At 60.5% G+C, this 114,512-nt stretch carries 107 protein-coding genes and 1 pseudogene; 63 read left to right on the top strand and 45 right to left on the bottom strand.

Features of this window, described 5'->3' with window-relative positions; translation table 11 throughout:
* Positions 1–110: 110 nt before the first annotated feature.
* Positions 111–1,457: a sigma-54-dependent response regulator transcription factor AlgB gene (algB, locus tag NJC38_RS09750; RefSeq protein WP_045485131.1), complete on the top strand. Its 1,347-nt coding sequence runs from the start codon at positions 111–113 to the stop codon at positions 1,455–1,457.
* Positions 1,458–1,475: 18 nt separating this feature from the next.
* The gene (locus NJC38_RS09745; protein WP_253113881.1) at positions 1,476–3,263 is read left to right on the top strand and encodes a KinB sensor domain-containing domain; all 1,788 of its coding nucleotides are present in this window, start codon (positions 1,476–1,478) and stop codon (positions 3,261–3,263) included.
* A gap of 43 nt (positions 3,264–3,306) precedes the next feature.
* On the opposite strand, the gene NJC38_RS09740 is transcribed toward NJC38_RS09745, so the two are convergent.
* From NJC38_RS09740 to NJC38_RS09720, 5 genes are all read right to left on the bottom strand, one after another.
* On the bottom strand, positions 3,307–4,086 hold the full coding sequence (locus NJC38_RS09740) for an N-acetylmuramoyl-L-alanine amidase (protein ID WP_253113878.1): 780 nt from the start codon (positions 4,084–4,086) through the stop codon (positions 3,307–3,309).
* 79 nt (positions 4,087–4,165) lie between these two features.
* Positions 4,166–6,322 carry a GGDEF domain-containing protein gene (locus NJC38_RS09735; RefSeq protein ID WP_253113874.1) on the bottom strand — a complete coding sequence of 719 codons (2,157 nt, stop codon included), beginning with the start codon at positions 6,320–6,322 and terminating at the stop codon, positions 4,166–4,168.
* 15 nt (positions 6,323–6,337) lie between these two features.
* Positions 6,338–7,204: an endonuclease/exonuclease/phosphatase family protein gene (locus tag NJC38_RS09730; protein ID WP_045494036.1), complete on the bottom strand. Its 867-nt coding sequence runs from the start codon at positions 7,202–7,204 to the stop codon at positions 6,338–6,340.
* 10 nt (positions 7,205–7,214) lie between these two features.
* Entirely contained in the window at positions 7,215–7,859 is a 645-nt protein-coding gene (locus NJC38_RS09725) for a thiol:disulfide interchange protein DsbA/DsbL (RefSeq protein WP_045485139.1), read from the bottom strand.
* 354 nt (positions 7,860–8,213) lie between these two features.
* Complete coding sequence (locus NJC38_RS09720; RefSeq protein ID WP_045485141.1) at positions 8,214–8,828, bottom strand: c-type cytochrome; 615 nt, start codon at positions 8,826–8,828, stop codon at positions 8,214–8,216.
* 536 nt (positions 8,829–9,364) lie between these two features.
* Between NJC38_RS09720 and yihA the strand changes: the two genes are divergently transcribed.
* Complete coding sequence (gene yihA / locus NJC38_RS09715) at positions 9,365–10,006, top strand: ribosome biogenesis GTP-binding protein YihA/YsxC (RefSeq protein WP_045485143.1); 642 nt, start codon at positions 9,365–9,367, stop codon at positions 10,004–10,006.
* 313 nt (positions 10,007–10,319) lie between these two features.
* On the opposite strand, the gene polA is transcribed toward yihA, so the two are convergent.
* Positions 10,320–13,094 carry a DNA polymerase I gene (gene polA, locus NJC38_RS09710; RefSeq protein WP_253113872.1) on the bottom strand — a complete coding sequence of 925 codons (2,775 nt, stop codon included), beginning with the start codon at positions 13,092–13,094 and terminating at the stop codon, positions 10,320–10,322.
* 74 nt (positions 13,095–13,168) lie between these two features.
* On the opposite strand from polA, the gene NJC38_RS09705 reads away from it, so the two are divergent.
* Together NJC38_RS09705 and NJC38_RS09700 are read left to right on the top strand one after the other, a co-directional pair.
* Positions 13,169–13,456 (top strand): DUF2782 domain-containing protein, encoded by a 288-nt coding sequence (locus tag NJC38_RS09705; protein ID WP_045485148.1) that lies wholly within the window; start codon positions 13,169–13,171, stop codon positions 13,454–13,456.
* A 42-nt stretch (positions 13,457–13,498) separates the two neighbouring features.
* Positions 13,499–14,449, top strand: coding sequence for a homoserine kinase (locus tag NJC38_RS09700; RefSeq protein WP_253113870.1), 951 nt, complete (start codon positions 13,499–13,501; stop codon positions 14,447–14,449).
* A gap of 124 nt (positions 14,450–14,573) precedes the next feature.
* Here the strand turns inward: NJC38_RS09700 and znuA are convergent, their stop codons facing one another.
* Positions 14,574–15,518, bottom strand: a complete 945-nt coding sequence (znuA, locus tag NJC38_RS09695) for a zinc ABC transporter substrate-binding protein ZnuA (RefSeq protein WP_253114223.1) — start codon at positions 15,516–15,518, stop codon at positions 14,574–14,576.
* 97 nt (positions 15,519–15,615) lie between these two features.
* Here znuA and NJC38_RS09690 point away from each other — a divergent pair, with 97 nt between their 5' ends.
* The 4 genes from NJC38_RS09690 to NJC38_RS09675 are packed head-to-tail and all read left to right on the top strand — an operon-like array spanning position 15,616 to position 18,430.
* Entirely contained in the window at positions 15,616–16,098 is a 483-nt protein-coding gene (locus tag NJC38_RS09690) for a Fur family transcriptional regulator (RefSeq protein WP_045485153.1), read from the top strand.
* Positions 16,098–16,895 (top strand): zinc ABC transporter ATP-binding protein ZnuC, encoded by a 798-nt coding sequence (gene znuC, locus NJC38_RS09685; RefSeq protein ID WP_045485155.1) that lies wholly within the window; start codon positions 16,098–16,100, stop codon positions 16,893–16,895. Before NJC38_RS09690 ends, znuC begins: the two co-directional genes overlap by 1 nt.
* The gene (znuB, locus tag NJC38_RS09680) at positions 16,888–17,676 is read left to right on the top strand and encodes a zinc ABC transporter permease subunit ZnuB (protein WP_045485158.1); all 789 of its coding nucleotides are present in this window, start codon (positions 16,888–16,890) and stop codon (positions 17,674–17,676) included. Before znuC ends, znuB begins: the two co-directional genes overlap by 8 nt.
* Before the next feature lie 37 nt (positions 17,677–17,713).
* Entirely contained in the window at positions 17,714–18,430 is a 717-nt protein-coding gene (locus NJC38_RS09675) for a PA5502 family lipoprotein (RefSeq protein ID WP_253113868.1), read from the top strand.
* A gap of 163 nt (positions 18,431–18,593) precedes the next feature.
* Here the strand turns inward: NJC38_RS09675 and katE are convergent, their stop codons facing one another.
* The gene (gene katE, locus NJC38_RS09670) at positions 18,594–20,744 is read right to left on the bottom strand and encodes a catalase HPII (protein WP_045485164.1); all 2,151 of its coding nucleotides are present in this window, start codon (positions 20,742–20,744) and stop codon (positions 18,594–18,596) included.
* Positions 20,745–21,055: 311 nt separating this feature from the next.
* Here katE and NJC38_RS09665 point away from each other — a divergent pair, with 311 nt between their 5' ends.
* The 3 genes from NJC38_RS09665 to NJC38_RS09655 are packed head-to-tail and all read left to right on the top strand — an operon-like array spanning position 21,056 to position 23,565.
* The gene (locus NJC38_RS09665) at positions 21,056–22,063 is read left to right on the top strand and encodes a methionine ABC transporter ATP-binding protein (protein WP_045485167.1); all 1,008 of its coding nucleotides are present in this window, start codon (positions 21,056–21,058) and stop codon (positions 22,061–22,063) included.
* Positions 22,063–22,737, top strand: coding sequence for a methionine ABC transporter permease (locus tag NJC38_RS09660; protein ID WP_253113866.1), 675 nt, complete (start codon positions 22,063–22,065; stop codon positions 22,735–22,737). Before NJC38_RS09665 ends, NJC38_RS09660 begins: the two co-directional genes overlap by 1 nt.
* 54 nt (positions 22,738–22,791) lie before the next feature.
* On the top strand, positions 22,792–23,565 hold the full coding sequence (locus NJC38_RS09655; RefSeq protein ID WP_253113864.1) for a MetQ/NlpA family ABC transporter substrate-binding protein: 774 nt from the start codon (positions 22,792–22,794) through the stop codon (positions 23,563–23,565).
* A 105-nt stretch (positions 23,566–23,670) separates the two neighbouring features.
* On the opposite strand, the gene NJC38_RS09650 is transcribed toward NJC38_RS09655, so the two are convergent.
* The 4 genes from NJC38_RS09650 to NJC38_RS09635 all read right to left on the bottom strand — a co-directional run bounded on the left by NJC38_RS09650 (position 23,671) and on the right by NJC38_RS09635 (position 26,633).
* Positions 23,671–24,300, bottom strand: a complete 630-nt coding sequence (locus NJC38_RS09650; protein WP_045485176.1) for an SCO family protein — start codon at positions 24,298–24,300, stop codon at positions 23,671–23,673.
* Between the two features lie 102 nt (positions 24,301–24,402).
* Entirely contained in the window at positions 24,403–25,380 is a 978-nt protein-coding gene (locus tag NJC38_RS09645) for a COX15/CtaA family protein (protein ID WP_253113861.1), read from the bottom strand.
* A gap of 12 nt (positions 25,381–25,392) precedes the next feature.
* Positions 25,393–25,926 carry a hypothetical protein gene (locus NJC38_RS09640; RefSeq protein WP_045485178.1) on the bottom strand — a complete coding sequence of 178 codons (534 nt, stop codon included), beginning with the start codon at positions 25,924–25,926 and terminating at the stop codon, positions 25,393–25,395.
* Positions 25,923–26,633 carry an SURF1 family protein gene (locus NJC38_RS09635; protein ID WP_045485181.1) on the bottom strand — a complete coding sequence of 237 codons (711 nt, stop codon included), beginning with the start codon at positions 26,631–26,633 and terminating at the stop codon, positions 25,923–25,925. Before NJC38_RS09635 ends, NJC38_RS09640 begins: the two co-directional genes overlap by 4 nt.
* A gap of 68 nt (positions 26,634–26,701) precedes the next feature.
* Here NJC38_RS09635 and NJC38_RS09630 point away from each other — a divergent pair, with 68 nt between their 5' ends.
* The gene (locus tag NJC38_RS09630) at positions 26,702–26,896 is read left to right on the top strand and encodes a twin transmembrane helix small protein (RefSeq protein WP_045485184.1); all 195 of its coding nucleotides are present in this window, start codon (positions 26,702–26,704) and stop codon (positions 26,894–26,896) included.
* Positions 26,897–26,966: 70 nt separating this feature from the next.
* Here the strand turns inward: NJC38_RS09630 and NJC38_RS09625 are convergent, their stop codons facing one another.
* From NJC38_RS09625 to coxB, 4 genes are all read right to left on the bottom strand, one after another.
* Positions 26,967–27,854 carry a cytochrome c oxidase subunit 3 gene (locus NJC38_RS09625; protein ID WP_253113858.1) on the bottom strand — a complete coding sequence of 296 codons (888 nt, stop codon included), beginning with the start codon at positions 27,852–27,854 and terminating at the stop codon, positions 26,967–26,969.
* A 13-nt stretch (positions 27,855–27,867) separates the two neighbouring features.
* Complete coding sequence (locus NJC38_RS09620; RefSeq protein ID WP_253113856.1) at positions 27,868–28,425, bottom strand: cytochrome c oxidase assembly protein; 558 nt, start codon at positions 28,423–28,425, stop codon at positions 27,868–27,870.
* Positions 28,422–29,945, bottom strand: a complete 1,524-nt coding sequence (ctaD, locus tag NJC38_RS09615; protein ID WP_253114206.1) for a cytochrome c oxidase subunit I — start codon at positions 29,943–29,945, stop codon at positions 28,422–28,424. The genes NJC38_RS09620 and ctaD overlap by 4 nt, the downstream gene beginning before the upstream one ends.
* 135 nt (positions 29,946–30,080) lie before the next feature.
* Positions 30,081–31,205: a cytochrome c oxidase subunit II gene (gene coxB, locus NJC38_RS09610; protein WP_253113853.1), complete on the bottom strand. Its 1,125-nt coding sequence runs from the start codon at positions 31,203–31,205 to the stop codon at positions 30,081–30,083.
* Positions 31,206–31,660: 455 nt separating this feature from the next.
* Between coxB and NJC38_RS09605 the strand changes: the two genes are divergently transcribed.
* Positions 31,661–32,323 carry a hypothetical protein gene (locus tag NJC38_RS09605; RefSeq protein ID WP_045485196.1) on the top strand — a complete coding sequence of 221 codons (663 nt, stop codon included), beginning with the start codon at positions 31,661–31,663 and terminating at the stop codon, positions 32,321–32,323.
* Positions 32,324–32,327: 4 nt separating this feature from the next.
* Here NJC38_RS09605 and NJC38_RS09600 read toward each other — a convergent pair whose 3' ends face one another.
* The 3 genes from NJC38_RS09600 to NJC38_RS09590 all read right to left on the bottom strand — a co-directional run bounded on the left by NJC38_RS09600 (position 32,328) and on the right by NJC38_RS09590 (position 36,162).
* Complete coding sequence (locus NJC38_RS09600) at positions 32,328–33,878, bottom strand: SulP family inorganic anion transporter (protein WP_253113850.1); 1,551 nt, start codon at positions 33,876–33,878, stop codon at positions 32,328–32,330.
* A gap of 194 nt (positions 33,879–34,072) precedes the next feature.
* A complete protein-coding gene (locus NJC38_RS09595) occupies positions 34,073–34,795 on the bottom strand; it encodes a carbonic anhydrase (RefSeq protein ID WP_045485199.1) in 723 nt (240 codons plus the stop codon).
* A 308-nt stretch (positions 34,796–35,103) separates the two neighbouring features.
* Entirely contained in the window at positions 35,104–36,162 is a 1,059-nt protein-coding gene (locus NJC38_RS09590; RefSeq protein WP_253113847.1) for a PA0069 family radical SAM protein, read from the bottom strand.
* Between the two features lie 197 nt (positions 36,163–36,359).
* Here NJC38_RS09590 and NJC38_RS09585 point away from each other — a divergent pair, with 197 nt between their 5' ends.
* Entirely contained in the window at positions 36,360–36,620 is a 261-nt protein-coding gene (locus NJC38_RS09585; protein WP_253113844.1) for a hypothetical protein, read from the top strand.
* 75 nt (positions 36,621–36,695) lie between these two features.
* Here NJC38_RS09585 and NJC38_RS09580 read toward each other — a convergent pair whose 3' ends face one another.
* Positions 36,696–36,980 carry a YheV family putative zinc ribbon protein gene (locus tag NJC38_RS09580; RefSeq protein ID WP_045485205.1) on the bottom strand — a complete coding sequence of 95 codons (285 nt, stop codon included), beginning with the start codon at positions 36,978–36,980 and terminating at the stop codon, positions 36,696–36,698.
* A complete protein-coding gene (gene prlC / locus NJC38_RS09575) occupies positions 36,977–39,025 on the bottom strand; it encodes an oligopeptidase A (protein ID WP_253113840.1) in 2,049 nt (682 codons plus the stop codon). The genes NJC38_RS09580 and prlC overlap by 4 nt, the downstream gene beginning before the upstream one ends.
* Before the next feature lie 112 nt (positions 39,026–39,137).
* Here prlC and NJC38_RS09570 point away from each other — a divergent pair, with 112 nt between their 5' ends.
* Positions 39,138–39,683 carry a gamma carbonic anhydrase family protein gene (locus tag NJC38_RS09570; RefSeq protein ID WP_045485209.1) on the top strand — a complete coding sequence of 182 codons (546 nt, stop codon included), beginning with the start codon at positions 39,138–39,140 and terminating at the stop codon, positions 39,681–39,683.
* A gap of 30 nt (positions 39,684–39,713) precedes the next feature.
* Positions 39,714–40,370, top strand: coding sequence for an HAD family hydrolase (locus NJC38_RS09565; RefSeq protein WP_253113837.1), 657 nt, complete (start codon positions 39,714–39,716; stop codon positions 40,368–40,370).
* 56 nt (positions 40,371–40,426) lie between these two features.
* Here NJC38_RS09565 and NJC38_RS09560 read toward each other — a convergent pair whose 3' ends face one another.
* Positions 40,427–41,509, bottom strand: a complete 1,083-nt coding sequence (locus NJC38_RS09560) for an aminopeptidase (RefSeq protein ID WP_253113835.1) — start codon at positions 41,507–41,509, stop codon at positions 40,427–40,429.
* Between the two features lie 89 nt (positions 41,510–41,598).
* Here NJC38_RS09560 and NJC38_RS09555 point away from each other — a divergent pair, with 89 nt between their 5' ends.
* Entirely contained in the window at positions 41,599–42,015 is a 417-nt protein-coding gene (locus NJC38_RS09555; protein WP_253113824.1) for a DUF2057 domain-containing protein, read from the top strand.
* On the opposite strand, the gene NJC38_RS09550 is transcribed toward NJC38_RS09555, so the two are convergent.
* Positions 42,016–42,249 (bottom strand): DUF1161 domain-containing protein, encoded by a 234-nt coding sequence (locus NJC38_RS09550; RefSeq protein ID WP_253113821.1) that lies wholly within the window; start codon positions 42,247–42,249, stop codon positions 42,016–42,018.
* Positions 42,250–42,362: 113 nt separating this feature from the next.
* A complete protein-coding gene (locus NJC38_RS09545; RefSeq protein ID WP_253113817.1) occupies positions 42,363–42,794 on the bottom strand; it encodes an OsmC family protein in 432 nt (143 codons plus the stop codon).
* A gap of 205 nt (positions 42,795–42,999) precedes the next feature.
* Here NJC38_RS09545 and NJC38_RS09540 point away from each other — a divergent pair, with 205 nt between their 5' ends.
* Positions 43,000–44,001 carry an LLM class flavin-dependent oxidoreductase gene (locus tag NJC38_RS09540; protein ID WP_045485221.1) on the top strand — a complete coding sequence of 334 codons (1,002 nt, stop codon included), beginning with the start codon at positions 43,000–43,002 and terminating at the stop codon, positions 43,999–44,001.
* Between the two features lie 66 nt (positions 44,002–44,067).
* Here NJC38_RS09540 and NJC38_RS09535 read toward each other — a convergent pair whose 3' ends face one another.
* On the bottom strand, positions 44,068–44,292 hold the full coding sequence (locus NJC38_RS09535; protein WP_045485223.1) for a DUF1161 domain-containing protein: 225 nt from the start codon (positions 44,290–44,292) through the stop codon (positions 44,068–44,070).
* Positions 44,293–44,415: 123 nt separating this feature from the next.
* On the bottom strand, positions 44,416–44,631 hold the full coding sequence (locus tag NJC38_RS09530; protein ID WP_045485225.1) for a dodecin: 216 nt from the start codon (positions 44,629–44,631) through the stop codon (positions 44,416–44,418).
* A 175-nt stretch (positions 44,632–44,806) separates the two neighbouring features.
* Here NJC38_RS09530 and NJC38_RS09525 point away from each other — a divergent pair, with 175 nt between their 5' ends.
* Positions 44,807–45,133, top strand: coding sequence for a DUF883 family protein (locus tag NJC38_RS09525; RefSeq protein ID WP_045485227.1), 327 nt, complete (start codon positions 44,807–44,809; stop codon positions 45,131–45,133).
* On the opposite strand, the gene NJC38_RS09520 is transcribed toward NJC38_RS09525, so the two are convergent.
* Positions 45,134–46,075 carry a LysR family transcriptional regulator gene (locus NJC38_RS09520; protein WP_290447203.1) on the bottom strand — a complete coding sequence of 314 codons (942 nt, stop codon included), beginning with the start codon at positions 46,073–46,075 and terminating at the stop codon, positions 45,134–45,136.
* Positions 46,076–46,140: 65 nt separating this feature from the next.
* On the opposite strand from NJC38_RS09520, the gene trpB reads away from it, so the two are divergent.
* The 3 genes from trpB (at position 46,141) to NJC38_RS09505 (ending at position 48,831) form a co-directional block, all read left to right on the top strand.
* Complete coding sequence (gene trpB / locus NJC38_RS09515) at positions 46,141–47,370, top strand: tryptophan synthase subunit beta (protein WP_253113810.1); 1,230 nt, start codon at positions 46,141–46,143, stop codon at positions 47,368–47,370.
* Positions 47,367–48,176, top strand: coding sequence for a tryptophan synthase subunit alpha (gene trpA, locus NJC38_RS09510; RefSeq protein ID WP_253113808.1), 810 nt, complete (start codon positions 47,367–47,369; stop codon positions 48,174–48,176). Before trpB ends, trpA begins: the two co-directional genes overlap by 4 nt.
* 214 nt (positions 48,177–48,390) lie before the next feature.
* Positions 48,391–48,831, top strand: a complete 441-nt coding sequence (locus tag NJC38_RS09505) for an anti-virulence regulator CigR family protein (RefSeq protein ID WP_045485239.1) — start codon at positions 48,391–48,393, stop codon at positions 48,829–48,831.
* Positions 48,832–49,016: 185 nt separating this feature from the next.
* Here the strand turns inward: NJC38_RS09505 and NJC38_RS09500 are convergent, their stop codons facing one another.
* Both NJC38_RS09500 and NJC38_RS09495 read right to left on the bottom strand, forming a co-directional pair.
* A complete protein-coding gene (locus tag NJC38_RS09500; protein ID WP_253113805.1) occupies positions 49,017–49,349 on the bottom strand; it encodes a DOPA 4,5-dioxygenase family protein in 333 nt (110 codons plus the stop codon).
* A 54-nt stretch (positions 49,350–49,403) separates the two neighbouring features.
* Complete coding sequence (locus NJC38_RS09495; protein WP_253113802.1) at positions 49,404–50,351, bottom strand: LysR family transcriptional regulator; 948 nt, start codon at positions 50,349–50,351, stop codon at positions 49,404–49,406.
* 111 nt (positions 50,352–50,462) lie between these two features.
* Between NJC38_RS09495 and betC the strand changes: the two genes are divergently transcribed.
* From betC to NJC38_RS09480, 3 genes are all read left to right on the top strand, one after another.
* Complete coding sequence (betC, locus tag NJC38_RS09490; protein ID WP_253113800.1) at positions 50,463–51,968, top strand: choline-sulfatase; 1,506 nt, start codon at positions 50,463–50,465, stop codon at positions 51,966–51,968.
* A gap of 50 nt (positions 51,969–52,018) precedes the next feature.
* A complete protein-coding gene (choX, locus tag NJC38_RS09485; RefSeq protein WP_253113797.1) occupies positions 52,019–52,945 on the top strand; it encodes a choline ABC transporter substrate-binding protein in 927 nt (308 codons plus the stop codon).
* Positions 52,946–53,159: 214 nt separating this feature from the next.
* On the top strand, positions 53,160–54,734 hold the full coding sequence (locus NJC38_RS09480; protein ID WP_253113794.1) for a SulP family inorganic anion transporter: 1,575 nt from the start codon (positions 53,160–53,162) through the stop codon (positions 54,732–54,734).
* An 8-nt stretch (positions 54,735–54,742) separates the two neighbouring features.
* Here NJC38_RS09480 and aroE read toward each other — a convergent pair whose 3' ends face one another.
* Together aroE and hemF are read right to left on the bottom strand one after the other, a co-directional pair.
* A complete protein-coding gene (gene aroE / locus NJC38_RS09475) occupies positions 54,743–55,567 on the bottom strand; it encodes a shikimate dehydrogenase (protein WP_253113791.1) in 825 nt (274 codons plus the stop codon).
* A 15-nt stretch (positions 55,568–55,582) separates the two neighbouring features.
* Complete coding sequence (gene hemF / locus NJC38_RS09470; protein ID WP_253113787.1) at positions 55,583–56,515, bottom strand: oxygen-dependent coproporphyrinogen oxidase; 933 nt, start codon at positions 56,513–56,515, stop codon at positions 55,583–55,585.
* A gap of 313 nt (positions 56,516–56,828) precedes the next feature.
* On the opposite strand from hemF, the gene NJC38_RS09465 reads away from it, so the two are divergent.
* Positions 56,829–57,803, top strand: coding sequence for an NADPH:quinone reductase (locus NJC38_RS09465; protein WP_253113785.1), 975 nt, complete (start codon positions 56,829–56,831; stop codon positions 57,801–57,803).
* A 260-nt stretch (positions 57,804–58,063) separates the two neighbouring features.
* Here NJC38_RS09465 and NJC38_RS09460 read toward each other — a convergent pair whose 3' ends face one another.
* The 3 genes from NJC38_RS09460 to NJC38_RS09450 all read right to left on the bottom strand — a co-directional run bounded on the left by NJC38_RS09460 (position 58,064) and on the right by NJC38_RS09450 (position 60,906).
* Entirely contained in the window at positions 58,064–58,621 is a 558-nt protein-coding gene (locus NJC38_RS09460; protein ID WP_045485265.1) for an L-threonylcarbamoyladenylate synthase, read from the bottom strand.
* 36 nt (positions 58,622–58,657) lie between these two features.
* On the bottom strand, positions 58,658–59,767 hold the full coding sequence (gene dprA, locus NJC38_RS09455; RefSeq protein ID WP_253113783.1) for a DNA-processing protein DprA: 1,110 nt from the start codon (positions 59,765–59,767) through the stop codon (positions 58,658–58,660).
* Between the two features lie 113 nt (positions 59,768–59,880).
* Positions 59,881–60,906 (bottom strand): LysM domain-containing protein, encoded by a 1,026-nt coding sequence (locus tag NJC38_RS09450; RefSeq protein WP_045494048.1) that lies wholly within the window; start codon positions 60,904–60,906, stop codon positions 59,881–59,883.
* Positions 60,907–61,077: 171 nt separating this feature from the next.
* Here NJC38_RS09450 and def point away from each other — a divergent pair, with 171 nt between their 5' ends.
* From def to trkA, 4 genes are all read left to right on the top strand, one after another.
* Positions 61,078–61,584, top strand: coding sequence for a peptide deformylase (gene def, locus NJC38_RS09445; RefSeq protein WP_045485271.1), 507 nt, complete (start codon positions 61,078–61,080; stop codon positions 61,582–61,584).
* Between the two features lie 64 nt (positions 61,585–61,648).
* Positions 61,649–62,593: a methionyl-tRNA formyltransferase gene (gene fmt, locus NJC38_RS09440; RefSeq protein WP_253113780.1), complete on the top strand. Its 945-nt coding sequence runs from the start codon at positions 61,649–61,651 to the stop codon at positions 62,591–62,593.
* The gene (rsmB, locus tag NJC38_RS09435; protein WP_253113777.1) at positions 62,590–63,927 is read left to right on the top strand and encodes a 16S rRNA (cytosine(967)-C(5))-methyltransferase RsmB; all 1,338 of its coding nucleotides are present in this window, start codon (positions 62,590–62,592) and stop codon (positions 63,925–63,927) included. The genes fmt and rsmB overlap by 4 nt, the downstream gene beginning before the upstream one ends.
* A gap of 61 nt (positions 63,928–63,988) precedes the next feature.
* Positions 63,989–65,362, top strand: a complete 1,374-nt coding sequence (gene trkA, locus NJC38_RS09430; RefSeq protein WP_045485280.1) for a Trk system potassium transporter TrkA — start codon at positions 63,989–63,991, stop codon at positions 65,360–65,362.
* 325 nt (positions 65,363–65,687) lie between these two features.
* Here trkA and NJC38_RS09425 read toward each other — a convergent pair whose 3' ends face one another.
* Together NJC38_RS09425 and NJC38_RS09420 are read right to left on the bottom strand one after the other, a co-directional pair.
* Positions 65,688–66,575 carry a lysophospholipid acyltransferase gene (locus tag NJC38_RS09425; protein ID WP_045485282.1) on the bottom strand — a complete coding sequence of 296 codons (888 nt, stop codon included), beginning with the start codon at positions 66,573–66,575 and terminating at the stop codon, positions 65,688–65,690.
* Between the two features lie 17 nt (positions 66,576–66,592).
* Positions 66,593–67,156, bottom strand: a complete 564-nt coding sequence (locus NJC38_RS09420; protein ID WP_253113774.1) for a DNA-3-methyladenine glycosylase I — start codon at positions 67,154–67,156, stop codon at positions 66,593–66,595.
* 80 nt (positions 67,157–67,236) lie between these two features.
* Between NJC38_RS09420 and glyQ the strand changes: the two genes are divergently transcribed.
* From glyQ to NJC38_RS09380, 8 genes are all read left to right on the top strand, one after another.
* Positions 67,237–68,184, top strand: coding sequence for a glycine--tRNA ligase subunit alpha (glyQ, locus tag NJC38_RS09415; protein WP_045485286.1), 948 nt, complete (start codon positions 67,237–67,239; stop codon positions 68,182–68,184).
* On the top strand, positions 68,181–70,235 hold the full coding sequence (gene glyS, locus NJC38_RS09410; protein ID WP_045485288.1) for a glycine--tRNA ligase subunit beta: 2,055 nt from the start codon (positions 68,181–68,183) through the stop codon (positions 70,233–70,235). The genes glyQ and glyS overlap by 4 nt, the downstream gene beginning before the upstream one ends.
* A gap of 10 nt (positions 70,236–70,245) precedes the next feature.
* A complete protein-coding gene (gene gmhB / locus NJC38_RS09405) occupies positions 70,246–70,788 on the top strand; it encodes a D-glycero-beta-D-manno-heptose 1,7-bisphosphate 7-phosphatase (RefSeq protein WP_045485290.1) in 543 nt (180 codons plus the stop codon).
* A gap of 68 nt (positions 70,789–70,856) precedes the next feature.
* Positions 70,857–71,627 (top strand): lysophospholipid acyltransferase family protein, encoded by a 771-nt coding sequence (locus NJC38_RS09400; protein WP_253113771.1) that lies wholly within the window; start codon positions 70,857–70,859, stop codon positions 71,625–71,627.
* A 263-nt stretch (positions 71,628–71,890) separates the two neighbouring features.
* Positions 71,891–72,385 (top strand): sigma-70 family RNA polymerase sigma factor, encoded by a 495-nt coding sequence (locus tag NJC38_RS09395; protein WP_253113768.1) that lies wholly within the window; start codon positions 71,891–71,893, stop codon positions 72,383–72,385.
* Positions 72,382–73,341 carry a FecR domain-containing protein gene (locus tag NJC38_RS09390; protein WP_253113766.1) on the top strand — a complete coding sequence of 320 codons (960 nt, stop codon included), beginning with the start codon at positions 72,382–72,384 and terminating at the stop codon, positions 73,339–73,341. Before NJC38_RS09395 ends, NJC38_RS09390 begins: the two co-directional genes overlap by 4 nt.
* A gap of 123 nt (positions 73,342–73,464) precedes the next feature.
* The gene (locus NJC38_RS09385) at positions 73,465–75,939 is read left to right on the top strand and encodes a TonB-dependent receptor (protein ID WP_253113763.1); all 2,475 of its coding nucleotides are present in this window, start codon (positions 73,465–73,467) and stop codon (positions 75,937–75,939) included.
* A gap of 214 nt (positions 75,940–76,153) precedes the next feature.
* Positions 76,154–77,398 carry a HAMP domain-containing sensor histidine kinase gene (locus tag NJC38_RS09380; RefSeq protein WP_253113761.1) on the top strand — a complete coding sequence of 415 codons (1,245 nt, stop codon included), beginning with the start codon at positions 76,154–76,156 and terminating at the stop codon, positions 77,396–77,398.
* On the opposite strand, the gene NJC38_RS09375 is transcribed toward NJC38_RS09380, so the two are convergent.
* From NJC38_RS09375 to dnaA, 5 genes are all read right to left on the bottom strand, one after another.
* Entirely contained in the window at positions 77,385–79,628 is a 2,244-nt protein-coding gene (locus NJC38_RS09375) for an EAL domain-containing protein (RefSeq protein ID WP_253113757.1), read from the bottom strand. The genes NJC38_RS09380 and NJC38_RS09375 overlap by 14 nt on opposite strands.
* Before the next feature lie 269 nt (positions 79,629–79,897).
* Positions 79,898–82,315: a DNA topoisomerase (ATP-hydrolyzing) subunit B gene (gene gyrB / locus NJC38_RS09370; protein ID WP_045485306.1), complete on the bottom strand. Its 2,418-nt coding sequence runs from the start codon at positions 82,313–82,315 to the stop codon at positions 79,898–79,900.
* 4 nt (positions 82,316–82,319) lie between these two features.
* On the bottom strand, positions 82,320–83,423 hold the full coding sequence (gene recF, locus NJC38_RS09365) for a DNA replication/repair protein RecF (RefSeq protein WP_045485309.1): 1,104 nt from the start codon (positions 83,421–83,423) through the stop codon (positions 82,320–82,322).
* Between the two features lie 19 nt (positions 83,424–83,442).
* Positions 83,443–84,546 (bottom strand): DNA polymerase III subunit beta, encoded by a 1,104-nt coding sequence (gene dnaN, locus NJC38_RS09360; protein WP_045485312.1) that lies wholly within the window; start codon positions 84,544–84,546, stop codon positions 83,443–83,445.
* Positions 84,547–84,584: 38 nt separating this feature from the next.
* Positions 84,585–86,135, bottom strand: coding sequence for a chromosomal replication initiator protein DnaA (dnaA, locus tag NJC38_RS09355; RefSeq protein ID WP_253113753.1), 1,551 nt, complete (start codon positions 86,133–86,135; stop codon positions 84,585–84,587).
* A 583-nt stretch (positions 86,136–86,718) separates the two neighbouring features.
* Between dnaA and rpmH the strand changes: the two genes are divergently transcribed.
* The 6 genes from rpmH to NJC38_RS09325 all read left to right on the top strand — a co-directional run bounded on the left by rpmH (position 86,719) and on the right by NJC38_RS09325 (position 91,675).
* On the top strand, positions 86,719–86,853 hold the full coding sequence (rpmH, locus tag NJC38_RS09350; RefSeq protein ID WP_003253163.1) for a 50S ribosomal protein L34: 135 nt from the start codon (positions 86,719–86,721) through the stop codon (positions 86,851–86,853).
* A gap of 17 nt (positions 86,854–86,870) precedes the next feature.
* Positions 86,871–87,272 carry a ribonuclease P protein component gene (gene rnpA, locus NJC38_RS09345; RefSeq protein WP_045485320.1) on the top strand — a complete coding sequence of 134 codons (402 nt, stop codon included), beginning with the start codon at positions 86,871–86,873 and terminating at the stop codon, positions 87,270–87,272.
* Positions 87,265–87,510 carry a membrane protein insertion efficiency factor YidD gene (gene yidD / locus NJC38_RS09340; protein ID WP_084709900.1) on the top strand — a complete coding sequence of 82 codons (246 nt, stop codon included), beginning with the start codon at positions 87,265–87,267 and terminating at the stop codon, positions 87,508–87,510. The genes rnpA and yidD overlap by 8 nt, the downstream gene beginning before the upstream one ends.
* A 2-nt stretch (positions 87,511–87,512) precedes the next feature.
* Positions 87,513–89,189: a membrane protein insertase YidC gene (gene yidC, locus NJC38_RS09335; RefSeq protein WP_045485322.1), complete on the top strand. Its 1,677-nt coding sequence runs from the start codon at positions 87,513–87,515 to the stop codon at positions 89,187–89,189.
* 76 nt (positions 89,190–89,265) lie between these two features.
* Positions 89,266–90,636, top strand: a complete 1,371-nt coding sequence (mnmE, locus tag NJC38_RS09330) for a tRNA uridine-5-carboxymethylaminomethyl(34) synthesis GTPase MnmE (RefSeq protein WP_253113749.1) — start codon at positions 89,266–89,268, stop codon at positions 90,634–90,636.
* Positions 90,637–90,658: 22 nt separating this feature from the next.
* Positions 90,659–91,675 carry a Fic family protein gene (locus NJC38_RS09325; RefSeq protein WP_253113747.1) on the top strand — a complete coding sequence of 339 codons (1,017 nt, stop codon included), beginning with the start codon at positions 90,659–90,661 and terminating at the stop codon, positions 91,673–91,675.
* Positions 91,676–91,810: 135 nt separating this feature from the next.
* Here NJC38_RS09325 and NJC38_RS09320 read toward each other — a convergent pair whose 3' ends face one another.
* On the bottom strand, positions 91,811–92,443 hold the full coding sequence (locus NJC38_RS09320; protein WP_253113745.1) for an alpha/beta fold hydrolase: 633 nt from the start codon (positions 92,441–92,443) through the stop codon (positions 91,811–91,813).
* Between the two features lie 126 nt (positions 92,444–92,569).
* Here NJC38_RS09320 and NJC38_RS09315 point away from each other — a divergent pair.
* Positions 92,570–93,130, top strand: a pseudogene (locus NJC38_RS09315) (LysR family transcriptional regulator).
* A gap of 13 nt (positions 93,131–93,143) precedes the next feature.
* Here NJC38_RS09315 and NJC38_RS09310 read toward each other — a convergent pair.
* From NJC38_RS09310 to NJC38_RS09300, 3 genes are all read right to left on the bottom strand, one after another.
* Positions 93,144–95,477, bottom strand: a complete 2,334-nt coding sequence (locus NJC38_RS09310; RefSeq protein WP_253114204.1) for a TonB-dependent siderophore receptor — start codon at positions 95,475–95,477, stop codon at positions 93,144–93,146.
* Positions 95,478–95,687: 210 nt separating this feature from the next.
* Positions 95,688–96,626 (bottom strand): FecR domain-containing protein, encoded by a 939-nt coding sequence (locus tag NJC38_RS09305; RefSeq protein WP_253113742.1) that lies wholly within the window; start codon positions 96,624–96,626, stop codon positions 95,688–95,690.
* A complete protein-coding gene (locus NJC38_RS09300; protein WP_253113739.1) occupies positions 96,626–97,132 on the bottom strand; it encodes a sigma-70 family RNA polymerase sigma factor in 507 nt (168 codons plus the stop codon). The genes NJC38_RS09305 and NJC38_RS09300 overlap by 1 nt, the downstream gene beginning before the upstream one ends.
* Positions 97,133–97,687: 555 nt before the next feature.
* Between NJC38_RS09300 and mnmG the strand changes: the two genes are divergently transcribed.
* The 17 genes from mnmG (at position 97,688) to NJC38_RS09215 (ending at position 114,431) form a co-directional block, all read left to right on the top strand.
* On the top strand, positions 97,688–99,580 hold the full coding sequence (gene mnmG, locus NJC38_RS09295; RefSeq protein WP_253113735.1) for a tRNA uridine-5-carboxymethylaminomethyl(34) synthesis enzyme MnmG: 1,893 nt from the start codon (positions 97,688–97,690) through the stop codon (positions 99,578–99,580).
* Positions 99,577–100,236 (top strand): 16S rRNA (guanine(527)-N(7))-methyltransferase RsmG, encoded by a 660-nt coding sequence (rsmG, locus tag NJC38_RS09290; RefSeq protein ID WP_045485332.1) that lies wholly within the window; start codon positions 99,577–99,579, stop codon positions 100,234–100,236. The genes mnmG and rsmG overlap by 4 nt, the downstream gene beginning before the upstream one ends.
* Positions 100,237–100,254: 18 nt before the next feature.
* A complete protein-coding gene (locus tag NJC38_RS09285; protein ID WP_045485333.1) occupies positions 100,255–101,046 on the top strand; it encodes a ParA family protein in 792 nt (263 codons plus the stop codon).
* A gap of 7 nt (positions 101,047–101,053) precedes the next feature.
* Entirely contained in the window at positions 101,054–101,935 is an 882-nt protein-coding gene (locus tag NJC38_RS09280) for a ParB/RepB/Spo0J family partition protein (protein ID WP_253113713.1), read from the top strand.
* A gap of 146 nt (positions 101,936–102,081) precedes the next feature.
* Entirely contained in the window at positions 102,082–102,489 is a 408-nt protein-coding gene (locus tag NJC38_RS09275; RefSeq protein ID WP_045485335.1) for a F0F1 ATP synthase subunit I, read from the top strand.
* Positions 102,490–102,505: 16 nt separating this feature from the next.
* A complete protein-coding gene (atpB, locus tag NJC38_RS09270; RefSeq protein ID WP_045485336.1) occupies positions 102,506–103,375 on the top strand; it encodes a F0F1 ATP synthase subunit A in 870 nt (289 codons plus the stop codon).
* A 147-nt stretch (positions 103,376–103,522) separates the two neighbouring features.
* Positions 103,523–103,780: a F0F1 ATP synthase subunit C gene (gene atpE, locus NJC38_RS09265; protein WP_002555987.1), complete on the top strand. Its 258-nt coding sequence runs from the start codon at positions 103,523–103,525 to the stop codon at positions 103,778–103,780.
* A 57-nt stretch (positions 103,781–103,837) separates the two neighbouring features.
* A complete protein-coding gene (locus NJC38_RS09260) occupies positions 103,838–104,308 on the top strand; it encodes a F0F1 ATP synthase subunit B (protein WP_045485338.1) in 471 nt (156 codons plus the stop codon).
* Between the two features lie 12 nt (positions 104,309–104,320).
* On the top strand, positions 104,321–104,857 hold the full coding sequence (locus NJC38_RS09255; RefSeq protein ID WP_045485340.1) for a F0F1 ATP synthase subunit delta: 537 nt from the start codon (positions 104,321–104,323) through the stop codon (positions 104,855–104,857).
* A 21-nt stretch (positions 104,858–104,878) separates the two neighbouring features.
* Positions 104,879–106,423: a F0F1 ATP synthase subunit alpha gene (atpA, locus tag NJC38_RS09250; RefSeq protein WP_045485342.1), complete on the top strand. Its 1,545-nt coding sequence runs from the start codon at positions 104,879–104,881 to the stop codon at positions 106,421–106,423.
* 49 nt (positions 106,424–106,472) lie between these two features.
* Complete coding sequence (atpG, locus tag NJC38_RS09245; RefSeq protein ID WP_045485344.1) at positions 106,473–107,333, top strand: F0F1 ATP synthase subunit gamma; 861 nt, start codon at positions 106,473–106,475, stop codon at positions 107,331–107,333.
* 27 nt (positions 107,334–107,360) lie between these two features.
* On the top strand, positions 107,361–108,737 hold the full coding sequence (gene atpD, locus NJC38_RS09240) for a F0F1 ATP synthase subunit beta (RefSeq protein ID WP_045485346.1): 1,377 nt from the start codon (positions 107,361–107,363) through the stop codon (positions 108,735–108,737).
* Between the two features lie 44 nt (positions 108,738–108,781).
* Positions 108,782–109,207 (top strand): F0F1 ATP synthase subunit epsilon, encoded by a 426-nt coding sequence (locus tag NJC38_RS09235; protein WP_045485348.1) that lies wholly within the window; start codon positions 108,782–108,784, stop codon positions 109,205–109,207.
* A 95-nt stretch (positions 109,208–109,302) separates the two neighbouring features.
* Positions 109,303–110,670 (top strand): bifunctional UDP-N-acetylglucosamine diphosphorylase/glucosamine-1-phosphate N-acetyltransferase GlmU, encoded by a 1,368-nt coding sequence (gene glmU / locus NJC38_RS09230; protein WP_253113710.1) that lies wholly within the window; start codon positions 109,303–109,305, stop codon positions 110,668–110,670.
* Between the two features lie 163 nt (positions 110,671–110,833).
* Positions 110,834–111,601 (top strand): DeoR family transcriptional regulator, encoded by a 768-nt coding sequence (locus NJC38_RS09225; RefSeq protein WP_045485352.1) that lies wholly within the window; start codon positions 110,834–110,836, stop codon positions 111,599–111,601.
* Between the two features lie 10 nt (positions 111,602–111,611).
* Entirely contained in the window at positions 111,612–113,447 is a 1,836-nt protein-coding gene (gene glmS, locus NJC38_RS09220; protein WP_253113708.1) for a glutamine--fructose-6-phosphate transaminase (isomerizing), read from the top strand.
* Positions 113,448–113,864: 417 nt separating this feature from the next.
* Positions 113,865–114,431: a TnsA endonuclease N-terminal domain-containing protein gene (locus tag NJC38_RS09215; RefSeq protein WP_253113706.1), complete on the top strand. Its 567-nt coding sequence runs from the start codon at positions 113,865–113,867 to the stop codon at positions 114,429–114,431.
* Positions 114,432–114,512: the final 81 nt, after the last annotated feature.

Below are 114,512 nucleotides of genomic sequence, written 5' to 3'. Positions count from 1 at the left end.
CCGAAGCAGATAGCTACCATGCTTGCCGCATAATCAATCAGAATTGACCATGCAACTTGCCCGATGATTCCGAGACTAACCAAGACTATTCACTTAGGAGCGTAGGAAAAATGGAAGCAGCCACTGAGAATCAGGGCCGTATTCTGCTTGTGGACGACGAGTCCGCGATCCTTCGCACCTTCCGGTATTGCCTGGAAGACGAGGGCTACAGCGTAGCCACGGCCAACAGCGCGGCACAGGCCGATGCCCTGATGCAGCGCCAGGTCTTTGATTTGTGTTTCCTGGATTTACGGTTGGGCGAAGACAACGGGCTGGATGTATTGGCACAGATGCGCGTGCAGGCGCCATGGATGCGTGTCGTGATCGTCACCGCGCACTCTGCCGTCGACACCGCCGTGGACGCGATTCGCGCCGGCGCGGCCGATTATCTGGTCAAACCGTGCAGCCCCGACCAATTGCGCCTGGCCACCGCCAAGCAGCTTGAGGTGCGTCAACTGTCGGCTCGCCTGGAGGCACTGGAAGGCGAGATCCGCAAGCCCAAAGACGGCCTGGACTCGCACAGCCCGGTGATGATGGGCATTCTGGAAACGGCGCGGCAGGTGGCGGTCACCGATGCCAACATCCTGATCCTGGGTGAGTCGGGCACCGGTAAAGGCGAGCTGGCCCGGGCCATTCACGGCTGGAGCAAGCGCGCCAAAAAGTCCTGCGTGACCATCAACTGCCCGTCGCTGACCGCAGAACTGATGGAAAGCGAGCTGTTCGGTCATAGCCGCGGGGCGTTCACCGGCGCCAGTGAAAGCACACTGGGGCGGGTCAACCAGGCCGACGGCGGCACCTTGTTCCTCGACGAGATCGGTGATTTCCCGCTGACCTTGCAACCCAAGCTGTTGCGCTTCATTCAAGACAAGGAATACGAGCGGGTCGGCGACCCGGTCACCCGCCGCGCCGATGTACGAATTCTGGCGGCCACCAATCTCAATCTCGAAGACATGGTGCGCAGCGGCAAATTTCGTGAAGACCTGCTGTACCGCCTGAACGTCATAACCCTGACCTTGCCGGCCCTGCGTGAGCGTGGCGAAGACATCCTGACCCTGGCCGACCGCTTTCTGGCGCGCTTCGTCAAGGAATACGCCCGCCCGGCACGGGGCTTCAGCGAAGAAGCACGCAGTGCGCTGCTCAACTACCGCTGGCCCGGCAATATCCGCGAGCTGCGCAACGTGATCGAGCGCGCCAGCATCATCTGCCCGCAGGAGCGTGTTGAAGTCACCCACCTGGGCATGGGCGAGCAGCCGGTCAGCAATGCACCACGGGTCGGCGCCGCGATGAGCCTCGATGAACTGGAAAAGGCCCACATCGGCGCGGTACTGGCGACCAGTGACACACTGGACCAGGCGGCCAAGACGCTGGGTATCGATGCCTCGACGCTGTATCGCAAACGCAAGCAGTACAACCTGTAAGTCAGTAATTGGTGTCACATGAAGTTGGCAATGAAATTGCGCACACGCCTGTTTCTGAGTATCTCGGCCCTGATCACAGTGGCCCTGCTCGGGCTGGTTCTGGGTCTGGTCAGTGTCATGCAGATGGCACGGACTCAGGAGTCGATGATCCAGCACAACTTCGTGACTCTGGATCTGGGCCTCAAGCTGCGTCAGAACCTGGGCGATCAGTTGGTCATGATGCTCGACTCCGAACCCAACCCGCAGGCACTGGCGACGCTCCAGACCCAGTTCGAAGGGTTGCTGGCCCAAGGTGTCGAGCACGAGCGGCTGAGAACCGGCACCCACGGTTTTGAACAGACCCAGCAGTTCTATCAGCAATTCATCCAGGCCTACCGCAACAACAGCGAGGGCGGCCTGAGCATCCGCAAGAACCCTGAGCTGAGTACCAGCTTCAACAACCTGCGCAATGACTTGCTGGGCGCCTATCGCAGCGCCCTGGACAACATCAACGCCGCCGAGCGTGATTCACGCGAGCGCGCGTACTGGATCGCCGGGCTGCTCAGCCTGGTCGCTCTGGCCGTGCTGTGCATCGGGTTTGTCACTGCGCATGGCATCGCCCGCCGCTTTGGTGCACCGATCGAAGCCCTGGCCAAGGCCGCCGACAAGATCGGCCAGGGCGATTTTGACGTCACCCTGCCTATTTCGCCGGCAGCGGAGATGAACCTGCTGACCCGTCGCTTCGGCCTGATGGCCGAGGCGCTGCGCAAACACCAGGCCACCAATATCGACGAACTGCTGGCTGGCCAGCAACGCCTGCAAGCGGTGCTCGACAGCATTGACGACGGCCTGTTGATGATCGACCGCCAGGGCCAGCTTGAGCACCTCAATCCGGTCGCCCAGCGCCAGCTTGGCTGGGACGAAAGCCGCCTCGGTCAACGCCCCGGCGAAGCGCTGGCCCGTCCGGAGCTGGACGAAGAAATTCTCCTCAACCTGCGCGGCGGCACGCTGGAGCGCGCCCCGGAAGATCTGTGCATCGAGATCGACGGCGAATCACGGCTGCTGACCTACAGCCTGACCCCGGTCAGCCATAGCGCCGGGCACATTCTCGGCGCGGTGATGGTCCTGCATGATGTGACCGAGCAGCGCGCCTTCGAGCGGGTGCGCAGCGAGTTCGTGCTGCGCGCCTCCCACGAACTGCGCACCCCGGTCACCGGCATGCACATGGCCTTCGGTCTTTTGCAAGAACGGGTGCATTTCGCCGAAGAAAGCCGCGAAGCCGACCTGTTCAATACGGTCAAGGAAGAGATGCAGCGCCTGATGCAACTGATCAACGACCTGCTGAACTTCTCCCGCTACCAAAGCGGCCTGCAGAAACTCAAGCTGGCGCCGTGCGCCATCGATGACTTGCTCGAAGAGGCGCGCCAGCGCTTTATTGATCGCGCCCAGCAACAGAACATCATTCTCCAGCTCGACCTGCAAGAAAATATCCCGCGCCTGCACGCCGACCAGTCACAACTGGAACGGGTACTGGACAACCTGCTGGACAACGCCTTGCGCCACACCCCGGAAAACGGCCTGATCCGCTTGCAGGCCCGGCGTCATGGTGAACGGGCGATCATCAGTGTCGAAGACAGTGGCGAAGGCATTGCGTACGGCAATCAGGCGCGGATCTTCGAGCCGTTCGTTCAGGTCGGCCGCAAGAAGGGCGGCGCGGGCCTGGGGCTGGCCCTGTGCAAGGAAATCGTCCAGTTGCATGGCGGACGCATGGGCGTGTATTCACGGCCGGGCCAGGGCACCCAGTTCTATATGGCCTTGCCGTTCTGACCGCCAGCCGGGTGCCGCCCGGCCGGTCCTACGGGGCGGTGCTTCAGCGCATGCTGTTGAGCACCTGCAACATCGCCGCACTCTGCGCATCCGGTTCGCCGTCGAAGCGTTGCGGGCGAAAGCGCATCTGGAAGGCGGCCAGTACATTGCGGGTTTCGGTATCCAGCACGCCGGTCTGCGGGGTGCTGTAGCCGACCCTGGCCAACTGCTGCTGGAACCACAGGATGTCTGGCAGGCGCACGGCAAACAGTGCCTGCTGGCTGGCGACCAGACGCTCGTCAGGCCAGATACCCAAGCCTTCCTGGGCCAGACGCTTCCAAGGGAACAACGGTCCCGGGTCGAGCTTACGCATCGGCGCAATATCGCTGTGGCCAATGATGTGCTTTGGCTCGATGCCGTTGCGCTTGACGATATCCTTGAGCAAGACAATCAGCGACTGGATCTGCGCTTCACTGTAGGGGTACCACAGCCGCCCGTTCGGGCCTTCGGTGAAACCGGGGTTGACGATCTCAATGCCGATCGACGAGGAGTTGAGCCAGGTGCGTCCGTCCCACTGGCTGTCGCCGGCGTGCCAGGCGCGGGCATTCTCATCGACCAGTTTGAATGTGGTGGCCCGGCTATCGTCGCCAATCAGGTAGTGGCTGCTGACCTGGCCGCTGGTCAGCAGTTGCAGCGAGCGCTCCTGAGTCGCCGAGGTGTAGTGCAGGATGACGTACTGGATACGGTTATCGAAATTCTTCGAGGGGTGGCTGGTGTCCAGCCGCGGGCCGCTAGCGCAGGCACTGAGAACCAGAAGGGATACAACAGCGAAAAACAGCTTCATGACATCCAACTATTTAAAAATCATAACGGAACGGGCGCAGATCGCCCGATGATTGAAAACCGCCCGCCAGGTGAGCCGCTCACCCTTGTTCGACCCGGTTGCGGCCGCTTTCCTTGGCCCGATACAACGCCTGGTCAGCGCGCTTGAGGGCGGTGTCGCTGCGTTCAGCAGCGCGCAGATCGGTCACCCCAATCGACACCGTGATAGTCACCGGCTCGCCCTTGAAGTGGAACGGGCAGCGCTCCACCGCCGCACGCAGCTCATCGAGCATCAACAGCCCGGTTTGCAGCTCAGTGGCCGGCATCAGCAAGACAAACTCCTCACCGCCAAAGCGGGCGAGGAAATCGGTGGTGCGCAGGCGCCGGTGCAGTTCCTTGGCGACGATCTTGAGCACCTTGTCGCCGGCCAGATGACCATAGCCGTCATTGATGCGCTTGAAGTGATCCAGATCCAGAATACCGATCAGCAGGCTATCGCGGTTCTGCTGCCAACGGGCGATTTCCCGCTCCAGACGCTCGCCCCACGCCGCCCGGTTGGGCAGGCCGGTCAGCGGGTCGAGCAGCGCCTTGCGCCGTTGCTCTTCCAGATTGGCACGCACGCCCAGCGCTTCCTGCTCCATGCTCGCCACCCGGCCAGCCAGGCTTTGCAGGCTTTCGGCGACTTCACGCTCGCGCTCGTCGCGCTTGCGCTGATAGTCATCCATGGCGCCGAGCATGCCTTCGAGGCGGCTTTCCAGCACCCGCTTGAGGCTGATCAGGTCCGATGCCTCCTGCACGCTGCTTTGCAGATCGTCGACCTGTTCGCGTAACTGGCTGTCGAAATCCCGCGCCGAACAATGGCTTTCCTGATACCCCTCGTTGACCGCCTGCAAGCCACTCTGGAACGACTCAAGACGCTGATTGAGCTGCTTGAGGTAGGTTTCGAATTCGTGCTGACCACTGTCGCTGACAGCCAGCATCAAGATTGCAAGATCATCGAGAATCGGTAGCAGTTCGTACCAGTTCAACCCATGTTCGAGGCGATGGCGCATCGACTCGGCATGTGGCCGGTGGATTTCGGGCAGGTTGAGGTCTTCAAGCAGGCCCAGCAGGGTCTCTTCGATGTGTGCGGCCACCGAGCTGTAACTGGGCTCCGGTGAGGACGGCAAGCCGTATTCGCCGTCCGCCGCTTGCTCCTCGGCAGCTTCTTCGGGCTCGTCGGCCTCACGCTCGGCTTCGAGGGCTTTTGGCGTATCCGCAGCGGCCTGCGGCAATTGCTGGAACGGCACCGTCGGTACCGGGGCCAGCAACGCATCAACCTGTCCTAGCCCGTTCAACGGCGGGGCGCTGGCCGGGGTCTGCGGCTCGGCTTTGATTTCGCCTGAAGCCAGCGCCGGCACAGGCTCTACAACCGGCGCAGCGCTCGGCGCTTCGGGCGCCGGGGCGACTTCAGCCAGGGGCGCAGGCTCAATGGTGTTCTGAGGAGCAGGTTCAACGACAGCCGGTTCGGCAGAGACCGAATGGGCGGCAGGCGCTCCTGCTGGTGCAGAACTGACCGGCTTGGTTGGCTCAGGGTGAACGGCAACAGGTTCCTGCGGCGCAGCAGGACGCGGTTGTTCCTCGACCTCGGCAGCGTCATCGTCGTCGGCAACCGGTTCACCGGGCCGGGCCGCTGCAGACGGCGCCGCAACAGCGGCGGCGGCAGGCTCGCCAGGTTGCGGGTCATGGGTTTCATCGCGCGAACCGAACAGGCGCTCAAGCAAGCCGGGCCGGTGACCCTCGTCAGGTCGCTCAATGGCGTCGAGTGCCTTGCCTTGCAAACCGCTGAGTTCGCTGAGCAGCAGCGGCAGCTCACGGGCCTGGGTGGCTCGATCATCGAGGTTTTTGGCGAAGCGCTTGAGCGGCTTGCGCACCTCGCGTGGCAGCGGCAGGCTCTGCAACTGGGCGACCAGCGCGTTCAGCGCATCACCGATCTGCCCGACCCGCACTTCACGGCGCTGCTCGGAGTCGAGCACGGCCTTTTCCAGACGCGGGATCAACCCGGCCAGCCCGGCGTCCATGTCATCCTTGCGGACGATTTCGCGCATTTCCTTCATGCATTCGTCGACCGCCCGGTCCGTACCCTCAGCCGCCAGGCTGCTGCGCACCAGACCACGGCGCAACAGGTCGAGACGGGCCTGCCAGCGCTTCTCCAGACGGTCCTGCTGCTCGATGCCCTTGAGGTACTTCTCTTTCCAACGCTCGGCGTCGTCACTCATGTACGGGATTCACTGTCAGATTCCGCTAGGAACAGGTAAGGAGTCCCCGCACAGCGACGCTGGCAGACGGATCTCTACCGCCACGGGCAGATGATCGGAAATGGGCTGGGCCAGCACCTGAACCCGTTCCAGGGTCAGGGTCGGGCTCAGCAGAATGTGATCCAGGCAGCGCTGCGGGCGCCAGCTGGGAAACGTTGCTTCGATTTGCGGCGCCAACAGACCCAGATCGCGCAACGGCGAGTGCTCAAGCAGGTCGGTGGCGTGGGTGTTCATGTCGCCCATCAGCACCTGATGGCGATAATTGCCGATCAGTTCGCGGATATAGGCCAGTTGCCGGGTGCGGGTGCGGGCACCGAGCGCCAGGTGCATCATCACCACCACCAGCGCGTCGTCACCTTCGCCGAAACGCATCAGAATCGCCCCGCGCCCGGCCGGGCCGGGCAACGGATGGTCCTCGATCGAGCCAGGCTTGAGACGGCTGAGCACCCCGTTGCTGTGCTGGGCCAGGCGCCCCAGGTTGCGATTGAGCTGCTGATACCAGTAGGGAAAAGCCCCCAGTTGTGCCAGATGCTCGACCTGGTTGATGTAGCCGGAGCGCAGACTGCCGCCATCGGCTTCCTGCAACGCCACCAGGTCGAAATCACCGATCAGCGCACCGATTTTTTGCAGGTTACCGGCCCGGCCGAAGTGCGGCAGCACATGCTGCCAACTGCGGGTCAGGTAATGGTGATAGCGCTGGGTGTTGATACCCACCTGGATATTGAAGCTCAACAGCCGCAGACGACCGTTGTCCGGCAGGCCGCTGGCACTGAGGTGATGTTCATTGACCTGCGGGTCACGCAGGCCGGCGACACGCTCGTTACCCTTGCCCCAGCGGCGCATGGCGGCGGGCTTACTGGCCGGCCTTGGCAGCTGCGCGCTCTTTGGCGATCAGCTGGTCGGCGACCTGCAACGTGGCTTCCGGGCCACCGGAAGTACCCAGGTCAAAGCGGTATTTGCCATTGACGACCATGGTCGGTACGCCAGTGACCTGATACTGCTTGGCCAACTCTTTGTACTTGGCGATCTTGCCTTTGACGGCGAACGACTTGAAGGTGCTGAGGAACTTGTCTTTGTCGACGCCTTGGGTGGCCAGGAATTCAGCCATGTCTTCAGGGTCGGTCAAGCGCTGGCGCTTGTTCTGGATGGCATCGAAGATGGCCGCGTGAACCTTGTGCTCGACGCCCATTTCTTCCAGGGTGATGAACAGTTGGCCATGGGCATCCCAAGGGCCGCCGAACAGTGCCGGAATGCGCACGAAATGCACGTCGGCGGGCAGCTTGTCAGCCCATGGGTTGATGGTCGGTTCGAATGCATAGCAATGCGGGCAACCGTACCAGAACAGCTCAACGACTTCGATCTTGCCAGGCTCCGACACAGCCACCGGACTGCTCAGTTCGACATATTGTTTGCCTGCCTCGATCGGCTGGGCGGCCTGTGCGGTCATGCCGAACACACTGGCGGCTACCAGAGCGGCGCTGAGAATCAGGTTACGCATGCATTACTCCTGGGGTCATGAGGGTCGCTCGCGGCGATGTCTGTTTCGACCGCTCGTCGCGGCAGCGGTTCGTCCGTTTCAGCCTGAATCATCAATACATGATGATCGAGCACGGAAAAGCGGAGTCTACTGCTTGTAAATGAGCATTCCGAGTCAATTTTCAATACGGCAACCGTCCCTCGGAACAGTTCGAGGGTGCCTGCCGCCGCAGCAACGAGTGTAACGTCGGTGATAACGGGAAAGGTTAGCTCAGGATTAACAACCGATCAGTCGAACGGCGCTGATGGCCGGCCACTGTGTTGGGCGGGGCAGGAGAGGGCAGCGCTTGCCCCCTCCCGGTAAAGATCAGACGGCTTAATGCAGGCCCTGAATATACTGGGCCAGCGCCTCGATGTCTTTGTTACTGAGTTTTGCGGCGATTGAGCGCATGACCATGCTGTCGCCATCGTTGACCCGCTCTTCTTCGCGAAAGGCGGTCAGTTGTTTCTTGATGTAGTCGGCATGCTGACCGCTCAGGCGAGGGTATCCGGCCGGGGCGTTGCCGGCGCCGTCAGGAGAATGACAACCGATGCAGGCCGGCATGCCGTCTTCGAGTTTGCCGCCACGGAACAAGGCTTCACCGCGAGCGACCAACGCCGGGTTGGCGGCACCGACACTGCCTTTCTGGCTGGCGTACCAGGCGGCAAGATCGGCCAGGTCCTGATCATTGAGGGGCACCAGCAGGCCGGTCATTTCCGGCACCGTGCGCTTGCCGCCCTTGATCTCCTGCAATTGCTTGAGCAGGTAGCGCTCGCCCTGGCCGGCGAGTTTGGGAAAGTTGCCTATCGGGCTGTTGCCATCCGGGCCATGGCAGGCGCCACACACCAGCGCTTTGCCTTGTCCGGCGGCAGCGTTGCCGGCCAGGTCGGCGGCCTGCGCCCCTGCGCAGACCCCCAGGGTCAGTAGCAGACTCACGAGCAATGTGTTCATCAGGTCATCCAGATCGGGCTATAGGTGAAACGTCAGGCAGCGACCGGCTCGCCCCTCCAGCGGATGAAGGTTGGCGACCCCGACAACTGCGGTGCTTGCACATTTCCACGCGACGGCAACGATTTGAATGGCCACTGAAACAACCGTTACGTCCGGTTATTCAGCAAAAACCTTTCAGGTTGAAAGCGGACTGCGTTCTAATGCGCATCGGATCCTGCAAACAGCCGGCGACGGTTAGTACGCCGACCAGATCCTTTTCTCGCTTTAAGAGGGCGTCTACAAAATGGCTGCACTCGGCAATACTGCGTTGAAATCGACCTCAAAATGCTTATGTACTTATGTACACTGCGCTTTTTCGCCCGATTTCGCTTTGTCTTGCCTTCATTCGCCTATTTTATAAACGCCCTCCAAGTGCTCATTCACCTGAGCCAGGCGAAATCCACACAAAGTTTGCGGCATTATATACTCCATGCCGCACGACTGGAAACGACACCTCTTGCCGCACCCCTTGCAGCAGGGCTTTTACCGGAAATCACATGCAACTCAAGAACCCCATCCTCGGCCTCTGCCAACAGGCCAAGTTCATGCTCAGCGCCGCCAAGGTCGATCAGTGCCCTGATGATGCGGGCTTCGAAGTCGCGTTCGCCGGCCGCTCCAACGCAGGCAAGTCCAGCGCCCTGAATACCCTGACCCACGCCAACCTGGCGCGTACCTCCAAGACGCCGGGGCGCACCCAGTTGCTGAACTTCTTCCGCCTGGACGATGACCGGCGGCTGGTCGACCTGCCCGGTTACGGTTACGCCAAGGTGCCGATCCCGCTCAAGCAGCACTGGCAGCGCCACCTGGAAGCCTACCTGGGCAGCCGCGAGAGCCTCAAGGGCGTGATACTGCTGATGGACGTGCGCCATCCAATGACCGACTTCGACATCATGATGCTCGACTGGACGGTGGCCAGCGGCATGCCGATGCATATCCTGCTGACCAAAGCCGACAAGCTGACCCACGGCGCGGCAAAAGGCACCTTGCTCAAGGTTCAGGCACAGATTCGCAAGAGTTGGGGCAATGACGTAACCATCCAGCTGTTCTCGGCGCCCAAACGCCAGGGCCTGGAAGAAGCCTACCGCGTGCTGGCCGGCTGGATGGAACTGGCCGACAAAGAGCCTGCCGCGCAGGCCTGAAACGCTGCGCCAGTCGGCGCGGCCGTTTTACAGGCAAAAAAAACCCCGGACTTCATATGGGGAGGGGGAAGTTCGGGGTTCAAGGTCCGGACCCCTCAGGGTGGGTTCCGGATATCTGCCAACACTTAACACAACATAGGAGCATGACTGGCCTTGCGAGCCAATCGTGAACTCTGACCCGGTGTTGGCCGATTAAGTTCCTGGCGTGAACAAATGTTCATGTTGGCGGCGGTGAACGCCGTTCGCGGCTAAAGCCGCTCCTACAGGCATCCGAGGGCACCGCAGGAGCTGCTTTAGCAGCGAAAGGCACGAATCAGTGCGCCTCGTCCCAGTTGTTGCCCACGCCGACATCCACTACCAGCGGCACATCCAGCGTTGCGGCGGTGCTCATGTGATCGCCAATCTCGGCGCGGATCTGCTCGACCAGATCCTCACGCACTTCGAGCACCAGTTCGTCGTGGACCTGCAGGATGACCCGGGCATCCAGCCCTGATTGATCCAGCCAGTTGCTCACCGCCACCATGGCTTTCTTGATGATGTCGGCAGCAGTGCCCTGCATCGGCGCGTTGATGGCCGTGCGTTCGGCGCCAGCGCGCTGTTGCTGGTTGCTGGAAAGAATTTCCGGCAGGTACAGGCGACGACCGAACAGGGTCTCGACATAGCCTTTCTCGGCGGCCTGCTCGCGGGTACGCTCCATGTAGTCACGCACGCCGGGGTAGCGGGCAAAATAGCGGTCGATATAGGCCTTGGCCTGCTTGCCATCGACGCCGATCTGGCGTGCCAGCCCTTGGGCGCCCATGCCGTAGATCAGGCCGAAGTTGATCGCCTTGGCGCTGCGGCGCTGGTCGTTGCTGACCTCGGCCAGCTCGACACCAAATACCTCGGCAGCGGTTGCCCGGTGCACATCCAGGCCATTTTGAAAGGCATGCAGCAGGCCTTCATCCTTGGCCAGGTGGGCCATGATGCGCAGCTCGATCTGCGAATAGTCCGCCGCCAGCAGTTTGTAGCCCTTTGAGGCCACGAACGCCTGGCGAATACGGCGGCCTTCAGCGGTGCGCACCGGGATGTTCTGCAGGTTCGGCTCGCTGGACGAAAAGCGCCCGGTGGCGGCGCCGGCCTGGTTGTAGGAGGTGTGCACGCGCCCGGTACGCGGGTTGATCTGGCCAGGCAAGGTGTCGGTGTAGGTGCTTTTGAGCTTGCTGATCGTGCGGTAGTCCTGCAGCAGCTTTGGCAGTTCATGACCTTCTTCGGCCAGCTTCTCCAAGACCTCGACTGCCGTCGATGGCTTACCGGTCGGGGTTTTACCGCGCACGGGCAGTTCCAGCTTTTCGTAAAGGATCTTGCCCAGTTGCCCAGGCGAGCCCAGATTGAACGATTCGCCGGCCAGCACGTACGCCTGCTGCTCCAGCTCAGCCATCTTGTCGCCCAACTCGATGCTCTGGACGCCCAGCAGCGCCGCATCAACCCTCGCGCCGTTGCGTTCCACCTGGGCCAGCACCGGCACCAGCGGCATCTCGATGTCGCTCAGGACGCTGACCAGCCCCGCCTCGGCCTTGAGCTTTTCAATCAGCACCTGATGCAGGCGCAGGGTAATGTCAGCATCCTCGGCCGCATAAGGCCCGGCCTGTTCCAGCGGGATCTGGTCAAAGGTCAGCTGCTTCTTGCCCTTGCCGGCGATGTCTTCAAAACGGATGGTCTGCACGCCCAGGTGCCGGGCAGCCAGGCTGTCCATGTCATGCGAGGTCACCGAGTTGAGCACGTAGGATTCAAGCAGGGTGTCAAACGCCACGCCGCGTACGGTAATGCCGTTGGCCGGGTCACCGCCGATGGCGCAGTTGGCGAGGATGTTGATGTCGTACTTGGCGTTTTGCCCGACCTTGGCCTTGTTCGGGTCTTCGAGCAGTGGCTTGAGCGCCAGCAGCACCGTGTCGCGGTCCAGTTGCTCGGGCACGCCCATATACGAGTGGGTCAGCGGAATATAGGCCGCTTCACCGGCCTTGACCGCGAAAGACAAGCCGACCAGTTGCGCCTTCTGCGCGTCCAGCCCGGTGGTTTCGGTGTCGAAGGCAATCAGTTCGGCACTGTTGAGCTTTTCCAGCCAGGCATCGAAACGAGCCTGCTCCAGAATGGTTTCATAGGCCGCCGGGGCGGCGGGAGCGGCGGGCGGCGGCGCAACGGCGGGTTGTGCCGCTTGCTGGCCGGCACGCCGTGCACCGCGCTCGACCTCGCCGATCCAGCTCTTGAACTCCAGCTCGGTGTACAGCTCGATCAGCTTTTCGTGGTCCGGCTCGCCGATGACCAGCTCATCGAGGCTGACGTCCAGCGGCACATCGCACTTGATGGTCGCCAGTTCGTAAGACAGCAAGGCCATGGCCTTGTGCTCTGCAAGCTTGGCGCCCAGGGTCTTGGCGCCGCGAATCGGCAACGCAGCCACGGCATCGAGGTTGGCGTACAGCTCGGCCAGACCGCCACCGATACCGACCAGCAGGCCGGTGGCGGTCTTTTCGCCGACCCCCGGGACACCGGGGATGTTATCGACCTTGTCGCCCATCAGCGCCAGGTAGTCGATGATGTGTTCAGGACCGACGCCGAATTTCTCTTTTACGCCAGCGACATCCAGCACGCTACCGGTCATGGTATTGACCAGCGTAACGTGCCCATCGACCAATTGAGCCATGTCTTTGTCGCCGGTAGAGATGATCACCGGCCGCTGCGCCGCCGCACTGCTGCGCGCCAGGGTGCCGATCACGTCGTCGGCCTCGACCCCTTCCACGCACAGCAGCGGGTAGCTCAACGCCTTGACGCAGGCATGTAACAGGTCGATCTGCACCCTCAGGTCATCGGGCATGCTCGGCCGGTTGGCCTTGTATTCGGCGAACAGTTCATCGCGGAAAGTACCGCCCTTGGCGTCGAAAACCACGGCAAACGGGCTATCGGGGTATTGTTTGCGCAGGCTTTTGAGCATGTTCAGCACACCCTTGACCGCACCGGTGGGCAGACCCTTGGAGGTCGTCAGCGGCGGCAGGGCGTGGAAGGCGCGGTACAGATAGGACGAACCGTCCACCAGGACGAGGGGTGCTTGGCTCATGAGCAGATTCAACCTTTTCGGCGGGGTCGGCGCTAAAATGCGTGGACCATGGACAACAAAGGGGCAAGGTTATCATGCGCAAGATAAATCGCTTGGTGTTGACCGGCCTGTTACTGGTCAGCCCGCTGCTGGCGGTGGCCGCCGAGGACGCACCGTCGGCCGACCCTGAAGTCACGATCCGCACCGAAGGCGACAAGACCATTCAGGAATACCGCCAGAATGGCTTTCTCTATGCGATCAAGATCACGCCCAAGAACGGCAAGCCGTATTTCCTGGTGCGCGCGGATGGCACCAGCCCCAATTTCATTCGTTCCGACCAACCCGACATGTTGATTCCGCAGTGGGAAATCTTCAGCTGGTAAACTCCCCGTCCACTATCACTATTTGAGCTGGCAGTCCCTGATATGTCCGTCTTTACCCCCCTGGCCCGGCCCGAGCTGGAAACCTTTCTCTGCGCCTACGGGCTCGGCCGCCTGCTTGACTATCAGGGCATTGCTGCCGGTAGCGAGAACACCAACTACTTCATCAGCCTGGAGCAGGGCGAGTTCGTCCTGACCCTGGTCGAGCGCGGTCCGGTGCAGGAGATGCCGTTTTTCATCGAACTGCTCGACGTACTGCACGCCGCCAACCTGCCGGTGCCCTATGCCATGCGCACCACCGACGGCCAGGCGCTGCGTGAGCTCAAAGGCAAGCCGGCGCTGCTGCAACCGCGCCTGGCCGGCAAGCACATCAAGCGACCCAATACCCAGCATTGCGTGGCAATCGGCCAATTGCAGGCACGCGTGCACCTGGCAACCCGCGACAAGGTGCTGGAGCGCAAGACCGACCGGGGCCTGAGCTGGATGCTGGATGAAGGGCGCAACTTCCTCTCGCACCTGAGTGCCGAACAGGCCGCGTTGCTGGACAAGACCCTGCAAGAGATCGACCAGCACTTCCAGGCCATTCTCGACCTGCCGCGCGCCAACCTGCACGCTGACCTGTTCCGTGACAACGCAATGTTCGAAGGCACCCACCTGACGGGGGTGATCGACTTCTACAACGCGTGTTCCGGGCCGATGCTGTATGACCTGGCGATTGCGTTGAACGACTGGTGCTCTGAGGAAGACGGCGCTCTTGACCCGCTGCGGGCCAAGGCTTTTTTGGGTGCCTACGCCGCGCTGCGCCCGTTCACCGCTGCCGAGGCCACGCTATGGCCGGTGATGCTGCGCATTGCCTGTGTGCGCTTCTGGCTGTCGCGGTTGATCGCTGCCGAGGCGTTTGCTGGCCAGGACGTGCTGATTCATGATCCGGCGGAGTTTGAAAAGCGTCTGGCGCAGCGTCAGGAAGTAAATCTGCCGTTGCCGTTTGCGCTGTAAAAGATCACTCGGTGCCGCGCGAACGCAGAACCTCGTAGGAGCCGCTTTAGCGGCGAAGCATCGCCAGGAAGCATTCGCGGCTGAAGCCGCTCCTACGCGTACCCACACACGCCCACCAGCCCGGTCAGAGACTTTCCAGGCAGCCGGCCAGATCGTTGGCGATTTTTTCCAGCAGCTGTTCGTAGCCATTGGCGGTGGCCGGGGTGTAGCCGCCCAAGGCGTCGAGTTCGGCCAGCTTGACCGGCAGGCCGGCGCTCAGGGTTTCGGCCAGTTTCGGCCGCAGTGGCGGCTCGCTGAAAACGCAGGTCTTGCCCGACTCCTTCAAGCGCTCACGCATCGCGGCAACGTGTCTGGCGCCGGGCTGTACTTCACTGGCGACACTGAATACGCCGGTGTGTTTGAGGCCGTAGGCCTGTTCGAAGTAGTCGTAGGCCTCGTGGAACACGAACCAGGGCTTGTCGCCAATCGTGCTGACCCGCGTCTTGATTCGTGCATCAAGGGCGTCCAGACGCTTGCTGAACGCCTGAGCGTTGCTGGCATAACGCGCCGCGTTGGCCGGGTCGGCAGTGCTGAGGTCGGCGGCCATTTTCGCTGCGATCACCCGGGCGTTGACCGTCGACAGCCACAGGTGCGAGTCGAGGCTGCCGGGGCGGTGGTCGTGGTCATGTTCTTCGTAGCCGGGGTCTGCATCATGGCCGTCATGCGCATCGTGGTCATGATCGTCATGCGAGGCCTGATCTTCACCGAAGTGGCGCAGGCTCATGCCCGCCAGCCCCTGCACGGCAACGGCTGGACGGCTGCGGTTTTGCAGCACGCGGGGCAGAAAGCCTTCCATATCAGGACCGATCCAGTAGAGCAGGTCGACATCGGCGACCCGCCGTACGTCGGATGGGCGCAAGGCATAGTGGTGCGGTGAAGCACCGGGCGGCAGCAACACTTCAGGGCTGCCAATGCCATCCTGGACCGCAGCGGCAATCAATTGCAGCGGTTTGATGCTGGTCAGGACCTTGATTTCAGCCGCGGCCGGAGCCGCCTGGGCAGGGATGGCAGCGGTAAGACCGGCAGCCAGAACGACGAAAAGCGTAAAAAGTCGACGCACGAGAAACACTCATATCGGGCAGGAACGGGTAACATAATAACGTCTCCAGCCAATATCGTCGCCGCCCATGCCTATTACACCTCTGGCCAGCCGCCCTCACGATCACTCTCACTGCGTGCATTCAGCCCTCAGCGAAGCCGATGCCCTGTGTGCCAGCAAAGGCTTGCGCCTTACCGCCTTGCGCCGCCGCGTGCTTGAACTGGTCTGGCAAAGCCACAAGCCGCTGGGTGCCTACGACATCCTAGGCGTACTCAGCGAAGCCGACGGCCGCCGTGCCGCACCGCCCACCGTGTATCGCGCGCTGGATTTTCTGCTGGAAAACGGCCTGGTGCACCGCATCGCCTCGCTCAACGCCTTCACCGGCTGCAATCATCCGGCGCATGCCCACCAGGGCCAGTTTCTGATCTGCCGCAAGTGCCACGCGGCCATCGAACTGCAACACCAGACCATCAGCGATGCGGTGATCAACGCGGCCAATGAAGTCGGCTTTGCCGCCGAAGGCCAGACCATCGAAATCGTCGGCGTATGCGCCGGCTGCAAGGCGGCCTGATGAGCACCCCGCTGATCAGCCTGGAACAGGTGGCGGTCACCCTGTCCGGGCAGAACGTTCTGGACAATATCGGCCTGAGCGTCAGCGCCGGTGAGATCGTCACCCTGATCGGCCCCAACGGCGCCGGCAAGACCACCCTGGTGCGTGCCGTGCTCGGCCTGTTGAACCCGACCTCCGGGCGGGTCTGGCGCAAGCCGAAACTGCGCGTCGGCTACATGCCGCAAAAGCTCCATGTCGACCAGACCCTGCCACTGTCGGTGCTGCGCTTTCTGCGCCTGGTGCCGGGGGTCGACCGGGCCAAGGCCATGGCCGCGCTGGAAGAGGTCGGCGCCGGCAAGGTCATCGACAGCCCGTTGCAGGGCATTTCCGGTGGCGAGATGCAGCGTGTGCTGCTGGCCCGGGCGCTGCTGCGCGAGCCCGAGCTGCTGGTGCTCGACGAACCGGTACAGGGCGTCGATGTCGCGGGCCAGGCCGAGCTGTACAGCCTGATTACCCGGCTGCGCGACCGCCACGGTTGCGGCGTGCTGATGGTCTCTCATGATCTGCATCTGGTGATGAGCACCACCGATCAGGTGGTGTGCCTGAACCGCCATGTGTGTTGCTCAGGGCACCCCGAGCAGGTCAGCACCGACCCGGCCTTTGTCGAGCTGTTCGGCCAGAATGCGCCGAGCCTGGCGATCTATCACCACCACCATGACCACGCCCACGACCTGCATGGCGAAGTGGTGAACGACGCCGAACCCCAACCCCTGCGCTTCAAACCTCATGTTCACGGAGACGGCTGCAAGCATGGCTGATTTTCTGTTGTATGCCCTGCTCGCCGGTATTGCTCTGGCTCTGGTAGCAGGCCCGCTAGGCTCATTCGTGGTCTGGCGGCGCATGGCCTATTTCGGCGACACGCTGTCCCACGCTGCATTGCTGGGTGTGGCTCTGGGGTTTCTGCTGGACATCAGCCCGACCGTGGCGGTCACCGTCGGCTGCCTGTTGCTGGCGATCCTGCTGGTGACTCTGCAACAGCGCCAGCCGCTGGCCTCCGACACCCTGCTGGGCATTCTGGCGCCCAGTACCCTGTCGCTGGGCCTGGTGGTACTGAGCTTCATGCACGAAGTACGGATCGACCTGATGGCCTATCTGTTCGGTGACCTGTTGGCGATCAGCCCCACCGACCTAGCCTGGATTCTCGGCGGCAGCGCATTGGTCATGGTGTTGATCCTGGCGCTGTGGCGGCCACTGCTGGCAGTGACCGTACACGAGGAACTGGCGCGGGTCGAAGGCCTGCCGGTCACCACTCTGCGCATGACCATGATGCTGTTGATTGCCGTGGTGATTGCCGTGGCAATGAAAATCGTCGGTGTGCTGCTGATTACTTCGCTGCTGATCATCCCGGCGGCTGCGGCACAGCGTCACGCCCGCTCGCCAGAGCAGATGGCGCTGGGCGCCAGCGTGCTGGGCGTGGTGGCGGTGGGTGGTGGGCTGTCGCTGTCATGGCTCAAGGATACCCCGGCCGGCCCCTCGATCGTGGTCTGTGCCTGCGCGCTGTTTCTGCTCAGCTTTGTTCTCCCCAAGCGGGCGGTGTAGACTTGCTCGTTTTTTGCGCAAATAGAGAACCGCAGAAATGAAGCTGCCCGCCTCCCGCTATCTGCTGCTTGCCGCATTCGCCCTGTTGCTGGGGGCCTGCCAGAGCGCGCCGCCACCTCAACCTGCCGAGCCCGAAGCCCGGCCGGACGGCTTTGCGCTGCTTGAGCAGAGCATCAAAGGCAACGAACTGGCGACCGCCGAAGACCAGTTGGCCACGCTGCAGGGCGCTGACGCTGCCGACCCGCGCCTGGACCCGCTGCAACGCCAGTTGGCCGAGGCCTACCTGAGCCGCAGCCAGATCAGCCTGCAAAAAGGTGACGTCAATGGCGCTGCCACGGCACTGAGCCGTGCCCGCGCATTGATGCCCAAGGCCCCCGCGTTGACCAGCGGCGTCAACGGCGCCATTGCCGAAGCGCGCAAGGCCGAACTGGACCAGGCTGAAGCTGAGCTGAAGGCCGCCGAAGCCAGGCGTATCGCCAAGCTCATCGACCCGAGCGTGCCGCATACCCGTATCCAGCTCGAAACCACCGATATCGCGCAAATGCGCCGGCAACTCGATGCCATTGCCGCCGATGTAGTGAGCTTCAACTGTGACGTGTTGATTCAGGTGCCGCGGACCGACGACTACCCATGGCTGGCCGATCTGGTCAGCAAGCGGGTCAACAAGCTCAACCCGAGCTTTGAACTGGACCTGCGTCGCCAGATCGAACGCAAGCAACCGGCCCAGATCATCCTCAGCCCCGCCGGGCTCTGAGCCCAACGGGTCCCGTCGAACACTCCATACCCGCAGGACCAATGCCGATCAGTCAAGACCGACTTAGTCCTGCGGGAGGAGCCGGTCGGCTCCTCCCACGAATACCGAGCCAGAGCCACTTATCGCTTAACTGATCGGCATTAGCTCTACAGACAGGTCTCAATCAAGCCGGTACCGCCTTGGCTTTCGGCTCACGCGCCCAAACCCGGTGCTGGGCAATCGCGTCAAAGAACGCCTCGGTGGACGAGCTGTCCGACACTTCCAGCAATCCGGCATCTTCATCCAGCCGCAACTGGCTCAGCAGCGTCTTGGCCTCGCCAGCGACGGCAATGGCCTTGAGGTGCTTGTAGGCTTCGAGGATGAAGTGCAGGGCAACGCCGTCCGTGCTCAATGCCTTGACCGAGTCCGCACCGCCCGGCACGAACACCGCATCGAACGCCACTGACGGCAGACCTTCAGCCGAAGCGTCGACTTGCAGGGTCTTGCCATCGGCGGTAGTCACCGGCGCAGAGGTCGGCCCCAGCACCTTGGTATGCGCGCCGCGGGCGCTCAGCGCAGCCTTGAGCTTTTCGACATCCTTGCCATTGACGCCATCGGCCACCAGCACCGCAACCTTGCGCGAAGCGATATCACCTGACAGCAGGTTGACCTGGCTCAGCGCCGGGGACTCTTTGATGGCCTGCTGGTACTCCTGTGCAGTACGAGTCTTGGGGGCAGGCAAACCGAGGTTTTTCGCTACCCGAGCAGCCAGGGTCAGGTCGATATTGGCGAGAATTTCATTGAGCACCCGCTCCCGGATAAACACCCGCTCGACCTTGCCCAGCTCAAAGCTGTAGGCCGCAATGATGTGTTCTTTCTCGTGCTCGCTCATGCTGTTGAAAAACAGCGTGGCCTGAGAGAAGTGGTCGCTGAACGACTCGCTGCGCTCACGCACCTTGTGCGCCTCGATGCGCTCCTGATAGCTCTCGAACCCGCCATTCTCTGGACCGGCCGGGGTCTCGCGTGGCCACTCACCGTCAATCGAGTTGGGCTGATAGGAGGCGCGGCCCTTGTCGAGGGTGGTGCGATGCTGGGCGTCACGCTGGTTGTTGTGGTTCGGCGCAACCGGGCGGTTGATCGGGATCTCGTGAAAGTTCGGCCCGCCCAGGCGGCTGATCTGGGTATCGGTGTAGGAGAACAACCGGCCCTGCAGCAGCGGGTCATTGGAAAAGTCGATGCCCGGCACGATATGCCCAGGGCAGAAGGCGACCTGCTCGGTCTCGGCAAAGAAATTGTCCGGGTTACGGTCCAGCACCATCTTGCCCAGCGGCGTGACCGGCACCAACTCTTCGGGAATGATCTTGGTCGGGTCGAGCAGGTCGAAGTCGAAGTTGTGCTCGTCGTCTTCAGCCACGATCTGCACGCCCAACTCCCACTCCGGGTAGTCGCCCGCTTCAATCGACTCCCAGAGGTCACGGCGGTGGAAGTCGGTGTCTTTACCGGCCAGTTTCTGCGCTTCGTCCCAGACCAGCGAGCACACGCCGTACTTGGGCTTCCAGTGGAATTTGACGAAGCTGGCCTTGCCTTCGGTGTTGATCAGGCGAAAGGTGTGCACGCCAAAGCCCTGGATGGTGCGCAGGCTTTTCGGGATGGCCCGGTCGGACATCGCCCAGATCACCGCATGGCTGGTTTCCGGCACCAGAGAAACAAAGTCCCAGAACGTGTCATGGGCCGAGCCGCCGGTAGGAATCTCGTTATGCGGCTCGGGTTTGACTGCATGCACGAAGTCCGGAAACTTGATCGCATCCTGAATGAAAAACACCGGCACGTTGTTGCCGACCAGATCGAAGTTGCCTTCATCGGTATAGAACTTCACGGCAAAGCCGCGCACATCGCGCACCGTATCACCGGAACCGCGCGGCCCCTGTACGGTAGAGAAGCGCACGAACACCGGGGTCTTCTTGCCGGGGTCGCGCAGAAAACCGGCCTTCGACAGCGTGGCGTGGTCATCGTAACTCTGGAAGTAACCGTGAGCGGCGGTGCCACGGGCGTGGACAATGCGCTCCGGGATACGCTCATGGTCAAAATGCGTGATTTTCTCGCGCATGATGAAATCTTCGAGCAGCGTCGGCCCGCGCTTGCCGGCCTTGAGGCTGTTCTGGTTGTCAGCGATCTTCACTCCCTGGTTGGTACGCAACGCCTGGCCGGTGGCATCCGAGCGAAAGGCCTCCAGCGCGTCGAGTTTGGCATTGCTGTTGCCGCGGTCCAGGGTATCGGTGCCGGCCAGCTCGCTTTTAGCGGCCGGGGTGGCTGGCACGTCTGTCTTCTTGGCCATCAGGTACTACTCCTCGTCAGTTCCGGCCCTGCCGGGCCTGTTGAATGAACATCACGGTATTGAAGGAGTGACCGAGGCTATAAAACGACGTTCAGAGAATTTCACCGGCAATATCCCCGCCGGTCGCGTTATAGCCATTGCGCAGCCTGGCCGACAAATAAATGCTAAGCAGCTCGGCATAGACAGGCTAAAATGCGCGCCCGGCTTATCCAGCCCGGCTCGCCAGGCCAGTGTGCGCCCTGCCACTGCGCTGACTTTCAACGCGCTCCCACAAGGTTCGCCATAAAGGTTCGCCCCAAAAGGTTCGGTTAGTGATCGAGTTTCTTGACGTCCAGAAAACCTACCGCGTCGCCGGCAAGGACATCCCCGCCCTGCACCCCACCAGCCTGCGCATCGAAGCAGGCCAGGTCTACGGCCTGATCGGCCATTCCGGTGCCGGCAAAAGCACCTTGCTGCGCCTGATCAATCGCCTGGAAAATCCCACCGGCGGCCGTATTCTGGTCGACGGTGAAGACGTGACTGCACTGGACACCCACGATCTGCGGCGCTTTCGCCAGCAGGTCGGGATGATCTTCCAGCACTTCAACCTGCTGTCGTCCAAGACCGTGGCCGACAACGTCGGCATGCCGCTGAGCCTGGCCGGCACTATGTCCCGCGAGCAGATCGACCAGCGCGTTGCCGAGCTGCTGGAGCGGGTCGGCCTGAGCGCCCATGCGCAGAAATACCCGTCGCAATTATCCGGTGGCCAGAAGCAGCGCGTCGGCATCGCCCGCGCCCTGGCAACCCGGCCCAAAATCCTGCTGTGTGACGAAGCCACCAGTGCCCTCGACCCACAGACCACCGCTCAGGTTCTGCAACTGCTGGCCGAGATCAATCGCGAGCTGAAACTGACCATCGTGCTGATCACCCATGAGATGGATGTGATCCGCCGGGTCTGTGACCAGGTCGCGGTGATGGACGCCGGGGTGATTGTCGAGCAGGGCAGGGTCGCCGACGTGTTCCTGCACCCGCAGCATCCGACCACCCGGCGCTTCGTCCAGGAAGACGAGCAACTCGACGAGAACGAGCAGCGCGAAGACTTCGCCCATGTCCAGGGCCGCATCGTGCGCCTGACGTTCCAGGGTGAAGCCACCTACGCGCCACTGCTGGGCACCGTCGCCCGCGAAACCGGGGTCGACTACAGCATCCTGGCCGGGCGTATCGACCGCATCAAGGATATCCCTTACGGCCAGTTGACCCTGGCCATCACCGGCGGCGACGTGGACGCCGCCTTCGCCCGCTTCAGCGCCGCTGATGTCCATATGGAGGTCCTGCGCTGATGGACGCTTTCCTTGAACTGTTTTCCAACGTCGACTGGTACGAGATCTGGGTCGCCAGCGGCGATACCCTGATCATGCTCGGCGTGTCCCTGGCCTTTACCGTGCTGTTCGGCCTGCCGCTGGGCGTGCTGATGTTTCTCACCTCGCCGCGCCAGTTGCTGGAGAACAAGCCGCTGTACGCCACGGTCGGGCTGATCGTGAACATGCTGCGCGCCTTGCCGTTCATCATCCTGCTGATCGTGATGATGCCGCTGACCCAGATCATCACCGGCACCTCGCTGGGGATCCTCGGCACCCTGCCGCCGCTGATCGCCGGGGCCACACCGTTCTTTGCCCGGCTGGTGGAAACCGCGCTGCGCGAGGTCGACAAAGGCATCATCGAAGCCACCCAGGCGATGGGCGCCACCACCCGCCAGATCATCCTCAACGCGCTGCTGCCCGAGGCCCGTCCCGGCATCATCGCGGCGATCACCGTCACCGCCATTGCCCTGGTGTCGTTCACCGCCATGGCCGGTGCAGTGGGCGCCGGCGGCCTCGGCGATCTGGCGATCCGCTATGGTTACCAGCGCTTCCAGAATGATGTGATGTTTGTCACGGTGGTCTTGCTGCTGGTGCTGGTGCAGATCCTGCAAACCGTCGGCGACAGGCTGGTCGCGTATTTTTCACACCGTTAATTGCATCCGTTGGCTGTGGCCCGCCGGACGCGGGCCGTTAAAAGGAGTTGTTGCATGAAAAAACTAGTCGTCGCATTCGCCGCCATGACCGCACTGTCGGCCCAGGCCGCCGAAACCCTGAGCATCGCCGCCACGGCCGTTCCGCAAGCCGAGTTGCTGGAGTTCGTCAAACCGACGCTGGCCAAAGAAGGCGTGGACCTGAAGATCAAGGTGTTCACCGACTACATCCAGCCTAACGTGCAAGTCGCCGAGAAGCGTCTGGACGCCAACTTCTTCCAGCACCAGCCGTACCTGGATGAGTTCAACAAGGGCAAGGGCACCGACCTGGTCAGCGTAGCCAAGATCCACGTTGAGCCGTTCGGTGCCTACTCCGAGAAGTTCAAGAAGCTTGAAGACCTGCCCAACGGCGCCACGGTAGCCCTGCCGAACGATGCCACCAACGAAGGTCGTGCCTTCCTGCTGCTGGCCAAGGCCGGTCTGATCACCCTGAAAGACCCGAGCAGCATCCTGGCGACTCCGAAAGACGTGGCCACTAACCCGAAAAACCTGAAGTTCCGTGAGCTGGAAGCGGCGACCCTGCCTCGCGTGCTGACCCAGGTCGATCTGGCGCTGATCAACACCAACTACGCGCTGGGCGCCAAACTGGACCCGACCAAGGATGCGCTGGTGATCGAAGGCGCTGAATCGCCTTACGCCAACCTGCTGGTGGCACGTCCGGACAACAAGGACTCCCAGGCACTGCAGAAGCTGGCCGCTGCCCTGACCAGCCCTGAAGTGAAGGCGTTCATCGCCGAGAAGTACAAAGGCGCTGTGGTTCCAGCGTTCTGATAAATGCCTCATACCCCCTGTAGGAGCGACCTTGGTCGCGAAAGCAATTGAACGGCCAGCACCAATGCTGCGCCTGGAAAATAGCCTTCGCGAGCAAGCTCGCTCCTACGGTTTGAGCAGCACCGGCAGTTGCTCACTCAGCTTCTTGACGTTCAGCGGGGCACGGATAAAGCCGCGTTGGCGGCCATCCGGGCCGAGCAGGGCGAGATTGCCGCTGTGGTCGACGGTGTAGCCCGGTTTGCTGGTGTCAGCCGGGATGAACGGAATACTCATGGCGCTGGACAGGGTCTTGAGGTCCGCCACCGAGGCGCGCAGGCCGATAAAGCTCTTGTCGAAATACTCCAGGTACTGCCTGAGTTGCTCAGGGGTATCACGCTCGGGGTCGACACTGACCAACACTACGCGCAGGCGGCCAGCCTGCTCTTCGGTCAAGCCGGCCTTGATCTGGCGCAGTTGCGCCAGCGTGGCGGGGCAGATATCCGGGCAATAGGTGTAGCCAAAAAACACCAGGGTCCACTTGTCTTTAAGCTGGTCGATCGACACCGGCTCGCCGTGCTGGTCAGTCATTTTCAGCGCCGGCACCGGGCGGCTTTGCGGCAACATGATGATCCCGGCGTCAACCAGTGCCGCCTGATCGGCACCGCCATGACCGGACAGCACGCGCTGGACGATCAGGCCGAGAATCACGGCCACGATGGCAACAGAGATGAAGACGGTTTTCTGGGTTCGGGTCATGGTCGATGGTCCATTGATTGCACTGTCCGGCCTGCCCGAAGCATGCACAGCAGGACGAAAACGCCAAGCCTAGACCCATGCGCCGCTCAGGCACAACCTTCATCAGTCACCAGCGGCCTGCCACAGACGGTAGTTGACCAGCGTCAGCCACAGCATCAGTAATGCGCCGCCGGCGCTGTGGGCCAGGGCCAGCCACACCGGAAATTGCAGCAGCACATTGCCCATACCGAGTCCCAGTTGCGCCAGCAACAGCAGCAACAACACCGCCCCCAGCCCGCTCAACCCCGTCCGCACAAGCCGCCAGGCCAGGCCCAGCACCGCCAGGCTGAGCAACAGCGCGCCCAATCGATGAGCGAGATGAATCGCAGTACGAGCCTCACCGTCCAGCATACCGCCCAGATAGTTCGGCCCCACTGGCAGGCTGAGGTCAAAGCCTGCGGCAAAGTCGTTTGGCGGCCACCATTGGCCCTGACAGGTCGGCAGGTCGGGGCAGGCGTGGGCGGCATAATGAGTGCTGACCCAGCCGCCAAGACCTATCTGCAGCACCGCCAGCATCAGCGCCAACAGTGCCAGGCCGCGCAGTAAAACGCTGCTCCGGATAACCGGCGCAGCGACGCCGCTCAACCGCAGGGTCAGCACCAACAGCAGGCCCAGAATCGCCACGGCACCGAGCAAATGCAGGGTCACCACTGGCGGCCACAGCCTGAGGGTGACGGTCCACATACCCAGCAACGCCTGGGCAATCACCAGCCCCAGCAATAGCAGCGGCAAACGCAAGCCTTGCCCACGCGCCCACGCCTGCAGCATCAGCAGGCCGATGCTCAGGCCGAGCAGGGCGGCGCCGTAGCGATGGATCATTTCGTACCAGCCTTTATCGGCCTCCAGTACGGTCTGAGGGAAACGGCTTTGCGCCAGTGCCTGTTGCAGCGCCCCGGACGGCACCGTGGCAAATCCATAACAACCCGGCCAGTCCGGGCAGCCAAGCCCGGCATGAGTCAAGCGGGTCCAGGCGCCCAGCAACAACACCAGCAGGGCCAGTAACGTCGCAAACAGCGCCAGGTGAAATCCGCGGTCAGCCATGACAGCCTCCAGTCAGCCGATATTCGACAGTTTCAGCAGGTGCCGCAGGTCGCGCAGAACATCCTGGCCACGCACCCCGGCGTCGTAGCGCAGCACCAGATTGCCGTGGGGGTCGACAATCCAGAGGCGAGGCCGCCCGTCAGACGGAGCCAGCGCGCGATACCGCTGTAGGTTCAAGGGCAAAAGACGTAGCTGCGGGTAATCCTCAAACCCCTCTGCGGGTCCGGCGCCCATGGCCAGCGCATGGCTGGCGCGTCCGGCCTCGCGGCCCAGCCCGGTATGGATCTGCCGGGCCAGGTAAACCAGTTGCCGACAATCCTCTGCACATGCGCCAGGAGTGGTGACCAGCAGTTGCCAGCGCGTCTCAGAGGCCTGCACGCCCAGATCGGCACGCAACTGGCCAGTGCCGAGCAATTGCCCGTGGTAGGTACGACTGTCCGGCAGCCAGAACTGCCAACGATACATGCCAGCGGCAAGCAGCATCGGCAGCAGGAAGCCCGCCAGCAGCAACAGCAACTGCCAGCGTCCCGACTGACGGGCGTTCATGATCGCCTCCGGGCGGCAACCGTGCAGCACAGGTACAGGTACAAACCGACCAGCGCAGCGGCCAGGCTGAACCACTGCACGGCATAGCCGCGGTGGCTGGCCGGCGCCTGATTGACCACAGGCCAGTCGGCCCGATACGCCGCCATGCCCGGCAGCAGGCGCAGCTCATGGGGGTAGCCGGCGCGGCCCAGTTCATTCCATAGCCGCTGCCCGTCGACCTGCGTCACCAGCCGTGGCCAGTCTGCGTTCAGCGCATCGGCCTGCAATTGAAAGCCCCGCCCCAGCGGCACATAGACCCAGGCCTGCAGACTCAGTGGCATTGGCGGGGTGCTGTAGGCCGGTGCGATGCGTCGATCCGGCCAGGGCAGCCAGCCACGATTGAGCAATACCCACAGGCCACTGCCCTCGTCCAGAAATGGCTGAAGCAACTCCACGCCGGCCCGGCCATCGCGACTGCTGTTGTCCAGCAACAGGCTATGCCCGGCATCGAACCGACCGTGCAGCGCTACCCGGCGCCAGGCGGGGTCGGTTGCCTGCATCACCGCCTGCAACGGCGCGGGTGGCATGCCTTGGTGGCGTTGGTGAGCCGCCAGCAAGCCAGTCTTTTGCTCGGCGCGCTGCAGTTGCCAAAGCCCCAGGCCAATCAGCAACGGCAGCAGCAGCATCAACGCCAGGGTCGGCAGTGGCTGCGCAACGAAGCGCCTCATCCGCTACCCCCATGGAGCCGCGGACCGGCTCCTATACTCCATTGCATGTGATTGCTCCTGGAGTGGTGATGCTCAAAGTTGCGATTGTCGTGTCACTGGCCGCGATGCTGGTCAGCCTGTTCAGCGGCCTGGTGTTTCTGACCCGCGACCAACAACCCTCGACCCGCTTGCTCAGCGCCCTGACCCTGCGGGTAATACTCGCGGTACTGAGCGTGGCGCTGATCACCTGGGGCTTTTATAGCGGCCAGATCGGCACCGGCTAACGACTGACCGTGGAGGAACAGCAGGCGGCGCTCGGCGTTGGCCGCCAAGGCTTCGCCGCTAAAGCTGCTCCTACAGGACGTAGACGAAGACAAACAGACCGATCCACACCACATCCACAAAATGCCAGTACCAACTGGCCGCCTCGAAGCCGAACTGGCGCTGGCTGTCGAAGTGCCCGCGCACAATGCGCAGCAGCATCACCAGCAGAATCAGGGTGCCAATGGTCACGTGGGCACCATGAAAGCCGGTAAGCAGAAAGAACGTCGCGCCGTAGATGCCCGAGCCCAGGGTCAGGCCCAGCTCATGGTAGGCATGCAGGTACTCCAGCGCCTGGAACAACAAAAAAGCGCCGCCCAGCATCAGGGTTGCCGCCAGCCAGAGCTTCAAAGGCCGCCGGGCATCGCGTTTAAGGGCGTGATGCGCCAGGGTCAGGGTCACGCTGGAGCTGACCAGCAGCACGGTATTGAGCAGCGGCAATTGCCACGGGTTAATGACCCCCGCGGGCGCCGGGTAGCGTTTCGGGTCGGGGGTGTCGAGCATCGGCCACTGGTAATGGAAGTTGGGCCAGAGCATGTTGGAAATTCCATTGGCCCCTTCGCCCCCCAGCCATGGGCCGGACCAGTAGCGGATATAAAACAGCATGCCGAAGAAGGCGGCGAAGAACATCACCTCGGAAAAGATGAACCAGCCCATCCCCCAGCGAAACGACCGGTCCAGCTGAGCGCTATACAGGCCGGCGCGGCTTTCGCGCACGACCGCGCCGAACCAGCCGTACATCATCCAGCCGATCAGCAGTGCGCCGACCAGCAAGATCCACGGCCCAGGGCCGTCGGGCTGGCCGGCCTTGTGGTCGTTGATCCAGCTACCCAGGCCGTACATGCTGATCAGCAGCGCCAGCGTGGCAATGATCGGCCACTTGCTCTGGGGCGGGACGTAATAGTGCTGTGGGTCGCTCATTGATGCCTCCCGCTCAGCCGCCATCCTTGCCGACACGCGCCACCGGCGGCTGGCGGGCGGTGATGTCGAACAGCGTGTAGGCCAGGGTCAACTGCTGCACCTCGCCGGGCAGGTCACGGTCGATGATGAAGCGCACCGGCATTTCGATGCGCTCACCCGGCTGCAACACCTGCTGGGTAAAACAAAAGCACTCGGTCTTGTGAAACCAGGCCGCCGCCCGCCCCGGTGCAACGCTGGGCACTGCCTGGGCGGTCATGGGCCTGCTGTCGGGGTTGCTGGCGACGAAGATCATTTCGTTGACCGCGCCCGGATGAACGCGCAACTCACTGGCTTTGGGATAAAACGCCCAGTTCATCCCCGCCGCATTGCTGGAAACGAACAGCACCCGCACCAGACGCTGGTCATCGACCACTTGCTCGCCACGATACGGGCCGCCGGTCTTGCCATTGAGGCCGAAGGCCTGGCACATCAATTCGTAAAACGGCACCAGGGCAAAACCAAAGCCGAACATGACCACCACCAGCACCAGCAGGCGGCGCACCAGACGACGCGAAGAGCGGACCGTGTTCACTTGATCACCGGCGGGCTGCTGAAGGTGTGATAGGGCGCCGGGGACGGCACGCTCCATTCCAGGCCTTCTGCACCATCCCAGGGTTTGGCCGGGGCAGGGGTGCCGCCACGGATGGTCTTGATGACGATGAACAGAAACAGCAACTGGGTCACCCCGAAGGTAAAGGCCCCTATCGAAGAGATCATGTTGAAGTTGGCAAATTGCAGGTTGTAGTCCGGCACCCGGCGCGGCATACCGGCCAGGCCGACGAAATGCATGGGGAAGAACGCCAGGTTCATGCCCACGAAGGACATCCAGAAATGCAGCTTGCCCAGGGTTTCGTCGTACATATGCCCGGTCCACTTGGGCAGCCAGTAATAAGCCGAGGCAAAGATGCCAAAAATCGCCCCCGGCACCAGCACGTAATGAAAGTGCGCGACCACGAAATAGGTGTCCTGATACTGAAAATCCGCCGGGGCGATGGCCAGCATCAGGCCTGAAAAGCCGCCGATGGTGAACAGAATCACAAAGGCCACGGCAAACAGCATGGGCGTCTCGAAAGTCAGTGAGCCCTGCCACATGGTGCTGACCCAATTGAACACCTTCACCCCGGTTGGCACGGCTATCAGCATGGTGGCGTACATGAAGAACAATTCCCCCATCAGCGGCATCCCCACAACAAACATGTGATGCGCCCAGACCAGAAACGACAGCAGCGCGATTGAGGCTGTGGCGTAGACCATGGAGGTATAGCCGAACAACGGCTTGCGCGAAAACGCCGGGATGATCGAGCTGATCGCGCCGAAGGCCGGCAGGATCATGATGTACACCTCCGGATGACCGAAAAACCAGAACACATGCTGGAACAGCACCGGGTCGCCACCGCCAGCGGCATTGAAGAAGCTGGTGCCGAAGTGGATGTCCAGCAGCATCATGGTCACGCAACCGGCCAGCACCGGCATGACGGCAATCAGCAAAAAGGCCGTGATCAGCCAGGTCCAGACGAACAGCGGCATCTTCATCAGGGTCATGCCCGGCGCGCGCAGGTTGAGGATTGTGGCGATGACGTTGATCGCGCCCATGATCGAACTGATGCCCATCAGGTGGATGGCAAAAATGAAGAACGTCACGCTCGGCGGCGCGTAGGTGGTCGACAGCGGCGCGTAGAAGGTCCAGCCGAAATTGGGACCGCCACCGGGGCTGAACAGGGTCGAGACCAGCAACAGAAATGCAGCCGGCAACAGCCAGAAGCTGAAGTTGTTGAGCCGTGGCAAGGCCATGTCCGGCGCGCCGATCATCAGCGGGATCATCCAGTTGGCCAGCCCGACAAAAGCCGGCATCACTGCGCCAAAGACCATGACCAGACCGTGCATGGTGGTCATCTGGTTGAAGAACCCCGGCTGGACGATCTGCAGGCCCGGCTGGAACAGCTCGGCGCGGATGACCATGGCAAAGGTGCCACCAAGCAGGAACATGCTGAAACTGAACCACAGGTACAAGGTGCCGATGTCCTTGTGGTTGGTGGTCAGCAGCCAGCGCATCAAGCCCTTGGCCGGGCCGTGGCTGTAGCCGTCAAGTACAGTGCTCAAAGCTTCTCTCCTGTAGGAGCAGCTTTAGCTGCGAAGCGTTCGCCGCTAAAGCGGATCGCCGACCGGCGGCTCCTACGGTACGTGGCATCATTGGCTGGCCTGCTTGAAGGCCAGCACCTCTTTGGGGGTCAGCATGTCGCCCTGGGCATTGCCCCAGGCATTGCGCTCGTACGTCACTACTGCGGCGATATCCACTTCCGACAGTTGCTTGCCGAACGCGGCCATGGCGGTGCCCGGTTTGCCGTTGAAGACAATATTCAGGTGCGCTGCCATCGGCCCAGTGGCAATTTTCGAGCCCTTGAGGGCCGGGAACGCCGGCGGTAATCCCTGGCCCTCAGCCTGATGACAGGCGGCGCAGACCTTGTGATAGACCTCATCGCCTTTCTGGATCAGTTCCTCACGGGTCCACTGTTTGTCGGTCAGCGCCTTGACCCGCAGGCTTTCCTGCTTGCGCTCGGCCAACCAGCTCTGGAACTCGGCCTGGGGCCGGGCGTCGACCACCACGGGCATGAAGCCGTGATCCTTGCCGCACAGCTCGGTGCATTGGCCGCGATAGATGCCGGGCTTGTCGATGCGCGTCCAGGCTTCGTGAATGAAGCCGGGAATGGCATCACGCTTGACGGCAAAGGCCGGCACCCACCAGGAGTGAATGACATCGGCGCCGGTAACCAGAAAGCGCACCTTCTGCCCCACCGGCAAGACCAGCGGCTGATCGACTTCCAGCAGGTAATGCGGGTTCTTGGCGTCGCGGTTGTTGATCTGCTCAGCGGAGGTGTTCAGGTTGCTGAAGAACTCGACGTCCTGGCCCAGGTATTTGTAATGCCACTTCCACTGATAACCGGTGATCTGGATATCGACCTGCGACTCGCTGGCGTCATACATGTCGATCAGCGTGCGGGTCGCCGGAATCGCCATCACCACCAGAATCAGCAGCGGCACTACGGTCCAGAGGATCTCGACCCGGGTGTTCTCATGAAAGTCTGCGGCCTGGCGGCCACGTGAGCGGCGATAGGCGAACACACTCCAGCCGATGGCGCCGAATACCACGACGCCGATCACCACGCAGATCCAGAAGATGGTCATGTGCAGCTGGTAGACCGCCTGGCTGACGCCCGTGACACCGGGCGCCATATTGGTGGTCCATGCCGCAAAAACCTGACCGCTGGTCGCCCACCACAAAAGGGCCATCCACATCCGGGGATGACACGTCATTGGGGTTTCCCTCATGGCACATACAACTGCGCAGACAGATACCTGCGGCCGGGGAGCGGCTAGCGGACTACGGACTCGGGTCGCTCAGGGCTTGTAAACCAAGCGTTACAGCCGCTTTATGCAGCCGTCGGCAAAGCACCTGGGACCATCAACCTGCTTCCTGAACAGCAGTATAGACACGCCGTTGCAGCCACGATGCGGGTGGTCAGAAAGGTCTGGATGACTGGCTGGTCTTTTTTTTGACCGTTCAGCCATATAAAAAACCATTTCTTATGCGAAAACGATCTTGGATCCCAATTTAATCGCGCTAATGTATGTCATCCCTGACGCGTAGGAAAATTCGTCAAACTTCGTTCAATCCAGCATGTGCAGGCAGCGAAGATCAATGCGGAAACGTTTTTTCTTTACTCGTTTTATAAACAGTAAATTAGTGTCCCAGGCCTTCAGGAGAATGAATGAACACTGCTGCATTGCGTGAGCAGATTAAGCGTGCCCAACAACACGAAGCCGATACAGGCCATCTGCTGCATCAACTTGAACAACAACTGCCCAGCCTTCACCCCGCCATCGCTCTGGACAAGGGCGATGCCCACACGGTATTGAAAAATTTCATCTCGGCGTACATAGAACATGTGCCGGACTTGCTGGATGCCGCCCACAGCGTGGCGCAGGAAGCCGGAATAGAAGAGCAGATCAAACCGGTGTTGCGTATTGCATCGCAGTTCTTTACCAGCCCGCCGGCCATCATGAACGGCCATGAAGGCCTGGACAGCCTGCTGGACGAGGCCTACCTGGCGCACCGGCTGGTCGAGGAAGTCAACGATCTGTATATCCGCTACCTGGGCCGACCGTTGATCCCGTCCGACTCGACAGTGGCCAATGTCATCGCCCACCAACTGATTGGCGAGAACTTCGCCAACCAGCTGGATGAAGCGGTGCACCATGCGGTGCGTGAAATGCTTAATGAGGAAAGCTTTGCCCAGAAGTCGGTACAGGCCTATCGCGAGCGGCTCGCCAGTCCGGGTACCGAAGCAGCCTGGCAACGCTGGCCGTGCCTGTCACTGCAACTGGGCGTTGTCCTGGAGCTGGAAGGCTTGCAGACCAACGCCCTGCACTGATCAGTCAGGCGGTACTGGCACCGACCCCGGTATTGGTGCGCACTCGCCCTTCCAGGCGACGCTTCAAACCACGCGGCTCGATGATCAACCGCGTCCCTTGGGCAGCATTGGCCCGGCCCCACTCTTCGAGCAGCTCCAGGCAGGAGTGATCGATGTAGTTCAGATTTCCCAGCGGCACATGGACCGTGCTGCCCTGCGGGATACTTCCCAACACTTGAGTCAGCGCAGGCACCTTGAGAAAGGTTGCCGCACCCACCAGACGCAACTCCAGCTCCTGCTCGCCATCGAGCGGCACCAGGCTGATCTTCAGACGCGCGGCCTTGAAGGCCAGTTTGACCAGGGTCAGGGCGAAACCGACCAGCACACCGGTCAACAGGTCAGTGAAGATAATGGCCGCAGCCGTGGCTGCATAAGTGAACATCGGCATCCGCCCATAACGACCCAGACCACGGAACGCCTTCATGTCTACCAGCTTCAGGCCGGTATACACCAGCACGCCTGCCAGGCTCGCCACCGGAATGCTCTGCAGCACGCTCGACAGCAGCAAGACAAACGCCAGCAGCCACAGGCCATGGAAGATCGTCGACATGCGGGTGGTGGCACCGGCCTGCACGTTGGCCGAACTGCGCACGATCACTCCGGTCATCGGCAAGGCACCGACCAGGCCGCAGAGCATATTGCCCACCCCCTGAGCGCTGAGCTCCTTGTCGAAGTCCGAGCGCACACCGTTATGCATGCGGTCCACCGCCGCAGCGGACAGCAAGGTTTCGGCACTGGCAATGAAGGCGACGGCAAAGGCGGCAATCAGCACTGACGGGTTAGCCAGATTGACCAGGTCTTCGACCCGCAGCCAGTCGATGGCTTCAGTCAGATCCGCTGGCACCTGAACCCGCTTGACCTCAAGCGCCAGGTACAGGCTGACCGCCGTGGCAATACCGACCCCGAGCAGCGCGCCGGGTACGAAGCGCAGCGATTGCGGACGCAGTTTTTCCCAGCCGTACATCACCGCAATGGTGCCCAGCCCGAGCAGGCCGGCCTGCATGCCGCTGCCAGGACCAATGGCCTGCATCAGGGTGGTCGGGAAGCCGATCAGGTTATCCAGCCCGGAAGGCTTGGGCCCGCTGTCGAACATCACGTGAATCTGCGATAGCACGATCAACACACCAATACCGGCCAGCATGCCGTACACCACTGCCGGTGCCGTGACGCGGAACCAGCAACCGAGCTTGAAGCGCCCGGCCAGTAGTTGCAGCAGACCGGCCAGCAGCAGGATCGGACCGAGCATGGCCATGCCATGCGTGCGCACCAGCTCGAATACCAGCACCGCAAGCCCGGCCGCCGGGCCACTGACCTGCAGCGGTGATCCGGCCAGAAAGCCGACCACCAGACCACCGATGATACCGGTGATCAGGCCTTTGGCCGGGGGCATGCCCGAGGCGATGGCAATACCCATGCACAGCGGCAAGGCAACAAGAAACACCACCACGGAAGCCAATAGCTCCCGTGGCAAGACAGATTGGATTGATGAAGCACCTTTAGCGGCTGTGGCATCCATGACAACTCTCCGATTTTCTACAGACGTGATTGTTCCACCGCGACCGATTCATTCAGGCACGGCAATACCTGACGACGCGTTCACAACGCAGCCGCCACCATGGGCAGGAAAGGTAAGTCCGCCGCGCCGTGGCGCGGGGGCAAGTCAGGCCTTGAGCGGTCGGCCGTCAGACGACGGCCAATCGCAAGCCTCTCTTAGAAGCGCGCCTTGGGCGTCGCTGTCGGCACCGGAGCTTCGCCGTCAAGCGGGCGGAAGCGGTCCAGTACAGAGTCATAGGCGAGAATTTCGCTGGTTTCGATGCTGTACACCCAGCCATGAATCGACAACTGACCGCTGGCCAGTTTGGATGCGACTGACGGGTGGGTACGCAGGTGCTGCAACTGAGCGATGACGTTTTCCTGGGTCAGCACGCCCATGCTCTCGTGCTCGGCGCCGCACGAGCAGTTGTCTTCAACCACTGTGCGGGCCACCTCGGCATGCCGCAGCCAGGCTTTGACCGTCGGCATCTTGTCCAGCGTATGCGGGTTGAGCACCGCACGCATGGCGCCGCAGTCGGAGTGACCACAGATGATGATGTGCTGTACGCCCAGGGCCATGACCGCGTATTCGATGGCAGTCGATACGCCACCGTTCATCTGCCCGTAGGGCGGCACCACGTTGCCGACGTTACGGGTCACGAACAGGTCGCCTGGCGAGCTCTGGGTAATCAGTTCAGGCACGATGCGCGAGTCGGCGCAGGTAATGAACATGGCGCGTGGCCGTTGGGCATTGGCCAGTTTCTTGAACAACTCTTCCTGCTGGGGGAAGACCTCATGACGAAATTGCACGAAGCCATCCACGATGTGTTGCAAGGCCTGTTCGGCAGTTTCCACATCCGGTTGGGAAGGGGCCGACGGTTGTTTGTCCTTGTCACTCATGTCTCATCCTCTCTGGCGGGTTGAAGGACATCTCTAAAAACTACCTGCTGGCTGGGCGCCTACGGCGCTACGCGCGCCATCGCTGCGTTGCCTGCCTCGCCTACGTTTTTAGAGGCACCCTGAAGTGGATTTCATGCTTCATTCGGATAGCGCAGTAGTCCCCCGGCTCGATTCATGCGCGCAGCTCCGTTGCACGCTGCCAAAGGGACACTCCGGGCTGCAGACTAACCATCAAAGCTTAAATGAAACTTAAAGCAACATTAATGAAACACAATTTGTCAATAGCCTTGTGCCATCTATTTATTGACCTATAGCAATGACATCTGACCACCGGGTGGGCAGAAAGAGTCACAGTCCAGCGCAAAACTTTCCCGCTTGGCGAGGCCCAAACGCCGGGCAGCGAGGGCGTAGCGCTTTGACAGCAGCTCGGCAAACTGGCCTTCGCCGCGCATCCTCGAACCGAACCGGCTGTCATTGTTGGCACCGTTACGGCTCTGGCGGATCAGGCTCATGACATGCGCTGCGCGTTGCGGGTAATGGCTGGCCAGCCACTCTTCGAACAGTGGCGCCACCTCCAGCGGCAGACGCAGCATGATGTAGCTGGCACTCAGCGCGCCGGCGTCCCTGGCTTGCTGCATCAGGGTTTCCAGCTCGCTGTCGTTGATCATCGGGATCATCGGCGCGCACAACACGCCCACCGGCACGCCGGCCTCACGCAACACCCGGATCGCCCGCAAACGCGCCGCCGGTGCCGCCGCGCGCGGCTCGAGAATGCGCTTGAGTTCATCATCCTGAGTGGTCAGGCTGATCATCACTGATACCAGACGCTGACGGGCCAGCTCACTGAGCAGGTCGAGGTCGCGCAAGATCAGCGAACCCTTGGTGACGATGGTCACCGGGTGCCGATAGCGCAGCAGCACTTCCAGCGTAGCGCGGGTCAGTTTGTACTCGCGCTCGATAGGCTGATAAGGGTCGGTGTTGGCCCCCAGGTTGATCGGTGCACAGCGATAACCGGGTTTGGACAACTGCTGCTCCAGCAGCGCCGCAGCATTGGTCTTGGCGATCAGCTTCGTTTCAAAATCCAGCCCCGGCGACATGTCCCAATAGGCATGGCTGGGCCGGGCGAAACAATAGATGCAGCCATGCTCGCAGCCGCGATAAGGATTGATCGAGCGGTCGAAAGGGATATCCGGCGAGGTATTGCGGGTAATGATGCTCTTGGCGGTTTCATGGATCACTTCAGTGCCCTGGGTCAGCGGCACCTCCTGATACCAGCCGTCGTCTTCGGCCACCGAACGCTGCGGCGCGAACCGGTTGTGCGGATTACTGGCCGTACCGCGGCCACGGATTGCCGGTGTCAGAGTCATGCTGGCTGCCCAAATACTGTTTTTATATACAGTACAACAATATCGGCCTGCTGCCACGACCGTCGATAAGAACACCGGCTGCCAGATTCGCTGTCATTTCTGTCAGTAGACCCGGCCTGAAACGAGGGCTACCGTGCTCCGGCAGCTATTGCTCGGTTCCCGAGTCATCGCAATCCTTTATTGATGCGAGGTGGATGATGGCCACTAATTACGAAATACACCTGACTGCCTACACCGTCCAAAGGGGCAGGGCCATTGAAATTCAGATCGAGTTTTTCGAAGACGCCGAGGCAGAACCGGTCAGCGTGGCGCGTGTTTTATCGCCGGACGGCGAGGACGAATTTGAAAAGCCTGCCTGGGATGAAGACTTGAATGGCTCCCAGGATGATTACGACATGCCGCCAGACGAGGTTCTTTACGACCTGGCCAGAGCCTTTCTGAAGTGCAGGGCCTGCTGAGGGCCGGACCCTGACAGACCGTTTTGACAACGGTGCCGGAGCCAACCTTGCAGGCTCCGGAGCCGTTCAGCGATATCAGCCCGGATCAACCGGCTTCTTGAGCTTCGGATTAGGGAAGAACTGCACGCCCTGCACCTTGGGGTTGGCCGGTTTGACTTCGACCCGGTTGACCCGGGTGCCCAGCTCTTTGGGCACCGACAGGCCCTGCTCGTTGAGGGTGTCGCTGTAGCCGCAGTTCACGCACTCACGGTGCGGAACCCCGTCTTCGCTCCACATCTTGAGCTTGTCGGGCTCGCTGCACGCCGGGCACACCGCCCCGGCGATAAAGCGTTTTGGAGTGACCACGGGGCCATCGCTCATGCCGCTTCCTCACTCAGGCCGCAATGGCGCAAGAGTGCGTCAATCGATGGCTCGCGTCCGCGGAAATCGACGAACAGCACCATCGGTGCCTGGGAGCCGCCACGGGCCAGAATCGCCTCGCGGAAAGCCCGGCCGGTCTCGGCATTGAGCACGCCGTCTTCTTCAAATTTCGAGAAGGCATCGGCCGACAGCACTTCAGCCCATTTGTAGCTGTAGTAACCGGCCGCGTAGCCGCCGGCAAAGATATGCGCAAAGCCGTTGGCAAAGCGGTTGTAGGCGGGCGGACGCATCACCGAGACTTCGTCACGCACCCCTTCAATAACCTGCAGCACGCTACGGCCGTCGCCATGGGTGGCGTGCAGCTCGAAGTCGAATAACGAGAACTCCAACTGGCGAACCATCATCAGCCCGGACTGGAAATTCTTCGCCGCGAGCATTTTTTCCAGCAGGTCCTGCGGCAGCGGCTCACCGGTTTCATAGTGACCGGAGATCAGCGCCAGCCCTTCAGGCTCCCAGCACCAGTTCTCCATGAACTGGCTCGGCAGCTCCACCGCGTCCCAGGCCACACCGTTGATGCCCGACACACCGGCATGCTCGATACGGGTCAGCAGGTGATGCAGGCCGTGACCGAACTCGTGGAACAGCGTGGTGACTTCATCGTGGGTCAGCAGCGCCGGCTTGCCGGGCGAGGCCGGGGTAAAGTTGCACACCAGGTTGGCCACCGGGCTCTGCAACTGGCCGCCAGCGGTGCGCCGACGGTCACGGGCGCCATCCATCCAGGCACCGCCGCGCTTGTTGGCGCGGGCATAGAGGTCGAAGAAGAACCGACCGACGTGCTGGCCGTTTTCCTTGATCTCGAACAGGCGCACATCCGGATGCCAAGTGTCGAAACCGCTCAGCTCGTTGATTTCGATGCCATACAGACGCTGCACGATGTTGAACAGGCCGCCCAGCACCTTGTCGATCGGGAACCAGGCGCGCACGGTTTCCTGCGACACGCTGTAGCGCTGCTCGCGAAGCTTCTCGCCGTAGTAACCGGTGTCCCAGCTTTGCAGGTCCGGGCAACCCTGCTCGGCGGCAAAGGCCTTGAGCTGTTGCAGGTCCTGGGCGGCGAACGGTTTGCTGCGCACCGCCAGGTCACGCAGGAAGCTCAGCACCTGGTCGCTGGACTCGGCCATCTTGGTCGCCAGGCTCAGTTCGGCAAAGTTGGCAAAACCCAGCAGGGTGGCCAGCTCCTGGCGCAGATCGAGGATCTGCTCCATCACCGGGCCGTTGTCATTCTGCCCGGCGTTCGGGCCTTGATCCGAGGCGCGAGTGCAGTAGGCGGTGTACAGCTCCTGGCGCAGCGCACGGTCGTTGGCGTAGGTCATCACCGCGTAATAGCTAGGGAATTCCAGGGTAATCAGCCAGCCCTGCAGATCCTTGGCCTGCGCGGCGGCAGCCATCTGCTGTTTGGCCGACTCGGTCAGGCCATCGAGCGCTGCCTCGTCAGTGACCAGTTTGGTCCAGGCCTGGGTCGCGTCGAGCAACTGATTGGAGAACTGGCTGCCCAGCTCCGACAGCTTGCTCTGCACTTCGGCGTAGCGCTTCTGCTGCTCGGGCGGCAGATCGATGCCCGACAAACGGAAGTCGCGCAACGCATGCTCAACAATGGTCTTCTGGGCAACATCGAAACCGGCCGCCGCCGGGCTCGCCGCCAGGGCCTCATAGGCCTGGAACAGCGTACGGTTCTGGCCCATCTCGGTGGAATAGGCGCTCAGCGCGGGCAGGCACGACTCATAGGCTTCACGCAGCTCGGCGCTGTTGCACACTGCGTTGAGGTGGCTGACCGGGCTCCAGGCCGCGCCCAGCCGATCATTGACTTCATCCAGCGCCAGGATCAGCCCGGCCCAGTCCGGCTGCTCGCCTTGTTGGGCAAGAATGCTCGCAATGGCCGCGCGGTTGTCGGCCAGAATCTGGTCAATGGCCGGTTTTACGTGCTCGGCACGGATCGCCGAGAAAGGAGGCAGGTCGTACGGTTGCAGAAGAGGGTTGTTCGCGCTCACGGTTTTGCACCTTGGCTGGAAGAAACACTCGGCCATCTTAATTACAATCGACGCCATAAGCAGCCCTGAAACCTTGATTCCCGCTCTATCACGAATAAAGAAGGAGCCTATCGTGGCCATTCGCAAGTTCCAGCAGCACACCCCGGCCCTCGGCGAGCGGGCCTTCGTCGACAGTTCGGCAGTGGTGATCGGCGATGTGCAGATTGGTGCCGACAGTTCGGTGTGGCCGCTGACCGTGGTGCGCGGCGACATGCACCGGATCCGTATCGGCAGCCGCACCAGCGTGCAGGACGGCAGCGTGCTGCACATCACCCACGCCGGCCCCTTCAACCCCGACGGTTTCCCGCTGCTGATCGGTGATGAGGTCACCATCGGCCATAAATGCATGTTGCATGGCTGCCGGATCGGTAATCGAATCCTGATCGGCATGGGCAGCACCCTCATGGATGGCGCGGTGGTCGAGGACCAGGTGATCATCGGCGCCGGCAGCCTGGTGCCGCCAGGCAAGGTGCTGGAAAGCGGTTTTCTGTATGTCGGCAGACCCGTGAAACAGGTACGCCCCTTGACCGAGAAAGAGATCGCGTTCTTTCCCTACAGCGCCAGCAATTATGTGAAGCTCAAGGACCAGCATCTGGCTGAAGGCTTCGATCAGCTTTGAATTTCAGGCCCCATTGACCCGCGAGCATCCATGTACCAACAAAACATCCTGTTCGACCTCGACGGCACCCTGACCGACCCGCGTCTGGGCATCACCCGCTCAATCCAGTTTGCCCTGGGCAAGCTGGGCATCGACGAACCCGACATCACCCGGCTGGAACACTTCATCGGCCCACCGCTGTTGCAGCAGTTCATGCAGTCCTATGCCATGGACGAGGCCAAGGCCTGGGAGGCGGTGAATTTCTACCGTGAGCGCTTCAAGGTCACCGGGCTGTACGAGAACCTGGTGTTCGACGGTATCCCGCAATTGCTGGAAACCTTGAGCGGCCAGGGGCGCACCTTGTATGTCGCCACCTCCAAACCGTCGGTATTCGCCCGGGAGATCGCCCGGCATTTCGACTTTGCCCGGCACTTCAAAGTGATCTACGGCAGCGAGCTGGACGGCACCCGCACCGACAAGGTCGAACTGATCGCCCACCTGCTGGCCGAAGAGCAACTCGACCCGGCCCAGACCCTGATGATCGGCGACCGCAAGCACGACCTGATCGGTGGACGGCGCAACGGCTTGCAGGTCGCGGCAGTGGGTTATGGGTTCGGCAGCGCCGAAGAACTGCTGGCCGAAGCGCCGGAGTATCACTACCCGAGCGTGGCAGAACTGCATCGGGGATTTATGGCGATCCAATCGTAGGAGCCGCCGGGCGGCGATCCGCTTTAGCCGGGAAGCCTTCGCGGCTAAAGCCGCTCCTACGGGGTAATCGGGGTTACCGGGGCGATCGGCATCAGCGTCTGTAATGCGGCCTGGCGCTCGGCTGGCGCCAGCTTGCCTAGTTGTTCAACCCGCATGTAGAACGCCGGCCAGTCGCGGTTGACCTGCGCAAACAACGCGGCAAAAGCCGGCACCCATTGCTCATAAAGGCCAAAGGGCAGCAGTTTGGCGTTGTTCAGCGGCGCATTGATCCAGGCATCGAAGCGCTTGTCGCCCGGCCATTGCTGATCGCGCAGCGCACGATACTCCTGGCGTAACCGCTCGAACTCGGCGGCCTTGCGTTCGCGCATCAACGTCGCGGGCATTGGCTGGGTATATAAAGCGCGCAAACGCTGGCGGGTATCGAGCACCAGGCGGGTCAGCGCCTCGCGCTGCCCGGCGCGGCGCTCATGCACAGCCGGTAACCCACGCGCAGCGCGCCACTGGCGGGTGCCTTCCTGCTCGACGAAGCTGGCATACGACTCGTTGAATGCGGTGTCATCTTTGACATAGAAACGCTGATGGGCCAGTTCATGGAAGATCAGCGTTGCCAGACGCTCGTCACCCCAGCCCAGCATGGTGTTAAGGATCGGATCACTGAACCAGCCCAGGGTCGAATAGGCTTCGATACCGGCCACGAACACATCCTTGCCAGCCTGCCGTTGCAGCGCCGCCTCTCCCCGCGCACCGCCCAGGCTGTAATAGCCGCGATAAGCCACACAACCGGCAATCGGGAAGCAGTGGCTCAACGGTTCCAGCGAAAATTCGTCGGTGGCAAACACGTTCCAGACCACGAACGGTCGGCCAATGTCGGCATACAGCCGATAGCTGCGGTTATCCGGCAGGTGCAGTGTTTCGCTGGCAAACCGCCGGGCCTGCTGGGCCAGGGCCAGATGCTTGCGCAATGCCGGGTCGCGGCCTGGGTCGGCGATTACATCGGCCACCGGCTCGCGGGCCTGCAATAACTGCCATTGCCCGGTCGCCAACTGGCCGTAGTAGGAAAGACTGGAACAACCGCCGAGCAGCGTTGCCAACAGTATGAGCAGACCACAACGAAGACGCGAAACATCAAGTCCTGGCATACGACGCCCTGAAATACCAATCCTGAAGAGGGTGAGGACAGCGACAGTCGCGGCCACTATCATCGCCACTCGTCTATCTGGAGCCTGTCATGCGTCGCATACTACCTGTTCTGGCCTTCGGCATCCTGAGCGGATGTGCAGGTCCCTTGCCAATCCATGATCCGGCCTTGGCCTGGGTCGATCTCAACACCATGACCGGCAGGCTGGTGATGGCTGACAAGCTCGACGGTGAGAACACCTACGACGGGCGCTATTTCCAGGTGACGCCTGGCCGCCACCAACTGGTGGTGCGCTACGACTATGAGTATCGCTCAGGTGCGGCAATGGGCATGTTCAGTGACGACTACACCGACATCACCTGTTTTATCCATGTCGATTACGAGGGTTTCAAGGCCGGGCAGCGTTATCGCCTGCAAGTGCGCTCGCTCGCCAATGACATCGAGGCGCGGCTGTATGACGCGCAGCGGCAGGAGGTTGCTCGCGACTCGGACATGCATTGCATCTGATTAGCGGTCGTTATTCTGATAGATGATTTTATGCGTGCCATTGGCGCAACTGCCGACCACCATACTCGGGTCATGAACCTCGTCATTGCTGACGATTTCCAGGGTGTAGGAGGTGACATTATTGGCCTGAATCCGCGCTTCAATTTCATCCTTGAGCTCGTCACAGGATTTCGGCGCGGCCATGACGCCGGTGGCCAGGAGGGTGCAGGTCAAAGCAGCGAGCAGACGTTTCATGGTCGATCCCTTCGTACAAGGCACACACTGCTGTGCCGATACTGGTTGGACCTGACTACCGCTCATCGAGTTCGCCCACGGCAGTCTGGCGTGGTACCAGACTGCCGTATTCATCAGTTGACCAGGGTCGCCTGCAGAGTGATCGATGCGTTGAGCACCTTGGAAACCGGGCAACCTTCCTTGGCCTTGGTGGCCAATTCACGGAACTGATCTTCCGTGGCACCGGGGATGTCCGCCTTGAGAATCAGGTTGATTTCAGTGATCGCAAACCCACCTTCCTGCTTCTCCAGTGTCACTTCGGCCTGGGTATCGATGCTTTTGGCCTTCAGCCCGGCGTCGCCGAGAATCATCGAAAAAGCCATGGAGAAGCAGCCGGCATGCGCAGCGCCGATCAGTTCTTCCGGGTTAGTGCCTTTGCCGCCCTCGAAACGTGCCTTGAAGCCATAGGGGGCTTCACGCAACACGCCGGTTTCCGTGGAAATGTGGCCAATCCCTTCTTTCAGGTCGCCTTCCCAATGAGCAGATGCTTTCTTGACGATGGACATGGTCTCTCCTTGTGAACGGGTCATTTTTCGTACAGCAACAAGAGTTCTGAGGCTGGGCCACAGGGGAAGTTCAAAGAGCTAATTCCTACTACTAAGGTAGGAAATTTCATCAGCTGCCATTGAAAACCCATTCCTTGACCCTCATTCCCTGAGTTATTACGGGCCTTGAGTCCGCTCACGTCACTCAAAGGAGCATGCGCGGCTTATGAAACGCCTGTCCGATATCAAGATTTCCACCCTCGACCTGGTGCCCGTGCGCGAAGACAAAGGCCCGGCCGATGCCTTGCACCGCTCGCTGGACCTGGCCCGACATGTCGAGAAACTCGGTTTCAACCGCTTCTGGGTGGCCGAGCACCACAACATGGACGGCATTGCCAGCTCCGCCACCTCGGTGCTGCTCGGCTATCTGGCCGGCGGTACGTCGACGATTCGCGTGGGGGCCGGTGGGGTGATGCTGCCCAACCATGCACCGCTGGTGATCGCCGAGCAGTTCGGCACCCTGGCCAGCCTGTATCCGGGCCGCATTGATCTGGGGCTGGGCCGGGCGCCGGGCTCGGACCAGATGACCGCGCGTGCGCTGCGTCGGGAGCGCTCGGGCAGTGCCGATGATTTTCCGGATGATGTTGCCGAACTGGTGAAGTATCTGGGGCCGCGTACGCCTGAGCAAAAAGTGATCGCAGTGCCAGGTTATGGCACCGAGGTGCCGATCTGGCTGCTCGGTTCAAGCCTGTTCAGCGCGCAACTGGCCGGAATGCGCGGCCTGCCGTATGCCTTCGCCTCACACTTCGCGCCGCGCTACATGCACGAGGCGATTCGCGTCTATCGCAACCACTTCCAGCCTTCTGAAGTGCTCGATAAACCCTATGTGATGCTGGGTGTGCCACTGGTGGCGGCTGACAGCGATGAGCAGGCCGAGTACCTGGCGACCTCAGTGTACCGGCGCATTCTGGCGCTGATGCGCGGCCATAGCCTGGTGCAACGCCCGCCAGTGCCGGACATGGACGGGTTGTGGCTGCCCCATGAGCGCGAAGCGGTGATGAGCTTTCTGGGCTTGGCCGTGATTGGCGGCCCGGAGAAGATCCGCGCCAAACTGGACGTGCTGCTGGAACAGACCGAGGCCGATGAACTGATCTTCACCTGCGACCTGTTCGAGCACACCGACCGTCTGCGCTCGTTCGAGATCCTGGCGCAGGTGGCCAAGGGCTGATCTGCGACCCCGTAGGAGCGGCTTTAGCCGCGAAAGCCGCGAAGGCGGCTCCGCAGAACCGGCACCTCAGCCACGCTTGTAGACGATTTCCTTGGTGCCGCCATCGCAGCTGCCGACCACCTGCTGGTCGGTGGCGCTGCCTTTTTCAACCACTTCCAGGCTATAGGACGTAACGCCTTTGGCCTGCAGTTTGGCGTCGATTTCCGACTTCAGTTCTTCACAAGGTTTACCCGCCGCAGCGGCTGTACCTGCCAGAGTCAACAAACCTACCGCCAGCATGAGTCGCTTCATGAGCACATCTCCGTTTTTGACTGCAAAAAGGTGCCCGTGAACGGGCTGAGAAGGTGTCGCGCAAAATAGGGCAGTGAGCCAGTCTGAAGGTTCAGTGGCCGACTCACTCAAATGTGACGTGCTTCAGCTATTGGCAATCCGGAAGCCGACTTTGATGGTGACCTGGAAGTGCGCCACCTTGCCGTTCTCGATATGACCGCGGGTTTCGGTCACTTCGAACCACTCCAGATGGGTCAGGCTTTTGCTGGCTTCGGCCAGGGCGTTGTTGATGGCGTCTTCAATCGAGGTGGTAGACGAGCCGATCAACTCGATCTTCTTGTAGGTGCGATGGTCGCTCATGGCAATTCTCCTTGATGGTCATAACGAGCGTAGCAGGCGTGCCGCTCCCTGTTTCTGTGTGCCCAAGCGCTGCAAAAGTTCAGCCGGTAAAAAGCCGGAGGATTTTCGACTGCACTTTTCAAAAGGGCCGTAGTCGGAATCAACACACGCCACTCATCACTGCAGGAGAAATACCATGGCTAGTTCTTCCCTTCGCAAGGCTTCGCTGCAAAGCGTTGAAGCAGAGATCGAAAGTCTGCTCAAGTCGCTGGAAAGCCTGAAGGCCGATGCATCCGAGGAGTCGCACAAGACCCTCAAGAGCCTCAAGGCCAGTGCCGAACGCGCTCTGGGTCATTCCCGCGGGCTGCTCAGCGATGTCTACGAAGACGTCAAGGTCAAGACCCGGGAAAACGCCATCGCCACCCGCGATTACGCTCAGGACCATCCATGGACCACCGCCGGTGTAGCGGTCGGCGCACTGGGCCTGCTGGCCGCCTACCTGCTGTGCAAACGCGGCGACTGATCAGCGCGCGCTGTTCAACTCCTCGCGTAGCCACTGGGCCAGTTGCCGGGCACGCCCGTCAGCGGCCCGGCGCGGCACCCACAGCGCGAGCTGCGCCGGGGTTTCACTGAACCCCCACGGCGCTGCCAGACGCCCGGCCCGCAGGTCGTCCGCGACCAGCGGCTGTGGCGCAATGGCGACCCCCAGGCCGGCAGCCGCCGCCTCCAGCAAGTAATACAGATGCTCGAAACCTTGCCCGAACCGCAGCGCCTGCGGGTCGATGCCATTGTGTTGCGCCCAGCTTGGCCAGGCCTGTGGCCGTGACGTGGTGTGCAACAACGACTCACTCAGCAACGCCTGGGCCGGCGCCTGGCGCAGTTGCTCAAAACGGGCGAAATGCGGACTGAGTACCGGGCCGATCCGCTCGCGGGCCAGCTCCAGCACCTGCATATCAGCCGGCCAGGGTGGCTCGGCGAACACCAGCAGGGCATCAAGCCCCGGACGCCGGGGGTCCAGATCGCCTTCACCGGCAGACAAGTGCAAGCGCAGGTCGGGCAACTCGGCATTCAAACGCCCCAGACGCGGAATGAACCAGCGCGCCAACAGGCTGCCGGAACAGCCGAGCACGAACGGTGCGTCGGCGCTGCCCTGGCTCAACTCGGCCGACACGGCACGCAATTTATCGAACGCTTCAGCGCTGACATCGCGCAGCCGGATACCGGCATCTGTGAGTTTAAGGCCACGCCCGTCCTTGCGCAGCAGGCTGATCCCCCAATGCTCCTCCAGCAGCTTGAGCTGGCGGCTGACAGCACCGTGGGTCACATGCAGCTGTTCAGCGGCCTGGCTGACGCTGCCCAGGCGGGCAACGGCCTCGAAGGCACGCAAGGCATTGAGGGGGGGCAGGTCACGGCTCATGACAGTTGAGTTTTCCTGACAGGTTGCGGCGATCTTATCGGTTTTCAGCGCGCCATGCGCTGGTTAAAGTGTACCCATTGCCCATACGGCTCAACTCATTTGCGGAGTAGCTCATGACCCAGACCACTTTGCGTAACGGCCCCGATGCCAACGGCCTGTTCGGCTCGTTCGGCGGCCGCTACGTCGCTGAAACCCTGATGCCGCTGATTCTCGACCTGAACCGCGAGTACGAAGCCGCCAAACAGGATCCGGCGTTCGCCGAGCAACTGGCTTACTTTCAGCGCGATTACGTCGGCCGTCCCAACCCGCTGTACTACGCCGAGCGCCTGAGTGATGACTTGGGCGGCGCGAAAATTTTCTTCAAGCGTGAAGAGCTGAACCACACTGGCGCGCACAAGATCAACAACTGCATCGGCCAGGTGTTGCTGGCCAAGCGCATGGGCAAGACCCGCCTGATCGCCGAGACCGGCGCCGGCATGCACGGCGTGGCCACCGCCACTGTTGCAGCACGCTTCGGCATCCCTTGCGTGATCTACATGGGCGCGACCGACATCGAGCGTCAGCAGGCCAACGTGTTCCGCATGAAGCTGCTGGGCGCCGAAATCGTGCCGGTCACCTCCGGCACCGGCACCCTCAAGGATGCGATGAACGAAGCCCTGCGCGACTGGGTGACCAACGTCGACAACACCTTCTACCTGATCGGCACCGTGGCCGGCCCACACCCGTACCCGGCGATGGTCCGTGACTTCCAGTCGGTAATCGGCAAAGAAGCCAAAGAACAGATGCTGGAGAAGCAAGGTCGGCTGCCCGACAGCCTGGTCGCCTGCGTCGGTGGCGGCTCCAACGCCATGGGCCTGTTCCACCCGTTCCTGGATGACAGCGGGGTACAGATCATCGGCGTTGAAGCCGGTGGCCATGGCGTCGACACCGACAAGCACGCGGCCAGCCTCAATGGCGGCGTACCCGGCGTGCTGCACGGCAACCGTACCTATCTGCTGCAGAACGAAGACGGCCAGATCGACGACGCCCACTCGATTTCCGCCGGCCTGGACTATCCGGGTATCGGCCCGGAACACGCCTGGTTGCATGAGATTAAGCGCGTCGAATACGTCAGCATCACCGACAACGAAGCCCTCGACGCCTTCCACAAGTGCTGCCGCCTGGAAGGCATCATTCCGGCGCTGGAAACGTCCCATGCCCTTGCCGAAGCCATTCGCCGGGCGCCGACGCTGCCCAAGGATCACCTGATGGTGGTGTGCTTCTCGGGCCGTGGCGACAAAGACATGCAAACCGTGATGAACCACATGGCTGCGGCCGAACAGAACCAGGAGAAGCAGGCATGAGCCGTCTCGAACACCGTTTTGCCCAGCTCAAGGCCGAAGGCCGCTCCGCCCTGGTGACCTTTATCACCGCAGGCGATCCTGGCTACGACACCTCGCTGAAAATCCTCAAGGGCCTGCCGGCCGCAGGCGCCGACGTGATCGAACTGGGCATGCCGTTCACCGACCCGATGGCCGATGGCGTAGCGATCCAGCTGGCGACCCTGCGCGCTCTGGATGCCGGCCAGACCCTGGCGAAAACCCTGCAGATGGTCCGCGAGTTCCGCGCTGACGACGACAGCACGCCGATCGTGCTGATGGGTTACTACAACCCGATCCACCGCTTTGGCGTCGAAGCATTCGTGGCCCAGGCCAAACAAGCCGGGGTCGACGGTCTGATCATCGTTGACCTGCCGCCAGAGCACGACGCCGAGTTGGCGACCCCGGCTCAGGCGTCGGGCATCGACTTCATCCGCCTGACCACTCCGACCACCGACGACGCCCGCCTGCCCAAAGTGCTGGAGCGCAGCTCCGGCTTCGTCTACTACGTATCGGTAGCCGGTGTGACCGGCGCCGGTTCTGCGACCACCGACCAGGTGACTGAAGCCATCGAACGTCTGCGCCGCCATACCACGCTGCCAATCAGTGTCGGCTTCGGCATCCGCACCCCGGAACAGGCAGCGGCGATTGCCAGGCTGGCCGACGGAGTGGTGGTCGGTTCGGCACTGGTCGACCAGATCGCCAAGGCTCAATCGCCAGACAAGGCGATCGATGGCGTGTTGAGTCTGTGCGCCGCGCTGGCCGAAGGTGTGCGAAGCGCTCGGACCTAGGTCGAATTCTTCGCGGCTGAAGCCGCTCCTACGTATACGGTCCGTAGGAGCGGCTTTAGCCGCGAAGGACGTGGTAACGGCTTTGTAAGCCTGGGTAAAGTTCCTGATACAGAGGAATTGCGGGGCTTTGCGCCGCTCTACATGGCAAGACTTGAGGGGTTCACGACTCGTGTCGTGAACCCCTTTTTCATTGCCGCATGCAGGAGCGCTACCCATGAAATTGCCAAACCGCATTGTTGCCGGCCTCGGTATCCTGATGATCAGCGCCAGCACCTTGTTGCAGGCCGCGCCGCCGGATGATCGTGGCCATGGTCGCGACGAGCGCGGCGGTCATCAGCAAGGACCGGCAGACAAACCCGGACGCGGCCATGACAACCATGGCGGTAAAGGCCCACCGCAAGACTTCGGCCCGGTGCGCCAGCAGTTCCAGCAGCACCGCGAGTTAATTGGTCGTGGTCAGCCGTTGCCGCCCCATGTGCACATCGTCAAGGGCAAGCCGCTGCCGCCCGGCTATGGCAAGCGCCTGGATGCCAGGGCGCTGCGCGAACTGCCGCATTATCAGGGCTATGAATGGCGCCGTACCGGCACGGATATCGTATTGATCGCGGTCGGCACCGGGATTGTCTATGCGATTCTCGATGGTGTGCTGAATTGAGGTAGTGCCCTTTGGCAGCGCTATGCGCTGCTTTCGCCGGCAGAGCCGCCTCCCACCGGGTTTGCGTCGGATTTATTACTTGAGCAAGACGCAGATCCCGGCGGGGAATCGCCCGGCACAGCTTTATCGCGCAGCTTTAGCGGCGCAGGGCTTCGCGGCTAAAGCCGCTCCTACAGCAAAGCTGTTCAGCGTTCGAACACGTCCAGATTCAGCGGACGTACCGCGCCCATCCAGATCGCATGCGCCGTATGATCGGCCAGTTCGTCACCGGTCAGCGGATGCAGGAACACCACCAGCTCCTTGCGATTCAGTGCCAGCCACAGCACGATGTCGGCAAAGTCCTTATGGGCGAATGCCAGTTGGCAGCTCCAGTCCGGGTGCGGCCCGACCCGTTGCTGATGCACCCGGCCCATCTGGATCTCGAATTTCGCCGTGGCGGCCTCGCACAAGGCGCGGGCCTGGTCGATGGTCTGCGCATCGAAATACACATGGGCGTGATAGCCGTGGATTTGCGGCATTACCGTGCTCCTTCACATTCAATCAAAGATGCCTCGTTATCCCACGCCAGACGCTCAGACTGCAATCGGTGGCAGTGGCCGAGCAGTCAATGCCCCCTGGCTATCCGCCTGCTCGCTGATCAGCCAGTCAACGAATTGCTGGATCAGTGGCAGGCGCCGTTTGCGTTGCGGCAGCACCAGGTAATAACCCGATGCGGACATGACGCTGGCACTGATCGGCCGACACAGCAGCCCTTGCTCAATCAGGTTGTCGACCAGATGCCGCCAGCCCAATGCAACGCCTTGTCCGCCAATGGCGGCCTGGATCAGCAGGGTGTAATTGTCGAAGCGCAACTGGCCGGGGGCAGGTGCCTGTTCGATGCCGAGGGCGCGGAACACGCCGGCCCAATCGAACCACAGGCTGCCTTGGTTGCGCAGGTGCAGCAACGGCAACTCGCGCAAAACTTCCAGCGCCAGAGGCGGCGGGCAACCAGCCAGCAAGCGCGGGCTGCATACCGGAAACACTTCTTCGCTGAACAGCCAGTGGCTTTGGCCCTGCTGAAAACGCCCATCGCCGAACAGCACCGCCACATCAATATCGGCGCGCAACATGCCGTGGCTGCGCTCGCTGGTGACCAGGCTGACATCCACGTCCGGGTTGAGCTGGTGAAAGCGATGCAGGCGCGGCATCAGCCAGTAGGCGGCAAAGGCAAAATCGGTGGCGACCTGCAGCACTTCATGCTGATGCCGCCGGGTAATGGCGGTCAGGCCAGAATCGATGGACTGCAGACCGGCCTGCACATGGCTGAACAGTTCTTCTCCGGCCTCAGTCAGGGCGATGCCGCGATACACCCGGTCGAACAGCCGGGTCGCCAGTTGCTCTTCCAGGCGCTTGATCTGCTGGCTGATCGCCGGCTGGGTGGTGCCCAGCTCGCTGGCCGCCGCGGTAAAACTGCGCGAGCGGGCTGCGGCCTCGAATACCCGCAGCAGGTCCAGTGACTGTCCGCCAAGGCTCTCAAACATAAGCTGCACTTATCCTAGTCATTGCGATGCGTGGGCTTTACCGGAAAAACCGCCAGCTCCATGCTGGACTACACCACTTTCGCATAAACCCTCGCAATGGGATGCCGCGCAATGAAACGCAAAAACATTCTTTTCATCATGGCCGATCAGATGGCCGCGCCCATTCTGCCGATCTATGCGCCGTCACCGATCAAGTTGCCCAACCTGAGCCGCCTGGCCCGCGAAGCGGTGGTGTTCGAGGCGGCCTACTGCAACAGCCCGCTGTGCGCGCCATCGCGTTTCACGCTGGTCAGCGGCCAGTTGCCGAGCAAGATCGGCGCCTACGACAACGCAGCTGACTTTCCCGCCGATATTCCGACCTACGCGCACTACCTGCGCAACCTCGGCTACCGCACCGCGCTGTCGGGCAAGATGCACTTCTGCGGCCCGGACCAGTTGCACGGCTATGAAGAACGGCTGACCAGCGACATCTACCCGGCCGACTACGGCTGGGCGGTGAACTGGGACGAGCCCGACGTGCGCCCAAGCTGGTATCACAATATGTCGTCGGTGTTGCAGGCCGGTCCCTGCGTGCGCACCAACCAGCTGGATTTCGACGAAGAGGTGGTGTTCAAGGCCCAGCAGTATCTATTCGACCATGTGCGCCAGGACGGCGATGCGCCGTTTTGCCTGACTGTGTCGATGACTCACCCGCATGACCCGTACACCATTCCCAAGGCGTTCTGGGACCTGTACAGCGACAACGAAATTCCGATGCCGGTGGCCCATGCCGACCAGAATGCGCTGGACCCACACTCGCAACGGCTGCTCAAGGTCTACGATCTATGGGACAAACCGCTGCCCGAACACAAGATCCGTGACGCCCGGCGTGCCTACTTCGGCGCTTGCAGCTACATCGACCACAACATTGGCAAGCTCTTGCAGACCCTGGAAGACACCGGCCTGGCCGAGGACACCATCATCGTGTTCTCCGGAGACCACGGCGACATGCTCGGCGAGCGCGGCCTCTGGTACAAAATGCACTGGTTTGAAATGGCCGCCCGGGTGCCGCTGCTGATTCATGCACCGGGGCAGTTCGCGGCGCGGCGGGTCAGTGCGGCGGTGTCTACCGCCGACCTGCTGCCGACCCTGGTCGAGCTGGCCGCAGGGCGAGTGGATGACAACCTGCCGCTCGATGGCCGCTCGCTGTTGCCACACCTGCAAGGCAGTGGCGGGCATGACGAGGTCTTTGGCGAATACATGGCCGAAGGCACCACCAGCCCGCTGATGATGATCCGCCGCGGCGCCTGGAAGTTCATCTACTCGGAACAGGACCCGTGCCTGTTGTTCGATGTGCACAACGATCCGCAGGAACAACAAGACCTCAGCCAGTCAGCGGCGCATCGTGCGCTGTTCGAGGCATTTTTGGCCGAGGCGCGTGAACGCTGGGACATCCCGGCGATCCACCAACAGGTACTCGCCAGCCAGCGCCGCCGCCGCTTTGTGGCCAAGGCGCTGGCCAGTGGCAAACTCAAGAGCTGGGACCACCAGCCACTGGTCGATGCCAGCCAGCAGTACATGCGCAACCACATCGACCTGGACGACCTGGAGCGCCGCGCACGCTTCCCCACCCCCTGACGCGTTTGATCCGACTTCTGCCAAGACCAATAACTTCAAAGGGCATCTGCATGAAGACGTTATCCGTAGCACTGATGGCAAGCATCCTGACCCTGGGCAGCGTAGCGGCCCAGGCTGACCCGCAAAGCTGCAAGACCGTGAAGATGGCCGATCCGGGCTGGAGCGACATCGCCGCCACCAACGCGGTCGCAGGTCTGTTGCTCGATGGCCTCGGCTACAGCGCCAAGGTCGATACCCTGGCCGTACCGATTGCCTATGGCGGCCTCAAGGACGGCCAGCTGGATGTATTTCTCGGTAACTGGATGCCGGCCCAACAGGGCTTTCATGACAAGTTCATTGCCAGCGGCGAGGTCACGCAACTGAGCAAAAACCTTGAAGGCACCGAATTCACCCTGGCCGTACCGGACTATGTGTGGGAGGCCGGGGTCCGTGATTTTGCCGACCTGGAAAAATTCGCCGACAAATTCGGCAAGAAGATCTACGGCATCGGCGCCGGTGCGCCGGCCAACCTGTCGTTGCAGGAAATCATCAAGAACAACGAATTCAGTCTGGGTAACTGGAAGCTGGTGGAATCGAGCGAGCAAGCGATGCTCGCGGAAGTGAACCGCAATGTGAAGCGCAAGGCGTTCGTGGTGTTCCTCGGCTGGACCCCACACCCAATGAACGTGCAGATCAAAGGCATGCATTACCTCAAGGGCGGCGAGAAATACTTCGGCGCAACCGGCTCGGTCTATACCGTGACCCGCAAGGGCTATGCCCAGGCCTGCCCGAACGCTGCACAGTTGTTCAGCAACCTGAGCTTCACTCTGGACATGGAAAACACCATCATGTCTGAGGTGGTGAGCAACAAAGTCAGCAATCATGACGCCGCCAAAGCCTGGATCAAGGCCAACCCGGCGGTGCTGGAGCAGTGGCTCAAAGGGGTGAAAACCCTGGATGGCCAGGATGGATTGGCGGCGGTAAAGTCCGGACTTTAATCAAGGTTGCAGGAACAACCGGGCGGCGATCCGCTTCAGCCGCGAAGACCGCGCCGCTGCAGCGATCCTCATCAAAAAACTGCAAACCATTGAGTTTTAATGGTTATCCCGTAGGAGCGGCTTTAGCCGCGAAGTTTTCCCGGCTGAAGCCGGTCCTACGGCGCGGCGCCGGGGCGGCAGGTGATCGACTACAGCCATTCACAATGAGGAACCCATGGGTCGGCTCAAGCGCCACAAGTACCTGCCTTTTCTTGCCTGGCTGCCACAGCAGACCCGCCAGAGTGTCAGCCGTGATGCGTTGGTGGGCCTGAGCGGGGCGATCCTCGCCCTGCCACAATCGATCGCCTATGCGCTGATCGCCGGGCTACCCCCGGAGTACGGACTGTACGCGGCCATTGTGCCGGTGCTGATCGCATGCTTGTGGGGTTCGTCGTGGCACCTGATCTGCGGCCCGACAGCGGCGATTTCCGTGGTGCTGTACGCCAGTGTCAGCCCGCTGGCGGTGCCGGCCAGCCAGGATTACATCGCCCTGATTCTGCTGCTGACCTTCATCGCCGGGGCGTTCCAGATGCTGCTGGGGCTGATGCGGTTCGGCGCGCTGGTCAACTTCGTCTCGCACTCGGTGGTGGTCGGTTTCACCCTCGGCGCGGCAATCGTCATCGCCCTTGGCCAACTGCCCAACCTGATGGGCCTGAGCCTGCCCAGCCAGAGCACCGCACTGAACAGCTTCATGGCGCTGATGACGCATGCCGGTGAACTGGACCCGGTATCACTGGCGCTGGGCGTACTGACTCTGGCGCTGGGCATGCTGCTCAAAACTCTGGTGCCGCGCTGGCCCACCTTGCTGATTGCCCTGGTTGCCAGCAGCCTGCTGGTCTGGCTGTGGCCGTCGCTGTTCGGTCACGTGCCGCTGGTCAAGGCATTCGTCGGCCACCTGCCGCCGTTCAGCCCGCTCACTGTGGATCTGGAACTGATTATTCGCCTGCTGCCGACCGCCGTCGCCGTGGGCATGCTCGGGCTGGTCAACAGCCTGTCGATTGCCCGCTCGCTGTCGGCGCGCTCGCAGCAGATGATCAACGCCAACCAGGAAGTCCGTGGACAGGGCCTGTCAAACATGGTCGGTGCGCTGTTTTCTGGCTATCTGTCGGCCGGCTCGTTCACCCGCGCCGCGCTCAGTTATGAGGCCGGCGCACACTCGCCGCTGGCCGGGGTGTTCTCGGCGCTGTGGGTGGCGCTGTTCGCGGTGGCAGGCGCCGGGCTGATCGCGCACATTCCGGTTCCGGCCATGGCGGCCTCAATCCTGTTGATCTGCTGGGGGCTGGTGGATCGCAAGAGCATCGCCGCGCTGTTGCGGGTCAACCGTTCAGAGTTCTTCGTCATGCTCCTGACCTGCGTGGCGACACTGCTGCTGGAGCTGCAAACCGCAATTTACGCCGGGGTACTGGCTTCGCTGTTCTTCTACCTCAAGCGCACCTCACAGCCGCAAGTTCAGCAATGGCGCGACGGTGACCAGGAAATCCTGCGCTTTGGCGGCTCGATCTTCTTCGGCGCCAACCACTACCTGCAAAGCCGCCTGCAGCGCACCGAAGGTCAGCATGTGGTGATCGAGGCCCAGCACATCAACTTCATCGACTACTCCGGGGTCGAAATGCTGCACCAGGAAGCCCGGCGGCTGGGCAAACAGAACCGCAGCCTGACCCTGCGCAACGCCCGGCCCCATGTGGTTGAAGAGTTGCAGAAGCTGGAGGGCGTCGAGCAGTGCCCGGTCAGGTTCGAGGCTTCGCGCTGAGCAGCGGATCAGCCCTGGGCCAGTAGCCGGCGCATTTCAGCCAGCACCGGTGCCGAGTCAGGGCGCACCCCGCGCCACAACATAAATGCTTCGGCGGCCTGTTCGACCAGCATGCCCAGGCCGTCCACCACGCGCACGGCGCCGTGTTCGCTGGCCCAGCGGCAGAAGGCGGTCGGCTCTTTGCCGTACATCATGTCGTAGCAGAAGGTCACGCCCGGCTCGATCAGGCTTGGCGCAATCGGCGGCAGCTCGCCGGACAGGCTGGCCGAAGTGGCATTGATGATCACGTCCACCGGCTCTTCAAGCCAGTCAAAGCCGCTGGCCGACAGCGGCCCCAGATCAGCAAATTCGCGGGCCAGTTGCTCGGCCTTTTCCACGGTACGGTTGGCAATCACCAGGACCTCGGGTTGCTCGGCCAGCAATGGCTCCAGCACGCCGCGCACGGCACCACCGGCCCCCAGCAGCAGGATGCGTTTGCCGCGCAGCGCCAGGCCGCAGTTGACGGTCAGGTCACGCACCAGCCCGGCACCGTCAGTGTTGTCACCCAGCAAGGTGCCGTCGGCCTGCCTGGCCAGGGTGTTCACCGCACCGGCGCGGCGGGCGCGCTCGGTCAACTGGTCGGCGAGGGCGAAGGCTTGCTCTTTGAACGGCACAGTGACGTTACCGCCCCGGCCAGTCGCAAAGAAGTCCCGGGCATAGCCGGCAAAACCGTCCAGCGGTGCCAGTGCGGTGTTGTAGTCCAGTTGCTGGCCGGTCTGCTCGGCAAACAGGCGGTGAATCAGCGGCGATTTGCTGTGGCCGATGGGGTTACCGAAGACGACGTAGTGGTCCATTGGGCTTCCTGTTGATCACTGGGTCTGGTCGGGCGCGGCGAGGGCCAGCCAGTCGCGGTCCTGCAAGAAATAGTCGGTCAGGCGTGCTTCTTCGCTGCCCGGTGCGGCTTTCCAGTCGTAGCCCCAGCGTACCTGCGGCGGCAGGGACATGAGGATCGATTCGGTACGCCCGCCCGATTGCAGGCCGAACAGCGTGCCACGGTCGTAGACCAGGTTGAACTCGACATAACGCCCACGGCGGAACTCCTGGAATTCGCGCTGTTGCACGGTCCAGGCAGCGGCCTTGCGGCGGCGCACGATGGGCAGGTAGGCCTCCAGGTACGCATCGCCGATGGCGCGCATGAAGGCGAAGCTGGTGTCGAAGTCCCACTGGTTCAGGTCATCGAAGAACAGCCCGCCAATGCCGCGCGGCTCGTTGCGATGCTTGAGGTGGAAATAGCTGTCGCACCAGGCCTTGTAGCGTGGGTACACGTCGGCACCGAAGGGTGCGCAGGCGCGTTCGGCGACCTGGTGCCAGTGGATGCAGTCTTCCTCGACGCCATAGTAAGGGGTCAGGTCAAAGCCGCCACCGAACCACCAGACCGGTTCTTCGCCTTCTTTTTCGGCGATAAAGAACCGCACGTTGGCATGCGAGGTCGGCACGTACGGGTTGCGCGGGTGGATCACCAGCGACACGCCCAGCGCCTGGAAGCCGCGCCCGGCCAGCTCGGGCCGATGGGCACTGGCCGACGGCGGCAGGCTGCTGCCAAATACATGGGAAAAGTTGACGCCGCCTTTCTCGACCACCGCGCCGTTCTCGATGACCCGGGTACGGCCACCGCCCCCGGCTTCACGGGCCCAGGCATCTTCGATGAAGTGCGCGCCACCGTCTTCATGCTCCAGCGCGGCGCAGATACGGTCTTGCAGGTCGAGCAGATAGGCTTTGACGGCTTCGGTACGGCTATTCATGGCGCTCCCTAAAGGGAGCCTCTAAAAACGTCGGCGAGGCAGCCAGCGCAAGGCAAAAACAGGCGAGGAACAGTCGGAGTCGCGCTCGACTTTACGGGTTGTAAATGAGCATTCCGAGCCTGTTTTTAACGCAGCGATGGCAACGCAGGCAGTTTTTAGAGGCTCCCTAAAAACGTCTGGTGCCCGGACTACAAGGGCTCCAGGCAAAGTGGCGGGTAGCATAACATCGCCTGCAATGGCTTCGCAGTTGACGTGCGTCACATGAAAGGGTCCGATAGGGAAGACAGTGGATCCAACATCATGGAGAGAGCACATGGCAAAGCGTATCCAGTTCAGCAAGACGGGTGGCCCTGAAGTCCTTGAGTACGTCGACTTCGAACCCGCCGAGCCAGGCCCACAGGAGGTGCGAGTACGCAACCGGGCCATCGGCCTGAACTTCATCGATACCTATTACCGCAGCGGGCTGTACCCGGCACAACTGCCCAGCGGTCTGGGTAATGAAGGCGCAGGTATCGTCGAGGCGGTGGGCAGTGAAGTAAGCCGCTTCAGTGTCGGTGACCGGGTGGCCTATGGCACCGGCCCGCTGGGCGGCTACAGCGAATTTCATGTCTTGCCAGAAGCCAACCTGATCAAGCTGCCCGATGCGATCAGCTTCGAGCAGGCCGCCGCCGTGCTGCTCAAGGGTCTGACCACCCAGTACCTGCTGCGCCAGACCTACCAGATCAAACCCGGTGAAACCTTCCTGTTCCATGCCGCTGCCGGCGGCGTCGGTTCGCTGGCCTGCCAGTGGGCCAAAGCGCTGGGCGCCAACCTGATCGGTACGGTCAGCAGTGCGGAAAAAGCCGCTCACGCCAAGGCCCTGGGCGCTTGGGAGACCATCGACTACAGCCATGAAGACGTGGCCAGGCGGGTGCTGGAACTGACTGACGGCAAGAAGTGCCCGGTGGTCTATGACAGCGTGGGCAAGGACACCTGGTTGACCTCACTCGATTGCGTGGCGCCGCGTGGCCTGCTGGTCAGCTTCGGCAATGCCTCGGGCGCGGTGACCGGCGTCCACCTGGGGCTGCTGGCCCAGAAGGGTTCGCTGTACGTCACCCGACCAACCCTGGGCAGTTACGCCAACACCCCGCAAAGCCTGCAGAGCATGGCCGATGAGCTGTTCGACATGCTGGCCTGCGGCAAGATCAAGGTCAACGACATCCAGCAGTACGCCCTGCAGGATGCAGCCCAGGCACAGACCGAACTGGCGGCGCGCCGCACCACCGGTTCGACCATTCTGATTCCTTGATCGGCCTGGTGGGAGACTCTATGGCTCTGTGCAAGTCTTTCGGTTTGTCTGTGGACATGCCATAGCATCCGTGGGCTGAGCCGACTCCCACCGGGTTTGTGCCTGGCCCAAGTGCTCGGCACAACGCCGACCCAGTGGGAGCTAGCCTGCTAGCGAAGACGGCGGTGCATTCGCCACAAATACTGTGATTTTACTGGTCTCGTCGCGAGCAGAGCTCGCTCCCACAAAGATTTGTGGTGCTTAATCGAGCAGTATTGACTCTAGCCGGGACGAACCACCTGCCCGGTCGCCAGATCACGGATCACGCTTGGATTACGGCGCCCGCCCAGGCTGCCGCCGAGCACGTGGTCGATCTGGCCGCGGAAGTATTGCTCGACCCGCAACCGTGAACGCGCAGCGGGGCGGCCCGCCGGGTTGGCGGAGGTGGAAATCAGCGGCCCGACCAGTGCGCACAGCTCGCGCACCTGCGGGTGGCTGGTGACCCGCAGGGCTACGGTGTCGTGTTGGCCGGTGACCCATTCGGGCAGCAGGTTCTGGTGTGGCACCAGCCAGGTATTCGGGCCGGGCCAGGTACTGGCCATGCGATCAATCCAAAGCTCGGGGAAGTCCTCGAACAAAAAGTCGAACTGGCGAATATTGTCCGCGACCAGAATCAGACCCTTATCCACCGGCCGTGATTTGATTGCCAGCAGCCGCCAGACCGCCTCTTCATCCCAAGGATCACAGCCCAACCCCCAAACCGCTTCGGTTGGATAGGCAATCACCGCCCCGGCTCTGACTTCACGAGCGGCTTGTTGCACACGCCAACTGTTGACCATTGCTGTCTCTCCAATAGATTGGGCGGCAGTGTACCCTTAGTCACCGGCAGCGAACCATCGCCCGCCCTCACAACTGACCCGGCCTTCAAGCTCCAGCTCGGTCAGCGCGGCCAGCACTCTGGATAATGCCCAGCCACTGCTGAGCATCAGACCCTCGCTGGTCTGCGGCGCGGCATGCAACAGGGCCAGCAGCGGATGGGCGGCTGGTGCCGCAAGTGCAGGCTCGACCACCGTGCTTGCCACCTGCCAGTGACGCAGACCTTCAAGGATGTGTTCGACGCTTTCCACCAATGTTGCGCCATCGCGAATCAATTGGTGACAACCCCGTGCACCGGGATGATGAATCGACCCCGGTATCGCATACACCTCACGGCCTTGCTCGGCGGCCATCCGGGCGGTGATCAGCGAGCCGCTGCGCACGCTGGCCTCAACCACCAGCACCCCCAGCGACAGACCGCTGATGATCCGGTTGCGGCGCGGAAAGTTGGCTGCTTGCGGACCTGCATCAAGGGGAAACTCGGAAATGACGGCACCACGCTGCTCGCTCATGCGTCTGGCCAGGGCGTGATTGCGCTGTGGATAAAAATTTTCCAGCCCCGTGCCCAACACCCCGATGGTAGAGCCACCCACGTCCAGCGCAGCCTGATGCACAGCCCCATCCACCCCCAGCGCCAGACCGCTGGTGATCACCAACCCGCCAGCCGCCAGACTGCGGGCAAAGGCACTGGCGGTGTCCAGCCCAGGCTTTGAGGCACGGCGGCTGCCGACCATTGCCAGTTGCGGGCGCTCGAGCAAAGCTGGGTCGCCCGCGATGAACAACAGCGGTGGCGGGTCGGCGATTTCAGCCAGCAGGGCAGGGTAGGCAGGGTCGTCCCACATCAGTAAATGCTGGCCCGCACGCTCGATCCAGGCCAGCGCAGCGCTGGCCCCATCGCGCACCAAAGCGGCACGCCGGGCTTCGCTGCTGGCCTGGGGCAGACGCAAGGAACGCCAGGCACTGGCCGGTGCCGCCAGCGCCGCACTGGCACTGCCGAAGGCTTCGATGAGTCGGGTAAAGCGAGCCGGGCCGATATCAGGTAGCCGGTGCAAGCGCAGCCGGGCTTCAAGTTCAGCCGGTGAAATTGAGTAATTTTCAAACAATGGCATACGATCATCCCTGATCCGCAGCGCACCATTACACGTGCGCAACCTGTGGATAACTCTGTGAACAACACTGTAAAAGTGAACGCTCCCTGTTCACCCATACAGGCTGTGCAGAATCAGGGATTACGTACCTTGTCCATGATGCTCAACGACCGGTTGGCGTGCAGGACCAAGGCGTAACTGAGCTTGTCATAGGTGCGGAACACCATCAGCAACCCGGACCGCTCGTCCGGAATTTTCACCTGCCCGCCGGTGATCCGGTCGCGCACGTGTTCGCCGGTTTTGTAGATCGCCAGCACATTGCCTTCTGCCAGGCCATCCAGACGGCCCTTGTCGAGGGTCACCACGTCGTTGACGCCGATCTGCGTCACGCCGCGAGGCACATCGATGATCAGCCCGTCGATGGTCGAGGCGGGCGCAGTGGGCATGAAGGTCGAGTTGATCGGCCGCTCTTCGCTGGCGAACAGCCGGTCACCAAGGCGCACTTCCTGGGTCGAGCGCTGCATGACCAGGGTTGAGATGTCGCCTTCGCTGGCGACCACTTCGCCACTGCCGATATCGTCGGCATTGATGCCGAGAATTTCCTTGGTCTCAGGGTCGGTGTAGACCTTGCCCTGGCGAAAGATGCCGTAGATGGTGTGGGTATTGTCCAGCTCGCCACGGGCGTAGATCCGGTCGCCCTGACCGCTGAGCACCCGCTCGGCATTACCGGCGACGATGTACGGCGCCTGGCGGAACTGATCAGCGCTGTTGACGATCCGGTTGCTGAGCAGAAAAGCGTTGATCGCACCCAACGGGATGCTGGGGATGGCCTCGACAGTCGGTGAGCTGCGCACCCGTGGCGAAAGCTTGACCGTGCCACGCGATTCGCCGCGCCCCAGCACCACCTGCGGCTTGCCGTCGACATAAGTAAGGCTCAGGGTGTCGCCGGGGTAGATCAGGTCAGGATCCTGAATACCGGGGTTGGCACGCCAGATCTCTTTCCAGCGCCATGGCTCACGCAGAAATTTACCGGAAATGTCCCACAGCGTGTCACCGGCTGTAACGGTGTAACTCTGTGGATGGCCATCCCTGAGTTGCACTTGCGCCTGCACCAGACCAGTGGCTGTCAACAGCAGCAGGGCGAGTAGTGTTTTCCTCATGCGGTGAATCCCTTTATCATGTGGCATCGCTTGACTGGAAGACGACCTGAACCCGCCTCCTGGCGCACGCCCACAGCCGTGTTCTGATTCGTGTCAGGCGCAGTGGAGAAAAGGCGTTCCACGCCTGGCAGCCAGTCCTGACTTTACCCTATCAGTGCAGCACTTACGTATATGGCCATCCTAAACATTCTCGAATTCCCCGATGCGCGCCTGCGCACCATCGCCAAGCCGGTGACGGTCGTGGACGACGCCATCCGCCAGTTGATCGACGACATGTTTGAAACCATGTACGAAGCACCTGGCATCGGTCTGGCAGCCACCCAGATCAACGTCCACAAGCGCATAGTGGTCATGGACCTGAGCGAAGACCGCAGCGAGCCGCAGGTATTCATCAACCCGGAGCTTGAAACCCTCAGCGAAGACATGGGCCAGTATCAGGAAGGCTGCCTGTCGGTGCCCGGCTTCTACGAAAACGTCGACCGCCCGCTGCGGGTCCGGGTCAAGGCCCTTGACCGTGACGGCCAGCCTTACGAGTTGATCGCCGAAGGCCTGCTGGCGGTGTGCATCCAGCACGAGTGCGACCACCTCAACGGCAAGCTGTTCGTGGACTACCTGTCGACCCTCAAGCGTGACCGGATCAAGAAGAAGCTGGAAAAACAGCACAAGCAGAAAGCCTGATCCGTTGTCACTCACCAAAAGGCCTGTCACGGGCCTTTTGCTTTTTTTATGGAACGAGAAGCCCATGACTGAGCCACTGCGCATCGTCTTCGCCGGCACCCCGGAATTTGCCGCCGAACACCTCAAGGCCCTGCTCGACAGCCCTTATCAGATCGTGGCGGTCTACACCCAGCCCGACCGCCCGGCCGGCCGTGGGCAAAAGCTCATGCCCAGCCCGGTCAAGCAGTTGGCCCAGCAGCACAACGTGCCCGTGCTGCAGCCACCGACGCTGCGTGATGCCCAGGCCCAGGCCGAACTGGCCGCGCTGCAGCCCGACCTGATGGTGGTGGTCGCCTACGGCCTGATCCTGCCGCAAGTGGTGCTGGATATTCCGCGTCTGGGCTGCATCAACAGCCACGCCTCGCTGCTGCCGCGCTGGCGCGGTGCTGCGCCGATCCAGCGCGCGGTGCAGGCCGGTGACGCCGAAAGCGGGGTCACGGTGATGCGCATGGAGGCAGGCCTTGATACCGGTCCCATGCTGCTCAAGAGCGTCACCCCGATCAGCGCCGACGACACCGGCGGCGGCCTGCATGACCGTCTGGCCGAACTCGGCCCACCTGCCGTGCTGCAAGCGATTGCCGGCCTGGCAGACGGCTCGCTGACCGGCGAAGTCCAGGACGACAGCCTGGCCACCTATGCCCACAAACTGAACAAGGATGAAGCACGCCTGGACTGGAGCCGCCCGGCCATTGAGCTGGAGCGTCTGATCCGTGCGTTCAATCCCTGGCCGATCTGCCACAGCACCCTAGCTGGCGAAGCCCTCAAAGTGCTGGCTGCCAGCCTGGCCGATGGCAGCGGCGTGCCGGGCACCATCCTCGACGCCAGCAAGGACGGCCTGTTGGTTGCCTGTGGTGAGCAGGCGCTGCGCCTGACCCGCCTGCAACTGCCGGGCGGCAAAGCGCTGAACTTCGCTGACCTGTTCAACAGCCGCCGCGAGAAATTCGCCACCGGTACGGTACTGGGCCAATGAACCCGCGTCTGGCTGCCGCCAAAGCCCTTGCCGCCGTGATCAGTGGCAAGGCATCGCTGAACAGTTCGCTGCCCGCGCAATTGGACAAGGTCGAGCCGCGTGACCGTGGCCTGACCCAGGACCTGGCCTTCGGCACCGCCCGCTGGCAACCGCGCCTGTCGGCACTGGCCGCCAAATTGCTGCAAAAGCCCTTCAAGGCCGCCGATGCCGATGTCGAGGCATTGCTGCTGATCGGTCTGTACCAGCTGTTCTACAGCCGGATCCCGGCACATGCCGCCATCGGTGAGACCGTGGGCTGCGCCGACAAGCTGAAAAAATCCTGGGCCAAGGGCCTGATCAACGCGGTACTGCGCCGTGCCCAGCGCGAAGGTCAGGCGCTGCTGGCTGAACTGGAACACGACCCGGTGGTGCGTACCGCCCACCCGCGCTGGCTGCAAAAAGCCCTGAAAGCCGCCTGGCCAGAACAATGGGAAGCCATCAGCGCGGCGAACAATGCCCACCCGCCGATGATCCTGCGGGTCAACCGCCGCCATCACGACCGGGCCGGGTATCTGGAGCTGCTCAAGGCCGCCGCGATCGAGGCGCAGCCCTGCCAGTTCAGCCAGGACGGTATCGTGCTTGCCGAGGCCACCGACGTGCGCAATCTGCCGGGCTTTGCCGAGGGCTGGATCAGCGTGCAGGATGAAGCCGCCCAATTGGCCGCCGACCTGCTGCAACTGGCGCCGGGGCAACGGGTACTGGACGCCTGCTGCGCACCGGGCGGCAAGACCTGCCACCTGCTGGAAGTCCAGGCAGATCTGGCTGGTGTGGTCGCCGTCGATCTGGAAGCCAAGCGGCTGGTACGGGTGCGCGAGAACCTTGACCGCCTGGGCCTCGATGCCGAGCTGATCGCCGCCGACGGCCGCGACACTGCGCAATGGTGGGACGGCAAACCGTTCCAGCGCATCCTGCTCGACGCCCCGTGCTCGGCCACCGGCGTGATCCGCCGTCACCCGGACATCAAACTGACCCGCCAGGCCGACGATATCCCGGCCCTGGCTACGCTGCAGGGCGAACTGCTCGATGCGCTGTGGCCGACCCTGGAAGTGGGCGGCATCCTGCTGTACGCGACCTGTTCGACCCTGCCGACCGAAAACACCGACGTCATCGGCGCGTTTCTGGCCCGCACAGCGGGTGCCCGCGAACTGGACATCGCCGGCCAGCAAGGCCAGCCAGCGGCAGGCATCAAGCAACCGCATGGTCGCCAGTTGCTGGCTCAAGAGGGTGGGCATGATGGTTTCTATTACGCAAAACTGATCAAGATCGCAGTTGAACGGACGACACCTCATATATAGGAGTGGCGCTTTCGCATCTGAAGCCGCTCCTACACAGATCCAGACTCTCAGGAGTTAAAGGTTGAAAATCATCATCCTCGGTGCAGGGCAGGTTGGCGGCACGCTGGCCGAACACCTGGCCAGCGAAGCCAACGACATCACCGTGGTCGACACCGACGGCGACCGCCTGCGCAATCTGGGCGACCGCCTGGATATCCGCACCGTGCAGGGTAAGGGCTCGTTTCCGACCGTGCTGCGCCAGGCCGGCGCCGACGATGCCGACATGCTGGTGGCGGTCACCAACAGCGATGAGTGCAACATGGTTGCCTGCCAGGTGGCCTACACCCTGTTTCATACCCCGACCAAGATTGCCCGGGTCCGCGAGTCAGCCTACCTGACCCGCGGCGAGCTGTTCGACAACGACGCCATTCCGGTGGACGTGCTGATCAGCCCCGAGCAGGTGGTGACTCATTACATCAAGCGTCTGATCGAACAGCCCGGCGCCTTGCAGGTGATCGACTTCGGTGAAGGCAAGGCGCAACTGGTAGCGACCAAGGCCTACTACGGCGGGCCGCTGGTCGGCCAGCAACTGCGTCAGCTCAAGGCGCACATGCCCAACGTCGAAACCCGCGTGGCAGCGATCTTCCGCCGTGACCGGCCGATCCTGCCCAAGGGCGACACGGTGATCGAAGCCGACGATGAGGTGTTTTTCATCGCCGCCAAGGCCGACATTCGCGCGGTGATGGGCGAGATGCGCCGGCTCGACGAGAACTACAAACGCATCGTCATCGCCGGCGGCGGCAACATCGGCGAACGCCTGGCCGAAGCCATTGAAAGCCGCTATCAGGTCAAGATCATCGAGATGAGCGCGGCGCGCTGCCGCTACCTTTCGGAAAACCTCAACAGCACCGTGGTGTTGCAAGGCAGCTCGTCAGACCGCGACCTGTTGATGGAAGAGAACATCGGCGACACCGACCTGTTCCTGGCCCTGACCAACGATGACGAAGCCAACATCATGTCGTCGCTGCTGGCCAAACGCATGGGCGCGCGCACCGTCATCACCCTGATCAACAACCCGGCCTATGTCGACCTGGTGCAAGGCGGCGAAATCGACATCGCGGTCAGCCCGCAGCTCGCCACCATCGGCACCCTGCTGGCCCACGTGCGCCGTGGCGATATCGTCAGCGTGCATTCATTGCGCCGCGGCGCAGCAGAAGCCATTGAACTGGTGGCCCACGGTGATGCCAAGTCGAGCAAGGTGATTGGCCGCGCCATCAAGGACATCAACCTGCCCAACGGCACCACCATCGGCGCGATCATTCGCGACGAAGAAGTACTCATCGCCCACGACAGCACCGTGATCGAATCGGGCGACCACGTGATCATGTTCCTGGTGGACAAGAAATACATCCGCGATGCCGAGCGGCTGTTTCAGGTGGGATTGAGTTTTTTCTGATAGCCAGGAAATTTCATACGCAAGAACCAGAGACGTCCTGTAGATGCAATTTGGTAGGGTACACGCCAATTCCCTAACCTTTTCAAGGCCGGTACTGCCACGAGATCAAGTTTCAAAACCGTGCGTCTGGTTCTCTCTCTGGAGCATTGTTGGGCGTAGCGGCAGCCAATGCTTTTCTGGGCGTCGATCTTTCCGGGGAGATCGTCGCTGGTGTTGTCGGGACAGGGGGTGCGTTGGCCTTTTTGAAAACCGTAGGAGCGGCTTCAGCCGCGAAGCCCTCTCGCTGCTAAAGCAGCTCCTACGGGGCAAATCTGTCACTGGTTCATCAATACCAGCGTGCCTCGCCAGGCGGGCGTTTCTTGAAGCGTTTCATGCTCCACATGTACTGGCTGGGGTAGGCGCGTACGTACTTTTCCACCACCTGGCTCATCGCCGCCGCAGCGGTTTCGGTGTCGGTGCTGTACATCGCCTCAGGGGCGGCTTCGAGCACCACCTTGTAGCCTGAGCCATCCGGCAGGCGCATGGCGTGCAGGAATACGCCGACCGCTTTACCGCCGGCGAGCATGTTGGGCACGAACTTGCTGGTCAGGGCTACAGTGCCGCAAAACGGCACGAAGATACCCGCCGATTCAGCCGGCTCCGGGTCGGCGGGAATGCCCACCTGGCCGCCCTTGCGCACTTCCTTGATGACGCTGAGGATGCCTTCCTTGGTCGACGGCGCAACCCGGTTGCCCAGCTGTACACGTTGCTTGCGCAGTAGTTCATCCACCGCCTTGAGCTTGGGCGGCCGGTAGAAAATGATCGGTTTGCACTGGCTGCAATAGAAGTGATTGAGCACTTCCCAGTTGCCCAGATGGCTGGTGATACCCACAACGCCCTTGCCTGAAGCCAAGGCATCCTTGAGGACATCCAGACCTTCGACCTCGCGCACCAGGTCAATGGATTTTTGCGCCGGCCAGATCCACGCACAGGCGCTTTCGGTCAGGGTCTTGCCGATGTCCATCAGGCTGCGACCGACCAGCTGCTCGCGCTCGACGTCGTTCAGCTCTGGGAAACACTTGGTCAGGTTGATGCGCACCACGTCACGCGAGCGGTTGGGCAGCTTCCACATCAGCCAGCCAATCGTCGAGCCTACCGCTTGTACGGCACGCCAGGGCAGCAGGGCAAACAGGCGCAACGCCCCGACCATCAGGGCGCCTTTGAATTTTTCCACGAGTCACTCTCCTGATTTCAGCCGGCCATTGTACCCGTCAGCGCCCGATAGCGATCACAATCGGTCGTATGATCCATGACCATGCCGCTGGCCTGCATGTAGGCGTAGCAGATGGTCGGGCCGACAAAGGTGAAGCCGGCTTTCTTCAGCGCCTTGCTCATCGCTTCGGCCTCGGCGGTAATCGCCGGCACCTCGCTGCGATCCTTGAAGTGATTGACCTTGGGCACGCCACCGACGAATGACCAGAGCAAGGTGACCGGATCGTCCAGTTGCAACCAGGCGCGGGCGTTGCGCCGGGCGGCGTTGAGCTTGAGGCGGTTGCGAATGATGCCCGGCTCCTGCATCAACTGCTCGATGTACTCATCGCTCATGTCGGCCAGTTGCTGCACATCGAAACCGAACATCACCTCGCGGTAACGGGCGCGTTTTTTCAGGACCGTGATCCATGACAACCCGGCCTGGAACCCTTCGAGCAACAGCAGTTCGAACAACTTCTGCGCATCGCGCAGTGGCACGCCCCATTCGTGATCGTGATAAGCGATATACAGCGGGTCTTCATTGCACCAAAAGCAGCGTGTCATAAACCTCCCACAGGCCGATCCACGAACGAATCGGGTATACTCCCGCCCTTTCGAATCGCAGCCCAGCACAGGTGAATTTTGTGAGCCAGCCTACGCCAGCCGTGCGTACCTTCCAAGACTTGATCCTCGCCCTCCAGCAATACTGGGCCGATCAAGGTTGTGTGGTGCTTCAGCCCTACGATATGGAAGTGGGCGCCGGTACTTTCCACACCGCCACGTTTCTGCGCGCCGTAGGGCCGGAGACCTGGAACGCCGCCTACGTTCAGCCGAGCCGCCGCCCTACCGACGGCCGTTATGGTGAAAACCCCAACCGCCTGCAGCACTACTACCAGTTCCAGGTGGTGCTCAAGCCCAACCCCGACAACTTCCAGGAGCTGTACCTGGGCTCGCTCAAGCACATCGGCCTCGATCCGCTGGTGCATGACGTACGGTTCGTCGAGGACAACTGGGAGTCGCCGACGCTGGGCGCCTGGGGGCTGGGCTGGGAAATCTGGCTCAACGGCATGGAAGTTTCGCAATTCACCTACTTCCAGCAGGTCGGCGGTATCGAGTGCTACCCGGTAACCGGCGAGATCACCTACGGTCTGGAGCGTCTGGCCATGTACCAGCAGGGCGTGGACTCGGTCTACGATCTGGTCTGGGCCGACGGTCCGTTCGGCAAGGTCACCTATGGCGATGTGTTCCACCAGAACGAAGTGGAGCAATCGACCTACAACTTCGAACACGCCAGCGTCGACAAGCTGTTCGAGCTGTTCGATTTCTATGAAGGTGAAGCCCAGCGCCTGATCGGTCTGGAGCTGCCGCTGCCGAGCTATGAAATGGTGCTCAAGGCTTCGCACACCTTCAACCTGCTCGACGCCCGCCGGGCAATCTCGGTGACGGCACGTCAGCAGTACATTCTGCGCGTGCGTACCCTGGCCCGCGCCGTGGCCCAGGCTTACCTGCAATCGCGGGCCAAGCTGGGCTTCCCGATGGCGGCACCTGATCTGCGCGACGAAGTATTGGCCAAGCTGGAGGCTGCACAATGAGTGCTCAAGATTTTCTGGTTGAACTGGGCACCGAAGAACTGCCACCCAAGACTCTGGGCAGCCTGGCCGATGCATTTCTGGCCGGCATCGAAAAGGGCCTGCAGGCCGCTGGCCTGACCTACAGTGCCAGCCAGGTCTACGCCGCACCACGCCGCCTGGCGGTACTGGTCACCGGTCTTGCCAGCCAACAACCGGACCGCAGCGTGAATCTGGACGGCCCGCCGCGCCAGGCTGCGTTCGACGCCGAAGGTAACCCGACCCAGGCCGCACTTGGCTTTGCCAAGAAGTGCGGGGTGGATCTGGCCGAGATCGACCAGAGCGGCGCCAAGCTGCGCTTTGTGCAGAACATCGCGGGCAAGCCGACCACTTCGCTGCTGCCAACCATCGTCGAAGATTCGCTCAACGACCTGCCGATCGCCAAGCGCATGCGCTGGGCCGCGCGCAAGGAAGAGTTCGTGCGTCCGACCCAGTGGCTGGTGATGCTGTTTGGTGACCAGGTCGTCGATTGCACGATTCTGGCCCAGACCGCTGGCCGTCTGTCCCGTGGCCACCGCTTCCATCACCCGGAAGATGTGCGTATCAGCTCGCCGGCCGGCTACCTGACCGACCTGCGTGCCGCATACGTACTGGCTGACGCCAACGAGCGTCGGCAGATCATCAGCAAGCGTGTTGAAGAACTGGCTGCCCAGCAGCAAGGCACCGCCATCGTGCCGCCAGCCCTGCTCGACGAAGTGACCGGCCTGGTCGAATGGCCGGTGCCGCTGGTCTGCTCCTTCGAAGAGCGCTTCCTGGAAGTGCCTCAGGAAGCGCTGATCACCACCATGCAGGACAACCAGAAGTACTTCTGCCTGCTGGACGCCGAAGGCAAGCTGCTGCCGCGCTTCATCACCGTGGCCAACATCGAAAGCAAAGACCCGTCGCAGATCGTCCACGGTAACGAGAAGGTCGTGCGCCCACGCCTGACCGACGCCGAGTTCTTCTTCAAGCAGGACAAGAAGCAGAAGCTCGAAAGCTTCAACGAGCGTCTGAAAAACGTGGTGTTCCAGGCCCAACTGGGCAGCGTCTATGACAAGGCCGAGCGGGTTTCGAAACTGGCTGCCTACATCGCCCCGCGCATCGGCGGCGATGCTCAGCGTGCGGCACGTGCCGGTATCCTGTCCAAGTGCGACCTGTCCACCGAGATGGTCGGCGAGTTCCCGGAAATGCAGGGCATTGCCGGTTACTACTACGCCAAACACGACGGTGAGCCGCACGATGTGGCCCTGGCGCTGAACGAGCAGTACATGCCACGTGGCGCCGGCGCTGAACTGCCGTCGACCCTGACCGGCGCGGCAGTGGCCATCGCCGACAAGCTCGACACTCTGGTCGGCATCTTCGGTATCGGCATGCTGCCGACCGGCAGCAAAGACCCTTACGCGCTGCGTCGTGCGGCCTTGGGCATCCTGCGCATCCTGATCGAGAAACAACTCGACCTGGACCTGATCGACACCGTGAAATACGCCGTCGGCCAGTTCGGCGCCAAGGTCAAGGCCGCAGGCCTCGCCGATCAGGTCCTGGAGTTCATCTTCGACCGTCTGCGGGCGCGTTATGAAGACGAAGGCATCGAAGTGGCGGTTTATCTCTCGGTACGTGCCCTGCAACCGGGTTCGGCACTCGACTTCGACCAGCGTGTACAAGCCGTTCAGGCGTTCCGCAAACTGCCTCAGGCTGCCGCGCTGGCAGCGGTGAACAAGCGGGTATCGAACCTGCTGAGCAAGGCCGAGGGCAAGGTTGCCTCGACCATCGAGCCGAAGTACTTCGACAACGCCAACGAGTTCTCCCTGTACTCGGCCATTCAACAAGCCGATCACGCCGTGCAGCCAATGGCCGCCGAGCGTAAGTACAACGAAGCGCTGACCCGTCTGGCCAACCTGCGCGAGCCGGTCGATGCGTTCTTCGAAGCGGTGATGGTCAATGCCGAAGACGCCAACGTGCGGGCCAACCGCTACGCGCTGCTGGCGCGTCTGCGCGGCCTGTTCCTGGGCGTGGCTGATATCTCGCTGCTGGGCTGAGGAGTAAAGAGTGAAACTGCTGATTCTCGATCGTGACGGGGTGATCAATCAGGACTCCGACGCCTACATCAAGTCGGTGCAGGAGTGGATCCCCATTCCCGGCTCGATCGAGGCCATCGCAGAGCTGAGCAAGGCCGGCTGGACGGTGGCGGTTGCCACCAACCAGTCCGGTATTGCCAGAGGTTATTACGACCTGGCCACCCTGGACGCCATGCACGCGCAATTGCGCAAGCGGGTGGCCGAGCAGGGCGGCGAGGTTGGCTTGATCGTCTATTGTCCACATGGCCCGGATGCCGGTTGCGATTGTCGCAAGCCACTGCCGGGCATGCTGCACACCATCTCCCGGCACTATGGCGCAGACCTCAAAGGCCTGTGGTTCGTGGGCGACAGCAAGGGTGACCTACAGGCGGCGCTGGCCGTCGAAGCTCAACCGGTGCTGGTATTGACCGGCAAAGGGCAAAGAACGATAGACGGCCAGCTCCCGGCCGGCACGCTGGTTTTCGATGACCTGGCGGCGGTTGCCAGGCAACTTATCCACACCCGTGCTGGCTGAGACCTGCCTCCGGCATTCTTCATCACACGCGCAATGAACGGGCCGCTGCCCGCTAGGTAAACGTCAGCATGTCGATCATTCAGACCATCAGGATCTTTATCTTTTACCTGTGCCTCGGCGGCAGTGCCTTGCTGTGGTGTTCGCTGAGCTTTTTCGTTGCGCCGTTCCTGCCGTTCAAACAGCGCTACCGCTTCATCAATGTGTACTGGTGCCGCTTCGCCCTGCTGCTGGTGCGCAGCATCCTGGGCATCAAGGTCAAGGTCACCGGCCAGGAGCATGTGCCTGAAACGCCCTGCGTGATCATCTCCAACCACCAGAGCACGTGGGAAACCTTTTTCCTGTCGGCGTACTTCTCGCCACTGAGCCAGGTGCTCAAGCGCGAACTGCTGTACGTGCCGTTCTTCGGCTGGGCGATGGCCATGCTGCGCCCGATCGCCATTGACCGCGACAACCCCAAGGCGGCGCTCAAGCACATCGCCAAGAAGGGTGACGAACTGCTCAAGGACAAGGTCTGGGTACTGATCTTCCCGGAAGGCACCCGCGTGCCCTACGGCAAGGTTGGCAAGTTCACTCGTGGCGGAGCCTCGCTGGCAGTCAATGCAGGCCTGCCAGTCCTGCCGATTGCCCACAACGCCGGCAAGTTCTGGCCTCGTGATGGCTGGGGCAAAACGCCGGGCACCATCGAACTGGTGATCGGTGCCCCGATGCAGGCTGAAGGCACGGGCCCACGCGCCATTGCCGAGCTCAATGAGCGGGTTCAGGCCTGGAACGAAGCCACCCAGCGTGCTCTTGGCTCACCCGCTACACCGCTGACAGGCGAAGAAAAAGTGCCTGCCTGAAATTGTGGATAACCTGTGTGCGAATTTTCTGAAATTCGCGAATATTTTCAATAACTCACTGATTTACATGCTTATTTCTATAAGTCATCAGTGAGCTGAAAACGTGCATAAGTTTTTTGCTGATTGAACCGGCGCCTCTCAAGGCGCCGGTTTTTTTATGCGCCTCATCCGGGTCATTTCCATCACGATTGATCTATTCAGCATCAGCGCAATAGAATTGCGATCAATTCTTAAATGCATCCAGAATGGACAGGCCGGTGCGTATGGAAACCTCGCCACTCGACACCCTCTATCGCGATCATCATGGCTGGCTGCAAAGCTGGCTGCGTCAGCGCCTGGGTGACCGTGAACAGGCGGCCGATATCGCTCAGGATACGTTCCTGCGCCTGCTGGTCACCCGGCGGATGCCCGGAATGGGGGAGGGGCGCATGTATCTGGCGCAGATCGCCCGCAATCTGGTGATCGACCAGTGGCGCCGCCAACGTATCGAGCAGGCCTACCTGCAAAGCATCGCCGGGCTGGCGGAACCGGAGTCGCCGAGCCTGGAAACCCGGGCCATGATCATCGAAACCCTGATACAGATCGACCAGATGCTCGACAGCATGCCAGGCAAGGTTCGCGAGGCATTTGTGCTGTCGCGCTTCGAGGGTCTGGATTATGCGCAAATTGCCGAGCGCCTGCAGGTCAGCGTCAGCTCCGTGCAGAAGTACATGCTGCGCGCCATCAATGCCTGTTATCAGGTGCTGTACGCCGAATGAGCCACGGCCAGGAAGCGCCGATTGCCCCGGCCATCGTCGAGCAGGCCAGCCACTGGTTGATGCTGCACTGGAATGGCGAGCTCGATGCAGAGCAGCACCAGCGCTTCATCGAATGGCAGGCCGCCGACGCCGAACACCGCCGCGCCTGGCAACGTTTTGAACGCCTGCAAGGCACTCTGGCCGGAGTACCGGCCAGCACTGCCCACACAGTACTGCGCAAGATGCCTGACGCACGCAAACGCCAGACCCTCAAACTGCTTGGCGCGCTGCTGCTGACCGGTGGCGGCGGTTACCTGGCTCAGCAACAACTGCCTTGGCGCGAAGCCATGGCCGACCTGCGCACCGGCAGCCGCGAACGTTTGAGCCAGACCCTGGCCGACGGCAGCCAGTTGAGCCTGAACAGCGGCACAGCGGTGAATATCCGCTTCAGTCACCACGAGCGACGGATCCGCCTGCTCAGTGGCGAGATTCTTCTGCAAAGCGGCAAGGATCCGCAGAACCGGCCATTGATAGTAGAAACCGCCGTCGGCGAGATCCAGGCGCTGGGCACGCGCTTCTCTGTGTATGAAGTGGCTGGCGGCAGCCGTGTCGAACTGTTCGAAGGCGAACTGGAGCTGCGTCCCCGACACGCCCCGGCCGCTCGTCTACAGGCAGGACAACAACGCTGGTTCAACGCCGAACAAATGGGGCAGCTCGATCGCGCGGACCCCAATGCCATTGCCTGGACTCAGGGCCGCCTTGTTGCCGAGCGTGTGCCCCTCGGCCAGTTTCTTCACGAGCTGTCGCGCCACCGTCCCGGTGTGCTGCGTTGCGACCCGGCGGTAGCCGCACTGCCACTGACCGGCGTATTCCCGCTGGACGATACCGACCGGGTGCTGCTGGCGCTACAGCAATCGCTGCCGGTCAAGGTCCAGCGCCTGACAGCCTATTGGGTAACCGTAGGGCCGCGGGACTGACCGAACACCCTGCGCGCTGCGCAGCTTATAAAATTATTGATCCTGGCTTGTCGGTTTTCCCGCCTCGCTCGGGATACCTCTTGAAACCAATAACCAAGCATTCTCAAGGGGGAAATAATCAGAATGCCGTACCTGCCCGCCACACCGCGCTCCAGACTCAGCCTTTCGATCCGTCACACCCTGGTTGCCAGCCTGTTGGCCGGTGTACCGGCGCTACCTGCGTGGGCCGCCAGCACAATGCCGGCGCAACAGCAGCAAAGCCGTACCTATGCAATTGCGGCCGGCAGCCTGGATCAGGTGCTTAATCGCTTTGCCAGCGAGTCGGGGACATTGCTTTCCGTTGACGGGACGTTAACGGCAGGCAAGCGCAGTCCGGGACTTAATGGCAGCTATGGGGTAAGGGAAGGGCTGGCAAAGCTGTTGGCAGATACCGGATTGCAAGCGATCAATAGCGCCGGCAATTACACGCTGCAAAAGGTGATAGAGGCGGGCGATGCGGTTGTCTTGGGCGCGACCGATATCAACGCTCGAGGGCTGGGGGCGACCACCGAGAACACGGGGTCCTACACCACCGGCTCAATGCAAACCGCTACGAAACTGGCGTTAACAATGCGTGAGACACCTCAATCGGTGAGTGTCGTGACACGCCAGCAGATGGATGACGCCAGCCTGACCACTGTGCAGGAGGCTATCAGCAAGACTCCAGGGCTGACGATGCAGAAGATCGGCCCGGAGCGTTACACCTTTTACGCGCGTGGCTTTCAGATCAACAGCCTGTTGTATGACGGACTGCCGACCTTACTGGGGACTGCGGCAGACGCTGTCACACCTGCCAACCTGGCAATGTACGACCGGGTGGAAGTTACCAGGGGAGCCACGGGACTGGTACAGGGTTCGGGGAGCCCGTCAGCAGCCATCAACCTGGTTCGTAAACGTCCAACGGCAGAGCCTCAGGCTGAACTGACGCTGGGTGCAGGTAGCTGGGATAACTATCGCAGTGAAATGGATCTGTCCGGACCGCTCAATGAAAGCAGAAGCATTCGAGGCCGTACGGTAGTGACTTACCAGGATCGTAATAGCTTTCAGGATACCGTATCGAAAGAACACAGCCTGCTCTATGCAGTAGGTGAGGTTGATCTGAATCCCGACACAACCCTCACGCTCGGCGCCTCCTACCAGAACGAGAACAATAACGTTGCCTGGAACGGATTGACGACAGCGGCCAATGGCAGAGACCTCAAGCTATCGCGCTCAAGGAACTTCGCCGCCGACTGGGAATACTGGGATATGGAAACCCGGATGCTGTTTGTCGATCTGGAGCACCGGATGAGCAACGACTGGACGCTGCGTATGGCGGCAAACCAGAGTTGGTCCGAGCTGGATTACCTGGGCAGTTATCCTGGCCGGCTGACCTCCAACGTCAGCACCCTGAGCATCCGCGGCAGCGGCGGTCATGTGGATGACCGGCAAAGCAGCTACGACCTCTACCTCAGCGGTCCTTTCGAGTTGCTGGATCGCCGTCATGAACTGGTGCTGGGGGCGAGCAGACGCAAAGACGTCATCGGTTATCGAAGCTCTGGCGTCTACAACTTCGCAACCAACATAGACCCCTACCTCTTCAACAGCGCAGTGATTGCCAAGCCGTCGCTGAACACCCGTGAGATCAGCAACCCGACGCAGACGGATCAGGACAGCCTCTACTCAACCGCACGGTTCACCATTACCGACGATCTGAAAGTCATTCTGGGTGCCCGCCTGGACTGGTATGACTACGACTATCTCTACGACTTCAAAGGCAGCGTCAGCACCTCGCAGGCCAAGGAAACCCGGCACCTGACTCGCTACGCAGGCGCGCTGTATGACCTTGATGAACATCACACCGCCTATGTCAGCTACACCGATATTTTTCAGCCACAAACCTACATCGATAGCGCCAACAAACTGCTGACGCCGGTTGAAGGTGAAAACTATGAAATCGGGATCAAAGGCGAGTATTTCGCAGGGGTGCTTAACACCAGTATTGCGCTGTTCCAGATTATTCAGCGCAACCGACCCAAGTCCGTGGATGATCAAACGAGCTGTACGACTTATCCTCAAAGCACCTGCTATGAAGCGGCTGGCAAAGTTAGAAACCAGGGCATTGACATCCAGCTGAGCGGTGCGCTGACCCCGAACTGGGACATGTCTGCTGGCTATACGTTTTCCCAAGCCAAGTACCATAAAGATTCGGGAGTGTTCGAGCGAGGTGATCTATTCGACACCGACGTGCCACGCCACCAGTTCAAGCTCAGCACCATGTATAAGCTCCCCAATCAGTGGGAACGCTGGCGCGTAGGCGGCAGCCTGTATTCTCAAAGCTCGATTTTTAACAAAGGCACTACGGCAGGGGTGGGCTATGAAATCGAGCAGGCTGCATACTACATTGTCGATCTCAATGCCGGCTACAAAGCTTCCGAGCATCTGGATCTGCGTTTTGGTTTGAACAATGTCTTCGACAAGAAGTACTACCAGACGATCTCCCAGAACACCTCCAGCTGGCCAACTGCATTCTACGGCGACCCGCGCAATATCCAGGTGACCGCCAGTTACAGATTCTAAACCGGCGTCAGCCTCCACCCTGTTCAGATATAGGACCCTGACTGCCGCCTGCTGCCGGGGTTCTTCGTCTGCCTGCTGCACACAGTGTTTCACGTGGAACATTCCGCCCTCTGAATAGAGCAGGGCAACATCTCGGGCTTTGCTAGGCTAGACTCCCGCCATCATCCTGCCCACCACCTGGCCGTCCCCCTTGGTCCAGTGAGGAAGTCGCACCATGAATGATCTCTTCAACATGCTGACCGATGACCGGTTCATGCCCCACGGTCACTGCTATTTCTGGCGACCCGACTTGCTGTGGGCCAACGTGTTGTCCGACAGCCTGATCACCCTGAGTTACATCAGTATTCCGTTTGCCTTGCTGTACTTCATCCGTAAGCGCAAGGACATTCCGTTCGACTGGATATTCGTCTGTTTCGGTGTGTTCATCCTGGCCTGCGGCGCGACCCATGTGATGGAGATCATCACCATCTGGTATCCGTATTACTGGATCTCCGCTTTCATCAAGGTCATCACTGCGACCGCATCGCTGCTTACGGCCATTATGCTGATCAAGCTGATACCGCTGGCGTTGAAGATTCCCAGCCCGTCACAACTGGCCAAGGTCAATGAAGAGCTGCGCGCAACCCAGGCCGAACTGATCGCCACTGCACGCCAGGCGGGCATGGCGGAGATCGCCACCAACGTCCTGCACAACGTCGGCAATGTGCTTAACAGCGTGAATGTCTCGGCGCAGGTGCTGCGGGAAAAGATTCGTGGCTCGAAAGGCCAGGGCGTCTCGAAGGTGGTGCAACTGCTCAATGAGCATACTCATGACCTGGGCGATTTCATGAGCAACGACCCGAAAGGGCAGATGCTGCCGGGCTATCTGAACAAACTGGCCGAAGCCATGGAAGCCGAACAACAGAGCCTGCTCGATGAACTTGCGCTGCTGACCAAAAGCATCGACCACATCAAGGACATCGTCGCCACCCAGCAGTCTTACGCGGGCAGTTCCAGCTTCATGGAACCGGTGCAGTTGCGCGACCTGATCGAGGACGTGGTGCGCATCTGCGATGTGTCACTGGCCCGCCACACCATCACCTTGGTCAAGGACTTCCGCGACGTTCCAGAGATCAATCTCGACAAGCACAAGGTCCTGCAGATTCTCGTCAACCTCATCAACAATGCCAAGCAAGCCCTCGAACCGGTCAAGGATCACCCCAGCCAAATCGTGTTGCGGATGGAGGCCGATGAGGCCGAGATCAGGATCGAGGTAGCGGATAACGGTGAAGGCATTCGCGAAGAGAACCTTGCCCGAGTCTTCGAACATGGCTTCACCACTCGGGCGTCGGGCCACGGGTTTGGCCTGCACAGTTGCGTCCTCGCCGCCAGGGACATGGGCGGCAGCCTGACCGCTCGCAGCGAGGGGCAGGGCAAAGGGGCATCCTTCACCCTGGCACTGCCCATCACTCAAGGTTGATATGGCCCTCGGCCAATAGCTCACCGGCATGCTCGCTGTTCACGGCCTCACTGAAGTAATAGCCGTGAGCGGCGACGGTCGAGCCGGTGGAGATCAACGCGTTTCTCTGTTCCAGCGTCTCCACGCCTTCAGCGATCACTCCGATGCCGACTTCGTTGGCAAAGTTGATGATGGTCCGCAGAGTGATCGCGCTGTGAAAATCATCCCGTGCATGGGTCACAAAGATCGGTGCAAGTTTGAGCCGGTTGACCCGGAAGGTCTTCAGATAATCGAAAGACGAGTAATCAGTACCAAAGTCATCAATAGCGATCTTGATACCCAACTCGCGCAGTTTGGGGAGCACGTCGTTATGGGTCCACTTGGTGTGCGCCAGCGTGGCCTCGGTGACATCCAGCTCAAGATCCGATGGCTGTAGCTGCCAACGATTGATGGTCTGGATCACTTCACTGACGAACTCGCTACCACGCTTGAGCTGGGTCAGCGACAGGTTGATGGATATTACCGGTGGCGCGATCTGCCGCTGCTGCCATTCGCGCATCTGCTTGCAGGCCTGGTTAAGTACCCATTGCCCGACCGCCACGATGGTGCCGGCCTTTTCCGCTGCCGGTACAAACTCGCCAGCATCGAGTAGACCACGGACAGGGTGGTGCCAGCGCAGCAAGGCTTCCATCCCCAGGATGGCGCCGGTCTGCAGGTCGATCTCCGGCAAGTAGTACAGCTCAAGTTCTTCGCGGATCAGCGCCTGCTTGAGCTCGGCAATCAAGGTAATCCGGCTGCTGACCTCCTCATTGATATCTTCAGAGTGGAAGTGGTACTGATTACGGCCGGTTTCCTTGGAGCGGTACAACGCCATATCAGCCTGGCTCAGCAGGCTCTCGGCGCTGGCACAGCCCGGCGCATAGGTACTGATGCCGATGCTGGACGACACATACAGGTCATGGCCATCCAGGTGATAAGGCTGCATCAGGCGACTGTTGAGCTTCATGGCCAACGCCGCCGCGTTGGCTGGATCGCCCATCTCCAGTTGCAGGATGGCAAACTCATCGCCGCCCAGACGCGCCACCAGATCGCTCTCCCGGGTGCATTCGCTTAGACGTCGAGCCGTTTCCCGTAACAGCAAATCACCCACCGCGTGTCCGAGGGTGTCGTTGATGCGTTTGAAGTGATCGAGATCCAGATAGAACACCGCGAACGACATCGCACCGCGCTCAGCAGCCGCAAACGCATAGCGCAGACGCTCCATCAGAGTCGCCCGGTTGGCGATGCCGGTCAGGCCATCGATACGCGCCAGTTGCGAGATCTTTTCTTCGGCCTGCTTGCGCTCGGTGATATCAATAATGATGCCTTCGATCTCCAGCAGCCTGCCGCTGTTGTCACGCACCGGCACATAGCGATTCTCGACCCAGCGATAGTCATCGGAGCCGGTCCGCAGCCGGAACTCAATGGAAGCCCCTTGGGCACCTTTATCAAGAACCCAGCCCATGGCCTCATTGACCTTGTCCTGGTCCTCGGGATGTATCAGCGTCTGTGTCCAGTCGGCTGAGGCCAGCAATGCAGCGCGCTGGTGACCGAACTTGGTGATGTTGTGCGAGATGTACATCAGCGGAAATGACGGCTGGCCACGTAGCCGGTAGAGGATGGTCGGGCTGTTCTGCACGATGATATTGGCATCGGACAAGTCCCGCGTTCGCTCCTGCACCGCCTGCTCCAGCAGGTTCATCTTGCGCTGCGCCTCTTCGGTCATCTGCCACTTGACCGTCATGGCCCTGGCCATCTGCACGATTTCGATAGGATCGAAAGGCTTCTTGAGGATCAGCAGCCGGTCGCCCATGTCGACCCGCCTGGTCATTTCTTCCAGAGAGTAGTCTGAGTAGGCTGTGCACAGCACCACCTGCAAACGTGAGTCGACCTGCCATAGATGCTCAAGGGTCTGCAAACCATCCCAACCGGGCGGCATGCGCATATCGATGAAGGCCAGGGCATAAGGGCGTCCCGCAGCCAGCGCCTGCTCCACCAGGGCGAGGGCCTCCTGGCCCTGATAAGCGCTGTCGAGTTCAAATTCCGATGCACGCTCGGGAGTATCGGGGCTGCCAAACAGAAGCGCTTCGGCTTGGGCCAGATCATCTTCGGCCTCGTTGCGAGGGCAGAGGATCTTGCGAAAATCACCGTGAATCGAAGGTGTATCGTCGATGATCAGGATACGCCGGTTAAGACTGGAAGCCGGGGTCATCGCACACGCTCCAACATCCGAATAGCAGAGGAACAGTCAGTCATGCATCTTTCATCCTTGAACACATGCGGCGCCGGGCAGGCCGGAAGAGCCGTGGTACGTGACCAGCTAAAGACTGATGGTAGCACGGCCCAGCCTGGGTGCCCGCCGGTGTCCCGAAAGGCGCGAGAGCATGATGCTCGCGCTCCAGCAGCAAAAAGCCCCCGACAGCGTCGCTGTCGGGGGCTTTTCAGGTGCCCATCACAAGCATGGGCCAACAGCGCCAGGCCTCAGAAGTCGAGGTTGGCGACCGCCAGTGCGTTGCTTTCGATGAAGTCACGGCGTGGCTCCACCGCGTCGCCCATCAGGGTGTTGAAGATCTGGTCCGCCGCGATGGCGTCTTCGATCGTCACCTTGAGCATGCGACGGACAGTCGGGTCCATGGTGGTTTCCCACAGCTGGTCCGGGTTCATCTCGCCCAATCCTTTATAGCGCTGGATGGTGTGGCGTTTGGTGCTCTCGGTCATCAGCCAGTTCAGGGCGTCCTTGAACTCGGTCACTGGTTTCTTGCGCTCACCCCGTTGCACGTAGGCGCCTTCATCCAGCAGCGAGCTAATCTGCGCGCCCAGGGTCGTGATGCTCTTGTAGTCATTGCTGCCGAAGAAGTCACGGTTGAAGGTGACATAGCTCGACAGACCATGCGAGATCAGCTCGACTTCCGGCAGCCAGATATTGCGCTCGCGGTCTTCGCGCAGGCTGGCCTTGTAGACCAGACCCGACTTCTCGACAGAGCGCAGACGTTCTTCGAACTTGCCCAGCCAGGCTTGCATCGCGGCATGATCCGAGAGCTGCTCCAGCGACACGGCCTGCAGGTAGATGAAGTGCTCGGTCAACTCCTGAGGGTACAGGCGCGACAAGCGCTTGAGGGTCTTCATCACCCCACGGAACTCATTGACCAGGCGCTCCAGCGCCTCGCCGGAAATACCCGGTGCTGATTCGCTGAGGTGCAGGCTGGCATCTTCCAGAGCCGACTGGGTCATGTATTCTTCCATGGCGTCGTCGTCTTTGATGTACTGCTCTTGCTTGCCTTTCTTGACCTTGTACAGCGGCGGCTGAGCGATGTAGATGTAGCCGCGCTCGATCAGCTCTGGCAACTGACGGAAGAAGAACGTCAACAGCAGGGTACGGATGTGCGAACCGTCGACGTCAGCATCGGTCATGATGATGATGTTGTGATAACGCAGCTTGTCGATGTTGTACTCTTCGCGGCCGATACCGCAGCCCAGCGCGGTGATCAGCGTGCCGACTTCCTGCGACGAGATCATCTTGTCGAAACGCGCTTTCTCGACGTTGAGGATCTTGCCCTTGAGCGGCAGGATTGCCTGGGTCCTGCGGTTACGACCTTGTTTGGCCGAGCCACCCGCAGAGTCACCCTCCACCAGGTACAGTTCGGAGAGGGCAGGGTCTTTCTCCTGGCAGTCCGCCAGTTTGCCCGGCAGGCCGGCGATGTCCAGCGCGCCCTTGCGGCGAGTCATCTCACGGGCCTTGCGCGCCGCTTCACGGGCACGGGCAGCATCGAGCATCTTGCCCACGACAGCCTTGGCTTCGTTGGGGTTTTCCAGCAGGAAGTCGGAGAAGTACTTGCCCATCTCCTGTTCCACCGCGGTCTTGACCTCGGACGAAACCAGCTTGTCTTTGGTCTGCGAACTGAACTTCGGATCCGGAACCTTGACCGAGATGATCGCGGTCAGGCCTTCACGGGCATCGTCACCGGTGGTCGCGACCTTGTGTTTCTTGGCCAGACCTTCCTGCTCGATGTAGTTGTTCAGGTTGCGCGTCAGGGCCGAACGGAAACCCACCAGGTGAGTACCGCCGTCTCGTTGCGGGATGTTATTGGTGAAGCACAACAGGTTCTCGTTGAAGCTGTCGTTCCACTGCAACGCAACCTCAACGCCCACGCCATCATCGCGCTGGACGTTGAAATGGAAGACCTGGTTCACGGTGCTCTTGTTGGTGTTCAGGTATTCAACGAAAGCACGCAGGCCGCCTTCATATTTGAACAGTTCTTCCTTGCCGGAGCGCTCGTCCTTGAGGACGATACCCACGCCGGAGTTCAGAAACGACAGCTCGCGAATACGTTTGGCGAGAATGTCCCAACTGAAGTGGATGTTCTTGAAGGTCTCAGCCGAAGGCTTGAAGTGGATCTGGGTGCCGGTGGTTTCACTTTCACCGACGATTTTCATCGGCTCTTGTGGAACACCGTGGACGTAGGTCTGCTCCCAGATTTTGCCGCTGCGGCGGACGGTCAGCTGCAGTACTTCGGACAGGGCGTTAACCACCGACACACCCACACCGTGCAGGCCGCCGGAAACCTTGTAGGAGTTGTCGTCGAACTTACCGCCGGCGTGAAGCACGGTCATGATGACCTCTGCTGCCGAGACGCCTTCTTCTTTGTGGACGTCTACCGGAATACCGCGACCGTTGTCGCGTACGGTAATAGACTCGTCCGGATGGATGATCACACTGATGTCGTCGCAATGGCCAGCCAGCGCTTCGTCGATCGAGTTATCAACCACCTCGAATACCATGTGGTGCAGACCGCTGCCATCGTCCGTATCGCCGATGTACATCCCGGGACGCTTGCGTACGGCATCCAGTCCTTTCAGTACCTTGATACTGGAGGAGTCGTACGTTTGGTTTTCGCTCATGCAATCACTCCCGATGGTCGTGGGTCTGGGTGATACGACCTTGTTCCACGTGGAACAAAGCAACTGGCGTTTCCGTTTGCCAGCCTTCGCTCAATAATTCGTGATCTACACAGGTGATGAACACCTGGCAGCGTAAGTCTTCCAGCAAGCGGCAAAGTGCACGGCGATGCTGGTCATCCAATTCAGATGGCAAATCATCTACCAGATAGATGCACTGGCCTCGGCGCGCCTGGCTAACCAGGTGTCCTTGGGCAATCCGTAAAGCGCAGACCACCAGCTTTTGCTGTCCGCGGGAGAGAATGTCTGCCGCGTTGTGAGCGCCCAGCCTCAGGCGCAGATCTGCTCGTTGCGGGCCGGCCTGGGTATGGCCCATCTGCTGGTCGCGGTGCAAAGAGGCGGCGAGCACCGTGCTCAGCTCTTTCTCTTTGTCCCACCCGCGGTAATAGCTGAGGGTCAGACCTTCCAACTCGACAAGATCGCTCAATGTCTTTTCAAAGACCGGTTTGAGTGCCTTGATATAAGCACGCCGGAATTCATCGATCTCGTTACTGGCCAGGCACAGTTCCCTGTCCCATGCTGCTTGCGAAGCGGTGTCAAGTGTACCACGCCGCAGCCACGAGTTTCGCTGCCGCAGGGCTTTCTGCAGGCGCTGCCAAGTGGCCATGAAGCGAGGTTCCACGTGGAACACTCCCCAATCGAGAAACTGCCGACGTATCTTCGGTGCGCCCTCAAGCAGGCGAAAGCTGTCCGGATTGATCAACTGCAAGGGCAGAGTTTCGGCCAGTTGCGCTGTGCTGCGCGCATTCTGACCATCAATACGAATCTGAAATTCCCCTTGCCGATCACGAGAGATACCCAGGTTGCTATGACCACCTTCAGCCAGTTCGACCTGACCAAAAACCGTGCAATTGGGTTGCTCGTATTGAATGACCGGAAGCAGCCGGGTGCTGCGAAACGAGCGAGCCAGACCCAGCAGGTGAATGGCTTCCAGCACGCTGGTCTTGCCGCTGCCATTGGCGCCGTGAAGGATGTTGATACGTGCGGAGGGGGAGAAGGTCACCGGGTGCAGATTGCGCACCCCGGTGACCGAGACGCGGCTGAGAGACATCGACTGAGTCTGGGGTCAGTTACAGACGCATCGGCATGACGACATAGGCAGAGTCATCGTTATCCGATTCCTGCACCAGTGCGCTGCTGTTGGAGTCGGAAAGGATCAGACGAACCTGTTCAGTGGTCATGACACCCAGCACATCGAGCAGGTAGCTGACGTTGAAGCCAATCTCCAGCGCACTGCCGTTGTACTCCACGCTGATCTCTTCTTCAGCTTCTTCCTGCTCAGGGTTGTTGGCCTGAATCTTCAACTGACCGGCTGCCAGTTGCAGGCGGATGCCACGATACTTCTCGTTGGAAAGAATCGCCGTGCGGCTGAACGCTTCGCGCAATGCCTGACGGTCACCCAGTACCAGCTTGTCACCGCCCTTGGGCAGCACGCGCTCGTAATCCGGGAACTTGCCATCGACCAGTTTGGACGTAAAGGTGAACTCGCCGGTGGTCGCACGGATGTGGTGCTGGCCAAGAACGATGCTGACCAGGCCGTCCTGCTCGGTCAGCAGGCGCGCCATCTCCAGGATGCCTTTGCGTGGCACGATGACCTGGTGACGCTCGGTCTCACCGATCTCTGCTGCCATCGAGCACATGGCCAGGCGGTGACCGTCGGTGGCCACGGCACGCAGGATGCCGGTGCTGACTTCCAGCAACATGCCATTGAGGTAGTAACGAACATCCTGCTGAGCCATGGCAAAGCTGGTGCGTTCGATCAAACGGCGTACCTTGCTCTGTACCAACTGGAAAGTCAGCGAGCCAGGGCCTTCTTCCACCGCCGGGAAATCATTGGCTGGCAGCGTAGAAAGCGTAAAACGGCTACGGCCAGCCTTGACCAGCAGTTTGGCGTCATCAAGCTTGATATCGATGAGCGCGTCGTTAGGCAGACTCTTGCAGATATCCATCAGCTTGCGCGCCGGTACGGTGATCTCCCCCGGCTCGGCAGGCTCTTCCAGCTGGACGCGGCCAACCAGTTCTACTTCCAGGTCAGTACCGGTCAGCGACAGTTGCTGGCCTTCGACGACCAGAAGCACGTTGGAAAGCACCGGCAAGGTCTGACGGCGTTCGACTACGCCGGCGACCAATTGCAGAGGTTTCAACAAGGCTTCGCGTTGAATGGTGAAATGCATGGTCTAGTCCCTTGCCTCGATAAACAGCACTGGCGTCATCATGTGGTCAATGTACGCAGCAGGTTCTTGTAGTCCTCGCGGATATCCGCGTCGGATTCCTTGAGTTCGTTGATCTTGCGGCAGGCGTGCAACACCGTGGTGTGGTCACGTCCGCCAAATACGTCGCCAATCTCGGGCAGGCTGTGGTTGGTCAGCTCTTTGGAGAGCGCCATGGCCACCTGCCGTGGTCGGGCCACCGAGCGCGAACGACGCTTGGACAACAGATCAGAGATCTTGATCTTGTAGTACTCGGCGACAGTGCGCTGGATGTTATCCACACTGACCAGTTTGTCTTGCAGCGCCAGCAGGTCCTTCAGCGACTCGCGGATCAGCTCGATGGTGATGTCGCGGCCCATGAAGTGCGAGTGCGCAATAACGCGCTTGAGCGCGCCTTCGAGTTCTCGAACGTTGGAACGAATGCGCTGGGCAATGAAGAACGCAGCATCATGCGGCAGGTCGACCTTGGCCTGATCGGCCTTCTTCATCAGGATCGCCACCCGGGTTTCCAGTTCCGGCGGCTCGACCGCGACGGTCAGACCCCAGCCGAAACGAGACTTGAGCCGCTCTTCCAGCCCTTCGATTTCCTTGGGGTAACGGTCGCTGGTGAGAATCACCTGCTGGCCACCCTCAAGCAATGCGTTGAAGGTGTGGAAAAACTCTTCCTGGGAACGCTCCTTGCGGGCGAAGAACTGAATATCGTCGATCAGCAATGCGTCGACCGAGCGATAGAAACGCTTGAACTCGTTGATTGCATTAAGCTGCAGCGCCTTGACCATGTCGGCCACGAAACGCTCCGAATGCAGGTACACAACCTTGGCATTGGGATTCTTTTTCAGCAGGTGGTTGCCCACCGCATGCATCAAGTGAGTCTTACCCAGGCCGACCCCACCATAAAGGAACAGCGGGTTATAGCCGTGCTTGGGATTATCGGCGACTTGCCAGGCCGCAGCGCGCGCCAGCTGGTTCGACTTGCCCTCAACGAAGTTCTCGAAGGTGAAGGTGCGGTTCAGGTAGCTGGTGTGCTTGAGCGCGCCTTCGACCTGCACGGTGCGCTGTTCGGTGCGTACCGGAGCCTGTGGCGGGTTGGCGCCGGCCAGCGGATCGAAACTGTCACGCGACGGTTCATCAAGACCATCGAGTGCCGGGGCCTGCACAGGTGCGGGCGCTGCCACAGGTGCCGGGGCTTGTACCGACGCAGATCCTGAATGGCTCGCCGTGTCGACGCTCGCCTGGGCGTTGTGCGAAGCAGCGGCAGCAGCCGCCGCTGCCAAAGGCGCGTTGGGTGCCGCACGGGGCGCCGAACTGCGCTTGCTGCCTATTAATAAGGAAAGCGCTGGCGCCATGCCTTGGCCACGCTCGCCGAGAAGCTCGAGCAGACGCCCCAGGTACTTTTCGTTGACCCAGTCGAGTACGAAGCGATTCGGTGCATAGACACGCAGCTCGTCGCCTTCGGCTTCGACCTGTAGTGGACGGATCCAGGTATTGAATTGCTGGGCAGGCAGCTCATCGCGCAAAAGCTCCACGCACTGCTGCCAAAGTTCCACTGACACGGATATCCCCTGAGTTGAAAGCCGCTGAGGCAAAAACAGCCGCCATTGTAACGATCAGCCGCTGACTTATCCACATGTAGCTGGCTGCCCCTTGATAAGAAATGATCATCGGAGCCATACATCAGCCGACGACCGGTGCCGGCTAAGCTTTGTGGATAACTGCCATTCAGCTCTTTGCATAACTCGGGGTCGAGCCCTGTGTATAACCTGGCTGTGCATAAAAAGCCCTTTCACACACAGCTTATACGCACGCGCAGCACAGTCACAGCACCGTTTCTCGACAGACTTATGAATCGCTGTACATCATGATTTACGTGGCCTGCAATGAGTTATCCACAACCAAGGCGCTGACTAAACTTAACAAGCTTTGCAAAAAAGCTTTATATAGGTCCTCTTTTATTTCTATAGCTGAGTGGTTCACCAAAGCGATCAGAATGATCCAGGTCATGGCTAATAAAGGAAAATGACCAGATAGAAGGAAAAGCTGGTTGGAAATTGACCTGCACGCCGGCTTTCACTAGAATCGCCGGTCTCTAAAAACGGGGCCATTCCGGCCTTCAGTGCACAAACCAGGTAACACGCCATGAAACGTACTTTCCAACCCAGCACTATCAAGCGCGCCCGCACCCACGGTTTCCGCGCCCGTATGGCCACCAAGAACGGCCGTGCAGTCCTGTCGCGTCGTCGCGCCAAAGGCCGTAAGCGTCTGGCTATCTGATTTCCGCGGCACAGGTGGTGAGTCAGGACTTCAGTCGGGAAAAGCGTCTGCTTACACCCCGGCATTTCAAGGCAGTCTTTGACTCCCCAACCGCCAAGGTTCCGGGGAAAAATCTCCTGATCCTTGCACGCGACAACGATCTGGATCATCCCCGTCTGGGGCTTGTGATCGGAAAGAAGAGCGTCAAGCTCTCAGTACAGCGCAACCGTTTGAAGCGCCTGATTCGCGACTCATTTCGCCTGCACCAGCACAATCTGGTGGGTTGGGATATCGTGATCGTCGCGCGTAAAGGCATGGGTGACCTGGATAACCCTGAATTGATCCAGCATTTCGGCAAACTCTGGAAACGTCTGGCCCGTAGCCGGCCTGTTGCACCAGTCCAAACCGAACCTGCAAGGGTAGACAGTCCAGATGCGTAAGCTGGCACTCGTACCGATCCAGTTTTACCGCTATGCCATCAGTCCTTTGATGGCCAGTCACTGTCGTTTCTTCCCCAGTTGCTCCTGCTACGCCTACGAAGCCATTGATAATCATGGTCTTGTGCGCGGTGGATGGCTGACCCTGAAACGTCTTGGTCGCTGTCATCCGTGGAACCCCGGTGGTTATGACCCGGTTCCACCAGTTTCCAACCCCCGTTCTTCTTCGATGGCCGAGTAATCATGGATATTAAACGCACGATCCTGATCGGCGCCCTGGCAATCGTGACCTACGTCGGCGTTCTGAAATGGAACGAAGACTACGGCCAGGCTGCCCTGCCGAACCAGACTGTTGCTGCCAGCACCAATAGTGCAGCCGATGTACCTGCGGCCAGTAATGCGCCCGCGAACACCGACGTTCCTACCGCTCCAGGCAGTGCTCCGGCACCTGTCGAAACACCGGCAGTGGTCAGCAAGGATCTGATTCAGATCAAGACCGATGTGCTCGAAGTGGCCATCGACCCGGTCGGGGGTGATGTCGTCCAGTTGCGGCTGCCGCTGTACCCACGCCGTCAGGACCGCCCGGATGTTCCTTTCCAGCTGTTCGACAATGGCAATGAGCGGGTTTTCCTCGCGCAAAGCGGCCTGACCGGCACCAATGGTCCGGATGCACGCTCCATTGGTCGTCCTGTTTACACTTCGACACAGAAAAGTTATCAACTGGCTGATGGCCAGAAAGAACTGGTCGTCGAGCTGAAGTTCTCCGACAACGGCGTCAACTACACCAAGCGCTTCACCTTCGAGCGCGGCATGTACGACCTCAACGTCAACTACGTTGTGGATAACCAGAGCGCCCAGGCGTGGACCGGTAACCTCTACGGCCAGCTCAAGCGTGACGCCAGCTCCGATCCATCGTCGACCACAGCCACCGGCACCGCCACTTATCTGGGTGCGGCCCTGTGGACCCCATCGGAACCTTACAAAAAGGTCTCGATGAAGGACATCGACAAAGGCCAGGTGCGTGAAAACGTACAGGGCGGCTGGGTTGCCTGGCTGCAGCATTACTTCGTGACGGCCTGGATTCCAGACCATAACGCCAACAATGCCATGCAGACCCGCAAGGACAGCCAGGGTAACTACATCATTGGTTTCACCAGCCCGGCGCTCAACGTAGCACCTGGCACCCAGGGTGAAACCGGCGCGACGCTGTATGCCGGTCCGAAAAGCCAGGCGGTACTCAAAGAGTTGTCCCCAGGCCTGGAGTTGACTGTCGACTACGGCTTCCTGTGGTTCATTGCCCAGCCGATCTTCTGGCTGCTGCAACATATCCACAGCCTGCTGGGTAACTGGGGCTGGTCGATCATCGTCCTGACCATGATCATCAAGGGCTTCTTCTTCCCGCTGTCGGCCGCCAGCTACAAATCCATGGCCCGCATGCGTGCCGTGGCACCGAAGCTGACCGCGCTGAAAGAGCAATACGGTGACGATCGCCAGAAGATGTCCCAGGCGATGATGGAGCTGTACAAGAAAGAGAAGATCAACCCGCTGGGTGGATGCTTGCCGATTCTTGTCCAGATGCCGGTATTCCTGGCCCTGTACTGGGTTCTGCTGGAAAGCGTCGAGATGCGCCAGGCACCATGGATCCTCTGGATCACTGACCTGTCGATCAAAGACCCGTTCTTCATCCTGCCGATCATCATGGGCGCGACCATGTTTATCCAGCAGCGTCTGAACCCGACGCCTCCGGATCCGATGCAGGCCAAGGTGATGAAAATGATGCCAATCATCTTCACCTTCTTCTTCCTGTGGTTCCCGGCTGGTCTGGTTCTGTACTGGGTTGTGAACAACACCCTGTCGATCATGCAGCAGGCTTACATCACGCGTAAGATCGAGGCCGCTACCAAGAAGGCCGCCGCTTGATCTAACCTGTGATCGTGTTTGACAAGACGCCCCCTCGTGGGGCGTTTTGCTATCTGTCAGTTTTTCAGGAGTCCGCATGAACGCCCCCCGTGAAACCATCGCTGCTATCGCCACCGCGCAAGGACGGGGAGGCGTCGGCATTGTGCGGATTTCCGGCCCGTTGGCGGCCAAGACCGCGCAAGCCATCACCGGCCGCGAACTCAAACCGCGCTACGCCCACTACGGGCCTTTTGCCGATGAACAAGGCCAAGTGCTCGACGAGGGCATCGCCCTGTACTTCCCGGGGCCAAACTCGTTCACCGGCGAAGATGTTCTGGAACTTCAAGGGCATGGCGGCCCGGTGGTGCTGGATATGCTGCTGCAACGCTGCGTGCAACTGGGCTGTCGTCTGGCCCGCCCCGGTGAATTCAGCGAGCGGGCTTTTCTCAACGACAAACTCGACCTGGCCCAGGCCGAGGCGATCGCTGACCTGATCGAAGCCAGCTCGACCCAGGCAGCACGCAACGCATTGCGCTCACTGCAAGGCGCGTTTTCCCAACGTGTGGATAACCTGACCGAGTTGCTGATTGGCCTGCGCATGTACGTCGAGGCCGCGATTGACTTCCCGGAAGAGGAAATCGACTTCCTGGCTGACGGCGTGGTGCTGGGCAAGCTTGATGCAGTACGTGCAATGTTATCCACAGTCCTGCATGAGGCCGGGCAGGGCGCCTTGCTGCGTGACGGCATGACTGTGGTCATCGCCGGTCGCCCCAACGCCGGCAAGTCCAGCCTGCTCAACGCATTGGCCGGTCGAGAAGCGGCCATCGTCACCGACATCGCCGGCACCACCCGCGATGTGCTGCGTGAACATATCCACATCGACGGCATGCCGCTGCATGTGGTCGACACCGCCGGGTTGCGCGATACCGACGATCAGGTCGAACTGATCGGGGTACAGCGCGCCCTCAAGGCCATTGGTGAAGCGGATCGCATCCTGCTGGTCGTCGATGCCACGGCGCCGGAAGCCACCGATCCGTTTTCTCTGTGGCCAGAGTTTCTAGAACAGCGTCCAGATCCAGCCAAGGTCACCCTGATTCGCAACAAGGCTGATCTCAGTGGCGATCTGATCGGCCTGCAAACCAGTGACGACGGGCATGTCACTATCAGCCTCAGCGCCAAATCGGCCGGCGAAGGCCTGGATCTGCTGCGCGAGCACCTCAAGGCCTGTATGGGTTATCAACAGACCTCAGAAAGCAGCTTCAGCGCCCGCCGCCGCCACATCGATGCATTGAATCGCGCCAGCCGCCTGCTCGAACACGGCCACGCACAGCTGACCCTGGCCGGTGCCGGCGAACTGCTCGCAGAGGACCTGCGCCAGGCTCAGCAGGCACTCGGCGAGATCACCGGCGCGTTCAGTCCGGATGAATTGCTGGGCAGGATCTTTTCCAGCTTCTGTATTGGTAAGTGAATAGAGAGCCTTACGAGAAGAAATGCAGCGCATGTTCCAGCGTGCCGGGTTGGTGTATGCCGATGTAGTGCCTGTAACGAACACATCCGCTGTAGATATTGATGAAAAGGCGTTTCAGGCCTATTTCAATCGGCGTTATGGCCAGCAACAAGAGTGGATTGGCCTGCCGCTGGAGCAGTTGCTGCAGAATATCGGGCTCGGCGATGGCCAAGAGTTGAATCTCGCCGGGCTGATGCTGTTCGGGCGTTATCCACAACGTTGGCGCCCTGCGTTCGGCATCAAGGCCGTAGCCTTTCCAGGCACCCAACTGGCCGACACACGGTATCTGGACAGCGAAGATATTGGCGGCACGCTCGCCGAACAGTTCCGGGACTGCTTTGCATTCATCCGCCGCAACCTGCACCACGTACAACGCGGCCGTGGCTTCAATACCCTGGGTGAACTGGAGATTCCTGAAGCTGCTCTGGAAGAACTGTTGGTCAACGCCTTGATCCATCGTGATTACTTCACCAGTGCCTCGATCCGGCTGATGATCTTCACTGATCGCATCGAGATCGCCAGCCCTGGGCATTTACCCGACAGCCTCGATGTCACAGCCATCCTTCAGGGGCGGACCAATCGTCGTAATCCAACCCTGACAGAACATGCAGCGCATCTGCTGCCTTATCGCGGCATGGGCAGCGGCATTGCACGAGCACTGCAACAATGGCCGCGCATCGACTTGCTCGACGACCCGCGCGGCAATCAGTTCAGTGCCGTTATCTGGCGTCCTGAAGCCGAGTGGCAAGGGGCTACCCCCCAAGTCACCCCCCAAGTCACGGACGAAGTTCAACGTCTGCTCGGTGTGCTTCAAGGTGAACTGACCCGCGCTGAAATTCAGACAGCTCTGGGCCTGAAAGACAGAAAGCATGTGCACAACGCCTATCTGCGTCCGGCACTGGAGGCGGGTCTGGTGGCCATGACCTTACCAAACAAGCCGCTCAGCAGACTGCAACGCTACTACCTGACCGAGTTAGGCAAGAGCGCACTACAGCGTTAAGAAGTTATCCACAAGTCATGTCAAACACCGGCTTATGGGAATGGATTTTATCCTCGCTGTGGCTATTCGCGGCTGAAGCCGCTCCTACGGTGGGGGCTGCAGCCGCGAGCTTTCTCGTACCCTACAAACACCCGCTCATTGCTGACGCATCAGCCGCTCAAGCTCATTGAGCAATGCCGGAAACTCACTGTAGCCATCGTCCTTGAGAAAATGCCCACCTTCCGGCAGAAGAACAAACTGCGCGTCAAGCTGCCGGGCCAGTCGCTGGCTGAAGGGCGCGGGCACCACGACATCGTTCGCGGCTGCGATCACCATCCGCGTGTGGGTAACTCTGATGATCTTCGCGTAGTCCAGATCTGGACGCAGGAACGGGTCCAGCTCGGGGATATTCGACAAATGTTCATTGAAGCCAGAGACCAGCACGATGCCGCCAATTGTGGATAAGTCCTGGCGGTCAGCCAGATAGCGCAGCACCGCGATACTTCCCAGGCTATGGGTCACGAACCAGGTATTGCGGTCGGCGTGGATAACTTGCTGTTGCAGGGTCTGCTGCCATTGGTCGGGCCGGGGAGCACCGGAGTTCGGCATATCGAGCACCGACACCTTCACGCCCTGACTTTGCAAACGCTGCTTGAGCCAGGCAAACCAATGGCTGTCAGGCGATGCGCCATAGCCGTGGACGATGTAGACCTGCTTGTCTTGCGTCGGGGTCTCGGCAAAAACCGGCATGGCCAGCAACAAAGCCAACAAGGCAGTAATGATCCGCATGATTGGCACCTCGTGTGGATAACTTGAATGCTATTGACCACCGAGATTGAAAAATCGCCAATTGCAGAAAAATATCGCTACATTCCTGATCTTTAAGGACCATAGATCCTGAATCTAGGATGCTGAATGAACAGCCTGAACGGCTTTGGCGTGTTTGTGCAGGTGGCCGAAACCCGCAGTTTCGTCGCTGCGGGCCGTGTGCTGGGTTTTCCGCTTCTGCGGTGGGCAAGAGTGTCGCCCGGCTTGTGGAAAAACTCGGCGTGCGGCTGTTTCATCGCAGTACCCGCGGTATTGCCCTGAACGCAGAAGGGGCGATGCTGCTGGAGCTAAGCCAGACGACTGCATAGCCTCAAGGTCGCCTGCGAATCAGCCTGCCGATGCTGGGACCGAGGTTCTTATCCACATTGTGCGATTTAGTGGCCTGTTATCCACAGATCGAACTGGATCTGGATTTCAGCGACCGGATCGTCGATGTCATTGAAGAAGGCTGTGATGCGGTGATCCGTACCGGTACGCCTGCAGGATTTTGCCGTGCAACAACCATTGGCCGACGGTCGGCTGTGTAGGGTGCCGCCCGATTACCTGCAGCAGACCCGCACTTTTCATATCCTGTGGCCGGCCAGCCGGCATTTGTCCCCTAAGGTGGGTGCCTTGGTGGACTTTCTTTGCGCCCGGCTGGCGGCCTGACAGTTATCCACAGTTACCAGTTATAAGACACCGTACCGAGCAATGTGCGGCTGTCGCCCCAGTAGCAACGACCCGCATCGTTACAGCCCGAGACGTACTCTTTGTCGAACAGGTTGCGGGCATTCAGATCCAGCGACCAATGGCGGTCGATCTGGTAGCCGATGGCGGCATCGACCAGGGTGACTTCACCGGCGTTCAGGCGGCCATACAGTGCGGGCTGGGTATAAGCGAAGGTGCTGTCAAAGTAGCGCACGCCACCACCCACCGACACACCGCGCAATGAGCCTTCGAGAAAGCGGTATTTGGCCCACGCCGAGGCCTGGTTACGAGGTACACCGGTCATCTGATGGCCTTCGATCAACGAACCTGGCGCGTCTTTGGTGACGCGCGCATCGGTGTAGGTGTACGAGGCGGTGAGATTCAGGTTGCGGCTGATATCACTGTTGATTTCCAGCTCCACGCCTTTGGAGCGGCTTTCGCCCACCTGCCGGTAAGTCGAGGTGGTTGCATCCAGGTAAGTATCGTCTTCTTTGCGCAGGTCGAACACCGATGCGGTCATGGCCGTGTTCCAGCCAACCGGCTCGTACTTTATCCCCAGCTCGACCTGAGAACTGGTGATCGGATCCAGCGGTGCACCGCCATTGGAGATTTGCTGAACCGGCACGAACGCTGTGGAATAACTCGCATAAGGGGTCAGACCGTTGTCGAAACGGTACATCAGCCCGCCCTGCCAAGTGAACTTGCGGTCATCGCCGTTGACCCCGCCAGCCGGAGCCAGTTTGTTGCGAAAGTCGCTTTCAACCCAGTCCTGACGGCCGCCCAGCATAAAGATCCAGTTGTCCCAGGTACTCTGCAGCTGGGTGTAAACGCCCTGCATCTGCTGGGTGAGCAGGGTGTTCTGCACGGCTATGGAGGTTACCGGGTCACGGGCGTAGACCGGGTTGAAGATATTGATCTGCCCGGCGGCACCGGCATTCCAGTCCTGATTGAACGAGGTCCGATCGTAGCTGGCGCCGACCAGCAGCGTATGGTCCACGGGACCGGTGCTGAATTTGCCCTCAAGCTGGTTATCCAGCGAGTAGACCATGGACTTGTTGAAGCGCTCGTAGGCGGTAACGTTGAGCTGGGTGCCGTAGCCGCCGTTGTTCAGGCTGCCTGGCCAGGTTTCATGACGCGTGATGCGCGACTGCAGGTAGCGTGAATTCTGGCGGAACTGCCAGTCATCGTTGAAGCTGTGGATAAATTCGTAACCCAGACTCCAGGTTTCCCGCTCGAAGGTGTTCCAGCCTGGTACGCCCAGCATGGTGTCCTTGTCGAGCTTGCCGTTGGGGTTGCGCAGCAGGGTGCCAGCCGCCGGCAGCCCCAACTCCATGTTGGTATGGTCCTTCTGATAGTGGCTGAGCAGCGTCAGATGCGTCGCGTCGTCAATATTCAGGGTCAGGGAGGGGGCGATGTAGATACGATCATCCGGCACATGGTCGGTCTGGGTATCAGCCTTGCGCCCCAGCATCACCACGCGGCCCTGCACATTGCCGGCCTCGTTCAACGGCCCGGAGATATCCACAGCCAACTGGCGGCGGTTGTTGGAGCCGTAGCTGAGCTGTACTTCACCCTGTGGGGTGGCGGTCGGGCGTTTGCTGACCAGGTTGACCAGCCCGCCGGGGGCGTTTTCGCCATACAGGATGGAGGATGGCCCGCGGAAGATTTCCACACGCTCCAGCCCATAGGTATCGGTGGTGGTGTCATAACGATTGCCCTGCACCCGCAAGCCATCGCGTAACAGCCCATAGCCGTAGTCGGTGGCATTGAAGCCACGAATGAAGAACAGATCACCGGCCAGGCTGTCGCCGGCGGCGAAGGGCGGGGCGAAAATGCCTGGCACATAGCCCAGTACTTCCGTGAGGGTCTGGGCTTTCTGGTCTTTGATGCGTTGCTGGGTGACCACCGACACCGAGCGCGGCGTTTCGCTCAACGGCGTACTGGTCTTGGTCCCGGCGCGACTGTTCTGTGCCTTGTAGCCGGTATCGCTGGCGCTGTCCTGTGCATAACTGCTCAGCCCGGTGCCATGCACGTCAGTGTCGGCCAACACCACAGAGCCACCGGTCGGGATGGCTTGCAGCACATAGCTGCCCGGCGCCTGAGCAACGGCCTGCAAGCCGGTACCTTGCAGCAACAGGGCAAACCCTTGCTCGATCGAATACTGACCTTGCAGTCCCTGGGTACGGCGGTTACCGGTTTGTGTCGGCGAGAACGACAGAATCACATGGGCCTGGGAGGCAAACTGGCTCAGCGCGTTATCCACAGGCCCGGCGGCCACTGCAAAGCGTTGTACGGTGCTTTCGGCCATGGCCTGACTGGCGAGCAGTGGATAAACAAACGTACCGCCCAGCAGCAGGCTGTAGGTGAAGCAGTGGCGACCCAAGTACTGACGACCATAAAACGGTATCGAAGCGAAGCGCATGCGTATGACCCTGAGAGTGACGAAAGTCCGCGGTGACCGCGATTAATGGAAGGGCCGGGCCAGAATCGAAAAAGATCACCTGCTGCAGAAATTTTTTCAGGTGGTGTGGCGCACCGTGATCAAGTAGCGGGTGAAGTAGCGCACTTCTATAGGCAAAGTCGCTTGCAGATTGGCCAGCACGGCATCAATGGCATCCAGACGCAGGGTGCCGGAAACCCTCAGCAGCGCCGCACGCTCGTCGCAGCGCAGCAGGCCTTGGCGATAACGTCCAAGCTCGGCCAGCACATCGCCCAAGCGGGCGTTGAGCACCACCAGTTGTTTATCGACCCAGGCCACATCCGAGGCGCGGTAGATATCCACAGCACGGCAGGCATGGCGGTCAAAGTCAGTGCTTTCACCAGCCTTGAGCATCAGCGGTTTATCCACAGTGGCATCAGGATGAATGCTGACCTGATCCTGCAGAACGCCGACATGGGTCAGCCCTGACAATTGACGCACGGTAAACCGGGTGCCCAAGGCCTGCACATGGCCCTGGACAGTGCGGACCCGCAGTGGTCGCGGATCGCCGCGTTTGCTGGTCTGCAGCAGGATTTCGCCGCTGCGCAGATGAATCAACCGTTGCTGTTGATCGAAATGCACGTCGATGGCGGTATCGGTATTGAGATAGATCTGACTGCCATCGGCCAGTTCGATACGTCGCTGCTCACCCGTTGCAGTACGGTAGTCGGCCCAATAGTCCAGGTGCTGACGGGTATTCCAACCCAGATAACCGGTGGCCGAAGCCAGCAGTAACAGCTTCAATACCTGACGGCGCTGGCGGGTTGTGGATAACGCCCGACGAGTCATGTCAGCGGGGATAACCCCCAGGCTGTGCTGCAATTGTTCGATCTGATTCCAGGCCATCCGGTGGGCAGGATCGCTGGCCAGCCAGCACTGCCAGGCCAGGGTCTGTTCTGCCGTGGCCGGTTGCGACTGGAACTGCACATACCAGGTCGCCGCTGCCTCCAGAGTCTTGCGGTCCATACCCTTGGCCATCACAGCTCAGCCATGACCAGCGAACACTCGGTAAGCGCCCGGACCATGTGTTTCTTGATCGAGGTCAGCGACAATCCCAACTGATCGGCGGCTTGTTGATAAGTCAGCCCGTCGACCTGGGTCAGCATGAAAATCTTCTGGGTCCGCGCGCCCAGGCTGGCCAGTGCTTTATCCACTGCCATCAGTGTTTCGATGATCAACGCCTTCTCTTCTTCGCTGACCACCAGCACCTCAGGCATTGCCGCCATGCTGTCCAGCCACGCCTGTTCAATGGCCCGACGCCGGTAGCGGTCGATCACCAGGCCTCTGGCAATCGTCGCCAGATAGTCACGAGGCTCACGAATCTGTCCCGCATTGCGTGCAGCCAGGACCCGCACAAAAGTGTCATGGGCCAGGTCGGCGGCATCGCTGGTGCTGGAAAGCCTGCCTTTGAGCCAGCCATACAGCCACGAGTGATGCTGTTCGTAGATCAATCGGACGGCAGCCGTGTGGATGGAAGAGGACATAAGCGTGCATCAGCGAGAGGGTTAATGATAATGGCTATTATTAGCCTCTGAAGGGCAGTGGAACAATAGCCGATGATGCAGGTTTATCCCCAATGCGCTTATGCACAGCCACCCAATGGCCCGCTCCGTCCTGCCCGTGAGAAAAACTCAATCTGTTATCCAGAGGCCAAAATAAGCCCTGTGAATAAGTCGGCCTTAGCCCGGTTGATAAGCCTGCTCGAAACCTGAAGAAAACTGCCCCTGTGGAAAAGAAGCACTTTAATCCACAGGCTCAAACAGGTTATCCAAGCCCCTCAAGGCCACATGGTCACAGACTTCAAAACCTCTGTACAGTACGGATTACAATGCCTACAGAACTTTATCCACAGAAAGGGCGGTGCATAACATAAGCATTAAAAACAAGGTTTTATAAACTTTCTTTCTTTTTTATTTTTTTAATCTCATGTCTCGTTAGCACAGCTGGTCATTTTTTGGTCACCGGGTTTCATAGAAGGGCGGGAAGTCTCTATACTTGTCAGTTCCCTATTTCTCATCACAACAGGCACGAGGTGCGTGGTGGATTTCCCTTCCCGTTTTGAAGTGATCGTCATCGGTGGCGGTCATGCCGGTACCGAAGCGGCACTGGCTGCGGCACGCATGGGCGTTAAGACCCTCCTGTTGACGCACAACGTCGACACCCTTGGTCATATGAGCTGTAACCCCGCCATTGGCGGTATAGGTAAAAGCCATCTGGTTAAGGAAATCGATGCACTCGGCGGTGCGATGGCAACGGCCACCGACCTGGCCGGTATTCAGTTTCGTGTGCTTAACAGCCGCAAAGGCCCGGCCGTACGTGCCACAAGGGCTCAGGCTGACCGCGCCTTGTACAAGGCGGTGATCCGCGAAACCCTCGAAAATCAGCCCAATCTGTGGATATTCCAGCAATCGGCGGATGACCTGATTGTTGAACAGGATCAGGTGCGCGGCGTTGTCACTCAGATGGGGCTGCGGTTCATGGCCGACTCTGTCGTGCTGACCACCGGGACCTTCCTGAGCGGCCTGATCCACATTGGCATGCAGAATTATTCCGGCGGCCGGGCAGGTGATCCGCCGTCGATTGCCCTGGCTCACCGCCTGCGTGAATTGCCGTTGCGCGTTGGTCGCCTGAAAACCGGTACGCCGCCACGAATCGATGGCCGTTCGGTCGATTTCTCGGTAATGAGCGAGCAACCGGGCGATACGCCGATCCCGGTGATGTCGTTTCTTGGCAACAAAGAGCAGCATCCACGTCAGGTCAGTTGCTGGATTACCCACACCAACGCCCGGACCCACGAGATCATTGCCGCCAACCTGGATCGCTCGCCGATGTATTCGGGCATGATCGAAGGGATCGGCCCGCGCTACTGCCCATCGATCGAAGACAAGATTCACCGGTTCGCCGACAAGGACAGCCACCAGGTGTTCATCGAGCCCGAAGGCCTGACCACCCATGAGCTGTATCCGAACGGTATTTCCACTTCGCTGCCGTTCGATGTGCAGTTGCAGGTGGTGCGCTCGATTCGTGGTATGGAAAACGCACACATCGTGCGTCCTGGCTATGCCATCGAATACGACTACTTCGATCCGCGCGACTTGAAATACAGCCTGGAAACCAAAGTCATTGGCGGGTTGTTCTTCGCCGGGCAGATCAACGGCACCACCGGTTACGAAGAGGCCGGTGCGCAAGGGCTGCTTGCCGGAACCAACGCCGCATTGCGCGCCCAGGGCAAACCAAGCTGGTGCCCGCGCCGCGATGAAGCGTACATCGGTGTACTGGTCGATGACCTGATTACCCTGGGAACCCAGGAACCGTACCGGATGTTCACCTCCCGGGCCGAGTACCGCCTGATTCTGCGCGAAGACAACGCCGATCTGCGCCTGACCGAAAAAGGCCGTGAACTGGGCCTGATCGACGACAGCCGCTGGGCCGCCTTCTGCGCCAAGCGCGAAAGCATCGAACGCGAAGAGCAACGGCTGAAAACCACCTGGGTTCGTCCGGGCACCGAGCAAGGTGATGCCATTGCTGAACGATTCGGCACACCGTTGTCTCACGAATACAATCTGCTCAGCCTGCTGACCCGTCCGGAAATCGACTACGCCAGCCTGGTGGAACTGACCGGCGCCGGTTGTAACGATCCACAGGCTGCCGAACAGGTCGAGATCCAGACCAAGTACGCCGGTTATATCGAGCGTCAGCAGGAAGAAATCGCTCGTCTGCGGGCCAGCGAAGATATCCGTCTGCCGCACGACATTGACTATTCGAACATTTCCGGGCTGTCCAAAGAGATTCAATCCAAGCTGGGGATAACTCGTCCCGAGACGCTTGGGCAGGCATCGCGTATTCCCGGCGTCACACCGGCGGCGATTTCGCTGTTGATGATTCACCTGAAAAAACGCGGTGCAGGCCGCGAGTTGGAGCAAAGCGCTTGAGTGCCATGGTGACACCGCAACATGCCGAGGAATTATCCACAGGCGCCCGGCAATTGGGCATCGAGCTCAGTGAAACCCAGCACAGCCAGTTGCTGGCGTACCTGGCCCTGTTGATAAAATGGAACAAGGCCTACAATCTCACCGCGGTGCGCAACCCGGACGAGATGGTTTCCCGGCATCTACTCGACAGCCTCAGCGTACTGCCCTTTGTTGACTCAACGTCGATCAACGCCGAACGCTGGCTGGATGTGGGCAGCGGTGGTGGCATGCCCGGCATCCCGCTGGCGATCATGTTTCCAGATACCCGCGTTGCGCTGCTGGACAGCAATGGCAAGAAAAGCCGCTTCCAGACTCAGGTAAAACTTGAATTGAAACTGGATAACCTTGAGGTTATCCACAGCCGTGCCGAAAGCTATCAGCCTGCCGAGCCGTTCACCGGTATCATTTCCCGGGCGTTCAGCAGTCTTGAAGATTTCACCGGCTGGACCCGTCATATGGGTGACACGGATACACGCTGGCTGGCAATGAAAGGGCTGCATCCGACCGATGAGCTGGTAGCATTGCCAGCAGATTTTCGCCTCGATAGCGCACAGGCCCTGGCCGTTCCAGGTTGCCAAGGCCAACGCCATCTGCTGATACTGCGCCGCACGGCATGATTGGGAACACAAGCAAGAATGGCTAAGGTATTCGCGATTGCGAACCAGAAAGGTGGTGTGGGTAAAACCACCACCTGTATCAACCTCGCAGCGTCGCTGGTCGCCACCAAGCGTCGGGTGCTGTTGATCGACCTCGATCCACAGGGCAACGCCACCATGGGTAGCGGTGTGGATAAACACAACCTGGAAAACTCGGTGTACGACCTGCTGATCGGTGAATGCGATCTGTCGGCGGCCATGCAGTTCTCCGAACACGGTGGTTATCAACTGCTGCCGGCCAACCGTGACCTGACGGCGGCCGAAGTGGTACTGCTGGAAATGCAGATGAAGGAGAGCCGTCTGCGCAATGCGCTGGCGCCGATCCGTGAAAGCTACGATTACATTCTCATCGACTGCCCGCCGTCGCTGTCGATGCTGACCCTCAATGCCCTGGTTGCAGCCGACGGGGTAATTATCCCCATGCAGTGCGAATACTTCGCGCTCGAAGGGTTGAGTGACCTTGTGGATAACATCAAGCGTATTGGTGAGCTGCTCAATCCGCAGCTGAAGATCGAGGGGTTGTTGCGCACCATGTATGACCCGCGCCTGAGCCTGAGCAACGATGTTTCCGCACAGCTCAAGGAACACTTTGGCGATCAGCTCTACGACACGGTGATTCCACGCAACATCCGCCTGGCCGAGGCGCCGAGTTTCGGCATGCCGGTGCTCACCTACGACAAGTCATCGCGTGGTGCCCTGGCTTACCTGGCCCTGGCCGGTGAACTGGTCCGTCGTCAACGTCGCAGTGCAAAAGCTGCCAAACCAGCCTGAGGAAACCATGGCCGTCAAGAAAAGAGGTCTCGGACGCGGGCTGGATGCACTGTTGAGCAGCCCGAGCGTGCCCAGTGTCACTGTGTTGGAGCAACAGGCCAGCAAACTCGACCAGAACGAGCTGCAACATGTGCCGCTGGACAAGATCCAGCGTGGCAAATACCAGCCACGTCGCGACATGGACCCGCAGGCGCTCGAAGAGCTGGCGCAGTCGATCCGCAAGCAAGGGGTCATGCAACCGATCGTGATTCGTCCGATCGGTAACGATCGTTTCGAGATCATTGCCGGTGAGCGCCGCTGGCGTGCCAGCCAGCAGGCCGGGGTCGAAACCATTCCGGCCATGGTCCGTGACGTCCCTGACGAAGCGGCCATTGCCATGGCGCTGATCGAGAACATCCAGCGCGAAGACCTCAACCCGGTCGAAGAAGCCATTGCCCTGCAGCGGCTGCAGCAGGAATTCCAGCTCACTCAGCAGCAAGTGGCCGATGCGGTCGGCAAGTCGCGGGTCAGTGTGGCCAATCTGTTACGCCTGATTACCTTGCCTGAGGTGATCAAGACCATGCTCTCGCATGGTGATCTGGAAATGGGGCATGCCCGTGCATTGCTCGGTTTGCCTGATGATCGTCAGGTTGAAGGGGCGCGACACGTTGTCGCACGCGGGCTCACTGTGCGCCAGACCGAAGCACTGGTCAGGCAGTGGCTGAGTGATAAACCTGAACCTGTCGAGCCCCCCAAGGCCGACCCCGACATCAGCCGGCTGGAGCAGCGCCTGGCAGAGCGGCTGGGCTCTGCGGTGCAGATTCGCCACGGGCAGAAGGGCAAGGGGCAACTGGTGATCCGTTACAACTCCCTCGATGAGCTGCAAGGCGTTCTTGCTCACATCCGCTGAAACAATTGACCTGTAACGTGTAGTCGGAAATCGACTCCTTGGAGTTGAACGGGGGCTGAACCGCCCCTATACTCTGCGCGCATTTTGTCGGCACAAATTATGCCAAGTTAACGATGATGGCGACCGCCGACCGAGGAGCTGTAGCGATGGAATCACGCAAGCCAGACCGCCTGCCGTTCCACCGCCTTGCGGTTTTCCCGGTACTGATGGCGCAATTGATCGTCGTTGTACTGGCTGCCTTGGCGCTGTGGCAGTGGAATGGAGTCGTAGCCGGGTATTCGGGGCTTTGTGGGGGCCTGATAGCTTGGCTGCCCAATATGTATTTCGCTCACAAGGCGTTCCGGTTTACCGGAGCCCGAGCCGCCAAAGCCATCGTCCGGTCGTTCTACGCCGGCGAGGCGGGCAAACTGATTTTGACCGCAGTGCTGTTTGCACTGACGTTCGCAGGTGTGAAGCCTTTGGCGCCGCTGGCTGTATTCGGCGTGTTCATGTTGATCCAGGTGGTCAACTGGTTCGCTCCCCTGTTGATGAGAACAAGACTTTCCAGACCTTAGGGCGTTTGAGGCAACCATGGCAGCAGAAACCGCTTCGGGCTATATCCAGCACCACTTGCAGAACTTGACCTTCGGTCAGCTCGCTGATGGCAGCTGGGGCTTTGCCCACACCGCAGCAGAAGCAAAGGAAATGGGCTTTTGGGCCTTCCACGTCGATACCCTCGGGTTTTCGGTGCTTCTGGGCATCCTTTTCGTACTGATCTTCCGTATGGCAGCCAAGAAGGCCACTTCCGGCCAGCCTGGTGCACTGCAGAACTTCGTTGAAGTGCTGGTCGAGTTCGTCGACGGCAGCGTAAGAGACAGCTTCCACGGCCGTAGCGCCGTGATCGCGCCTCTGGCACTGACCATCTTCGCCTGGGTGTTCCTGATGAACGCCGTCGACCTGGTACCGGTAGACTGGATCCCGGTTCTGGCCGCCAAAATTGCCGGTGACGAGCACCTGTTCTTCCGTGCCGTACCTACAACCGACCCGAACGCGACCCTGGGCATGGCCCTGTCGGTGTTCGCGCTGATCATTTTCTACAGCATCAAGATCAAGGGCTTCGGCGGCTTCATCGGCGAGTTGACCCTGCACCCGTTCAGCAGCAAGAACGTTTTCGTTCAAGCGCTGCTGATTCCGGTCAACTTCCTGCTCGAGTTCGTGACCCTGATCGCCAAGCCAATCTCGCTGGCACTGCGTCTGTTCGGCAACATGTACGCCGGCGAGCTGGTCTTCATCCTCATTGCCGTGATGTTCGGCGCCGGCCTGCTGTGGCTGAGCGGTCTGGGTGTCGTTCTGCAATGGGCATGGGCGGTGTTCCACATCCTGATCATCACCCTGCAAGCGTTCATCTTCATGATGCTGACCATCGTCTATCTGTCGATGGCTCACGAAGATAACCATTAAGATCGCCTCGCGGCGTATCTGATGACCCTCGCGTCGGCTGTAATGGCCAGGATGCGAGGGTGCCCGCAAGGGCTGATGTAAATAACGATTCTGTTTCACGCTTCAATCTAAAAACTAACCAATACGACGTAAAAGTCGGGAGGAAAGATGGAAACTGTAGTTGGTCTTACCGCTATCGCTGTTGCTCTGCTGATCGGCCTGGGCGCTCTGGGTACTGCTATCGGCTTCGGCCTGCTGGGCGGCAAATTCCTGGAAGGCGCTGCTCGCCAGCCAGAAATGGTGCCAATGCTGCAAGTTAAAATGTTCATCGTTGCCGGTCTGCTCGACGCCGTGACCATGATCGGTGTTGGTATCGCTCTGTTCTTCACCTTCGCGAACCCCTTCGTTGGTCAACTCGCTGGCTAATCACTCGACTTGTCGAGTTGATGGGTGGGATGGAAAACGTAACAGCGAGGTGTTGGCGTGAACATTAATGCAACCTTGATTGGCCAGAGCATTGCGTTCGCGATCTTTGTACTGTTTTGCATGAAGTATGTGTGGCCTCCGGTCATCACTGCCTTGCGCGAACGTCAGAAGAAGATTGCGGATGGCTTGGACGCTGCCTCTCGAGCTGCTCGCGACCTGGAGCTGGCCCAAGAAAAAGCGGGTCAACAACTGCGCGAAGCCAAGGCTCAGGCAGCTGAGATCATTGAGCAGGCCAAGAAACGCGGTAACCAGATCGTCGACGAAGCCCGTGAACAGGCTCGCGTTGAAGCTGACCGCGTGAAGGCTCAGGCTCAGGCCGAGATCGAGCAAGAACTGAACAGTGTCAAAGACGCCCTGCGTGCCCAACTGGGTAGCCTGGCTGTCAATGGCGCCGAGAAGATCCTGGGCTCCACAATCGATCAAAACGCGCACGCAGAGCTGGTCAACAAACTGGCTGCTGAAATTTAAGCGAGGGCGATCATGGCAGAACTGACCACGTTGGCCCGACCTTACGCAAAGGCGGCCTTCGAGCACGCTCAGGCCCACCAGCAACTGGCCAATTGGTCAGCCATGCTCGGCCTGGCAGCTGCGGTGTCACAAGATGACACCATGCAGCGCCTGCTCAAGGCCCCGCGACTGACGAGCGCACAAAAGGCCGCCACTTTTATTGAAGTGTGCGGCGACAAGGTTGATGAAAAGGCACAGAACTTCATTAACGTCATTGCCGAGAACGACCGTCTCCCGCTGTTGCCGGAGATTGCCGCCCTGTTCGAGCTGTACAAGGCTGAACAGGAAAAATCGGTAGACGCTGAAGTCACCAGTGCTTTTGCATTGAACCAAGAACAGCAAGACAAACTCGCCACGGTTCTCAGTGCTCGGCTTGGCCGGGAAGTGCGACTGCACGTTGCGGAGGATGCCAGCCTGATTGGTGGCGTCGTAATCCGCGCCGGTGACCTGGTAATCGATGGCTCGGTTCGCGGCAAAATCGCGAAACTGGCCGAAGCACTGAAATCTTGAGTTTGAAGGGGCAGCAGAGCAATGCAGCAACTCAATCCTTCCGAAATTAGCGAAATCATCAAGGGCCGCATCGAAAAGCTCGATGTGTCCTCCCAAGCCCGTAACGAAGGCACTGTCGTCAGCGTGTCTGACGGTATCGTGCGGATTCACGGTCTGGCCGACGTCATGTACGGCGAAATGATCGAGTTCCCGGGCGGCGTCTACGGTATGGCACTGAACCTGGAGCAAGACTCCGTAGGTGCTGTAGTTCTGGGCGCGTACACCACTCTGGCTGAAGGCATGAGTGCCAAGTGCACCGGTCGCATCCTGGAAGTTCCGGTTGGTAAGGAACTGCTGGGTCGCGTTGTCGACGCACTGGGTAACCCGATCGACGGCAAAGGTCCGCTGAACAACACCGAGACCGACGCGGTCGAGAAAGTTGCTCCAGGCGTGATCTGGCGTAAGTCGGTAGACCAGCCTGTACAGACTGGCTACAAGTCGGTTGACGCCATGATCCCGGTCGGCCGTGGCCAGCGTGAGCTGATCATCGGTGACCGTCAGATCGGTAAAACCGCGATGGCGATCGACGCCATCATCAACCAGAAAGACAGCGGCATCTTCTGCGTCTACGTAGCGGTTGGTCAGAAGCAATCGACCATCGCCAACGTGGTTCGCAAGCTGGAAGAGAACGGCGCACTGGCCAACACCATCATCGTCGCCGCTGGCGCTTCGGAATCGGCTGCACTGCAGTTCCTGGCTCCGTACGCTGGTTGCACCATGGGTGAGTTCTTCCGCGACCGCGGTGAAGACGCCCTGATCGTCTACGATGACCTGTCCAAGCAAGCCGTTGCTTACCGTCAGATCTCCCTGCTGCTGCGCCGTCCACCAGGACGTGAAGCGTACCCAGGTGACGTGTTCTATCTCCACTCCCGTCTGCTGGAGCGTGCATCGCGCGTTTCCGAAGAGTACGTAGAGAAGTTCACCAACGGTGCAGTGACTGGCAAAACCGGTTCCCTGACCGCTCTGCCGATCATCGAAACCCAGGCTGGCGACGTTTCCGCGTTCGTTCCGACTAACGTGATTTCCATCACCGACGGTCAGATCTTCCTGGAATCGGCCATGTTCAACTCGGGCATCCGCCCAGCAGTGAACGCCGGTGTTTCGGTATCCCGCGTTGGTGGTGCCGCTCAGACCAAGATCATCAAGAAGCTCTCCGGTGGTATCCGTACCGCTCTGGCTCAGTACCGTGAACTGGCAGCATTCGCCCAGTTCGCTTCTGACCTGGACGAAGCCACCCGTAAGCAGCTTGAGCATGGTCAGCGCGTTACCGAGCTGATGAAGCAGAAGCAATACGCTCCAATGTCGATCGCTGACATGGCGCTGTCGCTGTACGCCGCTGAGCGTGGCTTCCTGACCGACGTGGAAATCGCCAAGATCGGCAGCTTCGAACAAGCTCTGATCGCCTACTTCCACCGCGATCACGCCGACCTGTTGGCGAAGATCAACGTGAAGGGTGATTTCAACGACGAAATCGACGCTGGCATCAAGTCCGGTATCGAGAAGTTCAAGGCCACCCAGACCTGGTAAGCCGCGGCGGGGGCTTCACGCCCCCGCTTGCTAACCTGATAGGTGATACATGGCAGGCGCAAAAGAGATTCGCAGTAAGATTGCGAGCATTAAAAGCACGCAAAAAATTACCAGCGCCATGGAAAAAGTGGCGGTCAGCAAAATGCGCAAGGCTCAACTGCGCATGGCTGCTAGCCGTCCTTATGCGGAGCGTATCCGCCAGGTGATTGGTCATCTGGCCAACGCCAACCCGGAATATCGTCACCCGTTCATGGTCGAGCGCCCTGTCAAGCGTGCCGGCTATGTCGTTGTGAGCAGTGACCGTGGTTTGTGCGGTGGCTTGAACACCAACCTGTTCAAGGCTCTGGTCAAGGACATGAACGCCACTCGCGGGCAGGGCGTCGAGATCGACCTGTGCGTGATCGGCAGCAAGGGTGCGGCATTCTTCCGCAGCTTCGGCGGCAACGTCGTTGCAGCGGTCAGCCACCTGGGCGAAGAGCCATCGATCAATGATCTGATCGGCAGCGTCAAGGTCATGCTGGATGCCTACCTGGACGGTCGTATCGATCGCCTGTCCGTGGTGTCGAACAAGTTCATCAACACCATGACGCAACAGCCGACGGTCGAGCAACTGGTACCGTTGGTGGCAACCCCGGATCAAGGACTCAAGCACCACTGGGACTACCTCTACGAACCCGACGCCAAAGAGCTGCTGGACGGCTTGATGGTCCGTTACGTGGAGTCGCAGGTCTACCAGGCGGTGGTCGAGAACAATGCGGCTGAACAAGCTGCCCGGATGATCGCCATGAAAAACGCCACAGACAACGCCGGTGACCTGATCAGCGACCTCCAGCTGATCTACAACAAGGCACGTCAGGCTGCGATCACCCAGGAGATCTCGGAAATCGTCGGCGGCGCTGCCGCGGTTTAACGGTTCAAATATTCAGAGGATCCAGCTATGAGTAGCGGACGTATCGTTCAAATCATCGGCGCCGTCATCGACGTGGAATTCCCACGTGACGTCGTACCGAGTGTTTACAACGCGCTGCAGGTTCAAGGCGCAGAAACCACCCTGGAAGTTCAGCAGCAGCTGGGCGACGGCGTGGTTCGTACCATTGCAATGGGTTCGACCGAAGGTCTGAAGCGCGGTCTGAGCGTTACCGACACTGGCGCAGCGATTGCTGTTCCGGTCGGCAAGGCGACTCTGGGCCGTATCATGGACGTTCTGGGCAACCCGATCGACGAAGCTGGCCCGATCGGTGAAGAAGAGCGCTGGGGTATCCACCGCGCCGCTCCTTCGTTCGCTGAACAGGCAGGCGGCAACGACCTGCTGGAAACCGGCATCAAGGTTATCGACCTGGTTTGCCCGTTCGCCAAGGGTGGTAAGGTTGGTCTGTTCGGTGGTGCCGGTGTCGGCAAAACCGTAAACATGATGGAACTGATCCGTAACATCGCCATCGAGCACAGCGGTTATTCCGTGTTCGCCGGTGTGGGTGAGCGTACTCGTGAGGGTAACGACTTCTACCACGAGATGAAGGACTCCAACGTTCTCGACAAAGTAGCACTGGTCTACGGTCAGATGAACGAGCCACCAGGAAACCGTCTGCGCGTTGCGCTGACCGGCCTGACCATGGCCGAGAAGTTCCGTGACGAAGGTAACGACGTTCTGCTGTTCGTCGACAACATCTATCGTTACACCCTGGCCGGTACCGAAGTATCCGCACTGCTGGGCCGTATGCCTTCGGCAGTAGGTTACCAGCCGACTCTGGCTGAAGAGATGGGCGTGCTGCAGGAGCGTATTACCTCCACCAAGCAAGGCTCGATCACTTCGATCCAGGCGGTATACGTACCTGCGGACGACCTGACTGACCCGTCGCCAGCCACCACCTTCGCCCACTTGGACGCCACCGTCGTACTGTCGCGTGACATCGCCTCCCTGGGTATCTACCCAGCGGTCGATCCACTGGACTCGACTTCGCGCCAGCTGGACCCGAACGTGATCGGCAACGAGCACTACGAGACCGCTCGCGGCGTTCAGTACGTGCTGCAGCGCTACAAAGAGCTCAAAGACATCATTGCGATTCTGGGCATGGACGAACTGTCCGAGACCGACAAGCAACTGGTATCGCGTGCTCGTAAGATCCAGCGCTTCCTGTCCCAGCCGTTCTTCGTAGCTGAAGTCTTCACCGGTTCTCCAGGCAAATACGTTTCCCTGAAAGACACCATTGCTGGCTTCAAAGGCATCCTCAACGGTGACTACGACAGCCTGCCAGAACAAGCGTTCTACATGGTTGGCAGCATCGAAGAAGCGGTCGAGAAAGCCAAGAAACTGTAATCCCGGCGCCCCGCAAGGGGCGCTAATCAGGTTGAGGCAAGCACATGGCTATTACAGTCCATTGCGATATCGTCAGCGCGGAAGGAGAGATTTTCTCCGGTCTGGTCGAGCTGGTAGTTGCGCACGGCAACCTGGGTGATCTTGGTATCGCCCCAGGTCACGCCCCGCTGATTACCAATCTCAAGCCGGGTCCGATCACGCTGACCAAGCAGGGCGGCGACCGTGAGGTGTTCTACATCTCCGGTGGTTTCCTCGAAGTGCAGCCGAACATGGTCAAGGTGCTTGCCGATACTGTGCAACGTGCTGGTGACCTGGATGAGGCTTCTGCTCAGGACGCCGTCAAGGCGGCCGAGAAGGCGCTGAACGAGAAAGGCGCGGACTTCGACTACAGTGCCGCTTCTGCTCGTCTGGCCGAGGCCGCAGCCCAGCTGCGTACCGTCCAGCAGATCCGCAAGAAGTTCGGTGGTTGATACCGCTGTGCTTCACGTGTGATTGAAAAAAAAGGGTAGCCTCGGCTACCCTTTTTGTTTTTCTGCGGCCTGGTTCCGCTCAATGGGTAGTCTTCATGTCTCTCGATATCGTCATTCTCGCCGCAGGCCAGGGCACCCGCATGCGCTCGGCGCTGCCCAAGGTGCTGCATCCGGTAGCTGGCAACTCCATGCTTGGTCACGTTATCCACAGCGCGCGACAGTTATCCCCGCAGGGTATTCATGTAGTGATTGGCCACGGCGCCGATGCGGTACGTCAGCACTTGGCCGCCGATGATCTGAATTTCGTCCTGCAAGACAAACAACTGGGCACCGGCCACGCCGTGGCCCAGGCACTGCCGGCGCTGAGCGCCGAAACCGTGTTGATCCTCTACGGTGACGTACCGCTGATCGAAGTCGAAACCCTGCAACGTCTGCTCAAGCAGGTCACCCCGGCGCAACTGGGTCTGCTGACCGTCAACCTCGATGACCCGACCGGCTATGGCCGCATCGTGCGTAACGAACAGGGCCAGGTCAGCGCCATCGTCGAACACAAAGATGCCTCTGAAGCGCAGAAAGCGATCAAGGAAGGCAACACCGGCATTCTCGCTGTACCGGGCAAGCGCCTGGCCGACTGGCTGGGCCGACTGTCCAACAACAATGCGCAGGGCGAGTACTACCTGACCGACGTGATCGCCATGGCGGTCAACGATGGCCTGGTGGTTGCCACCGAACAACCGGTTGACCCGATGGAAGTGCAGGGTGCCAATGACCGCAAGCAGCTCTCGGAACTGGAGCGTCACTACCAGCTGCGCGCTGCCCGTCGTCTGATGGCTGCCGGCGTGACCCTGCGCGACCCGGCGCGCTTTGATGTGCGTGGTGAGGTCAGTGTCGGCCGCGACGTACTGATCGACATCAACGTGATTCTCGAAGGCAGCGTAGTCATTGAAGACGATGTGGTCATCGGCCCGAACTGCGTCATCAAGGACAGCACCCTGCGCAAGGGTGTGATCGTCAAAGCCAACAGCCACATTGAAGGTGCAGTACTGGGCGAGGGCAGCGATGCCGGTCCGTTCGCCCGCCTGCGTCCGGGCAGTGTGCTCGAAGCCCGCGCCCATGTGGGTAACTTTGTCGAGCTGAAGAACGCCAGGCTGGGCGAGGGCGCCAAGGCCGGTCACCTGACCTATCTGGGCGACGCCGATATCGGTGCACGCACCAACATCGGCGCCGGGACCATCACCTGCAACTACGATGGTGCCAACAAGCACAAGACGGTACTGGGCGAAGACGTGTTCATCGGCTCGAACAACTCGCTGGTCGCCCCTGTGGATATCTCGTCGGGCGCCACCACCGCCGCCGGTTCGACCATCACCCAGAACGTGCCCGCCGAACAACTGGCTGTGGCGCGGGCGCGTCAGCGCAATATCGATGGCTGGAAACGCCCGGTCAAAGCCAGCAAGAAGTAAGTTATTCACAGCCCTTGGTTCGTGCAGCTTCGCGGTTATTGCCGCGAAGTTATGCACAGCGTCAGATACGGCGGCCGTCAAAAAGTTATTCACACCCTTGACGGCAGGCTTTCGATGAGTTTTTATTGCGCAACTTAAATTTCGAATCGAAACTTAACCCGAAATGTCGAAACGTAACACGCCGCAACGCCGCCATCAGATCCTCGCTTTGCTCAATGAGCAGGGCGAGGTCACTGTGGATGATCTGGCCAAGCGCTTCGAAACCTCAGAAGTTACGATTCGAAAGGATCTGACGGCGCTGGAGAGCAATGGCCTGCTGCTGCGCCGTTACGGTGGCGCGGTGACCCTGCCGCAGGAATTGATCACCGATCAAAGCCAGCCGGTATCACGTTATAAACAAGCCATCGCCCGTGCAGCGGCTGAGTGCATTCGTGAGCATGCGCGGATCGTGGTCGACAGCGGCAGCACCACCGCTGCGTTGATCGGCGAACTGGGGGCCAAGCCTGGCCTGGTGGTGATGACCAACTCCCTTAACGTCGCCCGTGCCCTGACCGAACTGGAACAGGAGCCGGTGGTACTGATGACCGGTGGCACCTGGGACCCACATTCGGAGTCGTTCCAGGGGCAGGTCGCCGAGCAGGTCCTGCGCTCTTACGACTTCGACCAGTTGTTCATCGGCGCCGATGGCATCGATTTGCAGCGTGGCACCACAACCTTCAATGAATTGCTGGGTCTGAGCCGGGTCATGGCCGAGGTCGCCCGCGAAGTCGTGGTCATGGCCGAGGCCGACAAGGTTGGCCGCAAAATTCCCAATCTGGAACTGCCCTGGAGCGGTATCCATACCCTTATTACCGATGAACGCCTGCCCCTTGAGGCTCGCGAACAGATACAGGCTCGTGGCATTACTGTCATTTGCGCCGCTGTCAGCTAGGAGATCAACCATGTGCGGAATCGTTGGCGCCGTTGCCGAACGTAATATCACGGCCATCCTCGTCGAAGGCCTCAAGCGTCTGGAGTACCGTGGCTATGACAGCGCGGGCGTGGCTGTTTTCAGCAACGACGGCCAGCTTGAGCGGCGCCGCCGGGTCGGTAAGGTCAGCGAACTGGAGCAGGCCCTGGCCGCCGAACCGCTGGCTGGCCGTCTGGGCATCGCCCACACCCGTTGGGCGACCCATGGCGCGCCGACCGAACACAACGCCCACCCGCACTTTTCTGCACATGACATCGCAGTTGTCCACAACGGCATCATCGAGAACCACGAAGCCCTGCGCGAGCAGCTTCAGGGCCTGGGCTATGTGTTCAGCTCCGACACCGACACTGAAACCATCGTCCACTTGCTGCACCACACCCTCAAAAGCATTCCGGAACTGGCCGATGCGCTCAAGGCGGTGATCAAGCAACTGCACGGTGCCTATGGCCTGGCGGTGATCAGCGCCAGCCAGCCGGACCGTATCCTGGCAGCGCGCAGCGGCAGCCCGCTGGTGATCGGTCTGGGTCTGGGCGAGAACTTCCTGGCCTCCGACCAGTTGGCACTGCGCCAAGTCACCGACCGCTTCGTCTACCTGGAAGAGGGCGATATCGCCGAAATTCGCCGCGACAGCGTGCAGATCTGGTCGGTAGACGGCCAGCCGGTGACCCGTGAAGTGGTGCAGTACCACGAAGGCGCGGAAGCCGCTGACAAAGGTGAGTATCGCCACTTCATGCTCAAGGAAATCCACGAGCAGCCCAAGGTCGTACAGCGCACCCTGGAAGGTCGCCTCGGTCAGCAACAGGTGCTGGTCCACGCGTTCGGCCCACAGGCTGCCGAGTTGTTCGCCAAGGTGCGTAACGTGCAGATCGTTGCGTGTGGCACCAGCTACCACGCCGGCATGGTCGCCCGTTACTGGCTTGAAGGTCTGGCGGGCATTCCATGCCAGGTCGAAGTCGCCAGCGAATTTCGCTACCGCAAGGTCGTGGTGCAGCCTGACACCTTGTTCGTGACCATCTCCCAGTCCGGCGAAACCGCCGACACCCTGGCGGCCCTGCGCAACGCCAAGGAATTGGGCTTTCTGGCCAGCCTGGCGATCTGTAACGTCGGCACCAGCTCGCTGGTACGCGAATCAGACCTGACCCTGCTGACCCAGGCCGGCCCGGAAATCGGCGTGGCCTCCACCAAAGCCTTCACCACCCAACTGGTTGCGCTGCTGCTGCTGACCCTGTCGCTGGGTCAGGTCAAAGGCAGCCTGCAAGCCGGTGTCGAAGCCGAACTGGTCGAAGAACTGCGCCGCCTGCCGGTGCGCCTGGGCGAAGCCCTGGCCATGGACAGCATTGTGGATAAAGTCGCCGAACTGTTCGCCGAGAAGCACCACACCCTGTTCCTGGGCCGGGGCGCGCAATTCCCGGTGGCCATGGAAGGTGCGCTCAAACTCAAGGAAATCTCCTACATCCACGCTGAGGCCTACCCGGCCGGTGAACTCAAACACGGCCCGCTGGCACTGGTCGACGCCGACATGCCGGTGGTCACCGTGGCGCCGAACAACGAACTGCTGGAAAAGCTCAAATCCAACCTGCAGGAAGTCCGCGCCCGTGGTGGTGAGCTGATTGTGTTTGCCGACGAGAAGGCTGGCTTGAAGAGCGGCGAAGGCATCCACGTGATCGGCATGCCGCACATCAGCGACACCCTGGCGCCGATCCTCTACACCTTGCCGCTGCAACTGCTGTCGTATTACGTGGCGGTGTTGAAGGGCACCGATGTGGATCAGCCGCGTAACTTGGCGAAGTCGGTGACTGTGGAATAGGTTATCCACAGGTTGCGGGCGACTGGTGTCTTTGGATAATTAGGTAAAACACATTGAATTAACGTCGAACACAGTGAAAAAGGGCAGGGAACAACCCGTGTTTACGGGGATTTTCGGGATCCGATCAGGATCCCGATTTCCTATTTTCTTCTTCTAAAAGGGCCCTCACCGTCTTGATTTGCTTCAGAGATGGATCGTTGTCTTTGGATAAATTAGCTAAGGCACGATAAAAAAGGTACGACACAAGACGTACCTGTGAGTAATATCAAGGGCTATTCAGGGCTCGATCTCCTGCTTATGTCTCCGAGAGACGGCCACTCACCTTGCTTGGTGTGCGTTATGGCTAGATCACGGCTCCCGACAATCAAGAACAAGTCATTCAAGCAGCCCCGTGGAAAGGTTGTCAGCCAATCGTATGTGGACAAGGTCATTGCTGGCGGAGCCGGCCAGGGCACCCTGTCTTCCTATATTCCTTGGCTGAAGATAGATTCCTTTTCATCGCGTGGGGTTTCTCGATGGATCCCGGGGGTGAAAATACACCGGCCCCACCAGATCCTGTCGACGGGCGAAGCCAATTTCCTAGTTTTGATGGAGTTCAATCCTCGGGTGCTAGACATCCGCGAACAATTCCCTATAACGGATTACGCTGCAACACATCGGATAGCCATATCAAAAAATATTACTCCTGCATTCTATCCTGGGACAAAGGTTCCATACGTTTTCACTGCTGATTTCATGCTTACTATTGATAACGGACAGCAGGGAACATACTTAGAAGCATACTCTATTAAATATAAAAAGGAATTATTTGAGCTAACAGATATTAGTAGGAAGAGAGTCTTTGAGAAATTTGAAATTGAGCGAGACTATTGGGGAGGCAAGGGAATAAGCTACCGCATGATCTTCGCGGAAGATCTTCCAAGTATCAAGGTAGCTAAGGAAACTCCGAACAAGTTGCCCATCAGCCGGAAATGGACGGCTTGAGGATGCCGAAAGGCCCGATTTTCAGCCGCTGATTATTAGATAACCAAGGCAACGCCTTGGTTATCTGCCCTCACGGGCGCA

This window comes from Pseudomonas sp. 21LCFQ010 (assembly GCF_024129905.1).
Classification (GTDB): Bacteria; Pseudomonadota; Gammaproteobacteria; order Pseudomonadales; family Pseudomonadaceae; genus Aquipseudomonas.
This window is presented reverse-complemented; position numbering and strand designations above follow the sequence as displayed.

Bases quoted from the DNA above. Each gene is read 5' to 3' on its own strand.
- NJC38_RS09635 (WP_045485181.1), bottom strand. From the start codon at position 26,633: ATGAGGCGCTTCGTTGCGCAGCCACTGCCGACCCTGGCGTTGATGCTG.
- NJC38_RS09450 (WP_045494048.1), bottom strand. From the start codon at position 60,906: ATGAGGAAAACACTACTCGCCCTGCTGCTGTTGACAGCCACTGGTCTG.
- znuB (WP_045485158.1), top strand. From the start codon at position 16,888: ATGGCTGATTTTCTGTTGTATGCCCTGCTCGCCGGTATTGCTCTGGCT.
- NJC38_RS09275 (WP_045485335.1), top strand. From the start codon at position 102,082: ATGGAATCACGCAAGCCAGACCGCCTGCCGTTCCACCGCCTTGCGGTT.
- NJC38_RS09385 (WP_253113763.1), top strand. From the start codon at position 73,465: ATGCCGTACCTGCCCGCCACACCGCGCTCCAGACTCAGCCTTTCGATC.
- znuC (WP_045485155.1), top strand. From the start codon at position 16,098: ATGAGCACCCCGCTGATCAGCCTGGAACAGGTGGCGGTCACCCTGTCC.
- NJC38_RS09605 (WP_045485196.1), top strand. From the start codon at position 31,661: ATGAACACTGCTGCATTGCGTGAGCAGATTAAGCGTGCCCAACAACAC.
- gyrB (WP_045485306.1), bottom strand. From the start codon at position 82,315: ATGAGCGAAAACCAAACGTACGACTCCTCCAGTATCAAGGTACTGAAA.
- NJC38_RS09380 (WP_253113761.1), top strand. From the start codon at position 76,154: ATGAATGATCTCTTCAACATGCTGACCGATGACCGGTTCATGCCCCAC.
- NJC38_RS09395 (WP_253113768.1), top strand. From the start codon at position 71,891: ATGGAAACCTCGCCACTCGACACCCTCTATCGCGATCATCATGGCTGG.
- NJC38_RS09600 (WP_253113850.1), bottom strand. From the start codon at position 33,878: ATGGATGCCACAGCCGCTAAAGGTGCTTCATCAATCCAATCTGTCTTG.
- NJC38_RS09585 (WP_253113844.1), top strand. From the start codon at position 36,360: ATGGCCACTAATTACGAAATACACCTGACTGCCTACACCGTCCAAAGG.
- NJC38_RS09325 (WP_253113747.1), top strand. From the start codon at position 90,659: ATGCAGCGCATGTTCCAGCGTGCCGGGTTGGTGTATGCCGATGTAGTG.
- polA (WP_253113872.1), bottom strand. From the start codon at position 13,094: ATGAGCCAAGCACCCCTCGTCCTGGTGGACGGTTCGTCCTATCTGTAC.
- NJC38_RS09420 (WP_253113774.1), bottom strand. From the start codon at position 67,156: ATGACACGCTGCTTTTGGTGCAATGAAGACCCGCTGTATATCGCTTAT.
- atpA (WP_045485342.1), top strand. From the start codon at position 104,879: ATGCAGCAACTCAATCCTTCCGAAATTAGCGAAATCATCAAGGGCCGC.
- NJC38_RS09285 (WP_045485333.1), top strand. From the start codon at position 100,255: ATGGCTAAGGTATTCGCGATTGCGAACCAGAAAGGTGGTGTGGGTAAA.
- NJC38_RS09580 (WP_045485205.1), bottom strand. From the start codon at position 36,980: ATGAGCGATGGCCCCGTGGTCACTCCAAAACGCTTTATCGCCGGGGCG.
- rsmB (WP_253113777.1), top strand. From the start codon at position 62,590: ATGAACCCGCGTCTGGCTGCCGCCAAAGCCCTTGCCGCCGTGATCAGT.
- NJC38_RS09740 (WP_253113878.1), bottom strand. From the start codon at position 4,086: ATGAAGCTGTTTTTCGCTGTTGTATCCCTTCTGGTTCTCAGTGCCTGC.
- NJC38_RS09565 (WP_253113837.1), top strand. From the start codon at position 39,714: ATGTACCAACAAAACATCCTGTTCGACCTCGACGGCACCCTGACCGAC.
- fmt (WP_253113780.1), top strand. From the start codon at position 61,649: ATGACTGAGCCACTGCGCATCGTCTTCGCCGGCACCCCGGAATTTGCC.
- NJC38_RS09595 (WP_045485199.1), bottom strand. From the start codon at position 34,795: ATGAGTGACAAGGACAAACAACCGTCGGCCCCTTCCCAACCGGATGTG.
- NJC38_RS09225 (WP_045485352.1), top strand. From the start codon at position 110,834: ATGTCGAAACGTAACACGCCGCAACGCCGCCATCAGATCCTCGCTTTG.
- NJC38_RS09500 (WP_253113805.1), bottom strand. From the start codon at position 49,349: ATGCCGCAAATCCACGGCTATCACGCCCATGTGTATTTCGATGCGCAG.
- NJC38_RS09540 (WP_045485221.1), top strand. From the start codon at position 43,000: ATGAAACGCCTGTCCGATATCAAGATTTCCACCCTCGACCTGGTGCCC.
- NJC38_RS09590 (WP_253113847.1), bottom strand. From the start codon at position 36,162: ATGACTCTGACACCGGCAATCCGTGGCCGCGGTACGGCCAGTAATCCG.
- yidC (WP_045485322.1), top strand. From the start codon at position 87,513: ATGGATATTAAACGCACGATCCTGATCGGCGCCCTGGCAATCGTGACC.
- NJC38_RS09310 (WP_253114204.1), bottom strand. From the start codon at position 95,477: ATGGCCGAAAGCACCGTACAACGCTTTGCAGTGGCCGCCGGGCCTGTG.
- dprA (WP_253113783.1), bottom strand. From the start codon at position 59,767: ATGCCATTGTTTGAAAATTACTCAATTTCACCGGCTGAACTTGAAGCC.
- NJC38_RS09545 (WP_253113817.1), bottom strand. From the start codon at position 42,794: ATGTCCATCGTCAAGAAAGCATCTGCTCATTGGGAAGGCGACCTGAAA.
- trpB (WP_253113810.1), top strand. From the start codon at position 46,141: ATGACCCAGACCACTTTGCGTAACGGCCCCGATGCCAACGGCCTGTTC.
- mnmE (WP_253113749.1), top strand. From the start codon at position 89,266: ATGAACGCCCCCCGTGAAACCATCGCTGCTATCGCCACCGCGCAAGGA.
- NJC38_RS09645 (WP_253113861.1), bottom strand. From the start codon at position 25,380: ATGGCTGACCGCGGATTTCACCTGGCGCTGTTTGCGACGTTACTGGCC.
- NJC38_RS09305 (WP_253113742.1), bottom strand. From the start codon at position 96,626: ATGGCCAAGGGTATGGACCGCAAGACTCTGGAGGCAGCGGCGACCTGG.
- NJC38_RS09705 (WP_045485148.1), top strand. From the start codon at position 13,169: ATGCGCAAGATAAATCGCTTGGTGTTGACCGGCCTGTTACTGGTCAGC.
- NJC38_RS09530 (WP_045485225.1), bottom strand. From the start codon at position 44,631: ATGAGCGACCATCGCACCTACAAGAAGATCGAGTTGATCGGCTCGTCT.
- NJC38_RS09730 (WP_045494036.1), bottom strand. From the start codon at position 7,204: ATGCGCCGCTGGGGCAAGGGTAACGAGCGTGTCGCCGGCCTGCGTGAC.
- NJC38_RS09320 (WP_253113745.1), bottom strand. From the start codon at position 92,443: ATGCGGATCATTACTGCCTTGTTGGCTTTGTTGCTGGCCATGCCGGTT.
- NJC38_RS09300 (WP_253113739.1), bottom strand. From the start codon at position 97,132: ATGTCCTCTTCCATCCACACGGCTGCCGTCCGATTGATCTACGAACAG.
- yihA (WP_045485143.1), top strand. From the start codon at position 9,365: ATGCAACTCAAGAACCCCATCCTCGGCCTCTGCCAACAGGCCAAGTTC.
- NJC38_RS09280 (WP_253113713.1), top strand. From the start codon at position 101,054: ATGGCCGTCAAGAAAAGAGGTCTCGGACGCGGGCTGGATGCACTGTTG.
- yidD (WP_084709900.1), top strand. From the start codon at position 87,265: ATGCGTAAGCTGGCACTCGTACCGATCCAGTTTTACCGCTATGCCATC.
- glmU (WP_253113710.1), top strand. From the start codon at position 109,303: ATGTCTCTCGATATCGTCATTCTCGCCGCAGGCCAGGGCACCCGCATG.
- NJC38_RS09465 (WP_253113785.1), top strand. From the start codon at position 56,829: ATGGCAAAGCGTATCCAGTTCAGCAAGACGGGTGGCCCTGAAGTCCTT.
- NJC38_RS09560 (WP_253113835.1), bottom strand. From the start codon at position 41,509: ATGCCAGGACTTGATGTTTCGCGTCTTCGTTGTGGTCTGCTCATACTG.
- hemF (WP_253113787.1), bottom strand. From the start codon at position 56,515: ATGAATAGCCGTACCGAAGCCGTCAAAGCCTATCTGCTCGACCTGCAA.
- NJC38_RS09460 (WP_045485265.1), bottom strand. From the start codon at position 58,621: ATGGTCAACAGTTGGCGTGTGCAACAAGCCGCTCGTGAAGTCAGAGCC.
- aroE (WP_253113791.1), bottom strand. From the start codon at position 55,567: ATGGACCACTACGTCGTCTTCGGTAACCCCATCGGCCACAGCAAATCG.
- NJC38_RS09390 (WP_253113766.1), top strand. From the start codon at position 72,382: ATGAGCCACGGCCAGGAAGCGCCGATTGCCCCGGCCATCGTCGAGCAG.
- NJC38_RS09535 (WP_045485223.1), bottom strand. From the start codon at position 44,292: ATGAAGCGACTCATGCTGGCGGTAGGTTTGTTGACTCTGGCAGGTACA.
- NJC38_RS09525 (WP_045485227.1), top strand. From the start codon at position 44,807: ATGGCTAGTTCTTCCCTTCGCAAGGCTTCGCTGCAAAGCGTTGAAGCA.
- atpB (WP_045485336.1), top strand. From the start codon at position 102,506: ATGGCAGCAGAAACCGCTTCGGGCTATATCCAGCACCACTTGCAGAAC.
- NJC38_RS09655 (WP_253113864.1), top strand. From the start codon at position 22,792: ATGAAAAAACTAGTCGTCGCATTCGCCGCCATGACCGCACTGTCGGCC.
- betC (WP_253113800.1), top strand. From the start codon at position 50,463: ATGAAACGCAAAAACATTCTTTTCATCATGGCCGATCAGATGGCCGCG.
- NJC38_RS09400 (WP_253113771.1), top strand. From the start codon at position 70,857: ATGTCGATCATTCAGACCATCAGGATCTTTATCTTTTACCTGTGCCTC.
- NJC38_RS09690 (WP_045485153.1), top strand. From the start codon at position 15,616: ATGCCTATTACACCTCTGGCCAGCCGCCCTCACGATCACTCTCACTGC.
- NJC38_RS09480 (WP_253113794.1), top strand. From the start codon at position 53,160: ATGGGTCGGCTCAAGCGCCACAAGTACCTGCCTTTTCTTGCCTGGCTG.
- NJC38_RS09550 (WP_253113821.1), bottom strand. From the start codon at position 42,249: ATGAAACGTCTGCTCGCTGCTTTGACCTGCACCCTCCTGGCCACCGGC.
- NJC38_RS09555 (WP_253113824.1), top strand. From the start codon at position 41,599: ATGCGTCGCATACTACCTGTTCTGGCCTTCGGCATCCTGAGCGGATGT.
- katE (WP_045485164.1), bottom strand. From the start codon at position 20,744: ATGGCCAAGAAGACAGACGTGCCAGCCACCCCGGCCGCTAAAAGCGAG.
- def (WP_045485271.1), top strand. From the start codon at position 61,078: ATGGCCATCCTAAACATTCTCGAATTCCCCGATGCGCGCCTGCGCACC.
- NJC38_RS09235 (WP_045485348.1), top strand. From the start codon at position 108,782: ATGGCTATTACAGTCCATTGCGATATCGTCAGCGCGGAAGGAGAGATT.
- glyS (WP_045485288.1), top strand. From the start codon at position 68,181: ATGAGTGCTCAAGATTTTCTGGTTGAACTGGGCACCGAAGAACTGCCA.
- NJC38_RS09725 (WP_045485139.1), bottom strand. From the start codon at position 7,859: ATGCGTAACCTGATTCTCAGCGCCGCTCTGGTAGCCGCCAGTGTGTTC.
- recF (WP_045485309.1), bottom strand. From the start codon at position 83,423: ATGTCTCTCAGCCGCGTCTCGGTCACCGGGGTGCGCAATCTGCACCCG.
- NJC38_RS09700 (WP_253113870.1), top strand. From the start codon at position 13,499: ATGTCCGTCTTTACCCCCCTGGCCCGGCCCGAGCTGGAAACCTTTCTC.
- dnaN (WP_045485312.1), bottom strand. From the start codon at position 84,546: ATGCATTTCACCATTCAACGCGAAGCCTTGTTGAAACCTCTGCAATTG.
- rpmH (WP_003253163.1), top strand. From the start codon at position 86,719: ATGAAACGTACTTTCCAACCCAGCACTATCAAGCGCGCCCGCACCCAC.
- NJC38_RS09505 (WP_045485239.1), top strand. From the start codon at position 48,391: ATGAAATTGCCAAACCGCATTGTTGCCGGCCTCGGTATCCTGATGATC.
- coxB (WP_253113853.1), bottom strand. From the start codon at position 31,205: ATGACGTGTCATCCCCGGATGTGGATGGCCCTTTTGTGGTGGGCGACC.
- NJC38_RS09675 (WP_253113868.1), top strand. From the start codon at position 17,714: ATGAAGCTGCCCGCCTCCCGCTATCTGCTGCTTGCCGCATTCGCCCTG.
- NJC38_RS09720 (WP_045485141.1), bottom strand. From the start codon at position 8,828: ATGAACACATTGCTCGTGAGTCTGCTACTGACCCTGGGGGTCTGCGCA.
- atpE (WP_002555987.1), top strand. From the start codon at position 103,523: ATGGAAACTGTAGTTGGTCTTACCGCTATCGCTGTTGCTCTGCTGATC.
- ctaD (WP_253114206.1), bottom strand. From the start codon at position 29,945: ATGCGCTGGCTGCTGACCACCAACCACAAGGACATCGGCACCTTGTAC.
- choX (WP_253113797.1), top strand. From the start codon at position 52,019: ATGAAGACGTTATCCGTAGCACTGATGGCAAGCATCCTGACCCTGGGC.
- NJC38_RS09735 (WP_253113874.1), bottom strand. From the start codon at position 6,322: ATGAGTGACGACGCCGAGCGTTGGAAAGAGAAGTACCTCAAGGGCATC.
- NJC38_RS09630 (WP_045485184.1), top strand. From the start codon at position 26,702: ATGCTCAAAGTTGCGATTGTCGTGTCACTGGCCGCGATGCTGGTCAGC.
- NJC38_RS09640 (WP_045485178.1), bottom strand. From the start codon at position 25,926: ATGAACGCCCGTCAGTCGGGACGCTGGCAGTTGCTGTTGCTGCTGGCG.
- trpA (WP_253113808.1), top strand. From the start codon at position 47,367: ATGAGCCGTCTCGAACACCGTTTTGCCCAGCTCAAGGCCGAAGGCCGC.
- NJC38_RS09495 (WP_253113802.1), bottom strand. From the start codon at position 50,351: ATGTTTGAGAGCCTTGGCGGACAGTCACTGGACCTGCTGCGGGTATTC.
- atpG (WP_045485344.1), top strand. From the start codon at position 106,473: ATGGCAGGCGCAAAAGAGATTCGCAGTAAGATTGCGAGCATTAAAAGC.
- NJC38_RS09375 (WP_253113757.1), bottom strand. From the start codon at position 79,628: ATGACCCCGGCTTCCAGTCTTAACCGGCGTATCCTGATCATCGACGAT.
- NJC38_RS09660 (WP_253113866.1), top strand. From the start codon at position 22,063: ATGGACGCTTTCCTTGAACTGTTTTCCAACGTCGACTGGTACGAGATC.
- atpD (WP_045485346.1), top strand. From the start codon at position 107,361: ATGAGTAGCGGACGTATCGTTCAAATCATCGGCGCCGTCATCGACGTG.
- NJC38_RS09255 (WP_045485340.1), top strand. From the start codon at position 104,321: ATGGCAGAACTGACCACGTTGGCCCGACCTTACGCAAAGGCGGCCTTC.
- NJC38_RS09745 (WP_253113881.1), top strand. From the start codon at position 1,476: ATGAAGTTGGCAATGAAATTGCGCACACGCCTGTTTCTGAGTATCTCG.
- NJC38_RS09650 (WP_045485176.1), bottom strand. From the start codon at position 24,300: ATGACCCGAACCCAGAAAACCGTCTTCATCTCTGTTGCCATCGTGGCC.
- algB (WP_045485131.1), top strand. From the start codon at position 111: ATGGAAGCAGCCACTGAGAATCAGGGCCGTATTCTGCTTGTGGACGAC.
- NJC38_RS09625 (WP_253113858.1), bottom strand. From the start codon at position 27,854: ATGAGCGACCCACAGCACTATTACGTCCCGCCCCAGAGCAAGTGGCCG.
- glmS (WP_253113708.1), top strand. From the start codon at position 111,612: ATGTGCGGAATCGTTGGCGCCGTTGCCGAACGTAATATCACGGCCATC.